Source organism: Shewanella sp. NFH-SH190041, from assembly GCF_024363255.1.
Classification (GTDB): Bacteria; Pseudomonadota; Gammaproteobacteria; order Enterobacterales; family Shewanellaceae; genus Shewanella.
On record NZ_AP026070.1, the window covers coordinates 173,015 to 288,357 of the forward strand.

Annotated in this window: 111 protein-coding genes and 1 pseudogene (1 of these 112 cut by a window edge); 26 read left to right on the forward strand and 86 right to left on the reverse strand. The window is 47.3% G+C overall.

Annotated features, from left to right (window positions below; genetic code table 11):
- The 26 genes from fliB to NFHSH190041_RS00935 form a co-directional block, all read right to left on the reverse strand.
- On the reverse strand, positions 1–1,137 hold the 5' portion of the coding sequence (fliB, locus tag NFHSH190041_RS00810) for a flagellin lysine-N-methylase (RefSeq protein WP_261923441.1). It extends 42 nt beyond the left edge of the window; only the first 1,137 of its 1,179 coding nucleotides appear in the window; its start codon is at positions 1,135–1,137; its stop codon lies beyond the left edge, outside the window.
- A gap of 107 nt (positions 1,138–1,244) precedes the next feature.
- The gene (locus NFHSH190041_RS00815; protein ID WP_261923442.1) at positions 1,245–1,646 is read right to left on the reverse strand and encodes a PilZ domain-containing protein; all 402 of its coding nucleotides are present in this window, start codon (positions 1,644–1,646) and stop codon (positions 1,245–1,247) included.
- Between the two features lie 5 nt (positions 1,647–1,651).
- Positions 1,652–2,644 carry a flagellar motor protein MotB gene (locus tag NFHSH190041_RS00820; protein WP_261923443.1) on the reverse strand — a complete coding sequence of 331 codons (993 nt, stop codon included), beginning with the start codon at positions 2,642–2,644 and terminating at the stop codon, positions 1,652–1,654.
- Positions 2,644–3,498, reverse strand: coding sequence for a flagellar motor stator protein MotA (gene motA / locus NFHSH190041_RS00825; RefSeq protein ID WP_261923444.1), 855 nt, complete (start codon positions 3,496–3,498; stop codon positions 2,644–2,646). Before motA ends, NFHSH190041_RS00820 begins: the two co-directional genes overlap by 1 nt.
- 21 nt (positions 3,499–3,519) lie before the next feature.
- Entirely contained in the window at positions 3,520–4,236 is a 717-nt protein-coding gene (locus NFHSH190041_RS00830; RefSeq protein ID WP_261923445.1) for an RNA polymerase sigma factor FliA, read from the reverse strand.
- A gap of 9 nt (positions 4,237–4,245) precedes the next feature.
- Positions 4,246–4,692: a flagellar basal body-associated protein FliL gene (gene fliL / locus NFHSH190041_RS00835; protein ID WP_261923446.1), complete on the reverse strand. Its 447-nt coding sequence runs from the start codon at positions 4,690–4,692 to the stop codon at positions 4,246–4,248.
- Between the two features lie 14 nt (positions 4,693–4,706).
- Positions 4,707–5,945: a flagellar hook-length control protein FliK gene (locus tag NFHSH190041_RS00840; protein WP_261923447.1), complete on the reverse strand. Its 1,239-nt coding sequence runs from the start codon at positions 5,943–5,945 to the stop codon at positions 4,707–4,709.
- A complete protein-coding gene (locus NFHSH190041_RS00845) occupies positions 5,935–6,309 on the reverse strand; it encodes a hypothetical protein (RefSeq protein ID WP_261923448.1) in 375 nt (124 codons plus the stop codon). Before NFHSH190041_RS00845 ends, NFHSH190041_RS00840 begins: the two co-directional genes overlap by 11 nt.
- A 10-nt stretch (positions 6,310–6,319) precedes the next feature.
- On the reverse strand, positions 6,320–6,700 hold the full coding sequence (gene fliS / locus NFHSH190041_RS00850; protein WP_261923449.1) for a flagellar export chaperone FliS: 381 nt from the start codon (positions 6,698–6,700) through the stop codon (positions 6,320–6,322).
- 14 nt (positions 6,701–6,714) lie between these two features.
- On the reverse strand, positions 6,715–8,034 hold the full coding sequence (gene fliD / locus NFHSH190041_RS00855) for a flagellar filament capping protein FliD (RefSeq protein WP_261923450.1): 1,320 nt from the start codon (positions 8,032–8,034) through the stop codon (positions 6,715–6,717).
- A gap of 433 nt (positions 8,035–8,467) precedes the next feature.
- Complete coding sequence (locus NFHSH190041_RS00860) at positions 8,468–9,277, reverse strand: flagellin (protein WP_261923451.1); 810 nt, start codon at positions 9,275–9,277, stop codon at positions 8,468–8,470.
- 226 nt (positions 9,278–9,503) lie between these two features.
- On the reverse strand, positions 9,504–10,313 hold the full coding sequence (locus tag NFHSH190041_RS00865) for a flagellin (RefSeq protein WP_261923452.1): 810 nt from the start codon (positions 10,311–10,313) through the stop codon (positions 9,504–9,506).
- A gap of 347 nt (positions 10,314–10,660) precedes the next feature.
- Entirely contained in the window at positions 10,661–11,470 is an 810-nt protein-coding gene (locus NFHSH190041_RS00870) for a flagellin (protein ID WP_261923453.1), read from the reverse strand.
- A 425-nt stretch (positions 11,471–11,895) separates the two neighbouring features.
- The gene (locus NFHSH190041_RS00875; RefSeq protein ID WP_261923453.1) at positions 11,896–12,705 is read right to left on the reverse strand and encodes a flagellin; all 810 of its coding nucleotides are present in this window, start codon (positions 12,703–12,705) and stop codon (positions 11,896–11,898) included.
- 109 nt (positions 12,706–12,814) lie between these two features.
- A complete protein-coding gene (locus tag NFHSH190041_RS00880) occupies positions 12,815–13,825 on the reverse strand; it encodes a hypothetical protein (RefSeq protein WP_261923454.1) in 1,011 nt (336 codons plus the stop codon).
- 73 nt (positions 13,826–13,898) lie between these two features.
- Entirely contained in the window at positions 13,899–14,816 is a 918-nt protein-coding gene (flgL, locus tag NFHSH190041_RS00885; RefSeq protein WP_261923455.1) for a flagellar hook-associated protein FlgL, read from the reverse strand.
- A 20-nt stretch (positions 14,817–14,836) separates the two neighbouring features.
- Positions 14,837–16,213 (reverse strand): flagellar hook-associated protein FlgK, encoded by a 1,377-nt coding sequence (gene flgK, locus NFHSH190041_RS00890; RefSeq protein WP_261923456.1) that lies wholly within the window; start codon positions 16,211–16,213, stop codon positions 14,837–14,839.
- The gene (locus NFHSH190041_RS00895) at positions 16,210–16,632 is read right to left on the reverse strand and encodes a rod-binding protein (protein ID WP_261923457.1); all 423 of its coding nucleotides are present in this window, start codon (positions 16,630–16,632) and stop codon (positions 16,210–16,212) included. Before NFHSH190041_RS00895 ends, flgK begins: the two co-directional genes overlap by 4 nt.
- Positions 16,632–17,756, reverse strand: a complete 1,125-nt coding sequence (locus NFHSH190041_RS00900; RefSeq protein ID WP_315972957.1) for a flagellar basal body P-ring protein FlgI — start codon at positions 17,754–17,756, stop codon at positions 16,632–16,634. The genes NFHSH190041_RS00895 and NFHSH190041_RS00900 overlap by 1 nt, the downstream gene beginning before the upstream one ends.
- 11 nt (positions 17,757–17,767) lie before the next feature.
- A complete protein-coding gene (gene flgH / locus NFHSH190041_RS00905) occupies positions 17,768–18,430 on the reverse strand; it encodes a flagellar basal body L-ring protein FlgH (protein WP_261923458.1) in 663 nt (220 codons plus the stop codon).
- Positions 18,431–18,440: 10 nt separating this feature from the next.
- Positions 18,441–19,226, reverse strand: a complete 786-nt coding sequence (gene flgG, locus NFHSH190041_RS00910) for a flagellar basal-body rod protein FlgG (protein WP_261923459.1) — start codon at positions 19,224–19,226, stop codon at positions 18,441–18,443.
- A gap of 16 nt (positions 19,227–19,242) precedes the next feature.
- On the reverse strand, positions 19,243–19,977 hold the full coding sequence (gene flgF / locus NFHSH190041_RS00915) for a flagellar basal-body rod protein FlgF (RefSeq protein WP_261923460.1): 735 nt from the start codon (positions 19,975–19,977) through the stop codon (positions 19,243–19,245).
- A gap of 9 nt (positions 19,978–19,986) precedes the next feature.
- Positions 19,987–21,210 carry a flagellar hook protein FlgE gene (gene flgE, locus NFHSH190041_RS00920; protein WP_261923461.1) on the reverse strand — a complete coding sequence of 408 codons (1,224 nt, stop codon included), beginning with the start codon at positions 21,208–21,210 and terminating at the stop codon, positions 19,987–19,989.
- An 11-nt stretch (positions 21,211–21,221) separates the two neighbouring features.
- A complete protein-coding gene (locus NFHSH190041_RS00925; protein WP_261923462.1) occupies positions 21,222–21,887 on the reverse strand; it encodes a flagellar hook assembly protein FlgD in 666 nt (221 codons plus the stop codon).
- 11 nt (positions 21,888–21,898) lie between these two features.
- Positions 21,899–22,318, reverse strand: coding sequence for a flagellar basal body rod protein FlgC (gene flgC / locus NFHSH190041_RS00930; protein ID WP_261923463.1), 420 nt, complete (start codon positions 22,316–22,318; stop codon positions 21,899–21,901).
- 76 nt (positions 22,319–22,394) lie between these two features.
- Positions 22,395–22,745 carry a flagellar basal body protein gene (locus NFHSH190041_RS00935; RefSeq protein ID WP_261923464.1) on the reverse strand — a complete coding sequence of 117 codons (351 nt, stop codon included), beginning with the start codon at positions 22,743–22,745 and terminating at the stop codon, positions 22,395–22,397.
- 92 nt (positions 22,746–22,837) lie between these two features.
- Between NFHSH190041_RS00935 and flgA the strand changes: the two genes are divergently transcribed.
- The 3 genes from flgA (at position 22,838) to NFHSH190041_RS00950 (ending at position 24,461) form a co-directional block, all read left to right on the forward strand.
- On the forward strand, positions 22,838–23,608 hold the full coding sequence (gene flgA, locus NFHSH190041_RS00940; protein WP_261923465.1) for a flagellar basal body P-ring formation chaperone FlgA: 771 nt from the start codon (positions 22,838–22,840) through the stop codon (positions 23,606–23,608).
- A 103-nt stretch (positions 23,609–23,711) separates the two neighbouring features.
- On the forward strand, positions 23,712–24,002 hold the full coding sequence (flgM, locus tag NFHSH190041_RS00945; RefSeq protein ID WP_261923466.1) for a flagellar biosynthesis anti-sigma factor FlgM: 291 nt from the start codon (positions 23,712–23,714) through the stop codon (positions 24,000–24,002).
- 6 nt (positions 24,003–24,008) lie between these two features.
- The gene (locus tag NFHSH190041_RS00950) at positions 24,009–24,461 is read left to right on the forward strand and encodes a flagellar protein FlgN (protein WP_261923467.1); all 453 of its coding nucleotides are present in this window, start codon (positions 24,009–24,011) and stop codon (positions 24,459–24,461) included.
- On the opposite strand, the gene NFHSH190041_RS00955 is transcribed toward NFHSH190041_RS00950, so the two are convergent.
- From NFHSH190041_RS00955 to NFHSH190041_RS00990, 9 genes are read right to left on the reverse strand one after another with little or no spacing between them, the layout of a single operon-like run.
- A complete protein-coding gene (locus NFHSH190041_RS00955; RefSeq protein WP_261923468.1) occupies positions 24,458–24,865 on the reverse strand; it encodes a flagellar FliJ family protein in 408 nt (135 codons plus the stop codon). The genes NFHSH190041_RS00950 and NFHSH190041_RS00955 overlap by 4 nt on opposite strands.
- Positions 24,862–26,178 (reverse strand): FliI/YscN family ATPase, encoded by a 1,317-nt coding sequence (locus NFHSH190041_RS00960; protein WP_261924997.1) that lies wholly within the window; start codon positions 26,176–26,178, stop codon positions 24,862–24,864. Before NFHSH190041_RS00960 ends, NFHSH190041_RS00955 begins: the two co-directional genes overlap by 4 nt.
- A complete protein-coding gene (fliH, locus tag NFHSH190041_RS00965) occupies positions 26,165–26,911 on the reverse strand; it encodes a flagellar assembly protein FliH (RefSeq protein ID WP_261923469.1) in 747 nt (248 codons plus the stop codon). Before fliH ends, NFHSH190041_RS00960 begins: the two co-directional genes overlap by 14 nt.
- A gap of 6 nt (positions 26,912–26,917) precedes the next feature.
- On the reverse strand, positions 26,918–27,904 hold the full coding sequence (locus tag NFHSH190041_RS00970) for a flagellar motor switch protein FliG (protein ID WP_261924998.1): 987 nt from the start codon (positions 27,902–27,904) through the stop codon (positions 26,918–26,920).
- 19 nt (positions 27,905–27,923) lie between these two features.
- Positions 27,924–29,609, reverse strand: a complete 1,686-nt coding sequence (fliF, locus tag NFHSH190041_RS00975) for a flagellar basal-body MS-ring/collar protein FliF (RefSeq protein ID WP_261923470.1) — start codon at positions 29,607–29,609, stop codon at positions 27,924–27,926.
- Positions 29,610–29,618: 9 nt separating this feature from the next.
- Positions 29,619–29,954, reverse strand: coding sequence for a flagellar hook-basal body complex protein FliE (fliE, locus tag NFHSH190041_RS00980; RefSeq protein WP_261923471.1), 336 nt, complete (start codon positions 29,952–29,954; stop codon positions 29,619–29,621).
- A gap of 23 nt (positions 29,955–29,977) precedes the next feature.
- On the reverse strand, positions 29,978–30,985 hold the full coding sequence (locus tag NFHSH190041_RS00985) for a sigma-54 interaction domain-containing protein (protein WP_410010844.1): 1,008 nt from the start codon (positions 30,983–30,985) through the stop codon (positions 29,978–29,980).
- A gap of 3 nt (positions 30,986–30,988) precedes the next feature.
- Positions 30,989–31,291 carry a hypothetical protein gene (locus NFHSH190041_RS19710; RefSeq protein ID WP_410010845.1) on the reverse strand — a complete coding sequence of 101 codons (303 nt, stop codon included), beginning with the start codon at positions 31,289–31,291 and terminating at the stop codon, positions 30,989–30,991.
- A gap of 14 nt (positions 31,292–31,305) precedes the next feature.
- On the reverse strand, positions 31,306–32,160 hold the full coding sequence (locus NFHSH190041_RS00990) for an OmpA family protein (RefSeq protein ID WP_261923472.1): 855 nt from the start codon (positions 32,158–32,160) through the stop codon (positions 31,306–31,308).
- Between the two features lie 469 nt (positions 32,161–32,629).
- Here NFHSH190041_RS00990 and NFHSH190041_RS00995 point away from each other — a divergent pair, with 469 nt between their 5' ends.
- The 8 genes from NFHSH190041_RS00995 (at position 32,630) to NFHSH190041_RS01030 (ending at position 41,358) form a co-directional block, all read left to right on the forward strand.
- A complete protein-coding gene (locus tag NFHSH190041_RS00995; protein WP_261923473.1) occupies positions 32,630–33,511 on the forward strand; it encodes a FliM/FliN family flagellar motor switch protein in 882 nt (293 codons plus the stop codon).
- Positions 33,504–33,848, forward strand: coding sequence for a flagellar motor switch protein FliN (gene fliN / locus NFHSH190041_RS01000; RefSeq protein ID WP_315972958.1), 345 nt, complete (start codon positions 33,504–33,506; stop codon positions 33,846–33,848). Before NFHSH190041_RS00995 ends, fliN begins: the two co-directional genes overlap by 8 nt.
- 16 nt (positions 33,849–33,864) lie before the next feature.
- Positions 33,865–34,575, forward strand: a complete 711-nt coding sequence (gene fliP, locus NFHSH190041_RS01005) for a flagellar type III secretion system pore protein FliP (protein ID WP_410010860.1) — start codon at positions 33,865–33,867, stop codon at positions 34,573–34,575.
- 4 nt (positions 34,576–34,579) lie between these two features.
- Positions 34,580–34,849: a flagellar biosynthetic protein FliQ gene (locus tag NFHSH190041_RS01010; RefSeq protein WP_261923474.1), complete on the forward strand. Its 270-nt coding sequence runs from the start codon at positions 34,580–34,582 to the stop codon at positions 34,847–34,849.
- 1 nt (position 34,850) lies between these two features.
- Positions 34,851–35,630 carry a flagellar biosynthetic protein FliR gene (gene fliR / locus NFHSH190041_RS01015; protein WP_261923475.1) on the forward strand — a complete coding sequence of 260 codons (780 nt, stop codon included), beginning with the start codon at positions 34,851–34,853 and terminating at the stop codon, positions 35,628–35,630.
- Positions 35,627–36,757, forward strand: a complete 1,131-nt coding sequence (gene flhB / locus NFHSH190041_RS01020; protein ID WP_261923476.1) for a flagellar biosynthesis protein FlhB — start codon at positions 35,627–35,629, stop codon at positions 36,755–36,757. Before fliR ends, flhB begins: the two co-directional genes overlap by 4 nt.
- 13 nt (positions 36,758–36,770) lie before the next feature.
- Positions 36,771–38,852, forward strand: coding sequence for a flagellar biosynthesis protein FlhA (gene flhA / locus NFHSH190041_RS01025; protein WP_261923477.1), 2,082 nt, complete (start codon positions 36,771–36,773; stop codon positions 38,850–38,852).
- A gap of 76 nt (positions 38,853–38,928) precedes the next feature.
- Positions 38,929–41,358, forward strand: a complete 2,430-nt coding sequence (locus NFHSH190041_RS01030) for a 6-hydroxymethylpterin diphosphokinase MptE-like protein (protein WP_261923478.1) — start codon at positions 38,929–38,931, stop codon at positions 41,356–41,358.
- A 58-nt stretch (positions 41,359–41,416) separates the two neighbouring features.
- On the opposite strand, the gene NFHSH190041_RS01035 is transcribed toward NFHSH190041_RS01030, so the two are convergent.
- Positions 41,417–42,388 (reverse strand): alpha/beta fold hydrolase, encoded by a 972-nt coding sequence (locus tag NFHSH190041_RS01035; protein ID WP_261923479.1) that lies wholly within the window; start codon positions 42,386–42,388, stop codon positions 41,417–41,419.
- A 510-nt stretch (positions 42,389–42,898) separates the two neighbouring features.
- Between NFHSH190041_RS01035 and add the strand changes: the two genes are divergently transcribed.
- Positions 42,899–43,906: an adenosine deaminase gene (gene add, locus NFHSH190041_RS01040; RefSeq protein ID WP_261923480.1), complete on the forward strand. Its 1,008-nt coding sequence runs from the start codon at positions 42,899–42,901 to the stop codon at positions 43,904–43,906.
- A gap of 89 nt (positions 43,907–43,995) precedes the next feature.
- Here the strand turns inward: add and hemN are convergent, their stop codons facing one another.
- The 5 genes from hemN to NFHSH190041_RS01065 form a co-directional block, all read right to left on the reverse strand.
- A complete protein-coding gene (gene hemN, locus NFHSH190041_RS01045) occupies positions 43,996–45,372 on the reverse strand; it encodes an oxygen-independent coproporphyrinogen III oxidase (RefSeq protein ID WP_261923481.1) in 1,377 nt (458 codons plus the stop codon).
- Between the two features lie 187 nt (positions 45,373–45,559).
- Complete coding sequence (locus NFHSH190041_RS01050) at positions 45,560–46,027, reverse strand: DUF2489 domain-containing protein (protein WP_261923482.1); 468 nt, start codon at positions 46,025–46,027, stop codon at positions 45,560–45,562.
- Between the two features lie 79 nt (positions 46,028–46,106).
- The gene (gene yihI / locus NFHSH190041_RS01055) at positions 46,107–46,649 is read right to left on the reverse strand and encodes a Der GTPase-activating protein YihI (RefSeq protein WP_261923483.1); all 543 of its coding nucleotides are present in this window, start codon (positions 46,647–46,649) and stop codon (positions 46,107–46,109) included.
- Positions 46,650–46,695: 46 nt separating this feature from the next.
- Entirely contained in the window at positions 46,696–47,373 is a 678-nt protein-coding gene (locus tag NFHSH190041_RS01060; protein WP_261923484.1) for a class I SAM-dependent methyltransferase, read from the reverse strand.
- A 779-nt stretch (positions 47,374–48,152) separates the two neighbouring features.
- Entirely contained in the window at positions 48,153–48,773 is a 621-nt protein-coding gene (locus tag NFHSH190041_RS01065) for a c-type cytochrome (RefSeq protein WP_261923485.1), read from the reverse strand.
- 167 nt (positions 48,774–48,940) lie between these two features.
- On the opposite strand from NFHSH190041_RS01065, the gene yihA reads away from it, so the two are divergent.
- Complete coding sequence (gene yihA, locus NFHSH190041_RS01070; protein WP_261923486.1) at positions 48,941–49,594, forward strand: ribosome biogenesis GTP-binding protein YihA/YsxC; 654 nt, start codon at positions 48,941–48,943, stop codon at positions 49,592–49,594.
- 979 nt (positions 49,595–50,573) lie between these two features.
- Here the strand turns inward: yihA and polA are convergent.
- On the reverse strand, positions 50,574–53,342 hold the full coding sequence (gene polA / locus NFHSH190041_RS01075) for a DNA polymerase I (protein WP_261923487.1): 2,769 nt from the start codon (positions 53,340–53,342) through the stop codon (positions 50,574–50,576).
- Positions 53,343–53,730: 388 nt separating this feature from the next.
- Between polA and elbB the strand changes: the two genes are divergently transcribed.
- Positions 53,731–54,384 (forward strand): isoprenoid biosynthesis glyoxalase ElbB, encoded by a 654-nt coding sequence (gene elbB, locus NFHSH190041_RS01080; protein WP_261923488.1) that lies wholly within the window; start codon positions 53,731–53,733, stop codon positions 54,382–54,384.
- Positions 54,385–54,525: 141 nt separating this feature from the next.
- Here elbB and glpG read toward each other — a convergent pair whose 3' ends face one another.
- The 5 genes from glpG to NFHSH190041_RS01105 form a co-directional block, all read right to left on the reverse strand.
- Positions 54,526–55,362, reverse strand: a complete 837-nt coding sequence (gene glpG, locus NFHSH190041_RS01085) for a rhomboid family intramembrane serine protease GlpG (protein WP_261923489.1) — start codon at positions 55,360–55,362, stop codon at positions 54,526–54,528.
- Positions 55,363–55,365: 3 nt separating this feature from the next.
- Positions 55,366–55,677, reverse strand: a complete 312-nt coding sequence (glpE, locus tag NFHSH190041_RS01090; protein WP_261923490.1) for a thiosulfate sulfurtransferase GlpE — start codon at positions 55,675–55,677, stop codon at positions 55,366–55,368.
- Positions 55,678–55,784: 107 nt separating this feature from the next.
- Positions 55,785–56,813 (reverse strand): L-threonine 3-dehydrogenase, encoded by a 1,029-nt coding sequence (tdh, locus tag NFHSH190041_RS01095; RefSeq protein ID WP_261923491.1) that lies wholly within the window; start codon positions 56,811–56,813, stop codon positions 55,785–55,787.
- A gap of 2 nt (positions 56,814–56,815) precedes the next feature.
- On the reverse strand, positions 56,816–58,018 hold the full coding sequence (locus NFHSH190041_RS01100) for a glycine C-acetyltransferase (protein ID WP_261923492.1): 1,203 nt from the start codon (positions 58,016–58,018) through the stop codon (positions 56,816–56,818).
- Positions 58,019–58,180: 162 nt separating this feature from the next.
- The gene (locus NFHSH190041_RS01105; protein ID WP_261923493.1) at positions 58,181–58,819 is read right to left on the reverse strand and encodes a TetR/AcrR family transcriptional regulator; all 639 of its coding nucleotides are present in this window, start codon (positions 58,817–58,819) and stop codon (positions 58,181–58,183) included.
- A 112-nt stretch (positions 58,820–58,931) separates the two neighbouring features.
- On the opposite strand from NFHSH190041_RS01105, the gene waaA reads away from it, so the two are divergent.
- Positions 58,932–60,209, forward strand: coding sequence for a lipid IV(A) 3-deoxy-D-manno-octulosonic acid transferase (waaA, locus tag NFHSH190041_RS01110; protein WP_261923494.1), 1,278 nt, complete (start codon positions 58,932–58,934; stop codon positions 60,207–60,209).
- A 68-nt stretch (positions 60,210–60,277) separates the two neighbouring features.
- On the opposite strand, the gene NFHSH190041_RS01115 is transcribed toward waaA, so the two are convergent.
- A complete protein-coding gene (locus NFHSH190041_RS01115; protein WP_261923495.1) occupies positions 60,278–61,000 on the reverse strand; it encodes a 3-deoxy-D-manno-octulosonic acid kinase in 723 nt (240 codons plus the stop codon).
- Positions 61,001–61,078: 78 nt separating this feature from the next.
- On the opposite strand from NFHSH190041_RS01115, the gene NFHSH190041_RS01120 reads away from it, so the two are divergent.
- Both NFHSH190041_RS01120 and NFHSH190041_RS01125 read left to right on the forward strand, forming a co-directional pair.
- Positions 61,079–62,128: a glycosyltransferase family 9 protein gene (locus NFHSH190041_RS01120; RefSeq protein WP_261923496.1), complete on the forward strand. Its 1,050-nt coding sequence runs from the start codon at positions 61,079–61,081 to the stop codon at positions 62,126–62,128.
- Between the two features lie 70 nt (positions 62,129–62,198).
- On the forward strand, positions 62,199–63,056 hold the full coding sequence (locus NFHSH190041_RS01125; RefSeq protein WP_261923497.1) for a hypothetical protein: 858 nt from the start codon (positions 62,199–62,201) through the stop codon (positions 63,054–63,056).
- A gap of 38 nt (positions 63,057–63,094) precedes the next feature.
- Here NFHSH190041_RS01125 and NFHSH190041_RS01130 read toward each other — a convergent pair whose 3' ends face one another.
- The 13 genes from NFHSH190041_RS01130 to NFHSH190041_RS01190 all read right to left on the reverse strand — a co-directional run bounded on the left by NFHSH190041_RS01130 (position 63,095) and on the right by NFHSH190041_RS01190 (position 74,344).
- Entirely contained in the window at positions 63,095–64,153 is a 1,059-nt protein-coding gene (locus tag NFHSH190041_RS01130; RefSeq protein WP_261923498.1) for an acyltransferase family protein, read from the reverse strand.
- A 1-nt stretch (position 64,154) separates the two neighbouring features.
- On the reverse strand, positions 64,155–65,027 hold the full coding sequence (locus NFHSH190041_RS01135; protein WP_261923499.1) for a glycosyltransferase: 873 nt from the start codon (positions 65,025–65,027) through the stop codon (positions 64,155–64,157).
- 14 nt (positions 65,028–65,041) lie between these two features.
- Positions 65,042–66,019 (reverse strand): glycosyltransferase family 2 protein, encoded by a 978-nt coding sequence (locus NFHSH190041_RS01140; protein ID WP_261923500.1) that lies wholly within the window; start codon positions 66,017–66,019, stop codon positions 65,042–65,044.
- A gap of 19 nt (positions 66,020–66,038) precedes the next feature.
- Positions 66,039–67,154: a DegT/DnrJ/EryC1/StrS family aminotransferase gene (locus NFHSH190041_RS01145; protein ID WP_261923501.1), complete on the reverse strand. Its 1,116-nt coding sequence runs from the start codon at positions 67,152–67,154 to the stop codon at positions 66,039–66,041.
- On the reverse strand, positions 67,151–67,609 hold the full coding sequence (locus tag NFHSH190041_RS01150) for an acyltransferase (RefSeq protein ID WP_261923502.1): 459 nt from the start codon (positions 67,607–67,609) through the stop codon (positions 67,151–67,153). Before NFHSH190041_RS01150 ends, NFHSH190041_RS01145 begins: the two co-directional genes overlap by 4 nt.
- A complete protein-coding gene (locus tag NFHSH190041_RS01155; RefSeq protein WP_261923503.1) occupies positions 67,587–68,006 on the reverse strand; it encodes a sugar 3,4-ketoisomerase in 420 nt (139 codons plus the stop codon). Before NFHSH190041_RS01155 ends, NFHSH190041_RS01150 begins: the two co-directional genes overlap by 23 nt.
- A complete protein-coding gene (rfbC, locus tag NFHSH190041_RS01160) occupies positions 68,003–68,560 on the reverse strand; it encodes a dTDP-4-dehydrorhamnose 3,5-epimerase (protein WP_261923504.1) in 558 nt (185 codons plus the stop codon). The genes NFHSH190041_RS01155 and rfbC overlap by 4 nt, the downstream gene beginning before the upstream one ends.
- A gap of 11 nt (positions 68,561–68,571) precedes the next feature.
- Complete coding sequence (rfbD, locus tag NFHSH190041_RS01165; RefSeq protein ID WP_315972959.1) at positions 68,572–69,456, reverse strand: dTDP-4-dehydrorhamnose reductase; 885 nt, start codon at positions 69,454–69,456, stop codon at positions 68,572–68,574.
- Positions 69,453–70,340 (reverse strand): glucose-1-phosphate thymidylyltransferase RfbA, encoded by an 888-nt coding sequence (gene rfbA, locus NFHSH190041_RS01170; protein ID WP_261923505.1) that lies wholly within the window; start codon positions 70,338–70,340, stop codon positions 69,453–69,455. The genes rfbD and rfbA overlap by 4 nt, the downstream gene beginning before the upstream one ends.
- The gene (gene rfbB, locus NFHSH190041_RS01175) at positions 70,337–71,407 is read right to left on the reverse strand and encodes a dTDP-glucose 4,6-dehydratase (RefSeq protein ID WP_261923506.1); all 1,071 of its coding nucleotides are present in this window, start codon (positions 71,405–71,407) and stop codon (positions 70,337–70,339) included. The genes rfbA and rfbB overlap by 4 nt, the downstream gene beginning before the upstream one ends.
- A gap of 50 nt (positions 71,408–71,457) precedes the next feature.
- Positions 71,458–72,225, reverse strand: coding sequence for a glycosyltransferase family 2 protein (locus NFHSH190041_RS01180; RefSeq protein WP_261923507.1), 768 nt, complete (start codon positions 72,223–72,225; stop codon positions 71,458–71,460).
- Between the two features lie 107 nt (positions 72,226–72,332).
- Entirely contained in the window at positions 72,333–73,388 is a 1,056-nt protein-coding gene (locus tag NFHSH190041_RS01185) for a CDP-glycerol--glycerophosphate glycerophosphotransferase (RefSeq protein ID WP_261923508.1), read from the reverse strand.
- Between the two features lie 155 nt (positions 73,389–73,543).
- A complete protein-coding gene (locus NFHSH190041_RS01190; protein ID WP_261923509.1) occupies positions 73,544–74,344 on the reverse strand; it encodes a glycosyltransferase family 2 protein in 801 nt (266 codons plus the stop codon).
- A gap of 223 nt (positions 74,345–74,567) precedes the next feature.
- Between NFHSH190041_RS01190 and NFHSH190041_RS01195 the strand changes: the two genes are divergently transcribed.
- Entirely contained in the window at positions 74,568–75,329 is a 762-nt protein-coding gene (locus NFHSH190041_RS01195) for a glycosyltransferase family 25 protein (protein WP_261923510.1), read from the forward strand.
- Between the two features lie 110 nt (positions 75,330–75,439).
- Here NFHSH190041_RS01195 and NFHSH190041_RS01200 read toward each other — a convergent pair whose 3' ends face one another.
- The 4 genes from NFHSH190041_RS01200 to NFHSH190041_RS01215 all read right to left on the reverse strand — a co-directional run bounded on the left by NFHSH190041_RS01200 (position 75,440) and on the right by NFHSH190041_RS01215 (position 79,232).
- The gene (locus tag NFHSH190041_RS01200) at positions 75,440–76,420 is read right to left on the reverse strand and encodes a WavE lipopolysaccharide synthesis family protein (protein ID WP_261923511.1); all 981 of its coding nucleotides are present in this window, start codon (positions 76,418–76,420) and stop codon (positions 75,440–75,442) included.
- Positions 76,421–76,558: 138 nt separating this feature from the next.
- Positions 76,559–77,278: a glycosyltransferase family 2 protein gene (locus NFHSH190041_RS01205; protein ID WP_261923512.1), complete on the reverse strand. Its 720-nt coding sequence runs from the start codon at positions 77,276–77,278 to the stop codon at positions 76,559–76,561.
- A gap of 2 nt (positions 77,279–77,280) precedes the next feature.
- Positions 77,281–78,861, reverse strand: a complete 1,581-nt coding sequence (locus NFHSH190041_RS01210; RefSeq protein ID WP_261923513.1) for a capsular biosynthesis protein — start codon at positions 78,859–78,861, stop codon at positions 77,281–77,283.
- Positions 78,852–79,232 carry an HAD-IIIC family phosphatase gene (locus NFHSH190041_RS01215; RefSeq protein ID WP_261923514.1) on the reverse strand — a complete coding sequence of 127 codons (381 nt, stop codon included), beginning with the start codon at positions 79,230–79,232 and terminating at the stop codon, positions 78,852–78,854. The genes NFHSH190041_RS01210 and NFHSH190041_RS01215 overlap by 10 nt, the downstream gene beginning before the upstream one ends.
- A 178-nt stretch (positions 79,233–79,410) precedes the next feature.
- Between NFHSH190041_RS01215 and coaD the strand changes: the two genes are divergently transcribed.
- Together coaD and NFHSH190041_RS01225 are read left to right on the forward strand one after the other, a co-directional pair.
- The gene (gene coaD / locus NFHSH190041_RS01220; RefSeq protein WP_261923515.1) at positions 79,411–79,893 is read left to right on the forward strand and encodes a pantetheine-phosphate adenylyltransferase; all 483 of its coding nucleotides are present in this window, start codon (positions 79,411–79,413) and stop codon (positions 79,891–79,893) included.
- A gap of 74 nt (positions 79,894–79,967) precedes the next feature.
- Complete coding sequence (locus NFHSH190041_RS01225; protein WP_261925002.1) at positions 79,968–81,413, forward strand: capsule assembly Wzi family protein; 1,446 nt, start codon at positions 79,968–79,970, stop codon at positions 81,411–81,413.
- Positions 81,414–81,510: 97 nt separating this feature from the next.
- Here the strand turns inward: NFHSH190041_RS01225 and mutM are convergent, their stop codons facing one another.
- From mutM to NFHSH190041_RS01265, 8 genes are all read right to left on the reverse strand, one after another.
- Positions 81,511–82,323 (reverse strand): bifunctional DNA-formamidopyrimidine glycosylase/DNA-(apurinic or apyrimidinic site) lyase, encoded by an 813-nt coding sequence (gene mutM, locus NFHSH190041_RS01230; protein ID WP_261923516.1) that lies wholly within the window; start codon positions 82,321–82,323, stop codon positions 81,511–81,513.
- 20 nt (positions 82,324–82,343) lie between these two features.
- A complete protein-coding gene (locus NFHSH190041_RS01235) occupies positions 82,344–82,808 on the reverse strand; it encodes a hypothetical protein (RefSeq protein WP_261923517.1) in 465 nt (154 codons plus the stop codon).
- Between the two features lie 105 nt (positions 82,809–82,913).
- Positions 82,914–83,900, reverse strand: a complete 987-nt coding sequence (gene moaA, locus NFHSH190041_RS01240; RefSeq protein ID WP_261923518.1) for a GTP 3',8-cyclase MoaA — start codon at positions 83,898–83,900, stop codon at positions 82,914–82,916.
- A gap of 9 nt (positions 83,901–83,909) precedes the next feature.
- Entirely contained in the window at positions 83,910–85,700 is a 1,791-nt protein-coding gene (locus tag NFHSH190041_RS01245; protein WP_261923519.1) for a bifunctional molybdopterin-guanine dinucleotide biosynthesis adaptor protein MobB/molybdopterin molybdotransferase MoeA, read from the reverse strand.
- Positions 85,701–85,721: 21 nt separating this feature from the next.
- The gene (gene mobA, locus NFHSH190041_RS01250; RefSeq protein ID WP_261923520.1) at positions 85,722–86,312 is read right to left on the reverse strand and encodes a molybdenum cofactor guanylyltransferase MobA; all 591 of its coding nucleotides are present in this window, start codon (positions 86,310–86,312) and stop codon (positions 85,722–85,724) included.
- Positions 86,296–87,003 carry an energy-coupling factor ABC transporter ATP-binding protein gene (locus NFHSH190041_RS01255; RefSeq protein ID WP_261923521.1) on the reverse strand — a complete coding sequence of 236 codons (708 nt, stop codon included), beginning with the start codon at positions 87,001–87,003 and terminating at the stop codon, positions 86,296–86,298. The genes mobA and NFHSH190041_RS01255 overlap by 17 nt, the downstream gene beginning before the upstream one ends.
- Before the next feature lie 10 nt (positions 87,004–87,013).
- Positions 87,014–87,721, reverse strand: a complete 708-nt coding sequence (locus tag NFHSH190041_RS01260) for an ABC transporter permease (protein ID WP_261923522.1) — start codon at positions 87,719–87,721, stop codon at positions 87,014–87,016.
- A gap of 5 nt (positions 87,722–87,726) precedes the next feature.
- The gene (locus tag NFHSH190041_RS01265; RefSeq protein ID WP_261923523.1) at positions 87,727–88,554 is read right to left on the reverse strand and encodes a substrate-binding domain-containing protein; all 828 of its coding nucleotides are present in this window, start codon (positions 88,552–88,554) and stop codon (positions 87,727–87,729) included.
- Between the two features lie 265 nt (positions 88,555–88,819).
- On the opposite strand from NFHSH190041_RS01265, the gene NFHSH190041_RS01270 reads away from it, so the two are divergent.
- Together NFHSH190041_RS01270 and NFHSH190041_RS01275 are read left to right on the forward strand one after the other, a co-directional pair.
- Positions 88,820–90,202: a sigma-54-dependent transcriptional regulator gene (locus tag NFHSH190041_RS01270; RefSeq protein WP_261923524.1), complete on the forward strand. Its 1,383-nt coding sequence runs from the start codon at positions 88,820–88,822 to the stop codon at positions 90,200–90,202.
- Between the two features lie 2 nt (positions 90,203–90,204).
- Positions 90,205–92,340, forward strand: coding sequence for a HAMP domain-containing sensor histidine kinase (locus NFHSH190041_RS01275; RefSeq protein ID WP_261923525.1), 2,136 nt, complete (start codon positions 90,205–90,207; stop codon positions 92,338–92,340).
- A 796-nt stretch (positions 92,341–93,136) separates the two neighbouring features.
- On the opposite strand, the gene NFHSH190041_RS01280 is transcribed toward NFHSH190041_RS01275, so the two are convergent.
- The 10 genes and pseudogenes from NFHSH190041_RS01280 to NFHSH190041_RS01325 form a co-directional block, all read right to left on the reverse strand.
- On the reverse strand, positions 93,137–93,592 hold the full coding sequence (locus NFHSH190041_RS01280; protein WP_261923526.1) for a GNAT family N-acetyltransferase: 456 nt from the start codon (positions 93,590–93,592) through the stop codon (positions 93,137–93,139).
- Between the two features lie 9 nt (positions 93,593–93,601).
- A complete protein-coding gene (locus tag NFHSH190041_RS01285; protein WP_261923527.1) occupies positions 93,602–94,261 on the reverse strand; it encodes a 7-cyano-7-deazaguanine/7-aminomethyl-7-deazaguanine transporter in 660 nt (219 codons plus the stop codon).
- A 237-nt stretch (positions 94,262–94,498) separates the two neighbouring features.
- The gene (locus NFHSH190041_RS01290; RefSeq protein ID WP_261923528.1) at positions 94,499–95,899 is read right to left on the reverse strand and encodes an isochorismate synthase MenF; all 1,401 of its coding nucleotides are present in this window, start codon (positions 95,897–95,899) and stop codon (positions 94,499–94,501) included.
- Between the two features lie 241 nt (positions 95,900–96,140).
- On the reverse strand, positions 96,141–96,683 hold the full coding sequence (locus NFHSH190041_RS01295; protein ID WP_261923529.1) for a type II secretion system protein: 543 nt from the start codon (positions 96,681–96,683) through the stop codon (positions 96,141–96,143).
- A 462-nt stretch (positions 96,684–97,145) separates the two neighbouring features.
- Positions 97,146–98,702 (reverse strand): anti-phage dCTP deaminase, encoded by a 1,557-nt coding sequence (locus tag NFHSH190041_RS01300; RefSeq protein WP_261923530.1) that lies wholly within the window; start codon positions 98,700–98,702, stop codon positions 97,146–97,148.
- A gap of 781 nt (positions 98,703–99,483) precedes the next feature.
- Positions 99,484–100,393 (reverse strand): annotated as a pseudogene (locus NFHSH190041_RS01305) (IS3 family transposase); the annotation flags it as partial.
- 60 nt (positions 100,394–100,453) lie between these two features.
- A complete protein-coding gene (locus NFHSH190041_RS01310) occupies positions 100,454–100,780 on the reverse strand; it encodes a hypothetical protein (RefSeq protein WP_261923531.1) in 327 nt (108 codons plus the stop codon).
- 369 nt (positions 100,781–101,149) lie between these two features.
- A complete protein-coding gene (gene gorA, locus NFHSH190041_RS01315) occupies positions 101,150–102,505 on the reverse strand; it encodes a glutathione-disulfide reductase (RefSeq protein ID WP_261923532.1) in 1,356 nt (451 codons plus the stop codon).
- A 239-nt stretch (positions 102,506–102,744) separates the two neighbouring features.
- Positions 102,745–103,260 (reverse strand): hypothetical protein, encoded by a 516-nt coding sequence (locus NFHSH190041_RS01320; protein WP_261923533.1) that lies wholly within the window; start codon positions 103,258–103,260, stop codon positions 102,745–102,747.
- 111 nt (positions 103,261–103,371) lie between these two features.
- Entirely contained in the window at positions 103,372–104,073 is a 702-nt protein-coding gene (locus tag NFHSH190041_RS01325; protein ID WP_261923534.1) for a hypothetical protein, read from the reverse strand.
- 265 nt (positions 104,074–104,338) lie between these two features.
- Here NFHSH190041_RS01325 and prlC point away from each other — a divergent pair, with 265 nt between their 5' ends.
- Together prlC and NFHSH190041_RS01335 are read left to right on the forward strand one after the other, a co-directional pair.
- A complete protein-coding gene (gene prlC, locus NFHSH190041_RS01330) occupies positions 104,339–106,378 on the forward strand; it encodes an oligopeptidase A (RefSeq protein WP_261923535.1) in 2,040 nt (679 codons plus the stop codon).
- A gap of 428 nt (positions 106,379–106,806) precedes the next feature.
- Positions 106,807–107,364, forward strand: a complete 558-nt coding sequence (locus NFHSH190041_RS01335) for a thioesterase family protein (protein WP_261923536.1) — start codon at positions 106,807–106,809, stop codon at positions 107,362–107,364.
- A gap of 21 nt (positions 107,365–107,385) precedes the next feature.
- Here the strand turns inward: NFHSH190041_RS01335 and NFHSH190041_RS01340 are convergent, their stop codons facing one another.
- The gene (locus NFHSH190041_RS01340; protein WP_261923537.1) at positions 107,386–108,039 is read right to left on the reverse strand and encodes a glutathione S-transferase family protein; all 654 of its coding nucleotides are present in this window, start codon (positions 108,037–108,039) and stop codon (positions 107,386–107,388) included.
- 274 nt (positions 108,040–108,313) lie between these two features.
- Positions 108,314–109,069: a TorF family putative porin gene (locus NFHSH190041_RS01345; protein WP_261923538.1), complete on the reverse strand. Its 756-nt coding sequence runs from the start codon at positions 109,067–109,069 to the stop codon at positions 108,314–108,316.
- Between the two features lie 648 nt (positions 109,070–109,717).
- On the opposite strand from NFHSH190041_RS01345, the gene NFHSH190041_RS01350 reads away from it, so the two are divergent.
- Complete coding sequence (locus NFHSH190041_RS01350) at positions 109,718–110,866, forward strand: efflux RND transporter periplasmic adaptor subunit (RefSeq protein WP_261923539.1); 1,149 nt, start codon at positions 109,718–109,720, stop codon at positions 110,864–110,866.
- Between the two features lie 12 nt (positions 110,867–110,878).
- Positions 110,879–114,013: an efflux RND transporter permease subunit gene (locus tag NFHSH190041_RS01355; protein WP_261923540.1), complete on the forward strand. Its 3,135-nt coding sequence runs from the start codon at positions 110,879–110,881 to the stop codon at positions 114,011–114,013.
- Positions 114,014–114,088: 75 nt separating this feature from the next.
- Here NFHSH190041_RS01355 and yfcE read toward each other — a convergent pair whose 3' ends face one another.
- Positions 114,089–114,793, reverse strand: coding sequence for a phosphodiesterase (gene yfcE / locus NFHSH190041_RS01360; RefSeq protein ID WP_261923541.1), 705 nt, complete (start codon positions 114,791–114,793; stop codon positions 114,089–114,091).
- Positions 114,794–115,343: the final 550 nt, after the last annotated feature.

A 115,343-nucleotide genomic window follows, 5' to 3' on the forward strand; every position in this document is an offset into this window, starting at 1 on the left:
ATCGGTAAACCCGGCTTCATCCAGCAACTCAGTGATAAAACGGCTGAAATTTTTATCATGCTGACGCTTGGTATGATAAACCTGAAAGCACAATACAACATCATCTTGCGTTAATGTTCCTTTACTACTGGCCAACGCGGCGAGATAACAACGCAGCATAAAGGCATCGAGGACCATTAAGCGGAAAGAGTCAGTGGGAGACAGCTTTTCAATCACCGGGAAATTCATGTTGTACAGGTAGTAGAACAGATAACGGTGGAATAGCTGTGGGTGTTCAGCCAATGCAGGCTTGGCCACAGTTTCCCAAGCTTTATTCAGTTGATTCATACCGTCGGGTAGCTCGGTTAGAGCCAGTACAGCATTATGGATTTGTTCAAAACGTTGCCGGCCGCGATTTACCGCATTAGTGACCAGAAACTTGTGAGTTGATACAAAAGCATGTTCCTGATGACTGATATCATTCGCAAAATTAGCAAAATGTTGTTGCAGGGTGTCATTGGCAATCAACTGTTCTAATTGAGTCGCTATTTGCTCGATTTGATTGCTGTCTGCTTGTCTCTGTTTTACCGTTTCTGCGGTATTAGTCAAAATACCGATTGCCAGCAATGCCTGCTCCCAACTTAACGCTGGGTTCAATAATAGGGAGATCGCATGGTGATGAGTTTGGGTTTGCCAAGATGGAATGGTTGCTATATTCAGGTGCTTACCACTTGGCAGGCGTTCAAAACTGAAAGCATCAGGATAAAACAACACGCAGCGGGCTGCTTCTGGACAGGATAGGGAGAGACTTTCATATTTATCACTCCCCTGTTGACGTGTGAGTCGAGGATAGGTTTTACAGGTATGGCTCAATAGTTCATGGCCACCCTTAGCATGGATTTCGCAAAGATCGCCGTCAGTTAGAAACGGGCAGCCCCCATCTGGTCGCAGTTTAATAACCGCCCATTGTGTATCGTCTTTTTTTATTTTAGTCATCGCACTATCGGCTTTAACTCTTAGCTCTGGATGCTGACAAGTTTTTCGGTAGCTCTGTTTATCAATCGTAATGCTCCAGTTGTAACAGCAGCTGTCTTCACAGTCAGTGGCAATACAGTGAAAGGCTTTAACAAAGCCGGGGCGAATTAACCAAGATTCCATGGGGGTACCTCGTTGGGGTGGCAAGTGGGGGGAGGAGATAAAAGATTGCTCCTCAAAAGGGGATGACTTGAGGAGCAATAAAATAATCAAACTGATCAGGCTAAGCGTTAGCGCATTCGTCCCAGTCGGTAGTGGTTGCGAAGTTGTCTGGCTTTAGCCATAGTTGTGCGCAGTACATGACGGTCGACGTTAAGATAACTGGCACCATAAAACATCAATGGTCCCTGAATCTGTCGTCCGTGGGTAATGGTGACAGGCAGCTCAATATCATCAAAGCGGATAATCAGCTCTTGTCCTAAGCGTAATTGCGCGCTGCTAATCAGGCCGACGCCACCACGACTGATATCTTTGATATTGGCAATACCGAGTTTTCCCGGTCGCCACCAAGGGCGATGCACTAAATCAACTGTAATACCGTCACAGGCTTGCAGAATATCGCCAGCCTCATTGACGCGTAAACTGTATCTTGGATAACGACGCTTATGTTGTTCAGCTTGGTTATCACTCATATTGGTTATAACTCCAGATGAGATGTCGCCTGAGGGTAGCGGGCGATAGGCTGGTTAGCCGCAGCAATTTTCTCAGCCTTAGGCACTATACTGCCTGATAGCATACTACTCAGTTGATCTGATGCTTGTTTTGTCAGAACCAAAATTTCGATGCGTCTGTTTTCCGGGCTGTCTGGTGCACTTGGTACCGCGGGTACCCGATCAGCCATACCATTGACTTCCAATACTTGATTGGATGTGACGCCACCAAATTGCAATGTGCGGCGGGCAACCAGTGCACGAGCAGCAGATAGATCCCAGTTAGAATATCGATGACCTACGTAAGGTAGTGCATCGGTATGGCCAGAAATAATCAGTTGGTTTTTCACCTGATGCAGCAGGGGAGCCAATGCCAAGAGTAAATCTTGGAAGTAAGGTTGCATCTGCGCCTGGCCTACTTTAAACATGGCCTTGCGTTTACTGTCATGAATGCGGATACGAATACCTTGAGGCACAATCTGTAGGGAAACGTTGGCCCCCATATGGGCATTTTTCACCGCTTTATTGATCTGTTTGGCCAGTACTTCCAGTTGCGCTTGGTTGGCAAAGGTGCCCGGGATCAGGGTTTTTAGATCTGTTCCCTGTCCAGCCATGGCCGCTTGACTACCTTCTGGAATTTGGCTGAACATGGAATTGCCTGCTCTCGCTACTCCATTTTGTGGCGTATTTGATGGCGTTTGAGTCGCTCGGGCATGCCCTTCCAGATCTAACAACGATGGGTTGTTGGCAATATCAAATGGGTTCATCTGTCCAACCGACAGAATGCCGCCATTCATATATTGCACCACAATTTTGCGCTCTTTAGGATCAGCAACCTGCATGATCCATAACACCATAAACAGTGCCATCATTGCCAAGGTAAAGTCGGCAAACGCTACCTTCCATGCACCACCATGGGCCGCGTGTTTTTTCCCCCGCGGCCGTTTTTTGATGATTATTGGTTCGTTTCTTGGTGCCATTAGAAACGTTGCCCCTCAAGAATCTGTTCCAGCTCGAGGAAGGTAGGACGGTTTTCTGCCTGGATCTGTTTCCGACCCGCATCACAGGCCAGCATAGGAGGCTTGCCTTTGGCAAAGGTGATCAGCATGGCAGATACACAGCGTAAGCGAGTGATATTGCGGCTAACCTGACTCTCCATTGCTTTGGCTAATGGGTCCAAAATACCGTAACAGAAGAAAATACCGATAAAAGTACCAACCAGTGCCGCGCCTACTTTTACCCCGATCAGGCTGATAGGACCATCAATGTTGGACATGGTGATGATAATCCCCATTACCGCGGCCAAAATACCGAAACCAGGCATTGCCTCGGCTGTTTTACTAATGGCTTCAGATGGACGCAAAGCATCTTCTTCGATCCGTTCAATTTCTTCTTCTAAAATATCTTCCAAATCATGGCCAGATACTTTGCCGATAGATTGCAAGCGCAGATTATCGATCAAAAACTGCATTAATTGAGGATGATCCATCACATTGGGATACATCAGAAACAGGGAGCTTTCATTGGGGTTTTCAATGTGGGCATCCAATACTTTCATCCCCTGGGATTGGATCTGGCCCATCAGCATGTTCATCAATCCAAATAATTGGGGATAGAGCTCAGGATCTTCCTTTTCTACTGATAGACTTTTGAGTTGCTGTAGCATCTCCATCAGTACAGGTTTGGGATTGGCAATAATGGTAGAACCAATTGCCGCACCCAGAATAATGGTGAATTCAGCAGGCTGCCACATGGCGCGGATTAATCCGCCTTCCCAAAGAAAACCACCAAAAACGGTGATCAGAATGACAGCTAGACCTATCAGTTTACTCATTTGCTGTTACCTTCAGCTTATTTAGCGCCAATCTCGGTACAGACCATGCAACTGTTTCACCGCCGCTTTATGCAATTGGCAGATACGAGTTTCGGTCAATCCCAGCGTGGCCGCGATTTCTTTTAGATTCAGTTCATGTTGGTAATAAAGCGACAGGATTACCTGATCTCTTTTGGATAATTTGCTAATTGCTGCTTCCAGCGTCTGATAGCGCACAAATTGGTCAATAGAACCTTCCTCTTGGCTGGGGTCATGACCCGCGCCTAGCAGCTCATCTAGGCTAGCCATAGATTCGGCCTGAATAGCGTAGAGACGTTGACGGTACTCGCTTTGAGCAATTCCCAAATGTGCGGCGACTTCGGTATCCGATGGCTCTCGGCCCAAGCTCCGCGTCAGCTGACGTATGGTATCGTTTAGCTCGTGAGCTTGTTGTCTTACCGGCCGTGGTCGCCAGTCTTGGCGACGTAGCTCATCCAAGATCGCACCTCTTATCCGCTGACCGGCGAAAGACACAAAGCCGGGGTCATATTCCCCAGGATAGCGCCGTCCAGCCTCTAATAGCGCCATCATGGCGATTTGCTCCATGTCTTCCAGATCCATCAGAGTGCCGCAATGACTACGCAGAGAGGAAACACAGCGTTTTATTAGTGGCAGGTACTGCTGTAGCAGTTCTGGTTCACTCAGCCGTCCACTATTGTGTTGGGCATCGCCATAGCCCTGTTGCTCTGCGCAATCCATAACGGTCTCCTACTGGACTACCAAACGGGTAAATAGCACTTTGTCGATAGCGACATGGAAATTATCTTTCTTCAACACTTTATTCAGTAACTTGCAGGCTTCATGCTGCAGTTTGTCCAGATTCTCTGGCCCATCAACCTCTTTGACGGTTTTACCAGAGAACATTTGGATCAGCGTGTTACGGATCAAGGGTTCAGCTTGGGCCAGGATATGAGTTGCATCCGCAGTCGTTGACTGCAGTGCCATCTCAAATAGGGCATAGTGCTGATACTCTTTGCCTTGCAGAGAAATTACGATTTTTTCCAGCGGATAAAATTTGGGTGGTACTGGCGCTGGCGCTTCATGTTTGAACATGCTGCCGAACATCGCCGGGGCTTTCCAGCCAGCATAAAAAGATACGCCACAGCAAACGAGAATAATGATGGCCGGTTTGGCATACCGGGTAATGACAGACATGAAAACTCCTTGATTTAAGCCAGTAAATTGAGATCGTTGTGGGTATCGTTAGTCACCCGTGAATCTCCCTGTTCAGTGTGAATAACAGGGGTCACTGCTGTTTTGATAGAATGTTGTTGTTCCGCGTGCTGTTGTTGCTGTTGTTTATCCTGCTGCTGTGCTACATCCAGCTGAATATCACCGCCATGATCCATGGATAGCTCAGCCCGCAGACGATCTAAGCCACTTTGTAATGCTTCTCGCACATGGTTATTGGCAGCATGCATTTGAATATGCAGTCGATCACCATCCAGACGGATATTCAGCTCAACTTTGCCCAGCTCTGGTGGATCTAGGCGGATATCCGCTTTTTGAATATGCTGATCTAATTGAAATCTCAGTTGTTCCCGGAGTGGCGTCAGAAGTTCTTTAGCATGCTGTGCCATTGATGCTGACGGTGTTAGTGGCAACGGTCCCCACTGCATAGTAGGTTGCTTATTTTCAGCTGTATGCACCGTGGTACTGGCATCAATCAGTTGCGTCAGTGCCGCGTTCTGATTGTTCAACTGGCTATTATCCAGTCCCATACTAGCTTGAGCTTGGCGAGATAGCATGTCTGCTGGGGATAACGTTGTATTCCCACCAGTCAGTTGTGACAGTTTGTTCAGCAGCGCGGTATCGCTGCTCATAGCATGGGCAGTTGTTGGCATTTGGCCAGTTGCCATCGGCTTGATTCCCTGATCATTTAACTGCGATAACAACCCCTGCAGGGTACTGTTAGCTTTGCTGTTAATGTTTATCTGGGATGGGGTATTACCGCTTGCTGCTCCGGGGGAAAGCCCCTGAACATTATTTGATACACTCGCGGCAATCCCCGCAACCACTGAGCCGTTTTGGCTTAGTTGTTGAGCTGTCTGGCCATTGGGATTTTGTCCCTGTAGCGCCAGCTGTTGCTGTAATGGCGGCAGTGAATTCTCCACGCTATTTTGTGCTAGCGCATGATCATTGCGGTCACTCTCTTTATCCGACTGCTCACTGTTTTCAGTATGTTTGGCGTGTTTGGTTTTATCCGTTTCTTTGCCATGGGCTTTATGGAGCTGGGTGTGCTCCATTTTTGCCGTATCTTGATTAGGCTGTGTATCGTCAGCATGGCTCAGTGTTTGGCTGTAATCCTTAAATCCCATTTTTGCCTGAGCAGAATCCTTCCCTGTCGGGGCATTGATCTGGCCCCGGGATACACTGGGGGAGGATGGTGTCAATAGCTCAATTGCCATGTTGTTGTGTCTTTCCTTCAAAGGCTATGTCGATGGTGCTGTCACCACCGCTGAGGGCGGTCATCTGGTAAGCAGATAATCCGTCCTGCTGATTGCGAAATGTCGCCATGGTATTGGCCAGTTCCGTCTTTTTCTGATTCAACGCATTGATAATGCCCCGGTGACAGGCTGCTAGTTCAGCTCGGGCCTGTTGCTCCAGCGTGGAGCGAGGCGCTCCACGCTGGGTCAGGGCAGCAATCATTTTGCGATTTATATTTCTGAGCATATCCAGGTCACCGCTCTTGGCTGTTTTTTCCAGCGCTTGCTGAAACTGTTTCCAACAGCGGACTTCCGGGGGCATGCCTCCAGATTTACCTGTATTCATTGCGATTTCTCTAATTGAGGTTGGCCCAGCCAGCTTGGATTTGGCTGATCACATCCACAACAGGCGCGAGAGATTCTGGGTTATTCTCCACGCTAGCGGTCACCAGCTGACGACTGCAATAGTCATATAGCCGGTTCAAATTAATGGCAACTTCGCCGCCATTTTCCATATCTAGCATGGAGTCCAACCCATGGATGATGTTCAGACACTTATTGATGCTTTTCCCTTTTTCTTCAAAAGCTTTTCTGTGCATATGTCCGCCTGCGCGAGCCAGTTCGTCCTGCAGGCCATCCAGTAGCATGCGAACTAAATCATGCGGGTTGGCAGAAGCCGCCTTCGCCTCGAGGCTGGCTTGACGATAAGCGCTGAAAGGGTCGAGTTCATTAAGCATGGTGAGCAGAATCCTTATTCAAATAAACCACTGGCTTTGCTGAGTTCACCAATGGTTTGTTCCATTGCGGTAAACTGTTTCAGATAAATCTGATAGCGGTTGTTCATGAAGGTGTTATAGCTATCGATTTGATCATTCAGACTGTCCAGCTGATTATTCAAATCGTCTTTTTTCATATGCACATAACCGTCAAACTTGGTGAATGGCTTGAGGGTTGTTTTCAGTTGATCAACAAGACCAGTTTTGCCACCTAGCACTTTATCGAGTAACTCAGGTGTGTTTTTCATTACATCGTTGAGTTTGGTTTTATTGACTGAAAACTGGCCATAGCGGTTCAGTTCAATACCGATATCGCTCAGACGCATACCATTAGGGGCTTTTTGGAATGCCAGATTGCGGACTTTTTGCTGTAATGAACGTATGCTGGCATCACCGGCCAGAATGCCGATTTTGTCCTGGGCCATATAAGCATGGTTTTTATTTTTATTACCGTCATCATCTGGTTTTTTACTGACAGTCAGGCTATTGATTTTGTCCAACAGAGCATTGATTGAATCAACAAAACCAGACACATTTTTTTCTGTAGTATCTGTGTCAGCTTGAACCGATACCATGCTGCTTTTGCCGGGCTCATCAGCTTTTTTCAGCTCAATGTTCATGCCATCAATCACATTGGTTAGCTGGTTTTTATCACTGGTGATTTTAATACCATTAAGGGTGATTTCGGCATCTTGGGCTTTTGCCCGTTCAACCATGCCCCAATCTTTACCACCCATGGTGATTTTCATTGCATGCTTTAGGCCGGGTTCGTCGGCTGTAAGCATAAACTCAACTTTGCTGCCGGTGCGCACCAGGCAAGCTCGTACGCCAGGGTTGTCTTTGTGATCATTGATAATGTCACGCAGATCGGCCACGGTTTTGGTGCCACCTGAATTAACTTGCGCCAGATCCAACTCTATTGTTTTACTATCAATTTCAATGTGTAGCACTCCAGATGAAGGCAATGGAGCTTTTTCATTGTCAAATTCTTTACTCAGTTGCTGCGCCTGAGCCAGTTGTTTTACTTCAACTTTATAGTTCGCTGCAGGTACGCCATCAGCGACAGTAACGGCAATACTGTCACCGGTGACATCGGCTTTTTTCGCCTGCAATTCTTTATTGCTGAAATTACTCAGAGAGCTAGTAACATCACTCAGTGCACTACCTAGAGTACGATAAGCATCAATTTTGGCTTCTTGCTGATGTTTCTGTTCGTTGAATAGCTTATCTTTAGCTTGACGTTCAACCTGAACAAGTTTTTGGGCAAATTGAGCAGCGCTCATTCCGTTAATCATAGTTATCCTCCTGTACAGGTCTTGCCCTTGGCTATCTGAATTTGATAGCGCTGCAAAGCAAGCCATGTGCCAGCTAATAAAACTTCATTTAAGTATTTGTTTATTATAAATATTTATTTGTTTTGACCGGGTTGGTGACAGGATGGCTTCCTCTTTGGAACCATGGTGAGGAAGTCTCTTTTCCGCGTTGGTTTCCGATCTGACACAGGCTTAAAGCGACCGTGTAAACCTCTGGGTGAAATAGTGAGGGAAAATTCACATTATCATCAGCTGTTCATTGAGCTTGCCAGGAAATATTGCGATGAAATGAAGCGATAAGGTAAAGGTGACAATAACTGAGCAATGTCAGTTTAGTTTTAGGATAGGAAAGCTGCAGATATTACCAAGCACCGTGGCCACGGTGCTTGGATGTAAAGGCCTTAATCGAGGACGATTAACCCAGCAGGCCCATAACCAGGCCGGTATTTTGGTTAGCGCGGGACAGAATACGAGTACCGGCTTGAACCAAGATTTGCTCACGAGTCATAACGGCAGACTCATGGGCGAAGTTTGCATCCATAATACGCCCATAAGCGGATTCAGTATTGATGGTGACATTGTGCAGGTTTGCCGCAGTGTGTTGCAGGCGGTTAACGTTCGCACCCAGCATAGAGCGTGCGGTACCGATGGCGTCCAAGTATTTATCAACAGCGGCAATACTCTTATTAGCATCAGTTTGGGTACTTAATTTCAAACCAGAGATAGCGCCCAGTTTCGTTGCACCAGTGACTTTCACATCTAGAGTGTCTTTGGTACCAGCACCGATTTGGAAGGTTACGTTCTGGATGGTAGAGAACAGGTTGTTACCAGCGTAGGTGGTGTTATCTACGATACGCTTAGATTCTGCAGCCAATTCTTTTGATTCAGCAGAGATTGCCGCGCGATCTTGAGCAGAGTTAACACCGTTAGCAGATTGGGTAGCCAGTTCTTTTTGACGATCAGCAATTTTGGTCAGTTGGTCCATAGCACCGTCAGCGGTTTGCAGCATAGAAGTTGCGTCACTAACGTTACGGTTAGCCGTTTTCATACCGATAACGTTTGCATTTAAACGAGTGGCAATTTGCAGGCCAGCGGCATCATCCGCTGCACTATTAATGCGCAGACCAGTAGACAGACGCTCCATCGCGGTAGTCAGCAGGCTGTTGTTAGTATTCAGAGCGTTTTGTGCCACTAGAGAGGCGTAATTAGTGTGAACTGATAGCATTTTAAATCTCCTGATAAGATAAGTGTCTATGCTTCTTTTTAAGTTCCCGCAGCTGCTTGAGCTCGGCGTATAAAGCAATAGAACGACCAGGAAAAAACAAACTAAATGGCAATTTTAAACATGGACTAAAGCTCATCTTTCGGAAATAAAAACCGGCATTTTTTGCCGGTTTTTTTAAACTGCTCTATCAGTTCAATGAGCTATAACAGATATTCCTAATCAAAAATTATCCCAGCAGCCCCATGACTAAACCGGTATTTTGATTTGCACGAGATAATATGCGGGTACCGGTCTGAACCAGTAGTTGATTCTTCGTCATTATTGCTGATTCGCTCGCGAAATCAGCATCCATAATGCGGCCAGCAGCAGCTTCAGTGTTGGTAGTCACATTGTGCAGGTTAGCAGCAGTGTGTTGCAGGCGATTAATGTTTGCCCCTAGCGCGGAACGCGCTTTCCCTACAGCATCAAGATAGGCATCAACTTTAGCAATACTGGCATTGGCGCCTGATTGCGTATCCAGCTTCAATCCGGAGATAGCATTAAGCTTTTTCGCATCTGTCACTTTCACTTCCAAGGTGTCAGCAGTACCGGCCCCAATTTGGAAAGTGACGTTTTCGATAGTGCTAAATAGGCTATTACCGGCATAAGTCGTATTGTCCACAATACGCTTGGTTTCCGCTGCCAACTCATCAGACTCAGCTTTAATCGATTGGCGATCTTGGATAGAGGCTACGCCGTTAGCGGATTGAGTTGCGAGCTCTTTCTGGCGGTCGGCAATCACGGTCAGTTGCTCCATGGCACCATCGGCAGTATGCAGCATGGAGGTGGCATCACTGACGTTCTGGTTGGCCCGTTTCATCCCGGTGACATTGGCATTTAAACGGGTCGCAATTTGTAGGCCAGCAGCGTCATCTGCAGCGCTGTTAATGCGCAGACCGGTTGATAGACGATCCATAGCTTGACCCAGCAATCCATTATTTTTATTCACGGAGTTCTGAGCAACTAGGGAGGCATAATTGGTATGTACAGACAGCATGTTAAGGTCTCCAAATCTGTGTCTTAATTACCCTTTTTGAGGGCGACACTGGAGCTTTAAACTTAATGAAATAAATAAATTTTTTTTTAATTTAGGGGGTTAGGCGATTGTTTCTACAAAAAATAGCCCTATTTGATGTTGTGGTGTTTTTATTTTGTACTGAGAGAGCAGTAAATAGGGAAGGTAATTAGTCAGTTGTTGGTCTAACTGAAATATGAAGATTGAAAAAATGAGTAAAAAAAGAGGGTGTTTACACAGGATGACAGCAAAAACAGCGCAATAACATGGCTGCTTTTGCTAAATAGTTGAGGCGGAAAGTCCACCTCAACTTGGCATGCGATGGGAAATTAACCCAGCAGACCCATAACCAGACCAGTGTTTTGGTTGGCGCGGGACAGTACGCGAGTACCGGCCTGAACCAGCAGCTGGTTTTTAGTCATTGCAGCAGATTCTTTAGCGAAATCAGCATCCATGATGCGGCCAGCAGCAGCTTCAGTGTTGGTGGTCACATTGTGCAGGTTTGCAGCAGTGTGTTGCAGACGGTTGATGTTTGCACCCAGCATAGAGCGTGCTTTACCGATTTGATCCAGGTAAGCATCAACTTTAGCGATACTGGCGTTAGCATCAGTTTGAGTGCTCAGCTTAAGATCTTTGATTTCACCCAGAGCTTTAGCGCTAGTAACTTTAACGTCCAGTTTATCTGCACCACCGGCACCGATTTGGAAAGTTACGTTCTGGATGGTAGAGAACAGGTTGTTACCAGCGTAGGTAGTGTTGTCAACGATACGCTTAGATTCAGCAGCCAGCTCTTTAGATTCAGCAGAAATAGCAGCGCGATCTTTAGCGGAGTTAACACCGTTAGCAGATTGAGTAGCCAGTTCTTTTTGACGATCAGCGATCTTGGTCAGTTCGTCCATTGCGCCGTCAGCAGTTTGCAGCATAGAAGTTGCATCGCTTACGTTACGGTTAGCAGTTTTCATGCCGATAACGTTAGCGTTCAGACGGGTAGCGATCTGCAGGCCAGCAGCATCGTCAGCTGCGCTGTTGATGCGCAGACCAGTTGACAGACGCTCCATAGCAGTAGACAGCAGAGAGTTGTTTTTGTTTACAGAGTTTTGTGCAACCAGGGATGCATAGTTAGTATGTACAGACAGCATGTTAAGTCTCCAAAGTAGATGTCTATGTCTCCTGATATTAAGACGACATGAAATTGCCAAACTGAATCAAAAATTCATGAAAACATCACTTAAGATTTAATTAGTATAACGGTGTGATTTTAATCACTAAAATGACGGGATATATCTCATTATTACTATGTTTTTGTGTGTTTATTGTGACAACTGAATGGCATAACTTGTGGCTATTTGTTTTACAAAATACCTAATGGCGAGGTGAGTAAATATTATTTTGTTTGATTTTTAAGCGGTAAGATGAACGCTTATGGCTAATAAGGGGAATACGAGTGGGGATAGGGGGATAAAGCTGATAAGAGCGCTATTTATTATAAAAAACGGCGCTGAAATCAGCGCCGTAATCTTGTGACAGCTGTCGAAAATCGATAGCAGTCTGGGAATACTTAGGATTAACCCAGTAGACCCATAACCAGACCAGTGTTTTGGTTGGCGCGGGACAGTACGCGAGTACCGGCCTGAACCAGCAGCTGGTTTTTAGTCATTGCAGCAGATTCTTTAGCGAAATCAGCATCCATGATGCGGCCAGCAGCAGCTTCAGTGTTGGTGGTCACATTGTGCAGGTTTGCAGCAGTGTGTTGCAGACGGTTGATGTTTGCACCCAGCATAGAGCGTGCTTTACCGATTTGATCCAGGTAAGCATCAACTTTAGCGATACTGGCGTTAGCATCAGTTTGAGTGCTCAGCTTAAGATCTTTGATTTCACCCAGAGCTTTAGCGCTAGTAACTTTAACGTCCAGTTTATCTGCACCACCGGCACCGATTTGGAAAGTTACGTTCTGGATGGTAGAGAACAGGTTGTTACCAGCGTAGGTAGTGTTGTCAACGATACGCTTAGATTCAGCAGCCAGCTCTTTAGATTCAGCAGAAATAGCAGCGCGATCTTTAGCGGAGTTAACACCGTTAGCAGATTGAGTAGCCAGTTCTTTTTGACGATCAGCGATCTTGGTCAGTTCGTCCATTGCGCCGTCAGCAGTTTGCAGCATAGAAGTTGCATCGCTTACGTTACGGTTAGCAGTTTTCATGCCGATAACGTTAGCGTTCAGACGGGTAGCGATCTGCAGGCCAGCAGCATCGTCAGCTGCGCTGTTGATGCGCAGACCAGTTGACAGACGCTCCATAGCAGTAGACAGCAGAGAGTTGTTTTTGTTTACAGAATTTTGTGCAACTAGGGATGCATAGTTAGTATGTACAGACAGCATTTCAAGGTCTCCGAATAGGTGTCTTTGTCTCCTTCACTTAGAGCGACAAAGAAAAACTAAACTGAATTTTTTTTATAAAAAAATTTACCTTTTTCTGTAATGTACTGATTTATTTGAGTAAATCGCTTGCCTGATTTCTGCCTAAATTGGCCTGTGCCAATAATGCTGACAGTTGAGTATTAAATGGCCCTTGGTGCAGCTGATTGTGTAACCGGATTAACACGGTCTCATCAGGCAGCGCGGGTTGTTGTCGCAGCATATGTTGCAACTGGCGTAATTGTTCCCGGGTTTGTCGTTGTTGTAGTTCCAGTTTTCGCTGAGTTTTCTGAATTTTTAACCGGGTCTGATTCAATCCTTCAATGGTATGTAGATCCCATTCATAGGGATCTTGCCATTGTTGTAATTCATCAAGTTGAATTTGTCTGGCATCCCCGGCGGGTAATCGTTGCCCTTGACCACTCATGGTGATGCTACCTGTCATCAATTGCCACAAGGCGTCATCGCAACTCAGCTCTGCCTGATTGTCTTTACCAAATTCAATCGTTATGCCAATAGGTTGTAATGCTTTATTGAGCTGAATAAGTAATTCAGCCTCAGTGGCGTGAGCCGATAAACGCACGCAGATAATTTCTGGCCCATTGGCTGTCGGGATATGGAATGTGAGCTGTTCTTCACGAGATTTACTGCTGAGCAGATTGATGGCTCTGAGTCTGAATCTGCGTTTGGCACTACGCCGTTGTTGAATACGTAGGTTTAACTGGTAGTCCAGCAAGGGAATGCCGAGGTAACTGGGATTGAGTTGGCACAATTGTTCCCTGAGTACCGCTAACTGGGTTTGGGCTTCATTCTGTTGTGCGATAGCGGTGGGGATCTGCTTTAGCATTTGTCGCAGTAGCATCTGTAATGCCCCGATAGCTTGGTTGGCGACCTGTGCTGAACTGATCCTGTGTTGAGCCGTTGTCATTTTTGCCCAACGCTCAAACGCGACGCTACGGTATTGCCCTAGAGCAATTTGGGGTAACGCCGGGGTTAACTCTTGGGGCGCTAGCGGTTTTATGGTTTGGTTTACCGGAGACAGTTGCCCGGCCAGTCTCAGAGCATCGGATACGCCGTTTATCATGAAAAGCCTGAATAGTAAGAGAATATGGCCACAGATATTTTCTGTGGCCGGTCACTGCCATAAAGGTAACTATTTACAGCAGATTAAACAGTGTTAGTTGTGCAATTTTGACAAAACACTTCTGTGATACCTGCAGTGCAGTCTGTTTCATCTGAAACTGAGAAGATGCAGTTGGATAATCCAAGGACTCAGTATCACCGATTACTTTCTTGTTGAACAGTACCATTTCTTGATGGGATGTTTTTGCCAGTGACAGGCTGTTTTGTTTACCCCCGATATCCGTAATGGCGGCATTGAAACTGTTCAAACTGTCATTTAGGGTATTGATCATCGCAGTGCCGACCTTATTAAAGGCAGCATCACCAGGAGCCAATTTTTTATTATTCAGAACCTTAATGTATTCAGCGGTCTGGTTTAGCAGATCCTGACTTTTGTTACTGAAGATAAAATCTTTGGCGGTCACGTTGGCGGTCAGCCAAGATGAGGCCGATGTCTGTACCCGACGATGTTTGTCATCCCCTTGAAAGATATATTTACCACTAGCATCTTTTACAATGGCGACCGTCGTGGTTTTATTGCCGGAAAAAATATAGTTACCGGCATCATCCCGGGCATTAGCCATATCCACGGTGGAGTCGAGCAGTTCGGCCAGTTCTGCAGCATATGCACTGCGATCCTGCTCAGAGAGACTACCACTGTTGGCTGATAGGGTAATTTCTCGCATACGGTTTTGCAGGTTCACCATACCAGTCAGGTATGTTTCACTGCGGCTTAAACTGGTCGTCAGTGCATCAATATTTTTAATATATTGATTGGTTGCGGCCATATTACGCTGGCTACTCAATACCTTAACTGTTCCAATTGGGTCGTCAGATGGTTTAAGTAGGCGTTTGCTGGTCGACATTTCTTCGTCTAAATGTGCCAATTCTGCCAATGATTTCTGCATACTGCTGACATTGGAAGAGTACATATTCTGCATGGCTACACGCATGTTGGGTATCTCCGCTTTAATTAGAAGCTATTAAGAATGGATTTAAACAGTTGATCAGCAGAAGCGATCACCTTGGCATTGGCCTGATAAGCCTGTTGGTAGGCTAACAGGTTAGCGCCTTCTTCATCTGGGGTAACCCCACTAGTGCTGGACCACTGTTTGTTCGCTTCTTTTTTCATTGCGATAGCGGTTTCTTTATCCAATTGCGCCTGACGAGCTTTAGATCCTAATACACCGACCTGACTAGCAAAAGCATCGCCAAGAGAAGCTTTAGTGCCAACGGTTTTAAAGTCTAATGGTTCTCCAGCCAGTTTAATCATTGCCATCAGGTTAGAGTTATCACCGGGTGTACCATCTTTACCAAATGCGAGCATTTCTGGTTTGATATCTTTATTTACCCGCATACTGCCGGCCGGGTTGTTTGGCTCAAACTTGAATAGCGGCACTGTTGCCTTAGCACCGTTTAAATCTGTTCCGCCATTTTTGGTTTGCAGATCATTCATCTTATCGGCCATCAGTGTTGCCATTTCATCGAGAAAGGCCTTTGCGTGGCTCAATTCATTATCACGATAATGAACCAATGCACCCAAACTGCCACCGGTATCATCGTTCAGCGGGAAGTCGGATTTGCCAAATTTCAGCGTCAGTACTGGTTTATCCGGATTTTTCGGACTGGTAACAATACTCATTTGTCCGCTAGTGGTGCCACTGAGTAGCGGCTGTCCTTGTCGCAGGGAAATATTCACCAAACCACGGTTATCTGTGACAACCCGAACATTAACTAAGTTAGCCAGTTTATTGATTGCCACATCTCGTGCATCCAGTAGTGTCGCTGGTGGCACGATAGAATTGGACGCACTCAGCTTTTTATTGAAGTCAGCAATATTGTGCAGCAGGGTATTCACTTCCCGTACGGAAGAGGTCATCTGCCCACTGATTTGCTGTAACTGGGCGTTCACCCCTTCAGAGATTGAGTTGAACCGTTGTGAGATACCGGTCGCTTCGTTCAATACGGCCTGACGATAGGCAATTTCATTCGGTTGCTCTTGGGCTGAGTTCAGCGCAGCAAAGAATCGGTCTAAGCCTCTAGAAAGATTATTACCATCAGCAGCAAACACCTGTTCAATGTTATTGAAGTAACCGTTTTGTACTTTGGTAAAGCCTTCTGCAGATGTGGTATGCCAAATTTGAGAGACTTGATATTGGTCAGAAATTCGGCGCACACCATCAACGCGGACGCCATTGCCTGCGCCGTGAGGACCGCCACCTACGGCAGATAGCACCACCTGTTGACGGGAATAGCCCGGCGTCATCTCATTGTTGACGTTGTTAGATACTGTTTGCAGCGCTGCCATGCTGGCATTCAGGCCAGACAGGGCGGTATTGATCATGTTCATTTTGAATCCTTAGTCACCAGGGGGACTATCAGGGCAGGTTGCATGGCTTGGGTGACCAGTTGTGGCTGGGTTTGACCCTGATGACTCTTCAAAGCGACAGACTGACTGCCAGACTGAAGGCCAGCAGCTAGTTGTGCTGTCATCACATCGGCAAGTCCAGTGGCCTGCATCTGACTCAAATGGCCAGCGAGTTCACTGTCATACCAGTCCCGATACATCCCGGCATTTTGTGATGCTAAAGGGCTGTCTTTATCAGCTAGTACATCACTGGCACTGCGCATTTGTTTCAGTACTGTTTGCAGAAATTGAGCTTCAAACTGCTGACTGACTTTTTTAATTGCGCCCATTTCCCCATTGCTGCGGATAAGGTCGCCAGCATCTAGCTTGCCCAGTACGCCATAACTGTTATCAACATTCATCAAATCACCACTAATTCTGCTTCCAGGGCTCCGGCTGCTTTCAACGCTTGCAGGATTGCCATCAAATCCATTGGGGTTGCCCCTATGCTATTTACTGCCCGAACAATTTCATTCAATGTGGTACCTTCTGGCCAGACAAACATGTGGCCAGGCTCTGATTTCACATCCACTTTGGAGTTATTAGTGACCACAGTTTTCCCTGCGGCATTCCCCAATAGTGCACCTTTAGGCTGACTGACTTTGGGTTTTTCAGTAATGGTGACTGTCAGATTGCCATGACTGACCGCAGCTTTACGAACCTTGACATCGCCACCGAGTACGACAGTACCGGTACGGCTGTTGAAGACCACTTTCGGTATGGTTCGGCCTTGTTCAACTTGCACCCCTTCTAGCATGGACATAAATGTCACCCGTTCCCGATCACTCTTTGGTGCGCGAACGATCACCTTGGCATTATTTTCTGCCTCCGCCACATTAGGGCCAAAGATATTATTAATGGCGCGTTCAATGTTGCGAGCAGTGGTGAAATTGGGCTGTTTCAGGTTCAGATCTATGGTTGGGTTACTGGCAAAATCACTCTTAATCGAGGCTTCCAGAATTGCCCCGTTGGGGATGGTACCGACAGTCGGCACATTAATGGTTACAGAGCTGCCACTACGTCCCTGAGCTGAAATACCACCAACAACTAAGTTGCCTTGGGCTACCGCATAAATTTCCCCATCAACCCCTTTCAGTGGGGTCATCAACAGGGTGCCGCCTCGCAAGCTTTTTGCATCACCTATGGACGACACTGTGATATTCAGGGTCTGACCTGGGCTGGCCAAGGGAGGGACTGAAGCTGATACGGCCACAGCTGCGACGTTTTTCAGTTTTGGATCTGAGGCGCCATTAAGTTGCACGCCGAACTGTTTCAGCATGTTAACTACTGATTGACTGGTAAATTTTACCTGGTTTTTATCGCCGGTACCGTCTAGGCCGACCACCAGGCCATAACCAACCAGTTGGTTATTACGGATACCTTGAACATCAACAATGTCCATCAGATAACGCTGTTGGATATCAGCTTTGGCTATACCCGCCACCGTCACTAACAGCAGGGGAAGAATACGCAAAAATCGCTTCATAATTAAGTCCATTACAATGGGAACCAAGGACTGTTAAAGTAACGCGCCGCCCAGCCCATCGCATTGCTGTCGGCAATGGCCCCTTGTCCGCCATAAATAATTCTGGCGTCAGCGATTCGTTGAGATGAGATGGTGTTATCGTTATCAATATCGTCTGTGCGCACTAATCCCAGTAGCCGCAGATATTCATCACCTTGACTTAGGCGTAACCATTTTTCACCCCGGATGACCAGGACGCCATTGGGTAACACTTTGGCGACGGTAACTGTGATTGAGCCAGTTAACTGGTTCTGCTGCATGGTTGAACCGCCGCCGTTAAAACCGCGGCCGAACTTACCTTTACCGTCGATAGATAGACTTCCGCCATCACTACTCCCCGTAATCCCCATGGAGAGATCTTGGTTTTTACTGGTTTGGGTGTTGGCTTTTTTGCTGGAGTAAGTTTTCTCATCCAGCGATACCGTCAAAATATCGCCTTCTCGGTAAGCCCGCTTATCCTTAAACAGGGTCAGCATATAACCGGGGCGATATGCACTGCCGTCTTTGGGATCTGGCAGGTCATAGTTAATCTTGGGGGGCGCCCAGGTTTTGGTGCCGGGTTTTTGCTCTGCTGCGGGGAAATGGGACACGCAGCCCCCTAACAGCAGTAGCATCAGGAATCCGAGAAAGCGCATGACGGGGTCCTTATACAGATTGGTTGAGGAACTTGAGCATGTCGTCTGAGGCGGATACCACTTTGGCATTCATCTCATAGGCACGCTGGGTAGAGATCATCTCAACCATTTCTTCCACTACGTTTACGTTGGCACCTTCCAATGCACCTTGACGAACTTGGCCCAGTGCATCTTGACCTGGAACCCCTTCAATCGGTGCGCCGGAGGCATCGGTTTGCTTGAACAGGTTACTGCCCAGTGCTTCCAGACCGGCCGGGTTGGTAAAGTTAACTAAGGTGATTTGGCCTAAGTTACGGTTACCACCTTGACCCGCCATTTGGGCTGTAACAGTACCATCAGTGCCGATAGTGACACGCAGCGCATCTTCTGGAATTTCAATATGAGGGGCTAGTGGCATGCCTTGTGACGTTACCATCAGCCCGTCAGCGTTACGGTAAAATTGACCATCACGGCTGTAAGCCGTATCACCATTAGGCTGTTCAATCTGGAAGAAACCATTACCTTCAATCGCCAGATCCAGCTGTTGATTGGTGGTATGCAGATCGCCCCCAGTGAAGACTTTTTGCGTGCCGGCAACTCGGGTACCTGTACCCAGTTGCAGCCCGGATGGCAGTTCGTTCAGTTGATCCGCTTGGCCGCCTGGCTGACGCTGGATTTGATAAAACAGATCATTGAAGGCCACGCGGTCGCGTTTAAAGCCGGTGGTGTTAACGTTTGCCAGGTTGTTGGCAATGGTCGTCATCTTGACGTCCTGGGCTGTTAACCCAGTTTTACTGACCCAGAGGGCGGAATTCATAGCTGTATCCTGTCAATTACACATTTTGCAGCAGACGGTTGCTGGCATCAGCCATGCGGTCTGCGCTTTTCATCAGTTTGACTTGTATTTCAAACTGGCGGTTCAGATCCATCGAGGCGATAAGCTCGCTGACAGCATCAACGTTGCTGCCTTCGAGGGCGCCGGACTGAACTTCAATATCATCACTCGCTGCTAATCTGCCATTGTTCTGAGCATAGAAGAGCCCATTTTCGCCTTTATGCAGTTCATCCCGTGTAGGGCTAACCAGCTTTAATTGGGCAACTTCTTCCATTGGCGCCCCGGCTTTGGTCGCAATGGAAATACTGCCATCACGGCTAATATTGATGGCCTGGTAAGCGGGTAGCACGATTGGGCCACCGTTGCCTAATACTGGATGTCCATCGATGGTCAGTTGGCCTTCAGCATCAGCCACTAAACTACCATTACGGGTATAGGCTTCACCTTCAGGGGTTTGCACACTGAACATGCCTTTGCCATTAATGGCGAGATCCAGTGGCCGGCCGGTAGAATCAGCCACACCATTACGGCTGGAATAGCCTGCATCCGTTGTTTCGGCCATCACTCGGGTTGGTAGCGCTGCGGCAACCGTGTCTACCTTTACCGCCTGTACGCGCTCAAGATCGGCTTTAAATCCCGGGGTGTTGGCATTGGCCAGGTTGTTGGCCCGAATGGTCTGGGCTTGCAAAATACGGTTGGCCCCTTGGGCCGCCGTATAGATCATCTTATCCATGGGTTACCGTTAGATTGCGTTCAGCAGGGCTTGCTGCATATTGTTGCTGGTGTCCAGTACCTTGGCATTGGACTGGTAATTGCGCTGAGCTGTCATCAGGCTCACCATCTCTGCAGTGGTATCTACGTTGGAGCTTTCCAGATAGCCGCCAGTGACACCGCCCAGGGTGCCGGTTTTCGGTGCGCCAGTAACGGGTGCGCCAGCCGCTGAAGTGGCTTTCCAAGCGTTATTACTTACTGGGGTCAGGCCATTAGGGTTAGTAAAGTTTGCCAGTACCACCTCGCCCTGCAGTTGCTCTTGACCATTGGTATAAGTGCCGAAGATTTTACCACTGTCATCCAAGCGGATACCGTTTAGCTCACCTGATGTATAGCCGTCTTGGCTTAGGCTGGAGTTACTGTAGTCAGCGGCATACTGGGTGCAACTGGTGTAGTCCAGTGCCAGTTTGATATCGTTAGCACCATTGGTGACAGTAATGTCTAAATTTGGTTTTGGTGTACCGGTAGTTTCAATTTTACCGTCTTTATCGAAGTTTAACGTGGCTGTGACAGGTGCACCTTTATTTGTCAATGGGTTGCCATCAACCACATAGTGTACGGTCCACTGATTAGTCCCGGCTGCGCCAGTTTTAGCAAAGTACTGGGTCATGGCGTGTTCATTACCCAGCGAGTCATACACTGTCACGGTACTGGATGAGTTAAAGCTCAGCGGATCATCGGTTTTAAATGGATGAGTTGTAGTATCAATCGTGGCAACACGTGCATCCAAGTTAGAAACTTGGTCAACTTTAGTAGACGCTTTCGCAGGCAGAGAACCAGCTTTAATCTGTAAATCGCTTAGGTTACCGTTTTGCAGTTGACCATTCGCGTCGACACTATAACCGCGCAGATGGTTACCGGCTGGATCGGCGAGGTAGCCCAGTGCATCTTGCTTAAACATACCCGCACGGGAGTACATGGTACTGCCATCGGTGCTGTTCAGCATAAAGAAGCCTTCGCCTTGAATCCCCATATCCAAATGACGGCCAGTATAGGTTAGTGAACCACCTTGGGAAAAGTTCTGGCTGGTGCCTGCCACATTCACACCACCTGGATTGCCGCCGTTGTAGATCGCAGAAAATTCACTGCGGCCACCGCGAAAGCCTACGGTCGAGGCGTTGGCGATATTATTACTGATGGTGTTTAAATCCTGGCTGGTAGACTGCAGACCGCTCAGGGCAATATTAAAAGACATGGTTAATCCTTTTAAGAAACTTCAGAAATGTCGAGAACAGAAACAGCACCTAGGCCATGACCCAATTCGGCCATCATGGTTCCTTTCGCGCTGACGAAATGAATTTTGTTAATTGGGGCGGACAGGAAGCTTTCGCCAGTAATCGCCTGCTCACCATCTTTGGCAGTAATTTTCAGGGTGTACTGGCCTTTTGGTAGCCCCAGTGCTTTAGGGTCAATGGAAAATGGCACATCACCGCTGGCTTGGCTGCCGAGGTTCATGGTGGTGGCAACATTGCCGTACTGATCCAAAACATCAATATCCAGTGCACTGACATCGTGTTTTAACAGCACTTTCCCCTTTACTGGGTTGGTATCCATATTGAACTGGCTTGCCGGTACCATGGCTTGCTTACCTAGCAGTGATGCGGATTCCAGCATATTGGTATTTTGCATCATGCTCATTTGGGTGAGCTGGTTTTTACGCATATGCTCCAAGCTCTCAACCTGAGAGAAGGTTGCCAGCTGACTGATAAACTTATTGGCATCCATCGGATTGGTTGGATCTTGGTTTTTGATCTGGGCAATCATTAGCTTCATAAACTGATTTTTCAGTGAGGCTGCGTCATTGCCATTGGCTTTGATGCCAGGTTTATCTTGTTGTTTGGCGGCGTTGTCCGCCTGAATTTGCATCGACATGGCGCGATTCCTTATCTGGTGCCCAGTGACAGCAGACCCTGCTGCATACTACGGGCGCGGTTGATCACATCTACGTTGCTTTCGAATGCCCGGCTGGCATCCATCATATCGGCCATTTCCTCTACGGTATTGACGTTGGAATAGGCGACATAACCATCTTTATTGGCCAGAGGGTGATCTGGCTGATAGCGCATTTCTATCGGTGCGTTACTTTTTACAATACTGGCGACCCGCACTTTGGCTCCGCCCACTTGGCCATTACCGGTTTGGCTGTAAATGGTTTCAAAAACGGGTTCTAAGGCACGGTAAGCCTTATCCGGTGATTTGGCCGCAACACCGGCATTGGCTAGATTACTGGCAATGGTGTTGAGACGGATGGTGTGTGCCGTCATCGCGCTGCCGGCAATATCGTAAATCTGATTAAATGACACCTGGTTTCCTCTCGTTGACGCGATTGATGGTCAAAGACATTATTCAGCGGCCGTCACACTCAATGGGGACGGAATTTTATTTGCCTTCAATGGCGCTGCGCAGGCCACTAATTTTCATGTTTAGAAAAGTCAGACTGGTCTGATACGCCATGGCATTTTCGTTAAATCTTCCCTGTGCGGCACCCATTTCTACCGTGTTGTGATCCGCACTTGATTGATAGGGAATGCGGTAACCGGATTTGTAATTCCGGTTGATTTGCGTGCCGTTGTTCAGACTCTGTACCATGGCACCAAAATCCAAATCTTTGGCTTGGTATCCCGGCGTTTCAGCATTGGCAATATTGCTGGCCAGAACCTTGCTGCGTTCTACCCGGAAATCGAGCATCTGAGGGTGAACTCCCAGTGCTTCATCAAGCTTGATAGACATGGTGTCTCCTAGTAAGGTATGTCGGCATTTCGTGGCACATAACCAAATACTATGCCAAAAATTAAATTTGTTATTATTCAACAGGTTGAGATATGGGCAAAATGATTTGCGGAACGTGGGGTTCCCGCTTCCTACGGTTCTTTTCCGGTATTTTTTTCCGTGTTGTCATTGGCTTGCTGATGATCATGTTGCAACCGTTATCGGCCCATGCTGTAGAGGTGACAGCGCAGGTTCAGCACAGTGCAAAGCAGTTTATTCACCAACAAATAAACCAATGGGCCGCTCAAGAGGCGATCAAGCAATACAAAACCGACATTAATTTACGCCTGCCAGAAGTGCTTAATCGATTTGCTACCTGTCCTAAACCAGTTGAAATCAGTTATGCATCACGTCTGAGTAATTTATGGGGCATGATTTCTTTGAAAGCGGAATGTCCAGCGCAATTTTGGCAAACTCGGCTGCAAGCCCGGGTTGCAGTGCGGGCAAGAGTGCCGGTACTAAACCATTCCATGGGACGGGGCGAAGTAATTAGTGGCAAAGATATTGCTTGGCGGTGGCAACGCCTATTGCCGTCTAGTGATGATTTTGTCACTAAAACTGATGAGGTGATTGGGCTACAGGTAGAGCGGCATATTCGAGCCGGGCAGGTCATTAATCGTCGACAGATTGGGTTGGCTGACTGGGTGACATCGGGTCAGCAAGTCGTGATAGAAGCCGCGAGTGACAGATTTGTTGTTCGAATGCAGGGGCAAGCATTAGACAATGCGGGTAAAGGGCGCAGTGTGCGAGTGCGGAATATCAGTTCCGGCAAAGTGATTCTCGCCTATCCTATCGCCCCAGGCGTGGTAGAGACTCGTTTTTGATTCCGCCAGCAGAATTCACCGGAAAATTTGCTTCCGCCGTTTTAGTTTTGCAGTATTGTTGCCGCCTCTTAACTTTATAGATGCGACAATCGGAGAATGCCTGATGGAAATCAGAAAAATGACAGTACCGGTAGCTCTGGTCAATGGAACCAAGGGAACCCCGGTCCAAGCTCAGACTCAAAAACAGAATAACACTACAAAACATGGTACTGCAGCTTCTGAGCAATCTGTTAGCCATGATTGGCACATGCTGGAGCAAGCTCACGACGATTTAAAGCAGACCTCGGATTTTGACGCCGAAAAGGTAGCTGCAATCAGACAATCACTGCGTGATGGTAGTTTTGATCTGGATATCGGGGCGATCAGTCAGGCCATGTTACGCCAACACGGGTAATTTACTATGTCATCCAAGCGTGAACTGTTGCAACAATTGGTACGAGATATTCGCCAAGATATTACTGATTACCAGAAATTAAAAGTCATGCTGACAACGCAGCGGCAATTGATGATGCACCATGATAATCAGCGTCTGATTGACCATAATCGACAACAGGATCAGTTGGTTGCAGAGCTGCACTGCCGCTCAGCCCGCCGCTGTCAATTGTTAGTTCAGATTGGCGTTAGTGCGGATGCTATGGGCATGGATAAGCTGATTAAAGTGTTGCCGGCTGCCAGTGGTCAACAGTTTGCTAAATTTTGGCAACAGCTTAAGCAGTTGGTGATAGAAGCACAACAAGCCAATGAACAAAATGGGCAATTACTAGTGCGCCAACAGGAGATGATCGATAGCCTGATTGCCAGTGACCCGTTAGAAACGGGTACCCGCCTGACAACGCCTTACGGTCCGGCTTAACCGGCATAGCGTCTGCCCGCCAGATCATCACAAGCTTTTTGTTCTTGCCGTGCAAGTAATGTTCTGGCCTGATCCCGTTTATGTTGCAGCAACCATTTTAGCCCCTGCAATCTGCCGAGTTGTGCCCGCCACAGTTTTTCTATACGACTTAACTCCACCTGGTGGAGTGAAATCTGTCTGGCCAATGCTTTATCCATTGGCTCCAACTGCCCGGTCAGTTGCTGCTGGTTTTGCCACAGTAGGCTGTTGTGATAGCTGGAACCTAAATACCCATCATTAAGTTGACGCAATAGCTGTAATTGCTGTTCCATGCCATGGATTTGGTTAGCCAGCTGTTGACGCTGACTACCCAGTTGTTTCAGTTTATCTTCTTCCCGCTCTGACAGACGGATTAAGGCGTTCATGCCTGCTCCAATACCTGTATCAATTCGGTCAGCTGCTCGAGGCTGGCCTGAATATTTTGACTTTCATCCATGGCCTGCTGCAGAAATGCAGCGATAAGCGGATAACCCCTCACCGCTTTATCTAACTGTTGATCTTGTCCAGGTTGATAACCACCTAGAGGCAGTAATTCCCGCACTTCCTGATAACGTCCCAGTAACTGGCGGATCGTTGAGATCTGCTGTAGCTGAGTTTTATCTGCGATCTGTGATGCTAGACGACTGACTGAGGCATTCAGATCGATGGCAGGGAAATGACCCGCTTCAGCCAATTTACGGCTAAGCACAAAGTGGCCATCAAGGATCGCTCTTGCGGCATCGGCAACTGGATCTTGCTGGTCATCACCTTCGGCCAATACCGTATAAAAGGCGGTCAGCGTGCCACTATCATGCTCGCCATTACCTGCCATCTCCACTAGAGACGGTAGTTGCGCAAATGCGGAAGGCGGATAGCCTTTTGTTGCAGGCGGCTCACCTAGACTAAGGGCAATTTCTCGTTGTGCTTGAGCATAACGGGTTAGCGAGTCAACCAGTAGTAAGACCTGCTTACCTTCATCCCGATAACGGCAGGCAATCTGGTGGCACAGTCGCATCGCCCGCAGTCGCATGAGCGGTGGCGTATCTGCCGGGGCGGTAATTACCACGGCGCGGCGGCGGCCAGCTTCACCCAGTGCTTGTTCAATAAATTCCCGGACTTCACGGCCCCGTTCACCAATCAGCCCCACGACGACAATGTCGGCTTCGGTAAAACGGGTCATCATACCGAGCAGCACACTCTTACCCACCCCAGGGCCAGCAAATACACCCAGACGTTGTCCTCGTCCCACCGGCAGCAGGGCATTAACGGCGCGCACGCCGACATCCAGAGGCTGGGTGATCGGCAGGCGGGTCAGGGGGTTAGGAGTATGCAGTGAAGGCTTGACATAATTGACCCCTGTTAGTGGTCCCAAGCCATCCATAGGTTCACCCATGCCATCCAATACCCGTCCCAGTAGCCCTTGCCCCACTGGGATACGGTAACTGGATTCTATGGGAATAACCCGGGCCCCGGGCATTAAGCCTGTGGTATGGCTGATGGGCATTAAACACAGCGTGGACTGATGAAAGCCGACTACTTCGGCTTCCACTGTGCCAGTTTGGCATTCAATCAGTGCCCGGTCTCCGGTGCCCAGATGACAGCCAATCGCTTCTAGCAGTAGGCCATTCACCCGGGTCAGTCGACCATAAACCTTAGCAACAGGAACCGTTGGCCAATCAAAAATTTCAGCGGTCTTCATGGCCGGTTTCACCGGTGGACTCCTGAGCCATTTGAGTGGCAATATGCTGTTCTACTTGATCCATGCTGGCATTCAAGCGGGTCTCCAAGGAGGCATCAGCGTCACATTGATCACACAGGATGCGACAGCCTCCTTGGGTAATATTGTTATCCGGTACCAAGGTCCAATCTTTGATCTTTTCTGGCGCTAACTGTTTCAGTTCATCCACAGCGTTAGGTTGCAGGTGGATCTTGATATCAGTGGCATCATTTGGCAGTGCTGCTAACGTTTCTTCAACCAGAGTCAGGATCTGCTGCGGCTGCAAGGTTAGCTCACAGCGGATCACCTGGTGGGCTACGCGGCGCACCAGATCGACGATCAGCTGTTGCTGAGTCAAAATTTGCTTGTTATGGCCATCTTCTAGCAGAGATTTCAACGCACTGAGTGGCGCGATGATTTCATTAAGCTGCTGGTCAACATCCATTTTACCTTGCTGCTGGCCTTCAATTCTCCCTTGATGGAAACCGGCGGCATAACCCGCTTGTTTACCCTCTTCTTCACCGTTCTGACGACCAGCTTGATAACCTTGGTTAACGCCTTCGTCATAACCTTTATCGAAGGCTTGCTGATAATCTTGCCATTGGCCTGTATGGCCTTCATTGCCACTGTCTAGACCTGGCGCCTGTCCTTGCAATGGCGCAAATTGGTGGCGGCGAGCATAGGTGCCATCTAGGCGCCAGCGTGAGTTTGCCATAATTTGTTACTCCACCACCTGTTCTTCAAATAATTGCAGCTCAATTTCACCGTTTTCCATCATTTCTTTGGCAGTATCCATGATCTGACGACGAGCTTCGTTAGCCTGGCTTAATGGTACTCCGCCCAGTGCGTCGGACTGAGTTTCAATGGCAGAGGACATACGCTTTGGCAGGGCATCGAGCAGGGTGCGCTTCAATTCAGGATCAATACCTTTCAGTGCCAATGCTAGCGTATCAGCATCTACAGCACCAATGATGTCCTGCAGCACTTCAGCTTTCTGGCGACCCAGAATGATAAAGTCGAACATATTGTCAGCGACATCGCTTGCCAGTCGTTTGTCATAGATGCGGATCATCTGCATCAGCTGTTCACGATTACCCTCAAAACGGTTGAGGATATCGGCAACCTGACGTACGCCAGCAACTTGAGTGTGGCTCTTTTCCATTGCCATGAGCATGCAGCGTTCAACCAACTGGCGCAGTTCATCAACCACATCACGTTCCAGTTCACCAAGCTGAGCAATACGGATCAGCACTTCATCCTGGTTGGCTTGTGGCAGATGCTGTAACACCTGGGCTGCCGTTTCTGGTGGCAACAGGCCGAGCATAACGGCTTGCAGCTGAACGTGCTCATGGAGCAGTTCACGGGCTAGCAGTTTGGCATCAACCCACTCCAAACGCTTAACCAAGGTCTTGATTTCATCACCATAAATGGAGTCGATAAGGCTTTTGGCGACTCGATCACCTAAAGCCAAATCCAATGTTTTTTGCAGGTATGCGCGAGAAGCGCGGGCAATCCCGGCCTGCTCGGCATAACGGCGGAAGAAGCGGTTTAATACCGCTTCTGCTTCATGTTGGGTGATGGCGGACAGGTGGGCCATTTTGTAGCTCAGGTGCTCTACGTCATTGCGGTCCAGATGAGCCATGACCTGAGAGGCGCCATTTTCACCCATGCTGAGCAGCAGCATAGCTGCTTGCTCTTGGTTATCCATCTTGATGGTCAGATCTTCATCATTCACTGTCTTTATCTCTTATCCAATGGCTGATAACTTCGGCAACCCGGGCGGGGTCGTCATTGGCCAATAGGGCCAGGTGTTCCATTTTTACTGTCAATGGTGAGCCAGGTGAAGGGAGTGCCCCTTGAGAGAGCGCAGTCTGGCCCGGTGTCAGTGATGCACTGTCTGTGTTACCCGGCGCAAGTGCATCATTGGTTTTACCGGGAAGTTGCGGGTTTGAGCTGTTGCTTAGCTCCAACGCCTTGGCTCTTGATTGACTGCCGGAGGCACTAATCAGGTGGCTAACTAATGGGCGCAGAACGAAGAAAATCAGGCCTAACCCTAACAATCCCCCAATCAGGTATCTCAGGTAAGTTGGGTAATCGATACTTTGCCACCATGGCAGAGGTTTAAAATCAACTTTCTTTACCGGTAAAAAGGTAAAGTTACTGATGCTGAACGTATCACCACGCGCCTGATCAAAGCCGATAGCGTCTTTAACCATGGTGCCGATCTGGTTTAGCTCATTTGGCTGCCAACCGTCTTTACCGGCAACATCTTTATTGACTAATACCGAAACAGACATTTTTTGCAGTTGCATCTGTTGGAAACGGGTGTGGCGTACGGCCTTACCAACACTGAACTGACGGCTTTGCTGTTGGCTTATATCGGTCGCATCATTATTCTGACCATTGGCGCCATTTTTCGGTGCAGTGGCTGGGGTATTACTGAGACTGCCTGGAATACCAACACCCAGCGTATTGCTGCTCTTATTTGATTTGATGTTTTCTTGAGTGACAACACCCTTAGGATCCAGTGATTCTTGGGTTTCTTCCACCTGATTGAAGTTGACGGTTGCCGCAATTTGTACCTGATAATTGTGTGCCCCTAAAATTGGGGTGAGCATATTCTCTGCGCGCTTGATCAGGTTATGCTCCAATTCATTGGTGTAGCCCAATTGCTTATCTTTCGCTTGGGTGATGTCTTGGTTACTGGCTAGATCAGCACTGAGGTAATCACCAGCTTGATCCACGATTTGTACACTACCCGGAGACATTCCAGTAACACTGCCGGCGACCAGATTTGCAATTGCTTCAACTTGTTGCGGATCCAGTTTTGCCCCAGCATAAAGATCCAGCATCACAGATGCGGTTGGTTTTTCTGGGTCTGTACGGATAAACAAGGTGTTCTTCGGAATTGCTAGATGCACCCGGGCGCTACGCACTTGGTTCAGCGCCATAATGGTGCGAGCCAGTTCACCTTCCAAGGTATGACGATACTGGGCAACTTCCATAAATTGGCTAGTGCCAATCGGCGTTTTGTTCATTTCGTCCCATGCGGCAGGCATTTTGGCTTTGACGCCATGGGCGGCCAGCACCATACGGACTTCACCAACCTGATTTTCTGGTACCAGAATTTGGCCGGTTTGGGCATCGATACGATATTTGGTGCCAGTACTTTCCAGTACGTTGATAATTTGGCCGGAATCGATGTGCTCTTGATCGCCATACAGTGGACGGTAACCTGTGGAGCCAGTCCACAGCATCAATACGATCACGCAGGCCACAACCGATGCCAGAATAGCCAAGATCAGTACTTGGCGTGGGCCGGTAAACATGCCGGAGAGCTTGTCTTTCATCGCACCAAGACCACTCATGGCTGAAGATGCCGTAGATGACGAATTTGCAGTTGAGGTTGACATTCAGCTTCCTTAAATCGGCATTTTCATGATGTCATCGAACGCCTGCATTAGACGATTTCGGATCTGCATCATGGCATCAAATGACAGGCTGGCTTTTTGGGTAGCGACCATAGCTCCTACCAGATCATCACTTTCTCCAGTATCGACGGCTCGAGTCAGAGCATCTGAAACCAACTGATCATTGTTAACGGAAGCAATCTTCTGCTCCATCAGTGCGCTAAATGAGACCGGATTAGTTTCATCTTGGGCCATTGCTGATGGCTTGATCAGCCCTTTGGCCATATCCCCCTGAATCTGCATGGTGTGTTGCAGCTGACTGGATGCGGTTTGTATTGATAAAGACATGATTCCTTCTATATTTCAGAGTTTCAGGCAGCCTGACTGGCCTGTTCTAGGAGCTGATCGATATTGACTCCGGCATCACGCATTTGAGCCAGTTTGTATCGCAGCGCCCGGGTGGTCATACCCAAAGCATCGGCACTGCGGGAACGGTGGCCGGAAAATCGTTTCAGAGTGTCAATAATGTATTGGAATTCAGCGTGTTTTTTTGATGCTTTTAATCCCTCACTGGAATTAAGTGGCACTTCTGAATTGATAATATTTGTTTGATTTAATTCAGGTTTAATTCCTAATTCTGCTGCTTGTAATGCTTGTCCATGACGTAATACTAAGGCCCGTTGAATGGTATTTTCTAATTCCCGTACATTCCCCGGCCAATCATAACTAAGTAATAATTTTTTTGCGGCATCACTGAAGTAACAGTTTTGTCCTTGGGTTAAGTGAATATGGCGCTGAATAAAATGTTCCGCCAGCGGAAGGATATCTTCCCGTCTCTCTCTTAATGGACGGATATTTAATGGTAAAACATCTAAACGATAAAAAAGGTCTTCCCGAAATTGACCGACTTTTACCGCTTGGCGTAAATCTCTATTAGTCGCGGCAATAATTCTAATATCTAGATTAATTGTTTTATGACTACCAACGCGCTCAATTTCTCTTTCTTGTAAAACTCTCAATAACTTAGATTGAAGTAATAACGGAAGCTCGCCAATTTCATCCAGTAATAATGTGCCACCATTGGCTAGTTCAAATTTACCCGGTTGATCATGGGTGGCGCCGGTAAAAGCGCCTTTGGTATGCCCAAACAGTACCGACTCCAGAATTTGCTCCGGAATGGCAGCGCAATTGACCGCAATAAATGGCTTATCTGCTCGTGGTGAGTGGCGATGAACATAGCGCGCTAAGGGCTCTTTACCTGTGCCGCTTTCACCAGTAAGCAAAATGCTGGCGTCGGTAATGGCTGCACGGTGCGCTAGCATTAAAAGTTGTTTACTTACCGGTGCTGCCGCAACCAAAGATTGGTCGACTAGTTCCATACGTCACAGCCGGTTCACCATATTCAGTAACTGGATTTCATCAATGGGCAGCAGCAAGTAATCTTGGGCGCCAGCCTGCATCGCTGCACTGGCCAGTTCAGTTTGCTCTGGCGCTAGTAGGGCAACTTTGTTACGACTACTTAGCTGCTGTAATTGAGTGGCAACCTGCTGTGGTGACGCTTGGGACAGATCAACCAAAGTCAGCCAGTTGCTGGTGTCAGGCGTTATGACAAAACCCTGCGCAGCCAGCTGTTGGCGGCAGGTTTCTGAAATAACCTGATGACACCCTGCAATGGTGTATTTCATTGAAAAAAGCTCCTTTACGCTTTGACTAGACGAATCGTTACCCGGCGGTTAAGTTGTCGGTCAGCTTTGGTGGTATTCGGGGCTACTGGGCTGCGATTTCCGTGATGAAACACGCGGATAAGTTTTGGTGGTACGCCCAGCTCAATCAGTCGGGATGCGACATTCTGAGACCGTTCTTTACTCAGTACCAAGCTGACTAGAGAGTCATTTGATACGTCGGCATAACCATCAACTAAAACCTTTTTAATGTGTTTATCAGCAATGACATAACGAGCAACATAGTAGAGCTCAGTTTCGTCTTTTGGGCTCAATTGCGCAGAGCTAGTCGCGAAGAGTAAGGTGCGCTGACGAACATAATCAAATGGTTTTGGAACCATATTTCGGCGGCACATACGAAAGGCCATTACTGGCTTGCTGGTATTGATAGCATTGGCTACTGCTTGATAGCGCTGAGGGGCGTCAACATTGATTTGCCAGCTATTCCCTTGCTCCAGACCTTCAAGGAAACCATCAACATTTTTAGCTGTTGAGTAGGCTTTAAATCCAACCCAAACCATATTGGTCTCTGTTTTTGGCACAAAAGGCGGATTCCAGCTGGCTGGGATGACCCAAGCCTTGGTTGCTCCTGCATTACTGAGCCAGTCAGCATCCAGTTCTAGCTTGGTTGGGCGTCCAGGCGCTGCGACTAAACGCACTTTGCCAAAGTCAGCAATCCGTTGAGATAAAGAACAGCCGAAAGCATTACCACTGAAGTGCCATTGTGCTTGCTCCAGTGGTGTTTGAAATTTGGATATTTCTGCAGAAGCTGGAGAGATATAAAATCCCAATAACATCAATAAGCTGGATAAATAACATGCAGCCGGCTTCATGGTTCGATCCTTAGATTAATTTAAACGCGAAAAGTTTTATATCGGAGTACTTTAAATTTATTTTATGTTTTTGATTTGATTTCACGGGTCGATTAACATCTTATCGACATTTTTGGATTGTATTAAAATTTTGCACAAATTATCCTAAGCATCCCAGTAGGTCAACTTTTACTTTGTGATGAAATTATCTGCTTAAGTGGTATGAATTGGTAGTATTTAAATAAGTTGTCAAAATTAATTTTAAAAAAAGTGTTAATTTTCCGATTGACCTATATTTATACAATAAATGCTTTTTTATAATTACGATTAAAGATAGCATTTATTAGCGTCGTATTTAAATTGGTTTAGTTTTTGTAAGCGACACATTTCTATTTGACGTTGTAATAAACGTTGTCAATGAATTGTCATTCGTCAATAAATTGAATTTTTATTGACGAATTTTGATTTTTTAAATTTTCAAGGCATATGGATGAAAACAACAGCCAAAGCTCGGGTTATTAAATCCGGTGCCGGTATTCCTGTAAGACCGATTGATTTGGTTCAGGAAAAACTGGCCCGCAGCCGCCTACTATTGAAATTGGAGCAGCACCATCAGCGCCTGCTTAATGGGATTAATCAGGTACTTAAACCGTTAATCCGTCAGGGCGGAGCCGGACTGAGCCGAGTAAGTCTGGAACCTGTCGATGAATGCTTGACTGCCTGTCAGCACCATGTGTGGTTTTCGCTCAGTTATCATCGCAAGATGCTGGGATTGTGGCGGATTGACCGCTGCACGCTAGAGCAGTTAGCCAGCAGTTATTACGGCGGACACAGCGGAAGATTGTTTTCCCCCCTGAGGGGCCCAACTCAGTCTGAGTTTCGTCTTGATTTGAAGTTATTTCAGGCGGCATTGGTGGCATTACCGTTGCAACCTATTGATCCTAATGCACTGCAAATTGAGCAGATTGCACCCGGGATCCCAATCGATGTTGCGGCTTGCTGGCAGATGTATTTTGCCGATGATTACCCGGCTGTACCCATGCTGTTTGGTATGACAGACAATTTGATGAATCTGATGTCTGATCTGGTACAGAAGCACGAAGTGTCAGCAGATATTGCTCCTCAATTGGAGCAGCGTCTACAGCAGATTCCAGTAAGGGTAAAGTTGGATATTGGTAGTCAACATATGCCAGTTGATGCCTTGTCCTCACTGAATACCGGTGATGTTATCCCGTTAAATTTACACCGTCGCTGTCCGGTTACCCTGGGGCAGCGACCGCTATTTTATGCCAGCGTCCATGCCCATGAGGGTCAGCTGGTTGCCCGTTTGAATCAAGATGCTTACCAAGAAGAGGAATTAAACCGTGGCTGAGCAAAACCTGTTAAATGATGAAGACTTTCTGCTGGAAGATGAACTGTTTGCTGAAGAACAAGCTCCAGCGGCTCGTCCTGCCCGTGGTATGTCATTTTTCAATCAGCTGCCAGTTCAGGTCAGCTTAGAATTAGCCAGTGCAGAAATGTCACTGGGTGAACTGACCCGTTTGGGACAGGGTGATGTGATCACCTTGGATCGCATGGTCGGAGAGCCGCTAGATATCCGTGTAAATGGTGCACTGCTTGGTCGCGGTGAAGTGGTTGAAGTCAATGGTCGCTACGGAGTGCGTTTGCTGGAGGTTGAAGCCGGTGGCGTTGCTGCGATGCAGGAATAACCTGATCTGGCTGGGAATGCTGTTGATGGTGGTGGGCTTTCCAGCTCACGCTGCTGATGGCTTGACCCTATTGACCTTTGGTGATGGTAATCACATGGAGAAGGTCAATATTAAGCTGGAAATTCTGGCGCTGATGACAGCGCTGGGCTTTCTGCCAGCCATGTTGATGATGATGACCAGTTTTACTCGTATCATCATTGTGCTGGTGATTCTGCGCCAGGCGCTGGGATTACAGCAAAGTCCACCTAACAAGGTGTTGATCGGTATCGCCATGGTGCTGACGCTGTTTATCATGCGGCCAGTGGGGGATCAGATCTACCAACAGGCATATGTTCCTTATGATAAAGGCCAGATCCAGTTGGTGGAAATGGTGGAGCGTGCCTCAGTGCCCTTGCGTAAATTTATGCTGGCTCAGACCCGAAAAACGGATCTGGAACAGATGATGCGTATTGCCCAAACACCGGATAAGGTCACACCTCAGCAGGTGTCTTTTTGGGTGTTATTACCGGCTTATGTGTTATCAGAACTGCAAACAGCCTTCCAGATAGGTTTTTTGCTGTATCTCCCTTTCCTCGTTATCGATCTAGTCGTTGCAAGTGTATTGATGTCCATGGGTATGATGATGTTGTCTCCGTTGATTATCTCTCTGCCATTTAAGCTGATGGTATTTGTTCTGGCTGATGGCTGGTCCATGACGGTCAGCACTCTGACGGCCAGTTTTGGATAGCGCTATGGATATGATGCAGCTAACAAGCTTTTTTACTGATGCCATTTATCTGGTGATACTGATGGTATTGGTGTTGATTGTACCTGGTTTGTTACTGGGGTTGCTGATCGCTGTATTTCAGGCTGCAACCCAGGTAAACGAGCAGACATTGGGCTTTTTACCCAAATTGGTTTTGACGTTATTGATGGTGATTTTTGCCGGTCAATGGGTCATCCAAGAGTTGCTTGATATGTTTAGCCGGCTATTCCATGCCATACCTAATGTGATCGGTTGATATGCTGAGCTTGACAGCGGCACAAATTACCCAGTATCTGGGGGCGTTCTGGTGGCCGTTTAGCCGCCTGATGGGCGCATTTATAATAATGCCTTTTTTGGGCAATATTGAAATCCCCACGATTATCCGCATTTTATTAGCGATGATGATTGCGGCCTTGTTAGCACCAACATTACCCCCTATGCCTGTCGTTGACCCGATGTCGCTAGCCGCTGTGTGGTTAGCCACAGAACAGTTGTTGATCGGTATGATGATGGCGCTAACACTGACCATGATGATGCATGTACTGACTTTGCTTGGTGCCATTATGTCGACCCAGATGGGGTTATCGATGGCGCTGATCAACGATCCCAGTAGTGGCAGTAGTGCGCCTATTGTGGGTCAGATGATGCTGATGTTTGGCACCCTGCTTTTTTTGGGGCTGGATGGCCATTTAGTGGCAATTGGTATCCTGACTGATAGTTTCCGGCTGTGGCCCGTTGGGCACGGGATTTTTGGTTTGCCGCTGATGTCCCTAGTGGGTCGGTTTGCTTGGATGTTTGCTGCCGCCTTTATGCTGGCACTGCCTGCCGTACTGGCCATGTTAGTGGTAAACCTCACCTTCGGGGTGTTGAACCGTGCCGCCCCAGCATTGAACATTTTTTCACTGGGTTTTCCGATGGCCATGATCATGGGGTTACTCTGTTTGTATTTATCTTTTTCCAGTTTACCGGCTCGATACACTGAAGTGTGCCAGCAGGCGCTGAGTTATGTTTATCAGTTTGTTGGAGGCGCAGTATGAGTGGCGCCAGCAGTGCAGATAAAACAGAACAGGCAACACCGCAGAAACTGCGTAAAGCCAGAGAAAAAGGTCAGGTTGCTCGTTCCAAAGATTTGGCAACCAGCGCTTTGATTATTGGCTGTTCCTTGATGCTTGTCTCTAGTGCAGATTGGTTTGCCCAAGGGGTAAAAGCGATGTCGGTATATAACTTGGCGATTACCCGGGCGGAACTCAATACCCCAGGCATGATGTTGCACCATGTCGGTCAAACTTTGGTGATGATGCTGCAGCTGTTATCGCCGCTATTTATGCTGGTGCTTTTTTTGGGGCTAGCAGCGGGTGCGCTGCCGGGAGGGGTGGTTTTTAATTTACCCCAGGCCGGTTTTAAGATTAGCCGGATCAGCCCGTTAAAAGGGTTAGGAAAAATTTTCTCTAGCCGCTCTTTGGTGGAGTTGGGAAAGTCAGTTTTAAAAGTCACCCTAATGTTGTCGATCATGTGGTTTTTTCTCCAGGCTAATCTGGTGAAATTACTTAATACCAGCATGTTGCCTGTGGATGAGGCGGTATCTCAGGGCGTGGACATGATCAGCAGTTCATTGCTGTATCTGGGATTAGGGCTGGGCATTATTACCATGATCGATGTGCCATATCAGTTCTGGCAACATAAAAAAGAACTGAAAATGAGTAAGCAGGAAGTTAAGGACGAGCACAAGCAGATGGAAGGTCGGCCTGAAATTAAGGCTCGAATCCGGCAGATGCAGCAGCAGATGTCCCGCTCCCGAGCGGAGGTGTCTGTACCTAATGCCGATGTGCTCCTGATGAACCCGACCCATTATGCCGTGGCGCTAAAATATGACTCTTCTCGGGCTGAAGCGCCGTTTGTGATTGGTAAAGGTATCGATGACGTGGCGCTCTATATGCGCCAGTTGGCCAAGCAGCATGGTGTTGAGGTGGTGACTGCGCCGCCATTGGCACGGGCTGTTTACCATTCCACCCAGATTGAGCAGCAGATCCCCCCCGGCCTATTTATGGCTGTGGCACATGTGCTGCATTATGTGATGCAGATTAAACAGGCTCGCGCCGGTCAGGCCGATATGCCGTCACCTCTGCCGAACTTTAGTATTCCATCCCACCTGCGCAAAGATTGAGGACTCCTGACCGATGAATTGGCTCAGCCGTACTTTTGCTAACAACCGCGCCTTTATGGCGATTCCGATATTGTTGCTAGCAATTTTGGCAATGATTATTCTGCCGCTGCCATCCTGGCTGCTGGATATTCTATTCACCTTTAACATAGTACTGGCCATTATGGTCCTACTGGTGAGTGTTTCTATCCGCAGACCATTGGAGTTTTCGGTATTCCCGACCTTGTTGCTGTTGGCAACGTTAATGCGTCTGACCCTGAACGTCGCTTCTACCCGTGTGGTATTGCTGCACGGTAATCAGGGCGGTGATGCCGCCGGTAAGGTGATCCAAGCCTTCGGTGAAGTGGTGATCGGCGGTAACTATGTCGTCGGCGCCGTGGTGTTCTTGATCCTGATGATCATGAACTTTGTGGTTATTACCAAAGGTGGCGAACGGATCTCCGAAGTGTCGGCCCGTTTTACCTTAGATGCCTTACCCGGTAAACAGATGGCCATTGATGCCGACTTGAACGCCGGGGTATTGACCCAAGAGCAAGCCCGTACTCGTCGTCAGGATGTTGCCCGTGAAGCGGACTTTTATGGTTCGATGGACGGTGCCTCCAAGTTTGTTCGTGGTGATGCCATCGCCGGTTTGTTGATTTTGGCCATCAACATTATCGGTGGTATCTGCATCGGTATCTTTATGCATGGCATGCCAGCAGCAGAGGCATTTAAGACCTATATTCTGCTGTCCATCGGTGATGGTCTGGTTGCTCAGATCCCATCATTACTGTTGGCAACTGCGGCAGCGATTATTGTTACCCGGGTGTCTGATTCTGAAGAGATGCCGGCGCAGTTCAGTCGTCAGCTACTGGCTAACCCGAAAACACTGGCCACTGCCGCGGCGATTATGACGGTATTGGGGCTGGTGCCTGGCATGCCGACCATGGTGTTCCTTGGCTTTGCCTTAGTATTAGGGTTTGTTGCCTGGAAACAGATGGGGGCGGTTAAAGATACGCCGGAGCCGGAGCTGGAGCTGAAAACGGAAGCCGCAGTGGCTGAACCTGCGGCGCCGAGTTGGGAATCTTTGCCTTATACCGATTTGGTGGAAGTGCGCTTGGGCTACCGATTAGTTCCCCTTGTGGAACGGACTAAAGGGGCGGAACTGCCCAAACGTTTGACGGGTATCCGCCGAACCTTATCTGAACATGCTGGCTTTTTGCTGTCAGAGGTGCGCGTGCGGGATAACTTGTCATTACCGCCAAATAAGTACCAAATTAGCCTGATGGGTAACCCGACAGGCCAAGGTGAGCTGGAGCCGGATAAATTACTGGCGATTAAAAGCGGTCAAGTATTCGGTGAGCTGGATGGGATTTTGACCCGGGATCCGGCTTACCAGATGGAAGCGGTGTGGATTGATCCCGAAATGAAAGCCCGGGCGTTGAATTTGGGTTATTCCGTGGTGGATAACGCCACCGTGATTGCCACCCATGTGTCCAAACTGATGCGTGAACATCTCGCCGATATGTTGCAGCATGATGATGTTGTGTCTTTGCAAGAGCGCTTGGCCCGCCAATCACCTAAGCTAGCGGAGTCGCTAGGGTTGGCGTTAACACCCATTCAGCAGTTGCGGGTATTTAGATTATTGCTGCGTGAGCAGGTATCGCTACGAGATATCCGCACCATAGGCACAACCTTATTGGACTGCAGTGAGAATTCTAAAGATCCTGTTCTGCTTGCGGCAGACGTCCGTTGTGCCCTAAAAGAAAGCATTGTTCACAGTGTTGCGGGTGACAGTGAAGAGCTGCGGGTGATGACGTTGGCTCCTGAATTAGAGCGTACTTTGATGACGGCGCTGAATCAGGCGCAGCAACAGGGCAAGGTCTCCCTAGATAGCTTCCCGGTTGAACCAACATTATTGGCGCAATTGCAGCAGAAAATGCCGGTACTACTGGCAGAGGCCAAAGCCGCAGGGCATCACCCGCTGCTGCTCGTACCACCACAGTTACGTCCACTGTTGGCCCGTTACGCACTGGCATTTGCCCGTGGACTGAATGTGTTGTCCTATAACGAAATCCCTGAAAACCGCGACCTGCAGGTTGCCGGTCAGTTGGGATAATCGGTTACTTACCCTATCTCGGCAGCCGACATAGTTCGGTTGCCGCCTCCTGTTTTACTGAATGTGGGAAAACATCATGTCTGCAGAGTCTGGCCAAGTCTTTACCTTGGAAGTCAGTCAATTTGGCGAGTCTTATATTCCTCAAATAAACCGTAAGCTGTTTGAAAGTGCTCCCAGTGAGCAAATTTTTACGGCGAGTCACGATGAATTAGTATCGGCCGAAGATACCCTGAGCCTGGTAATAGGCACTGACAGTGGATTATTGCTGAACTATGTCAGTCATGTCGGTGTACCGGCAGGCAGTTGTATTCTTTTTGTCGAACATGAGGATGTGATCGCCCAGTTATCATTACAGATCCCTGATGGTGTGGAAGGGATTATGCTGCTGACGCCACAGGCATTAGAACAGGAGTTAGCTAAGAATCGGTTTGACAGTTATTTGCTTCGTAATCAGGTAGTTATTACTCAATCCTTTTCGGCTAAAAATGCCTATTTTGATGCTTACAGCTTGATCAGCATTGATGTGTTGAAACTGGTTGATTTGGTTAGGTTTAATCTGACGACCAGTTTGGATATTCACTCTTTTGTTGAGCAGCAATTGCTTAATGCGGCGGATGATGTATTGCCTGCCCGCCAACTGGCCGAGCATATTGATGGCCATGGACGTACGGCTATCGTAGTGGCAGCAGGTCCATCTTTGGATCAACATTTAGATTGGTTAAAGCAGCATCAGGATAGTTTGTATATCTTTGCCGTCTCTCGTGTGGCACGGAAATTATATGATAACGGCATTATTCCGGATGTGCTGGTGTCGATCGATCCTTACGATATTAGCTTTACCGTTTCCCGCGATATGCTGACCTTGCCAGACGATATTTTGTTTGTAAATGGCTATCATGCGGTGCACACCTTAGTGGGTCAGTGGGCAGGTCCACGTTGTTATCTTGGTGACAGATATCCATGGCAACGAGAGGATAACTGGTCAGTTCAAGGCCCTACGGTGAGTAATACCGCATTATCCCTTGCTGGCGAGCTGGGATTTGAGCGTGTACTACTGCTGGGCGTTGATCTGTGTAATAGTCAGCTTGGTGTGACCCATGCCGAAGGTAGCCGTGAAGCGCGTTTGGGCCCCAATATCAATAAAATTGGTGAGTGGGTAACAACCTATACCGGGGAACTGGCCGAAACACCGATACAACTTAAAGTGGCGATGGATAGCTTAGCCACTCAGGTAACACTGTATCCTCATAGTCAATTTATTAATCTGTCCTGCCATGCAGCGCAAGTAGCAGGCATAACACATATTCCTCTGACTGAACTTAGCTTAGCTGTGATGTCGGATAAAGCGTCATTACGGGCAACATTGGCCGAGGTCTTTAGTTCTGCACCAAATTTGTCGCAGCAACTTGAGGTCAAAGCAGAGTTGCAGCGGGCATTATCTCAATTACGGCAGATTGAGCAAAAGGCTAAACAAGCGCTGCAGCTGATGGATAAGTTCCCTGCAACTCAGGGCAAAATTGATCGATTGGAAGCGGAGCTCAACCGGTTTGAGAATATGTTCAACCTGGTGAGAGTCATAGGTTTTCGTAGCATCAGCTGTATTCTAAGTGATCGGAATATGGATGAGTTGACGCCTGATCAGGTTAAGCAACTGCAACAGGATTATTATCTGGCCATGAGTCATACCGTGCCATCGCTGCAACGTATGGTTCAGGCTGGTATTGATGTAGTGGAAAGCCGTATTTGGGAATGTAACCCCAAGGCGGTACTGGGTAAGTTGACTCAAGCATGGTTATCGCTGAATTGCCCTCGCCGCGGTGCCATCTTGCTGAAACGTTTTGCTGGATTTGAGTCAACCCAACCTGAGTTTCTCCAATTACAGCAGGCTACTGATGTACAAATGCAGGATGGTGTGTCGAATATTGCCACCAGTTTTGAAACTTGGACCCATTGGCCACTGGATAATGTGCCAGATAAAATTTACCAGTTGCGGACAACGGCTAATCAGGTTGGGCTAGAGCAAGTGATTTACGGTCTGGATAATTTTCAGATCAGTGATGAGGCCAAGCGTCTCAGTGCGCGGGCGAAAAGTTATCTGGCTGAGCTGCGCCAAGATGTACAAGGTGCTCTTCAACCATTATTGGACTTGCCCGCAGCGCTGCGGGAAGAGACAGATCAGCGACAAATGGTTCATGCAGCCATTGCTGCTGGGCGTTTAGACATTGCCGTAGAGCTCATGTGTGAGCTGGGTAAGGTGACTGATAGTTATTTACCGCTGTTAGCTAAAACCCTCAAGATCCAGGGTGATTATATCGGCGCGGTTGAAGTTTGGCTGATGTATCTAAATAAGTATCCGCAGGATGTGGAAAGTTGGTGCGCCCTTGGCGATCTGTTAATTACGGCTGACTCACCCCAGGATGCTTTGCAGATTTTTTCTCAGGTATTGTCACTGGCGCCTGAGCATGCCCATGCTCAAGCAATGATTGCGCAGTTGCAGGGCGAGTAGGTGATATTTTAAAACGGATAAAACCCCGGTAGGCAGTTATGCCCACCGGGGTTTTTAATTAATGGTTATGACTGTGTTGGGCGAAGAAATCCAGCATGGCATTTAGCCCTTGCTGTCGTCTGGCATCGGTTTCAATAAAGATTTCATGGCGCGAGCCGGGGATCACCAGTTTCTGACACAAACCACCAATGGCTTCATCCTGGCAGCGATTATCAACCACAGCGTCTTCTTCTGCTTGTAGGATAAGCAGGGGCACTTGGGTATTTCTAGCCGCTAAAATAGCACGTTCTCCGGCATCAATGGCTTCTTTGAGCCAATGATTGGTGGGGGCACCTAATTGCAGCTGAGGTGTCTGTTGGTACAACTGGCGGAAGATGTTGTAGCGCACTTCACAACTGGTGAGATCGTTATCCTCAAATGGCTTGTTCTGATAGTCAGTGCCACCGGGAATATAGTTGGGTTCACGTTGTGGTGTACTGTCGAGCATTTCGGCAAGCCAGTAGATCAAGCGTTTGGGCACTGGCAGCTGGATACCATACATGGGGGCCGAAAAGGCGGCAGCCTGGAATGTCTCTGGATGGCGAGCCAGATACAGCGTACCGATACAGCCGCCCATGGAGTGACCGGCAAGGTAGAGCTGTTTATGCCCTGCAGGTTTTACCACTGTATCGATAAATTTGCTGAAATCATCGATATAGTCATCAAATGCAGCAACATGGCCTTTTTGCGGGTTAATGGTCAGGCGGCTGGACAGCCCTTGACCACGATGATCTAGGGTATAAATGCTGAACCCCAGATGGTAGAGCTCTGCAATCAACTCCTGATATTTGAGAAAGGATTCCACCCGTCCGTTGCTAAATACGATGGCTTTGTCTGAATCTGGATTGATAGCGCTGCAGTAGACAATATTGCAGCCATGCTTTCCGGTGAAGTCGTCTTCGCTGACGTTTTGCCAAAATGCCTCGTTTTCTGCTTGGCGGTTTTGACGGGTTAATTGTGCTTCACTGGAAAAACATCGGTCAGGGTTCATTTGGGGTTCCTGGAAAATAAGTTGCCGCCAGTTTAGCAGATTTACCGACAGAGGGAATTGACCTTAGCAGGGAGAATATCAGGGTGAGATGCAGCACAAGGTTTGCCGACCGGTTTACTGTTCGAAGAGGATACTCCGGTCGGGCACAGTGACAGAACGTTACTGATGTTGGTGGATATACTGTTTCACTTGCTGTTCAAGAATCGCTAGTGTGACTGCGCCATGCTGTAAGATGGCATCTGCTTTTTTGGCAATAAAAGCGGCCACCTAGCATTAATACTCACGTCATAGTTAAGGGTGTCCAGAGCATGTTCATTCCTTGAAACTGTTATTATTTGACCATGATTATGCCTGAATCCTACCGGGGAAACAGCTGTAGTCGTAAGGCAGTAAAATCGCTGTCTATGATAGACTGGGCCTCATGAACAACAGGTGGTGATGGCCGTTTAATCTCATCCTGTGGATTCCGGCATTAGGTGGTAGCGCTGCGACAGCAGACTGGGGGAGCACATGATAAATAACAATATTCCGCTGGTGGATTTACATCGTCATTTAGATGGTAATGTTAGGGTTAGTACCATTTGGCAATTGGGGCAGCAGCATGGTATTGCGCTGCCGGCTGATTCTCCCGAAGCGCTGGCTCAGTATGTGCAAATTCAGGGGAAAGAGACCAGTTTGGTGGCTTTTTTGCGTAAATTGGACTGGATGGTTGCAGTCCTGGCAGATTTGGATGCGGTGCAGCGGGTGGCTTATGAAAATGTGCTTGATGCTGCCAGTGTCGGGCTGGATTATGCCGAGCTTAGATTCAGCCCCTACTATATGGCGATGAATCACAATTTGCCCATGCCAGGGGTGGTGGAGGCTGTGATTGATGGGGTGGCCGCCGGGGTCAAAGAGACCCATGTAAAAGTCAATTTGATTGGTATTTTATCCCGCTCATTTGGTGTTGAAGCGTGTAATGAAGAGCTGGATGCCATTATGAGTCAACGGCCCAAAATTGTGGCGGTGGATCTGGCCGGAGATGAATTCGGTTTTCCCGGCGACTGGTTTGAGCCTCACTTTAAGCGAGTGCGGGATGCCGGCCTTGGTATCACGGTGCATGCCGGTGAAGCCAGAGGGGCGGACAGTGTCTGGCATGCGGTGAAAAACTTGGGCGCCAGTCGCATCGGTCACGGGGTCAATGCGGTGCAAGATCCGGCGTTAATGGCGTATTTGGTTCAGCATCATATTGGCATTGAGTCTTGCCCTACCAGTAATGTGCATACATCAACCGTCGCTAGCTATGCCCAGCAGCCATTAAAAACTTTTTTGCAGGCCGGCGTGCTGGTCAGTCTGAATACCGATGATCCCGGGGTCAGTAATATTGATATCCAGCATGAGTATCAGATTGCCGCCACAGAATTGGGGTTAACGGCTGCAGAGTTGGCTCAGGTACAGCGTAATGGCGTCGAGATGGCATTCTTATCTGACAGTGAGCGCCGCGCGTTGTATTTTGCTAAAGCGCCTCATCTTGAGTAGGGTTGAGTGCCGATTTATTCTGCTCGATAAGTAAAAGCCGCTGTAGGTCACAGCGGCTTTTTAATGGGTAAGATTGCTTATGCTACGGGTTAAATTACCCGAGAAAATTGCTGCTGACGGGCTTTTTCCCGGAAGTAGACATCAAAACAGATACAGATATTGCGGATCAATAGTCGGCCAGTTGGGCTAACAGTGATCTTGCGATCGGTAATATCGACCAGCTTATCGTCAACAAACGTCTGCAACAGTTTCAAGTCTTCTGCAAAATACTGTTCAAATTCGATCCCCAGTTTTTGCTCCATCACGGCCATATCCAGATTGAAGTGGCAGATCAGCTGTTTGATCACCGCGCGGCGGATCTCATCATCACGGTTCAGATGGCAGCCTTTCCACAGTGCGTTGCCGTGGTCATCAATCGCTTCATAATAAGGACGGATATCTTTCTGGTTTTGGGCGTAACAGTCGCCGATCATTGAGATAGACGAGACACCTAACCCCAGCAGATCACATTCTTCCTGGGTGGTATAGCCTTGGAAGTTGCGGTGCAGGCGGCCGGCATTTTGTAATTTGGCCAACTCGTCATCGGGTTTGGCGAAGTGATCCATCCCGATGTATTGGTATCCGGCCCCTGTCAGCGTCGCAATTGTTTGCTGCAACATATCCAGTTTTTGCTGCGGTGATGGCAGATCTTCATCTTTGATCTTGCGTTGTGCTGCAAATCGGGCTGGCAGGTGGGCATAATTAAATACCGATAGGCGATCCGGTGATAACTCCAGAATACGGGCAATGGTTTCTGCAAAGGTTTCTGGTGTTTGGTGGGGCAGACCGTAAATTAAATCCACATTGGTGGAGACAAACCCCATGGCTTTGGCTTTGGCCATCAGGGCAAAAATGAAATCTTCATCCTGTTCCCGGTTGACCGCTGCCTGTACAGTTTTATTGAAATCTTGCACTCCGATGGAAATACGGTTGAATCCGGCGGCCTTGAGAGTATCAAGCATCGTCAGTTCAATTTCCCGTGGATCCACCTCAATGGAAAATTCCCCAGTCTCGGCAAAGTTGAAATGGCTTTTCAGCAGGCCGGTCAGTTTGAGGATTTGCTCTTCATTTAAGAAGGTAGGAGTGCCGCCGCCCCAATGCATCTGGGTGACGGTGTAGTTTTTAAATAGTGGGGCGCGGTTGATGATTTCCCGCGCCAGATAATCAATATATTGGTCGGCTTTGTGCTGGTGGCGGGTAACGATTTTATTACAGCCGCAGTAGTAACAAAGCTTGGCACAGAAAGGCACATGGATATAAAGCGACAGCTTATTGCTTTTGCTGTTTTCAATGGCCGCCAGAAGATTTGCTTCAGTAAACTGATCGTTAAACTCCAGCGCCGTCGGATAAGAGGTATAACGGGGTCCGCTGTAGTTATATTTTTCGATCATTGACTGATCCCAACTGATAGATGTGGGCTGCTTCAAGGCGTCCTCCGGTCATTTTAGTGATGTGCGAAGTATGCAGCGTTTACGATCAAATAACATTGATCCATGTTGAAAAAAGACGCCGCAAAAAACGATAGGGACTATCTACGAAATTACAGTAAATGTCTGTGGTTTTCTCGGTATTTTGTGGGGTGATTCACGCCGATAACGCCTGATGTTGCCGCAGTTAATGCCGCTGTGGTGGGCTAAATTCCTGCATTAATTGCATTTCTGCCAAAATACCCTGTTCCAATGCTGCTTCTGATTTCATCCGGGTTAGATCAAGCTGCATTCGCTGCTGTTTGGGCAGCGCTTGCCGGGCATCGCGGATGGGGTGGTGCCGGATCACATCAAAATGGGCAAATAGGTTGGGGTAGTCTGCTGAAATTTGTTCGCTCAATGACAACATGTCAGCAAGGTGAACAATACGTACGACGCCTTCAGATAACTCGCAGCGTTGCTCCAGCATTGCTTTGGCTATATAGCGAATATCATCCAGTAATCGCTCGCGTTTTTGCTCTGCGGCTTGATGTTGTGCCTGCTGCGCTTGTTGCTGCTGATTGCGCTGTTGTTTCAGTCGCCACAGTAACATTGATGCATACACTGACAGGATTAGAATGATAATAACGGCGAGCAGAAGCCAAGCTGTGTACATAATACCTTCCTTGATTATGTGACGCCTGAGCGTAGATAAAAATAAATACGCCGCTTGAGTACAAGCGGCGCAGTTAAACTTAGTCTTTGTTTTGGTATTGCTTCAATACGTCTAAGCCAGATTCAAATTTATCCAGCAGATCGTCATCAGAAGCCGGTTTGGCAGGGGCGAAGTCTTCTTCTTCACTCAGACCTAATTTTTCCATCAGGGCTTCAATTTTTGCCAGTTGCTTATCCAGCCACTGTTGATCTGCTGCAGGCAGATCACGACCTTCTTCCAGTTGATCCAGCAGTTGGTTCAGTCTTGGATCTTCTTCCAGTTGTAGCAGTTTTTGCTCATCAGTCAGCTTAGGTTGTACGACTTTTTGCTTGATTGGCTGCTGAGGCTGGCTTGGTAATGTTAGTGCGACAGGACGCTTGCTGCCATGACGTGGGTCTTGGCTGCTGCCCTGTTGTTTGGCACCGGGGGCTGATTTTTGCAGTGCGCCTTCATTGGAGCGACTACCGGTTTTATTGCCGGTATCGCGCTTTTTAATGGCGATGGTGCGGTCAGCCTTTTTACTGCGAGGTGCCACTTTGGCGCCATTTTGGTTGACCTTGCGGGTCTTTTTGCTTCGAGCCATTTTATTCTCTATAAATTCAGTACGTTACACCCTTACTGAATTCTGATTATTCAACAGGGGATAAATTCAGGGTGGGTGTTATATCAGATTTTGCTGTTTTTTGCAGCAAAATGAGGTCTTCTGCGGCAAATAATAACGTAAAGCCATGGGCATCAGCCAGATATTCGAAAGTTTCCCGGCGGTAAAAACTAACATGTGCCAAATTATTCTTATGATGCCATTTCGCAAACTGGGCCGGGCGGTCGAGCAGGCGGGTGCAAATGGCTAAATATCCATGATGTTGCAACAAACGGCAGAGTAACCCCCATTCTCGCTGCGGATTGCGAAAATGCTCAAATACCCGGTAGCAGCAGATAAAATCATACTGTTGGCGTAATACGCTGAAATCAGGTGCTTGAAACGGATCATACTGGCTGATGTGATGTTGTGCTTGAGCCAGCATGGCTAAACTGTCTGGCTCCAGTACTCGGCCAAAATTTAATCCCACCAGAGGTTTGGAACTCATCCCTGCTAACTGGGTTAATAATGGGGCGATAAATTGTGATACTTGCTTTTGTTTTTGCCGATCTGGCTGCTGGTAGCGTTTTGCCTGCACTTTAGGTGGCAGATGGATGCGGGCATCAGCAAACACCAATTGGCATTGATGGCACTGAAAAAAACTCCGCTTTCTGTCGGCGAGAAAGAATGTAATTTTGCTGCTTTGGCAAAGAGGACATCTACGCATTTAATATCAGTGATTTACATCATTTAGCCCGATTATATCAGGCTGGCGTCGCTGAAATCAGCAAATAAAAAGGCGGCAGTAAAACTGCCGCCTGTAAGTACGCCGTAAGGCACTTATTCTGATGTCTGGCATCCATACCAGCTATGTGACTTTCCCGGTCGCTATCCGTCTTATTGTTACCTGCTATCCCTGCATGACGTTTTCGTTGTCGGTCTTCCGGACACTTTATCTGTCCTGTCTGATTCCTTCAGACAGTTCCCGTAGATGGACTGATGAAGCTGCCATCAAAAGCTGTGTCATCTATGACACTGAGTCAACCATCCATGTTGCGATATTCATCCAGTGAACCGGCTTCCAAGCGGTGCTTAACAGCATAACTGTTAATGCGGTTGACTGATTCCTTCAGTCCAAACCGTTGAAAAGATTCCTCGATGTTGGGAAGTGCTAATAAGCGAAGTGGCTACAATTGGCCTGTCCCTATGTCTATAACCCGGATTTCAGCGTGAAATCGCTGCTCATTATTGTTATTGGCGAGCGGGCGTAATTATATTGTTGTTATTAGGTTACTTTATTCTTATATCTTAAATGAACATAGATATCGGAGCCTGTTTGCTGTTATTAGATTTATGTACAAACAGAAGGGCTTACCCCGGTACGGCTCCCATTAAAACCAAATGTGTGATTTGTGTCAACACTTGATTTCTAGAGATTTACGTTTACGTAAGCTGAAGGTTAAATTTGCGGTGGCTAATATTAACCTTCAGCCAGCGGTGGAGCGGTTATTTTAGCGTGGCGATGTATTGGGATAGTGCCTGAATATCATTTTGATTTAGCTTTTTGGCGATATCACGCATCATGCCATTCATATCATTGCCGCGTTTAGCATCATGAAATTTGGTCAGCTGAGCACTGGTGTAGGCGGCATGCTGTCCGGCGAGCATCGGGAATCCCGCCGCTTCCATCCCTTTTCCTGATGGACCGTGGCAGGCGATACAGGCCGTGATGCCGCGAGAAATATCGCCACCTTTATAGAGTTTTTCGCCTAGGTCTGAGGCTACAGCAGTTGCAACATTAGTGGGTTGTTGCTTGGCATAGAAAGCGGAGATATCGAGAATATCTTGATCTGATAGCGGCATGGCCATCCCACCCATGATGGGGTCCATACGGCCTTTTTGACCACCGGTTGTCATCGCGGTTTTAAAATCGTGCAGTTGTTTTGCGAGATAAGCGGCATGTTGTCCGGCAACTTTGGGGTACATTTCGATCAGACTATTGCCATCGACACCGTGGCAGGCGGAACAAACCGCTGCTTTGGCTTTTCCGGCTTCGGCATCACCCTGGGCCATGGCAGGTGAAGAAAGGGTTGCGACTACAGACAGCGTAAGGGCTAACTTTTTCATGGCGTTCCAACTTCTTGTTAGTTTATTGTCCTGAGCTTACAAGTAAGACCCGCAAGCATGATAAGATACGATAACTGTGATCAAGCTTATATGTTACACGAAAACGTGAAAAAGTAAGCAATTCATCGACCTTTATGACAAAAGTTGATCATTTTCTGGAGAGATACGTGACACAACCCCAAATCGATTTCCGCCGGGCAAAATTTTTGATCAGCGCGCCGGATATAGCCCACCTGGATACCCATTTACCGGGAGATACCGGGGTGGAAATTGCCTTTGCCGGCCGCTCTAATGCGGGTAAGTCTAGTGCGCTTAATGCACTGACAGAACAGAAAAACTTGGCTAGAACCAGTAAGACTCCGGGGCGTACCCAGCTGATCAACGTGTTTGCGCTTGATGAGCAGCGGCGGTTAGTGGATCTACCCGGTTACGGCTTTGCCCAAGTGCCGATGGCGATGAAAATCAAATGGCAAAATGCGCTCGGTGAATACCTACAACATCGTCGCTGCTTAAGTGGCGTGGTGGTATTAATGGATATCCGACATCCGCTGAAAGATTTAGATATGCAGATGATCGAATGGGCCGTGGCCAGTGAGATCCCTGTGCTGGCATTGCTGACCAAAGCGGATAAGTTAGCGCAAAGCGCCAAAATGAAAACCGTCAATGCTGTACGAAAAGAATTAGCTGATTTTGGTGACTGGGTGCAGGTTGAGACTTTCTCAGCCTTAAAAGGTACTGGTAAACCTAAGGTGCTGAGTATCTTAAATCAGTGGTGTCATCCTGATTGGTTGTTAGAAGATGACGGAGCTGAGGCAGAATAGTCCTCGTTAATCATCTTCTGTTTGGCTATTTAGCCAATATAAAAGGCGCTTAGGCGCCTTTTTTGTTATCTCAAATATCGTTTATGTCCGCAGAGTTTTTTCAGTTTGCTTTACACCATTCTCTCATCAAGTTAAGCGGATTCAGCGTGCGGGTATAAATCGTGTGGTGCTGTATAGACTTGGCCAATTGGCATGACTGATTGTTATTAATTAGAGGTTAGTTGTGTTGTCAGACAATGTTTGAGGGAGCTTAAACATAGCCCCTGATAGTGCGCATGAAAGGGGCGGTATTTTGTTGATAGCAACGGGGGCTAGAGCAGGCATTACCATGGTGTGGCGGCGCGTGATAAATGTGGGTGTCTTACGTATCTGGCGATATTGCTGACATGATTAAGCTGCAAGACATTCGATAGTTTTTATTCTGTTGCGGCTTTGCTGAGGGCATAAAAAAAGCCGGGGACACGGGTCACCGGCTAAAGTTAGCTCTTTTGGGGAGAAGCTAAATTCAACAAGACTCAAGTGTTACCAAGGATTCAGACTGGCTGAATACTCCTTTGCAACGCTCAACATCATCAGCATACCGTGAAAAAAAGTTGGTTTAAAGTAATTACTCTAAATTTTGTTTTGGGCATAAAAAAAGCCCCAGCAAAAGACTTGCTGGGGCGCCATAATTTGGCAGATCACTATAAGTGAAATAAAGGTCTGAAAGATAGAACATCTTAACCTCTGTACCCTACGCCGGAAATATTACTTCATTAGTCAGATTATGAAAAACTGTTTTCGTCAAAAGTGGTAAATAATGTGATCAATATCACCTTTGTTTGAAAGAAAAGAATATCAATACTGTTATTTAATTACACAAAAGTAGGTATGTGGGGTTGTTTTTTGCGAAATTGGAATTATTCGCACCTAAATTTGCTTTTTCAGGTGCGAATACTGGGAATTTAATTTGATCAAGTTAACATTTTTGTTTTCGGCATTAGTGGGCTTGCTCCCAGTTATCTCCAATCCCTGCTTCTGCCAATAACTCGACATCCAGCTGTGCCGCTTGCGCCATCAGTTTGCAGACTTCAGCTTTTAGTGTTTCAGCTTGGGCTTCATCCACTTCAAATACCAATTCATCGTGTACCTGCATGATCATACGGATATGACCGGTTTGCTGTTGTTCAATCCACTGATGAATGGTGATCATCGCCTGTTTGATAATATCTGCGGCGGTGCCCTGCATTGGGGCGTTAATTGCTGCTCGTTCGGCAGCCTGACGCCGCATCCCATTACGAGCATTGATTTCTGGCAAATACAACCGGCGACCAAACAGTGTTGAGACATAACCCTGCTCGGCAGCAATGGCGCGAGTATCTTCCATATATTTCAATACGCCGGGATAACGTTTGAAATAGGTGTCGATATAGGATTGCGCTTCTGCCCGAGGAATATCTAACTGGCGCGCTAACCCAAATGCCGACATGCCATAGATTAAGCCGAAGTTGACCGCTTTGGCGCGGCGGCGCTGCTCTGATGTTACGGTTTCAAAGGCAACATCAAAGACTTCTGCTGCAGTTGCCCGGTGAATATCTTTACCTTCAGCAAATGCCTGCAACAGACCAGCATCTTGGGATAAATGCGCCATAATTCGCAGCTCAATTTGGGAGTAGTCCGCGGCTAGAATTTTCTTACCTGCCGGGGCGATAAAGGCCTGACGAATGCGCCGTCCTTCTTCGGTCCGCACAGGAATATTCTGCAGGTTAGGATCACTGGATGACAGTCTGCCGGTGGCCGCATTAGCCTGATGATAACTGGTGTGAACCCGGCCACTTTGCGCATTTACCATCAGGGGCAGTTTATCTGTGTAAGTACTCTTCAGTTTTGACAAAGAGCGATGTTGCAGAATGATTTTGGGTAACGGATAGTCCAGTGCCAATTCAACCAGCACTTCTTCTGCCGTAGACGGAGCGCCTTTCGGGGTCTTTTTGATCACCGGATAGCCAAGCTTGTTGAAGAATAACTCCTGTAATTGCTTGGTTGAGCTGAGATTAAACGTTTCCCCGGCGATGTCATGGGCCTGCTGTTCCAACTCATCAATTTTACGGGCCAGCTCATCACTTTGTTGCGCCAGTAGCATGGTATCGATCAGTACCCCGCCTCGCTCCATTTGAGACAGTACTGGCACCAGTGGCATTTCCAGCTTGGTCAATACCTCGGCCAATGATGGTTGTTGTGCCAGACGTGGCCAGAAATAGTGATGTAGCCGCAGGGTAATATCGGCATCTTCCGCAGCATATGGTGCAGCTTGCTCAAGCGGGATTTGGTTGAAGGTTAGCTGTTTAGCTCCTTTCCCGGCAATCTCTTCAAAGCTGATATTTTTATGTCCCAGATATTTCAGCGCCAATCCATCCATATCATGACGAGAAGCAACGGAGTTGAAGACATAAGATTCCAGCATGGTGTCAAAACTGATCCCCGCCAGAGTGATCCCTTCATTGGCGAAAATAGCCATATCATATTTCAGGTTTTGACCGACCTTTTTACGTGCTGGGTTTTCCAGTATCGGCTTAAGCTGCGCTAATGCTGCGGCTTTATCCAATTGTGTTGGGGCACCATCATAATCATGGGCTAACGGCAGATAAGCGGCTTCCCCTGGGGTGACACAAAATGAAATACCGACCAGTTGCGCTTTCATATAATCAAGCCCAGTGGTTTCAGTATCAACGGCGATCAGCTCTGCCTGATTAAGACGGGTACACCAGTCATCAAGTTGCTGCTGGGTTAAAATCGTGTCATAGCTTGCCGTGATAGTCTGAGCTTCAACTTCAACCTCGGCGTTTACCTGTGGCGCGTCATTTTTTGTGGCCGGTACTGATGCCCCGCTGTCCAGTAATTCTGCCAACCAGCGTTTAAATTCCATCTCTCCAAAACATTGGATCAATTCATCATTATCTTGAGGGCGTTTTTCCAAGTTTTGCCAGTCATGCTCTAAGGTAACATCGGTTTTGATGGTGGCCAGATCATAAGACAGTTGCAGCATTTCCTGGTTGTCCCGGATTTTAGCGGGCATCGTTTTGGCACCCCTAAAGCCCAGAGCAACCACTTGATCAGGATCGGCCAGTAGGGTTTCAACGCCGCCGGCACCGGTTAGCATAGCCAGTGCGGTTTTTTCGCCAACGCCCGGAAGACCCGGGATGTTATCGGCTTTATCTCCCATCATGGCCAGCAAATCGATGATGAGTTCAGGCCCAACGCCGAATTTGGTTTTCACCTCTTCCGGACCAAGGATGGTATTGGTCATGGTATTGATCAGCGTGATATTGCTATCAACCAGCTGGGCCATATCTTTATCGCCAGTGCTGATCAGACAAGCGCGATTATCCCGGCTGGCCTGCAGGGCTAGGGTGCCAATCACATCATCGGCTTCAACACCGGGGACGGCGATCAATGGCAAACCCATGGCACGGATAATTCGGTGCAGAGGTTCAATTTGACCGCGCAGATCGTCCGGCATGGGCGGGCGGTTAGCTTTGTACTCAGCGTACATTTCATTACGGAAGGTTTTCCCCTTGGCATCAAAGACCACTGCGATATGGCTAGGAGAAAACTGCTTCAATAGGCTGCGCAGCATGTTAACAACGCCGTACACAGCCCCGGTCGCTTCGCCTTTGGAATTGGTTAAATGTGGCGGTGCATAGTAAGCCCGGTATAGATAGGAGGATCCATCCACCAGGATCAAGGGATTATTAGCTATGTTTGGCATAAGTTTTTATTCAGTAGTTATTAATCTGAGATGGGGGTAGCATGCCACAGCACAGGAATATCAGCCACGGCAAATTTGAGTTATATCCTGTGGATAACTCTGTGAATGGAAAAAGTCAACTGGTTGGGGATAATTTTTTATAGCCCAGACACAGATTTGTAAGTTGTTAATTTATAATGACTTACAAAAATTGTGTGAGGTGTGCACAGTTTCAGCAAAATCATCCTGATATGTGGATTTTTTAATTCCTGCAGCAAAATCAGCTTCGCCATTGCTGTAAATTTGTACAAAATTTTACAGCGAGCGATTAAGTTAGCACGATTTCTGCGCAGGTCAACCAATTTGTCAGCAAAAATTTAACATTAGCGATAATGACAGGAGCTCAATAATGAAGACAATTGCGGTATTACTCAGCGGCTGCGGGGTGTTTGATGGCGCTGAAATTCATGAGTCAGTGTTAACTATGTTGGCGTTAAGCCAAGCCGGCGCAGCTTATCAGTGTTTCGCTCCGGATATTGCCCAGGCACAGGTGGTGAATCATTTGACTGGGCAAGTTGAACCGGCTCAGCATCGCAATGTTTTGGTTGAAGCCGCTCGGATTGCCCGGGGAGAGATTAAAGCTACCACAGCGCTGGATATCTCGGCTTATGATGGTCTAATTATTCCTGGTGGATTTGGGGCGGCAAAAAATTTGTGTGATTTTGCTGATAATGGGGCGGATTGCCAGGTTCACCCTTTGGTGCGTGACTTTATTCAACAATTTGTTGCGGCTAGCAAACCCATTGGTTTTATCTGTATTGCGCCTGTGATGATCCCGCAGCTGTTTGGCCAGGGAGCGAAAGGCACGATTGGGCAAGATGCAGAGACGGCTGCTGCCTTTACTGCTATGGGGGGAGAGCACTGCCCTGCTGCCGTGGATGATATTGTGGTGGATATGGCTCATAAGGTGGTCAGCACGCCAGCTTATATGTTGGCTGAAAATATTGCGCAGGCTAATCAGGGGATTGAAAAACTTGTTGCGAAAGTTTTAGCGTTGGCATAACGATTTACCTGCAGCGCCCGTGATGGGGTTGCCGTAAAGCCGCAAAAGTAAGATAAAAATAAACCGCCCTAGGAAACCCTACGGCGGTTTATTGTTGTCTGTGCCTTGGCCTTTGGCGGTTTAGTCTTAGTACCCTAGGTGTTAGGTGCGTTTTCGGCTGTCGATAAAGCCTTGCAGTAATCCGACTAACAGGCCACCAAGGTGGGCGCCGTTTGCCATGGAGAGGCCGAACAGATCGGTAAAGCCTAAGATAAGCCACAGGATCATAAAGCCCATATAAGCAGGAGGTAGCCCGATACCAGCTTCTGGGCGTTGCCGTCCCATCACCCAGGTGTAGCCTGCCAGAGCATAGACAACGCCAGATAACCCCCCAAAGTTAGGCCCGCCCATCATAAACTGCAAAATATTAGGCAGGGTGCCGCCAACCAGTAGCAGGATAAACAAGGTGCCCGTACCGATGCGGTTTTCTATCCGTCCGCCCAGATACCACCACCACAGTAGGTTAAAAATAATGTGCATGGCGCTGAAATGGATCAGGCTGGGGGTAAATACTCGCCAGAACTCATGCAGGGTGGCATAGGGGGTGACACCGAAAAAGCCCAGAGTGGCAAACAGGCTATTGGCATACCCCATATTCCAGAACAGGTAAATCACTACGCAACAGATGAAGACCAACAGTGTCAGTGGCCCGGCACCAGCAAGAAATTGTCGCAGTAATTGAGCCGATGGTTTGCCGTAATCAAGTTGGGTGGCCGTGCTGCCATAATCCCAAGAAGCTTGCAGGTATTTACTGTCCCCCGGGTGACGTAAAAAGTGATCAAATTCTGCTTGTGCTCGGGGTAAGTCTGCCGGGTTGATTACAAACAGCGTCACGCCTTGTTGTGCCTGCTGAACTTTGCAGGGGATCCCTTCCCCTTTGAGATAATCAACCAGCGCTTGTGCTGCGCGGATATTGGGAAGGATACCGAATTCAATCATAATTTATTGCCCTGTGGCCTGTTGCCAACCTTGAAATCCACCATCGAGACTATAAACCTGATCAAATCCTTGCTCATGCAGAAATACGGCGGCCTGCTGACTGCTGATACCGTGATAGCACACCACGACAAGTGGTACATCTAAATCAGCCTGATGGATATATTCCGTCAAATTATCATTACTGAGATTAAAGGCGGCCGGAATATGGCCAGCGGCAAAGCTCTGTGGATCGCGAATATCGACGATTTGCAGTGGCTGCTGATCAGATTGCATCGCCTGCAGTTGGGCAACACTAAGATGTTGATACGGGGTCATACTTCACCTGTCAGGAGGAATGATGACCCACAGTGTGCAACAAGAGGGCTATATGAGTACAGCCCGGAAATGTTAATACTCATTAAGGCCGGTATACCGGCCCGAATTTAGTCTTGCCAGTTGAGGATCACTTTACCAGAGTGACCAGAGCGCATGGCATCAAAACCTTGCTGGAACTCATCAACTTTGAAGTGGTGGGTAATTATCGGCGAGATATCTAGCCCAGACTGGATCAGACTGGCCATTTTATACCAGGTTTCAAACATCTCTCGGCCATAGATCCCTTTGATGGTCAGCCCTTTGAAAATCACTTGGCTCCAATCGATCGCCATGTCCCCTCCCGGGATCCCCAACATGGCAATTTTGCCGCCGTGGTTCATGGTATTGAGCATGGTATGAAACGCTGAAGGAACCCCGGACATTTCCAGCCCGACATCAAAGCCTTCATTCATGCCCAACTGTTGCATCACGTCACTGAGCTGCTCCTGGGCGACATTGACAGTGCGGGTTGCCCCCATTTGTGCAGCTAAGGTGAGGCGATATTCATTCACATCGGTAATCACCACATGGCGAGCTCCAACATGACGACAGACGGCGGCGGCCATAATGCCAATGGGGCCGGCACCGGTGATCAATACATCTTCACCAACCAGATCAAATGACAGTGCGGTATGCACCGCATTGCCGAAAGGATCGAAAATGACGGCCAGATCATCACTGATATCGGCCGGGATCTTAAAGGCATTAAACGCCGGGATCACCAGATATTCCGCAAAAGCCCCCTGACGGTTAACGCCGACGCCGGAGGTATTGCGGCATAAGTGGGTACGACCGGCGCGGCAGTTACGGCAGTGGCCGCAGGTAATATGACCTTCGCCAGATACCCGATCGCCAATGGTAAAGCCACGGACCTCTTGCCCCATGCCAACCACCTCACCGACATACTCATGGCCGACAATCATGGGTACCGGGATGGTTTTTTGTGACCAATCATCCCAGTTGTAGATATGCACATCCGTGCCGCAGATGGCGGTTTTACGGATTTTGATCAGCAAATCATTGTGGCCAACTTCCGGCATAGGCGCATCAATTTGCCATATTCCCGGTTTAGCGTGCAGTTTACTCAGTGCTTTCATGGTTATTCCCCGGTAATAATCTGCATATCACGGCCGATGCGAATAAAGGCATCAATGGCGCGATCTAGCTGTGCTTGGGTGTGGGCAGCAGACATTTGGGTGCGGATGCGGGCTTGCCCTTGCGGTACTACGGGGAAAGAGAAGCCAATCACATAAATGTGCTCGGCCAGCAGGCGGTTGGCAAAATCCCCGGCCAGTTTGGCATCCCCTATCATTACGGGAATAATCGCGTGATCGGCTCCTGCGAGCGTAAATCCGGCGGCGGCCATTTTTTCGCGGAAATAACGACTGTTCCAGCGTAATTGCTGGCGCAATGCATCGCCTTCTTTCAGTAGTGCTAACACTTGCAGTGATGCCCTGACAATGGCTGGCGCCAGAGAGTTGGAAAAAAGATAAGGGCGGGAGCGCTGGCGTAACCAGTCAATCACGGCTTTTTTCCCCGCGGTGAAGCCGCCAGATGCGCCGCCCATCGCTTTGCCCAGTGTGCCGGTAATAATATCCACCCGGCCCATAACATCACAGTATTCATGGGTGCCACGCCCATGTTGGCCGACAAACCCGACCGCATGGGAGTCATCTACCATCACCAGCGCACCATACTGATCCGCCAGATCACAGATGCCGCGTAGGTTCGCGATTACCCCATCCATGGAAAAGACTCCGTCGGTGGCGATCAAGATGTGCCGAGCGCCGGCATCCCGAGCGGCAATTAACTGCTGCTCCAGATCGGCCATATCATTGTTACGGTAGCGGAAGCGTTTTGCCTTGCACAGTCTGACACCATCGATGATGGAGGCATGGTTCAGTGCATCAGAAATAATGGCATCTTCAGCATCAAGCAGGGTTTCGAATAATCCGGCGTTGGCATCGAAACAAGAGGAATAGAGGATGGTGTCCTCCATACCGAGAAACGCGCTTAATTCCGTTTCCAGTTGTTTGTGAATATCTTGGGTGCCGCAGATAAAGCGTACCGACGCCATACCAAAGCCATGACTGTCGAGGCCAGCTTTGGCCGCGGCAATTAATGCCGGGTGGTTGGCCAACCCGAGGTAGTTATTGGCGCAGAAATTGATGACATGTTGCTGGTTTACCTGAATATCGGTCTGTTGAGCCGAGGTAATAATCCGCTCATTTTTGTATAGCCCCTGCTGTTTGATATCTGCAAGTTGGGCTGTGATCTGTTGGTAGAATGGGTCAGATGCCACCTTTCTCTCCTTGTTTGGGCTTAATTATTTTGACGCAACAATCACCTAACGGCATCCGCTGCGCATTGGAGTTGTCGATATCTTAACCCCAAAAAACAGCCCCCTGACAGGGCTTTTCAATAATTAATCAAGGGCGCATCTGTACAATATCTGACGCTGTGATCAGACGCAGGCTAATGGGCGGTAATGTTGCTCCAGTCGCACAAATGCTTCTTCAGAGAGTGGGGTGGCATAGCCGCGGAAAATCATCAGTACCCGCAATAGCCCTTCATATAAGGTATGTTTGGCAATGCTTTCCATATCTGATTGCGTCAGTTGGTAGCTTATCCAGAAACTGACAATCATTTTGATAGTATCGGCCAGCTCCGTTACTTTATCGGCATCGATGGCCAGATAACCATCTTGTCGCAGCTGGGATAAAACATGGCTGCAACGGCTAAGAACCTGCTGCTGTGCAGTAAGGTAGCGGCGTTTTAGCTCTTCGTCTCGGCTGAGAATGTCGGCGAGGTTGGCATACATAAAGCGAAACTGCCACATGACATAAAACATGGCATCGAAATAGCCCATCAACAGCTCTACGGTTACTGGCTGATCTCGATAGGGCTGAAAGCCCGATGCCAAGTGCTCCTCATACTGGGAGAAAATGGAACGTATGATGTCTTCCTTATTACGGAAATGGTAATACAGGTTCCCTGGGCTGATCCCCAAGTGCGCGGCAATATGGTTAGTGGTGATATTGCGCTCCCCGTGCTCGTTAAACAGCGCCAGGCTGGCCTGTACTATCTTATCTCGGGTTTTCATTATCTTCCTGAAGCCGGGGTTGCATCCTGCCGGCAGTGGCAGGCTATCTGTGAACGAATTATGTTAGCATTGCCGCAAATCATCAGGCAAAACTCATTTTCTGGTCCTATTTATGAACCGTATCGGTTACTCCATGCTGGTGGTGCTGCTGAGCCCGCTACTTATTCTTTATCTGCTTTGGCGGGGCAAAAAAAGCCCGGATTACCGCTTGCGCTGGGCAGAGCGCTTTGCCCTAACCCGGCTGCGGCCTACTGAGCTGTTGGTGCACTCGGTATCTATGGGGGAAACTCTGGCCGCTGTGCCACTCGTGCGGCAATTGTTGCAGGCAAAACCGCAGTTGCGCATTACCATGACAACCTCAAGCCCTACCGGCTCTGCTGAAGTGCATAAAGCCTTTGCGGCCGAGTTAGCCAGTGGCCGGATGCAACACTGTTATTTACCATTTGATCTACCGATGTGTATCCGGCGTTTTCTACGTCAAGTTGCACCACAGACTTTGATTATTATGGAAACTGAGTTGTGGCCAAATTTGATCCATTTCGCTGGTCGGCGGGGATGCCAGATTGTGCTGGCCAATGGGCGCTTGTCAGAAAAATCCTTTGCTCAGTACCGTAAATGGCCCGGGATCAGTCGCCCAATGCTAAGCCAATTAGCCGGGTTGGCCGTACAGACTGACGCTGAAGCTCAGCGCTTTATGGCATTGGGGGTGGACAGTAAACGTATTTGTGTATGTGGTAGCCTGAAATTTGATTTGCAGATTGATCCGCAGTTACAGCAGCAAGCACAAAAATTGCGGCAACAGTGGGGACGCAGTGATGAATGGGTTTGGGTGGCTGGCAGTGTGCACCCCGGTGAATTTGCTGCGGTCATTACGGCTCATCAGCAGATATTGGCTCAGCGCCCCGGTGCCATGCTGATTATGGTGCCGCGTCATCCCGAGCAGTTTGATGCTGCGGCGCAATGCCTACAAACAGCCGGATTAACATTTGTTCGTCGTAGTTGTGGTGATGCGGTCACCGCAAATGTGCAAGTGGTGTTGGGTGATACTATGGGTGAGCTGCTGCGTTTTTATGGCGTGGCGGATCAAGCGTTTATTGGCGGTACTTTGATTGCCAATGGCGGGCATAATCCACTGGAAGCCGCGGCTATGGGGCTGCCGGTGGTGATGGGGCCCAATTTCCGTGATTTTACTGAGATTACCCGTCTGCTCCGTGAGGCCGGTAATCTGGCCATTGTGGCCGATGCTGATGAACTGACGCAGCGTTTAATGCAGCTATTTACTGATGTTGACAAGCGGCAACAGGCCTGTGATGCCGGGTTACAGGTGGTTGCTTCGAATCGCGGGGCCCAGGCCCGGCAATTGGCTCAGATCCTTGCGGTGATGGACTGAGCAAAAAAATACCAATAGAGCCAATGCCACTGGTGCATAAGCCAGTGGCACTTGTGTGGCTGCCAACATCAGATTGGTTGGTTATACCCTTGTAGCAAGGCTGACCAATTTTGTTCGTTAAATGCCAGTTGCGGACATTTACCTTGTTCCTTAACAAAGGAGCGGTGTAGTCGGGCTAGGTTGGCAGCCTGCCAATGATGAGCGATAGGCCGCAGAGCGCCGCGGTCAAAGTCAATTAAGTGAAAGCCGTCATCAGACAGTAAAATATTTTTCGCATTCAGATCGGCATGATAGACGCCGCGATGGTGGAAACGGGCAATACATTGTCCCAATTGTTGCCACTGCTGCGCTGACAGTGTTTGTTGCGACAATACTGCGACTAAATCGCGGGCACCAGCAATGCGTTCAATCAGAATATCTCCCCGATACCAGAGGCCATGGCGACTGATATGCGCGGCAATCGGGCGGGGAACTGGAAAACCTTCTTGATGTAGTTTCTGCAGCAGGGTTAATTCAGCGATAGCCCTAGTGCGGTGTAGCCCAGTGTAGAGATAACTGTCTTTAGATAATTTTGCCATCAGGCCGCCGCGCCAGTAATGCCGTAATACCCAATGTTGCGCTTGGTGCACCACAAACCAAGTGGTATATCGACCGGTTGATGTCCCTTCAATGGCATTATTCTGCTGCCAGAATTGGGCAGAAAACCATTCGGATGTTGGGTGCTGTAAGTCAGTGTCGGCAAGAGCCAGAAAGCCGGAGGGACAAGAGACAATTTTTAGTTCTGACGGCATAGAATATTGGTTAAATCATGGAACCTACGCCCATTCTACATTAAGATGCCCGCTTTGCGTCCACCTGTCCTGCAGAGTATGAGCCTGAACTTATCGAATATCCGTTCCCTATGCATGTTACGCCTATCTGCCATTGGCGATGTCTGTCATGCGGTTGCCATGGTGCAAGCGATTCAACGGCAATATCCTGATTTACCTATTACCTGGGTGATCGGCAAAGTTGAATATCAGTTGCTAAAACACCTGCCTGGGATCGAGTTTGTTATTTTTGACAAGACTAAAGGTTGGCGTAGCTACAGTGAATTGCGCAAGGCATTAAAAGGACGGCATTTTGATGTACTGTTACATATGCAGGTGGCGCTGCGAGCAACGATTGCATCGTTGATGATCTCGGCCAAAGTGCGTATTGGGTTTGATAAAGCCAGAGCGAAAGAAGGGCAGTTCTTGGTTACTAATTGCCAGATTGCGCCGCAGCATCAACCCCATGTCTTAGATGGTTTTATGGGCTTTGCGCAGAAACTGGGGGTGACCGATCTGACTCCCCGTTGGCATATTCCGGTTCCTCTTGCAGATACTGAGTTTGCTCGGAGTCATATCAGTGACAAGAGTAAAAGTGTGATTATTTGTCCAGCTGCCAGCAAAGCTGAACGAAACTGGTTACCTGAGCGTTATGCCGCAATTGCGGATTATGTTGCTACTAAAGGCTTTAGGGTATTGCTATGTGGCGGCCCTGCCGCGCATGAGCAGCAGTTAGCGACAGAGATTATGGCGGCGAGCCAAACAGAGATAACCAATTTAGTGGGCCAAACCAGTTTGACGCAGATGTTGGCATTGTTGAAACAGGCTTCATTAGTGATTGCGCCGGATACCGGGCCTGCTCACATGGCAGTAACCCAAGGAACGCCAGTTATTGGATTATATGCCCACTCTAATCCGGGCCGTACCGGGCCCTATTTATATCGAGATTATGTTGCCAGTGTTTATGATGATGTGATCAATCAACAGCACCCTAGCGGCAATATTCCATGGGGTACCCGGGCTAAAGGCGGGGATTTGATGGCACAGATCTCATTACAGCAGGTGGAAACTTGTATTGAACAGATAGTCGAACAATATCAGCTGAACTAAAAGCGTTAAGCTAGCATATTTTCGCAATGTTTAATTTATAGCTATTGAACATTATATTTAAGGTTTTTAGATGGAAAATAATTACTCAGCAGCATTTTTGGTTTTGTTATATGGTAAAGAAATTTCAGCATCTGAAACACTTAACTCTATAAGAAAACAAAAAGTTCCTGTAGGAAACAATCTATTGGTTATCTGGAATAATGGACCAGAATTACTGCAGGAGCGTCATGTTTCAGATTTTGAATTATTAGGATTTGATGTTGTTATTCGAGAAACAATAACTAATGAATCATTATCAAAAATATACAATCAATTTATCACTAACTATGCTAGTGATAAGTACATTATTCTAGATGATGATTCTCAATTAAATCAAAATTATATCGATAGGGCTTTTAACTTGACCACTAAAGATATTGGCGTGCCTCAGATCTTTTCTGGAGATAAGCAAACATTTCCTAAAAAAAATAGGAAATTATGCTTTGTTGGCGAACAGGTATCAGATAAAGATAAGTTTTTTGGTATTGGTAGTGGATTAGTTGTCGGTGCAGAAATAACTAAAAAATTAATAGCAGACCATAATGATATTTTTGATGAGAGATTTTATTTTTATGGTGTTGATTCAACCTTCTTCTTCCGAATTAAACAAAGTAATTTAAGTCGCAGTATTAAAGTTATTTCTGGATTTGAACATTCATTATCAAAACTAAAAAAAGAAAGTGATACTGTTACTGAGTTTAGATTAAAAGAAATGTCATATGATATTGGTTTAAGACTGAGATATTATAAGCCATTTTCAGTTAGCATTTTTTTATTGCTTAAAGAAACTCTTGCAAGCTTAATTAAACAACTAAGAAATAAGAAGCAAAAAATATTGCCTAAGTATTTATTAAAGGCATACTTTAGTGGAAAGCATTATAAATATTAAATTCTAGCCCAAGAGTAAATTTTCTTGGGCTTTTCTAATTATTTAGTATGATACTTTTTTGCTAAGAAGGGCGCTTCAATAAAATGCCAAGATAATATAGCCATTACAAGCGTTAGTGAAAAAGACCATAAAATCATTCCTTCAATAGAAATAGTTGGGTATAAATGAACAATTGTTTGTTGTATAGGGAATGCATAAATATAAAATCCATATGAATAATCCCCAAGTTTATTGTAGTTAAGGATAAAGCCTTTAGGGATATAAGCTAGAAAAAATATTATATATGGAATAGTTATACAATATATTTCAAATGCTAAGATGTTAGTTATTGATGATAATATCAACGCTACTGTAAATATAATAAATGTTTTTTTATTTATAGATATTTTATCTGCAAATAAATAGTAAGTAGCACCACAAAAAAACATATATAACAATCTAGGATAGTGACTATTTAAAAAACTAAAATTATGGTTGGCTATGTATATGCATAGCATTCCTATTGTAAAAAGCAATATTACAAATTTGCTATTTATATAGTTAAATTTTTGTGCTAAATAGGCCAGTGAACTGCAGGCAATAGCAATAAAAATATACATTTTAAGCTCATATCTTAGTGTCCATAGTGAGCCATTTACTTCATTAGGAAACGGATTGTTATAGAATAAACCTGGTAATTCATGTTTTATACCGAATAAAAGAATAGAATTATTTACCCAGAATTGGTATATATCACTATCAGTAAAAAACTGCTTTAGTGTGTATGATGTATTCAATACGCCTAAAATGATGCAAAATATTGTCATGACAATAACTGCAGGATAGATTCTGAGTGCTCTTGCTTTTAAGTAGGCTGATAAGGATCGCCGATTAACATAACTTTTTGTGATTAAAAATCCACTTATAATAAAGAAAATGTCAACAGCAATATCTCCAAAAGATTTTCCTAAGTTATTAAAGTTTTGAAGCGCACTAAATTTAGAGTCTATTAGGATAAAGCTATGACTAAATAGAACCATCAAAGCTAGCGTAAATCTAATTAAGTTAAAATTGTTGTTTTTATCTCTCGATAATTCATTTAGATATTGAATATTCATATTATTTAAAAATGTTTTTTATATAGTTCATTAAATATTGTTCTATGTATTTAAATTTATTTATTGATTGCTCTTCTTTTGTCATTATTTTATTGTATATTAATTTTCTTTTTCGTAATATGTTGATATTTGTCACGGTTAGTGAATAGCGTCTTGCTTTTCTTAAATCAATATCAAGCTGAGGGTGTATTATATTACCTGTTGATACTCCCCCTTTTCGATATTTAACGGTTTTTTCTTTAATTAATCCAATGGATTCACCATTGCTTAATATCTTCAAGTAAAAAGGATAATCTTCTAATAATCGGTATGATTCATCAAAGTAACCATATTTTGAAAATAATTCTTTTCTATAATATGTTGAGGCTCCAGAAATAATATTTCTTTTAATGGTTATGTGTCTAAGTAATTTATTATTATTTTCAAATAAGTTATAGTGTTTTTTCTGAATTAGTGGAGCATATTCTCTATCTTCATCGAATGGTACTTGTAACGATGTTGCTATTAAAGTTGATGGATTTTTTTTGAAAAATTCAACTATTTTATTTAGGCTTATTTCATTATAAAAAAAATCATCGGCTGATAAGGGAATAATGATATTTCCGGTTGCACTTTTAATCGCATTGTTAAATGATTTTACTGTTCCTAAATTATTTTTATTTATTATTATTTTAGTTATATCATATAATTTTAGGGTCTTAAGCATTTCAATTACATAGTTTACATCAAAATCGTTTGTTCCATCATCAGATATAATAACTTCTATATTATAGTTTTCTGCCTTTTGGTTTGAAATTGAAGTTAATGCATTGTTTAATAACTTCCAGTTATTATATGTTAATACAATAATTGATATATTTTCTACTATTGCCATTTGCCTGCCTTTGGTTACAGTAGTGTTAATTTTAAGGATAGGTAAGACTTCAGAAATTTTAACTTTCTTTTTATAGGTATGTTTTTATTGAAAATAGATTCTAACCATTCTTTAAAAGATAAAGTTCTAATACTTTTTAAACAAATATTTCTATATTTTATTAAGTCCTTTTTGGGTAAGGATTTCTTATTTTTTCTAAAGTGTTTTTGCATTCTAACAAAATCTATTGAGTAATGATTAAAAAACTCTGAGCGAATTTGAGCGTAAATCTGATTATTTATTAGATACTCTTTAATTGTTTTATTAGTTTTAAATACTTCAAGCCATGCCATTTTAAAGCTTAAAGTGTTTGAAGATAAGTTAGTTGTATAATAATATTTAGAATCTGTTAAGATTATTTTGTCAGATTCAAATAAAGCGATCCTTCCTAATAATTCATCAGAGTTATAACTTTCCACCTTTATATTATCGAAGGTAATAAATGCTTTTTCATATACGCTTTTTTTAAAAACACCTAGACTTGATATTTTCCAGTAACCAATAGAACTCTTTAGTGCTTCTAGTCCTGTAATAATTTTATGTTCTGTATAAATGATAAAAGGATGAGTTTCATTTTCTGTTACTTTATACACTTCAAATAAAGCAGCATTACATTTATGTTCATGTAAACATTGTATTGAGTTATAAATCGCATTACTTTCTAATTTATCATCAGCATCTAAAAGTACAATAAAATCCCCTTGTGCATGATTAAGTGCAGTTCTTCTTGCCTCAAGTATTCCTTTATTTTGTTGTGATATTAGCGTGACAAAACTATACTCTAATTGTATTTCTTTTATTATTTTATTCGTGTTATCAGTAGAACCGTCATCAACACAAATTATTTCTATATTCTTATAGGTTTGATTGTTTAATGATAAAATTGCATTTATTATGTGTTTTTCAACGTTATAACAAGGGATTAGTACACTGACTAATGGTAATGTTTTCATGCTCTTAGTAAATTTCTACTTAGTTTACGTTATTAATTTTAAATTGATTTATTGATTCAATGACATAACTAATTTGTTCATCAGTCATTACCGGATCAATCGGTAAGCTCAATACCTGCTGATGTATCTTCTCGGTCACGGGTAATGCTTCATGCTTGATTGCACGGTAACAAGCTTGTTTATGCGGCGCAATCGGATAGTGGATTACTGTTTGAATCCCTTTATCAGCCAAATATTGCTTTAGGGCACTGCGCTCTTGGGTGCGGATGACAAACAAGTGAAAAACATGTTCTTCATCTCGTTCCCAGCGAGGAAGTGTAATGTGTGGATGGTTAATTTCGGCCAGATAGCGTTTCGCAATCATTCGGCGACGAGCGGTTTCCCCATCCAGATAAGCCAGTTTTACACTTAACATGGCGGCCTGTATCTCATCTAATCGAGAGTTGACCCCTTGATACAGATTCTCATATTTGACAAGTGAGCCATAATTACGCAAAGCTTTTACCGCTGTAGCCAGTTCATCATCATTGGTGGTAATGGCACCAGCATCCCCCAGCGCTCCAAGGTTTTTTCCCGGATAGAAACTGAAGCCGCCTGCATTTCCCCAACTGCCAACACGTTTCCCCGCAATTGCAGCACCATGAGCTTGAGCACAATCCTCGAGCACCAATAATTGATGTGCTTCTGCCAATGCCATGATTTCTGTCATCGGGGCAATTTGACCATATAAGTGCACAGGTAAAATGGCTTTGGTTTTTGGCGTAATCGCTGCGGCAATCCCTTCGGCGGTCAGATTAAAGGTATGTTCATCCGGCTCAACCAATACTGGCACCAAATCATTTTCAGTGATCGCCAAAATGGAGGCAATATACGTGTTGGCCGGTACAATGATTTCATCACCACTGTGCAACTTGCCTAATTCTTTCCACGCTCTAATGGTTAATATCAACGCATCTAAACCATTCGCGACACCAATGGTATGCTTTACCCCACAATAGTCTGCAAAGGCCTGCTCAAATGTTTCCAGCTCTTTACCCATAATAAACCAACCAGAGTCAATAACTCGAGCACACGCAGATTTTAATTCATCAGCATATTGTGCATTTATTGCTTTTAAATCTAAAAAATTAATCATTTTAAATACTCAACTATTTTAGCGGGATTGCCAACAGCAACTGCATTATCGGGTACGTTTTTGGTGACAACACTGCCAGCACCAATCATACAGTTTTCACCGAGAATGATACCTGGAAGGACTGTTGCATTGGCTCCAATTGAGGCCCCTTTTTTAATAACTGTTCGCATAAACTCTTCTGGATACTGCTTTGATCTTGGGTATTTATCGTTGGTAAAAGTGACATTTGGGCCAAGGAATACGTTGTCTTCTATCGTAATTCCATCCCAAATATATACCCCAGACTTGATTGTTACGTTATCTCCAATGATTACATCATTTTCAATTAAAGTGTGAGCGCAGATATTGCAGTCCTTTCCGATGCGGGCATTTTCCAAAACAACAGAAAATTGCCAAATACGGGTGCCTTTACCTATATGGTGGCTTTGCACATCACTTAACCGGTGAATTTTCATTTTTTACAGCCCGCTTAAAATCGTCATAGTCGCGAATATAATCTGATTCATCATACACCTCACTGGCCAGTACCATTAGGACGCAGTCTTCACTGAAATCATGCATTTCCCGCCATTTCAATCCATCAATTAACAGACCTTTGGCTGGGGAATCCAGGAGTACGTCGTCAGTCCGTTGTCCGTCATCAAGCATAATTCGGCACTGACCTTTAAGACAGACCGCGACCTGTTGCAGATTTTTATGGGCATGAAATCCACGTGCGACACCCGGTTTTGTGTCAAAAATGTAATAAATGCGCTTGATGTCAAATGGGATATTTTGATATTGCTCTAGCGCAATCAAACTGCCTCTGTCATCACCATGTACATCAAAGGTTATCAACTTAATTAAGCTCATTCATTTAACTCCAGCGGGATAACATCGGTAAATGCGATCCCCTGACTGTCTTTGGTTGATAGTTGTGGTGGCGTGGATAGGGGCCAGTTAATCCCGATATCAGCATCATCCCAGCAGATCGAGACTTCACTGCTTGGATCGTAATAATCCGTACATTTATAGACAAATTCAGCCTGCTCACCGGTGACATAAAAGCCGTGGGCAAACCCGGCGGGGATCCACAATTGACGTTTGTTTTCCGCTGAAAGATAAACTCCGATCCATTGACCATAAGTCGGGGAGGTTTTACGTATGTCGACAGCCACATCAAACACCTCGCCAGACACCACTCGCACCAGTTTTCCCTGGGTATGAGCAGTCTGATAATGTAAACCACGTAAAATGCCTTGCGCAGATTTAGAATGGTTATCCTGCACAAACTGAGTTGGTTTCCCTGTCACCTGCTCTTCAAATTGTCGCTGCTGCCAGGTTTCCATAAAAAAACCCCGCTCATCACCAAACACAGCGGGCTCGATAATTTTGACGTCCGGAATCGCCGTTTCAATTACATTCATATTGATTTCTCTTATGCCTCAGATCTGAGCATTACGGCTAAAGCCTGTTGCCACTGACAAGGGCCAACGCCAAAATCTTGCTCGATTTTACGGCAATCTAATCGTGAATTGGCTGGCCGCGTGGCTGGCAGCGGATACTCCGCCGTCGTGATGGCATGGACTGTTGGGACAGTATGGAGCCGCCCTTGCTGTTGAGCGGTCTGAAATATCCAGCGCGCGAATTCATACCAGCTGCAGTAAGGGCTGCCAGCATAGTGATAAATGCCTCCGGATAGGTCCGGGCGCTGCTCCAATTGCTGCATGATGGTAATCAATGTGGCAGCAATATCTGGCGCGGCTGTCGGGCCGCCGAATTGATCTGCCACCACATTTAATTCAGTATGATGTTGAGCCAATCGCAGCATGGTGTTGACGAAATTATGACTGTGGCGGTCAAACACCCATGCCGTTCGCAGGATCACATAACGACAGTCGCTGTTGACAATTGCCTGCTCTCCGGCCAGTTTACTCTGCCCATAAACGGACTGCGGATTGACTGGGTCGTTTTCCTGATAAGGTTGTGCCTGATAACCATCAAACACATAATCCGTTGAGATATGCAGTAACAACGCATGATGCGTGGCCGCCGCTTGCGCCAGATAAGCGGGGCCATTGGCATTAATAGCAAAGGCCAAGGCTTTATCCTGCTCCGCCTTATCGACGGCAGTGTAAGCGGCGGCATTGATGATGACTGTCGGTTTGAGCGTATCCATCAAGCGCTGCACCGCTGACTGATCACTGATATCCAGTGCATCTCGGGCCAGGGCGATGACCTCAATGTGCGCATGTTGAGATAATTGTTGCACCAGACACTGCCCCACCTGCCCTTGGCAACCAGTAATCACCACCTTGATCATAATTTGGCCTTTTGCTGCTTTTCTGCCACCAAACGACATAGGTAGCGACCGTAATCATTTTTCATCATGGGTTTGGCAATTTGAAGCATGCGCTCATCACTCAGCCACCTCTGACGCCACGCGATTTCTTCTAGGCAAGCGACTTTCAGCCCTTGTACATGCTCAATGGTCTGCACAAAGGCTGATGCCTGATGCAGACTTTCATGGGTACCGGTATCCAGCCAAGCAAAGCCTCGCCCCAGTAACTCGACATTGAGGGAGCCATCTTCCAGGTAGCGTTGATTCAGGCTGGTGATTTCTAATTCACCCCGCTCAGAAGGCTGCACTTCTTTTGCCCATTGCACTACTCGGTTATCGTAAAAATACAATCCGGTGACAGCATAATCAGATTTGGGGGTAGTGGGTTTTTCTTCAATTGACACGGCTTTCATCTGCGCGTCAAATTCGACCACCCCAAAGCGCTCAGGATCTTTCACCTGATAGCCAAATACGGTGGCGCCATCAGCGCGAGCAGCGGCTCGCAGCAAGGTGTCACTGAAGCTTTGACCGTAAAAAATATTATCACCTAACACCAAGCAAACACTGTCGTCACCGATAAATTCTTCACCAATGATAAAAGCTTGCGCCAGGCCATCCGGAGAGGGTTGTACCTTGTATTCCAGTGTGATGCCATAATCTGAACCATCTCCCAGCAGACGCTGGAAACTGGCTTGATCTTCAGGTGTCGTGATAATCAGAATTTCTCGGATCCCTGCCAACATCAGCGTGGACAGTGGATAATACACCATGGGCTTATCATAAATCGGCAGCAGCTGTTTGGATGTGCCCCGCGTCAGGGGATACAGACGGGTACCGGAACCCCCGGCTAATACGATGCCTTTCATGCGCTGACTCCTTCACCCAAACGAGTTAACTGATACTCGCCTGAGATAACCCGTTGCCACCAAGGTGCATTATTCAAGTACCACAGCACGGTTTTACGGATCCCACTGTCAAAGCTTTCCTGTGGCGTCCAGCCCAGCTCAGTAGCGATTTTCCCCGCATCAATGGCATAGCGGGCATCATGACCGGGACGATCTGTCACAAAGGTGATCAGATCCCGGTATTGTGATACGCCAGTGGGTTTTTGCGGAGCCAACTCTTCCAGCAGATCACAAATGGTCTCTACCACATCAATATTGCGTTTCTCATTGTGGCCACCAATGTTGTAAGTCTCACCGATCTCACCTTGCGTCACCACCTGATACAGTGCCCGGGCATGATCTTCGACATATAACCAATCACGAATTTGGCTGCCATTGCCGTAGACAGGCAATGGTTTACCTGCCAAGGCATTCAGGATCACATGGGGAATAAGTTTCTCCGGAAAGTGATAAGGGCCATAGTTATTTGAGCAGTTGGTAACCAGTACCGGCAACCCATAGGTGCGACCCCAGGCTCGCACTAGGTGATCAGAGCCGGCTTTGGAGGCGGAATAGGGGCTGCTGGGGGCATAAGACGTCTGCTCCGTAAAGAGATCGTCTGTGCCCTCTAAATCACCATACACTTCGTCGGTGGAGATATGGTGAAAACGGAACGCCGCCTGTTGCTCAGCGTTTAGCCCCAGCCAATAGTGGCGAGCTGCTTCCAGCAAGTTAAAGGTGCCAACCAGATTAGTTTGAATAAACGCATCTGGTCCATCAATGGAACGATCGACGTGAGACTCGGCGGCCAGATGCATGACGGCATCAGGTTGATGTTCAGCAAAGACGCGCATTAAGGCGGCTTTATCACAGATATCAACCTGCTCAAAACGATATCGCGGAGAGTCTGAAACTGTCAGTAGCGACTCCAAGTTGCCGGCATAAGTCAGCTTATCCAGATTGACGACACTGTCTTGTGTGTGCTCAATAATATGCCGCACTACGGCACTGCCAATAAAACCGGCACCGCCGGTAACTAAAATTTTCATGTGATTTTGCCTGATTGAAATCTTCTCAAAATATATGTCACTGATATTAATCAGTTTTTGTTGTGTTCCAGTAGCCACAGACCAACATACTTATTGAAATTCACCTGGGCATAGGTCATTGCGACAATAAAACCAATTTTGCCATCGAGAAAACCGCGACGAAGAATATAAATGTGGAAAAAAGTCCAAAAGCCCCGTAACAGCGCCAGAAATAGGCCGTGTGATTTTTTGCCCTTGCGGTGATATTTTTGTGAGCCAAGCCAAGCATAGTGAGAGGCTTTGTATAATCCATGGCCATAATCCCTGTGGGTATAATGCAGCAGTAGACCGTCCAATTTGCCAGTATCTCCTGTTGCAGGAATCACGGTTTCGTGTACTTCATCTAGGGTAAAACGGGCGCCATCCCGTTTAAATAGCCGTAATACACTGCGGGCACTGCGGCCATATTTCAGGGTTTTGCCGTATAGCGTGACGCCCCAAGGTAGCCTGAATGCGGTTTCTGAGATGTTTGCTTGGGAAAGCAGATTTGTTAGAGCATCACACATCTTAGGGTCTAATGCTTCATCCGCATCAATAGACAATACCCAGTCGCATGTGGCGCGATCTAATGCCCGCTGTTTCTGTTTACCAAAGCCGGGCCAATCGGTGATTTCAACTTTATCTGTGTATCGACGACAGATATCAACAGTCTTATCTGTTGAACCACTGTCCAGAACAATAATCTCATCGGCAATCTGTTTAACGGACTCCAGACAGGTTGCGACCCTATCGGCTTCATTTTTAGTGATCAGAATGACTGAAAGAGAATGTTTTTTCATCTATTGGACCGTGATTCAATGGCAGAAAATATGTGCCGGGAAAATGTGTCGGAATTATACAGAAGGCTCTCACTGATGCCACGTGTACAAGTGATAGTTTTAATAGCCTACCATGTCCAGTGATGGAGCTTTTTGCGCATTTTAAATTCACGGATACAGTTAAGTGGTTTAGGTTTTAAATGTTGTCGTCCGGAGGTAATTAACTGATTAGTTGCAGCTAATACCCGTTGACTGGATAACCCATCATGGTAAGGATGAATTTGTTCACTATAGTTAGCAATCGCCTCCATTAGGGAGGTTGGCCGAGTTAATGCGTATTCAAGTGCCTGTTCAATATCCTCTGGTTGGGTAATATTCAGCAGCCAATCATTAGGAGATTGATTTTTAAAGGTAACCACAGGCTTTTGTTGCAATAAGAACATTAATAGAATTGATGAGGTATCACATAGCATCACATCGGCTGCTTGCAGCAATGGTAGGACATTGTCCGTTTCAATAAAACGTAAGTTAGGACCCTGTATGGTTTTATAGAGTTCTACCGTTTCTTTGGCCATTTTGGGATGAAATTGTACTAGCCAGCGCCATTTTCCAGTTTCTGCCAGTTGTTTGACTTGATTGAAAATATGGGGCGCACAGGTGAGATTGCGCGAAAAGGTAGAGCACAGCAATACAGTTTTGCGCTGATCTTGTGTATCAATATATGGGTTATTTAATGTCGGGCTAAATAGTGGATCCAGTGCTGGCCAACCGGTTTGTACAACATCAAAGAAACCATATTGTCTGGCAAGTTCTTGAAATTTTACTGTGGTATCGGGCCCCTGAGTACAGTAGAGGTCGAAGCAGCCTCGGATTTCAAAGTGATCTTCCCGACCACGCCGATTGATTTTCCCCGCATTAAAACCATGAAATACACCAATTTTAATGCCTGGAATAAAGCGAGGTACGACATTTCCGGGAACGAATACGGCGTCAGGTTGCCAGTTTTTGATTTGGGCAATATTAGTCAGCTGGATTTCATTATCTGCAAGGTATTCAGGAGAGGCCTCTGTTCCTTCCAAAAACCAGCGCACCTCTCCTCCCTGCTTTAGGATGGTTTGCTGCAGGGGTCTTAATATCGCAAATGCATAATTTTGCGATATATACATTAGGTATTTCTTTGACATGACTCATTAGGACTAGCTGATTTTTCTGCTGTTATTTTACTCTAACACCAGAGTGGGGCACAGGGGGGGAGAGTCACTTTTATTGCATCTTCGATAAGATATTGATGTCTATTAAGGAAAAATATTGTCACGGTAGCTTGTTAAAAATAAGTAGTTTATTTTTGTAATTCTTCTAACTCATAGAGTTTAGCTTCTTTGATAAATGCATAATATGCTTCCATTACGGACAGGATAAATCCCCTTTTCCCGGAAAAAATTTTACGTTGTAACAAATATTCTTTAAAAAATATTAGCGGAAAAATAATAAGCAGTTTGAGGCTTGAATGCAGTTTATGTTGATGGTGTTTTTCTTGGGCTTTTAGCGAGGAGTAAGTATTGTTTTTGGTCGTTATTGCTGAGATAGAATCATAGCCGTAGTGCGTAAATGTTTGATTTAAAAATATTTCTTTTCCATTAACGCTGGCGCTTTCATGGGCGAATTTTTTATCATCAAAATATGATTTTGAACGCTTATAAAATCTATGGTTATTGGCTTTTTTACTCCAGGCAGATAATGGTTTATTGATAAAAATGTCATCCCGCCACATGCGAACACAATCAGCACAATCATCCAATATGACTTGTTGTAATGCGTGAACAATGTTGGGAGAAATTGCCTCATCACCATCTAAATTGAGTACCCATTCATGCTGGCAAAGCGACATGGCATATTGCTTTTGCTTGGCATATCCCATCCAGTCATGATGATATACTTTGGCGCCAAATTGCTTGGCAATCTCAATGGTGCTATCCGTGCTGCCAGAATCGACCACAATAATTTCATCCATATATTGAACACTACTCAGTGTTTTGGCCAGATGACGAGCTTCATTTTGCGTGATAATGAAGACACTGACAGGCAGTTTAGATGTTCCGTCAGTCAGTTTTTTTTGTGTGGATAAGTGTTGTTTTTTCATCTGGCTTATTGGGTATCTGCCTGATTGGTGCTTAATATGCGGATATCGGCTTACTGGTGCATATTATTCTTTAGTAGGGATGATAACGTTGCAGAGAATAATACACCAGTTAAACCGCAATTGTATCAAGGCTCTATTTAATCTGAAACCCTGAAAAGACTTATTCTCATTGGATAATTTAAACGAATAATGCCAGAGCTTTTATTGTTGGAATATTAAACAAATGACTTTAGGAAAATTTAAAATCTTTGTAATCAATCTCGAGTCCAGTTCGGACCGGTTAGCTGAGATAAGTCAGCAATGTGCATTATTGGGATTAACATTTGAACGCGTCCCCGCAGTGCGAGGCTCAGAATTATCGGTCTCGGAAAAGCGGCGTTGCTACGATCCTCAGCTCAATCATAAACGTTACTACAAACAATTAAATGATGGTGAAATTGGTTGTTATCTCAGTCATATGGCCTGTTGGCAGTATATTGTGACTGAGCAGTTGGATTTTGCTTTGATACTGGAAGATGACGCTGTTTTACGCTCCCAACTGCCTGAATTTATTACTGCTGTTGCTGGTCTAGAATTTGACTGGGATTACATTAAGCTATCTCATGGCAGTCGGAAAAAAAAATTATTACAACAAGTTGATATTGGTGAAGCAATATCATTGGGGTTTTGTCTTAAGTTGCCCTCCACCACGACAGGGCAGTTTGTGAGTTTTAGTGGTGCGCAAAAGTTATTACAGACAGCTTTGCCCATCTCAAGGCCAGTCGATATTGATATTCAATATTGGTATGAAAAAAATCTGCAGTGTTTGGTTGCCCGGCCCTTTCCTGTTGGCAATGGTGATTTTGGTAGTGAAATTAACAAACAATCTTCAACCCGAACCCAAAGTGGCCAGAGGTTGAAGCGTATATGGCATAAATGCTGTTATGAATTTTGGCTTAGAGTTTACCGCGGTCGAATTGGAAAGTTACCTAAAAAATTGCTTTAGTCGCGGGTGATTCCCCCTCTGAGCCAACCGATTTTATCTAACTAGGTTAGAGCTTATGACTGATGGCTCATTGGGTTCAATTGATATTTTGTTTGTGTATTTTTATAACCTTACTTATGTCGTTTGCTATGTTTGATGGAAAATTTAAGTCGGCTAAAAGGGAGTTTAACCAGTCGTTTCCAACCAAGTTGTGTAAAGAGTTTTAGTTTTGGGGCGACAAAATTAGTATCGCAGTAACGCTGATATAGGCATTGCCAGTCTAAATAACTCATCTCATTGGGACGTTTTTGTTTGGCAATAAAGCGGGGGATCAACCCTAGGCCAATTTGCTCAGGCTCCATTACCACAAAATTAGATGCCATAAACCGATCCCAGTACTCCACCATAGCAGCGTTTTGCTGATGTCTGTGCTCCAGATAGGGAACCTGTTTATCCAGTTGTTGTAGCCAAGCATTGCAATAGATTTGCTCTGCATGGGGAATGATATAGGGGTAACCTCGGTATTGGGGTCTGCCACTTTGACTCGGGTTAAAAACCAGATCATCAAATAATGGAATCCCCCAAATTTTGAGTAAATCTTCTGTCCGGCCAAAATGAAAGAAATCGCTGGGTAACATTACGACACGATGCCCATCAGCGTATTTACGAAAATAACTGGTATTGACGACTACTCGCTCGGTAAACAGGCTGTCAGCTTGATTTCTAACGGGATAGGCTTGCTGTGCTGTTACAAATTCATTACCAGTAAGGTAGTTATCTGAACGCAGTTTGATGGCATAAGGGGTACGGGCCTGTCGAAGCCCTGCTGCTGTGGAGAGCAATTGCCGGTTAAAATTTAGTTTTCCCGGTTTTCCATGCTGATCATATGCTGCAATAGTACCGCCTGGGTCTTTATTTAACAGTAGGATATCCGGCTCTAAGCCTGAACAGTCTTGTCCTTCCCATGTGGATAAAATAATGGTGGCACCAGGGAGATGGGTGCGGATACTTTGCAGGCATTGGTGGGTGATCCCTGCTTGCTGATCTCGCCCTTGATAGGCCTGAACCGGCCCCTGTACGATAACACTGATATCTTTAAAATCGATGCTCATAGCGTAATTAAATCTTAATAGCAGAACTGATCATGGTGCGTAATATATTCATAGCTGCATAGAATATAGATTCAAGCAGCAGTACCGTACTCATCTGGAAGCAGAACGGTTGATACTGCTATGTGTTGCGAAAATCCTTTACTGTTGCAGAAATGTCAGATATTCATCGGGCACACCGCAGAAGATCACTTCCTGCCTTGTTATGGTGTGATAGCGTATATCTCGGCCCTGTTGGATTAATTGGTTATACAAGGGGGCGATATAGAGTTCCTGCTGTTGCCATTGCGTTGCAGGTTTTGCTGCTTCCAGAGTAAAAGCCGTGATGAAATCACCGGCCTGTTTAAAATAATATAATCCCGTGCTACACAAATTGGAGATAGGATTTTTCTCTGCTGTTTCTATCACTTTGTCACTGTCTGGTGTTGCGGGTTTTGCATACGACCAGTTACTGCCCTCACCGATAAATACTTCCAAATAGCCATCACATTGCGTTTTGATTGTTGGATAACGGAAGTTAGGGCGAAAAGTATCGATATTGAAAATGGTCAGCGGTGTTGTTGTTGGCAGTTGAGATACACCTAGATAAACGGTTTCAGCTTGTCCCCGGGTTTCTTGTTCCAATATTTTGATAGTAAAATTTTTTATGCCCAGCACTTCACAACGCTGTTTGACAAACTCAGGAGTGCCATAGACATCGCGGACAATAAATAAGAAAGGTTCACTGCTGAAGTAAGCACTGAAACTGAGTACTGCATGATCAAACAAGGGGCGGTTATGGCCCGGTAGCATATATTTAGGCTGCTGATAGCCTGCTTTAAAAAATCGGGAACTGAGTCCCGCCATAGGTATTACGATCATTATCAATATCCTATTTGCTGCTTGAGTTCGTCGAATAAGCGGTAGGCATTGCCAATAAAGGCAAGCTGCCGGTCCGGCCTATCACTGTGTAACGGCAGCATGGAAATAAACAGTTGGATCTGCATGGCATACAGTTGGGATTCAGTCACATTGAACTGGCTGTACATCATGTCGGTAAATAAACGCATAATTTCCTGCCTGCGAGGAGTGACAGCGAGATTAAATGTTAACTGTTGCGGTTGTTGCAGTTCAGCCTGGAAATAACCAGCAATGATGGCGTCATATAATCCAATTACCGAGTGAGCCAGTTTGGCAATATCGTACAGGCTATTGCCATAAATGCAGCGATGGTTATTAGCATCAATGCCGCGAGGATCGATCACTTTGATATTGCAGGTGCGAAAGTCATAGAGAATATTACTGAAACAAAAGTCCCCATGTAACAAGTTCATGCTGTGGTTGTCTGCTGGCAGATATGCTAATGATAATGCAGCTAAGGCTTGCAGTGATGGCTGCTCTACACCATTAATGATAAGCGGCTTATTGGTATCAAAAGGTGCTGACTGATGAAATTCTTGCAATCTTTGTCGCGTTTTCCCTGCAAACAGTGCTTGCAGCGTAGCCTGAGCAGGAGCCTGATATGTTTTTGCCGCATGGAGAAATTGACAGCATGCTCGTAGAATTTTTTTCCAGGCAAAAGCTGGGAGTTGGCTGAAAACGTACAGTTCATTCAATGCCGTTAAATGCAAGTATTCGATACTATAGCTAAATTGCTGTTCACTCTCTTGGCTTTGCAGTAATTGCGGAATATAGACATGCATTGGACCTGGCAGGGTTTGGTACCAATTTGCTTCTGCTGCTAATTTGAATTTTTTGTGGCTGGTTTTACAAACGACCTGTCCGGTAATTTGCATGGCATTAAATGCCCTTTGGGTGGTCATTCTACTTTTTGATTGATAGTAGGTGTGACTGTGGCCAAAATCATACCAATCTTGCAGTAAAAAGGGGGCTAACCCTAACTCTTGGATATAGCCGTTCAAACCGCTAATAAAATCCCATTTGGCCTGGGTAATATGACGAATTAGCGTTTTTGGGGCTGAGAAGCTGAAAAAACCATTGGAGATAAGATCGCTTTTTGGCGCTTGGTCGGCTTGAAAGCGCTGCAATAAACCACTGTGTTGATCGTATTCAGCCCAATCATAATTATCTTCTACTGTGCTGAGACCGAGCAGATCCGTTGCTTGGGGCAACTCTTTGAATAGCGTATCGCCGTGAAGTATAAATAATGGTTCTGTTGGATTGAATTCTACCAGATTCAGCGCATAGACAATGGATTCACCTAATGTCAGATGGCTGGGCAAATAAAGCAGTTCCACCCCGGCGGCCATCAATACTTGGCGATCGTAAGGGCCTGGGATGAAGTCTTCTGGCAGCGTCATCAATATCCGCTTACCGGGAGGGATCAACCGTAACTGGTGATGAAATAGCCGCTGGTTTCCCACAGGTAAAAAACTGGGTGGGAGTGGGCCGAACTCGGATTGTAGCTCAGAAGCTATCAGGGCTGCAGATGTGATTAGATACATGTTTTATCTTCGGCGATCAGTTGTTCGATTTCTGCTTGGCTTAGGCGGGCAAATTCTGCCGGTCTGACGGCGCGATCGTCGATATAAAATCCTTCATGACCACACCAAGGTTTACCCACCAAAATTTCGTCGTATGGCACCTGATGTTTATCCAGCCATTGGGTAATGATGGGCAGGGTATGAATGTTGATTTTGCCTACATTGCCATTAAAGGTGCGCATATTACGGGCAGTCGCAATGACAATTTCAAAGCCCTGATCATGGTATTGTTGTAATTTAGCTATCACATCCAGCCTAGGAGATACTTGGCTGTAATCTGTGGTATCAGCCTGGGTCAGGGTGCCGTCAAGATCTACGATGAGTCGTTTCATATCTGTCGTTTGTATCAAGAATCTGCTCGCTATTTTACAGGTATTGCTGGTTTGTAACCAATTGCAATAGTCAGAAAATATGCGCTCAGGGGCGGATTTGACAGGCAGAAACATTCACAATTGGGGCTTGCCAAGGTAGGATCTCATCTTCATCAATTAGTTATAAAATGGATATCCCATGCATACCCGCGCAATTTATCCCGGAACTTTTGATCCGGTTACCAATGGTCATGCCGATCTGATTGAGCGGGCTGCCCGCATGTTTAATACTCTGTTAATTGGGGTCGCTGCCAGTCCCTCCAAGCAACCGAAATTTTCACTCGCAGAGCGGGTGGCGCTAGTGGAGCAGGTTACGGCTCACCTTAATAATGTTGAGGTGGTCGGTTTCAGCGGTTTGCTGGTGGACTTTGCTAAGCAGCAACAGGCAGGGATTTTGGTACGGGGCTTACGGGCCGTATCTGATTTTGAATATGAATTTCAGTTAGCCAATATGAATCGCCGACTCAGTCCAGGATTAGAGAGCGTGTTTTTAACACCTGCTGAAGAGAATTCCTTTATCTCATCTACCTTGGTCAAAGAGGTCGCGCTGCATGGCGGTGATATCAGCCAGTTTTGCCATCCAGAAGTCAGCAAGGCTTTATTGGCATCGTTGAATAAATAAAAGGTTTACAGGACGTGACGAAATTTTCCCGTGTAGTTATTTGGGGTTGTGCAGCATTTTTATTGCTTGTCGGAATGGGTCGGGTGAGTGCAGCGCCTTGGGTGGATACATCTGATATCTATTTGCGCGCAGATATTCAGGCATTGGCTGATGCCGGGGTGATTACCGTACCAGTAAATACTTATCCGCTCATGTGGGCTGGTATTGGTAAAGATCTCGCCAATGCTGAACCAGGAGCGCTTTCTCCTGCATTGATGCAAGCATACGAACGGGTCAATTTTTATTATCGAAATGCGGTACAAAACCGCGGTAATACACACATTAAAGCCTCGCTTGCGAGTGATCCGGCTCGGTTTCAGCATTTTGGTGCAGATTACCGTGAAAAAGGCCAACTAAGCACTTCTTATGAGTACCTCGGTGAGCGGTTTGCGTTTAAATCCGGAGGCTCTCTGAATTACGATCCAGTTGATGGTGAAAAATATCACCTCGATGATACCTATCTTGCAGGGGTATTTGGCAATTGGGTGGTGACCGGAGGCACTTTACCCATGTGGTGGGGGCCAGGCTTTGATACCGGCTTAATTAAATCTACAAATGCTCGACCAATGCCATCTATTATGCTCAGTCGCAATGACAGCCATGGTTTTGAAACGCCTTGGTTATCCTGGATAGGTCCTTGGACCTTAACCGCGGGCCTGAGTATGTTTGAAAAAGAGCGTTATGCGCCCCATGCGCTGCTATGGAATATGCGCGCGACTATCAGGCCATTTAAACAATTAGAAATAGGCGGTTCCTGGACCACACAATTTTGTGGTGAAGGGCAGGAATGTGGCGCGGATATTTTCTTTAAGGCACTGGCTGGGCAGCGAGATTGCCGCGCAGATGATGGTTCTATTGGCTGTACCGGTTATGGTAATCAGATGGCTGGTTTTGATGTTCGTTACAGTGACACTCTCGCTAATATTCCTTTTGGCTTGTATGTCGAAAAAACATGCGAAGACTCCATGGGACCCTATCCTTGGAATATTACCGACTGTGGTTATTTATGGGGCGCCGATACTCGTTTTGGGACGCAAACAGAGCAATATAAGCTGTTTATAGAATACACCAATACGATGGTTGCCTGTAATGGCGGAGATAAAAACAGTTTTAACTGCTTTTATGAGCATAATACCTATAAGAGTGGAAGCCGTTATTATGGTCGAAGTCTTGGCTCAACTTATGATTCTGATGCCAAGGTTATTGTATTGGGATTGATCGGTCAGTATCAAAATAGCCATGGATTAAAAGCTTTTTTGCGTTATGCCGAGTTGAATAAGGATGGTAATAGTCCACAACAGGATGGTTGGACATCGATTGTGCCAAAAGAAGATTTACTGATGTTGGAGTTAAGTTATCGCTTGCCAATATGGCATGGCATGCTGAGTTTTGGTGGTACAGTCTCCCACTCTAAATTTGAGCAAACCAATACCTCAGATAATCACGGCACGGTATTTAGCAGTTTTGAGTACCGTTTTTAACCGTATTGCCAGATGTGTAGTGCTTAACATAATCAAATGAGGGGGAGCTATTTGCTCCCCTTTAAATTATGCGGCTCTCTTTTTTAATCCAGAATAATTAGTGCTGGCAAACAGGACAAAAGACGGTAGAGCGTTGTCCTTGACGGATTTCTTGCAACAAAGTGCCGCACTGGGTGCAGGGTAAGCCTTTGCGACCATATACGTGCAATTGCTGGGCAAAATAACCGGGTTTTCCTTCCGCATTGGTAAAGTCTTTCAATGTGGTACCTCCTTGTTTTATGGCGAAGGCCAATACCAATTTGATCTCTTCGACCAGTTTTTCTAATCGCGGCAGTGTTATCTGACCACCGGCGATGCGGGGATCTATTCCAGCGGCAAATAGCGCCTCATTGGCATAAATATTTCCCACCCCCACTACGATATGGTTATCCATCAGACATTGTTTAATGGCTTGCTTTTTGCCTTTCAGCCGTTGTGCGAGGTAATCGGCATTAAAGTGTTCTGATAGAGGCTCGGGGCCTAGCTTTTGCAATAGCGGATGGGCGCTTTCAGGCAGTTCACACCATAGCCAGGCACCAAATCGCCTGGGATCATTTAGCCGTAACGCTTGGCCGTTATCCAGTACTAGATCGATATGATCATGTTTTCCTGCCGGGCTTCCTGCCGGTACAACCCGCAAACTACCAGACATCCCTAAATGCACTATTGTGGTTCCGGCATCCGTATCCAGCAGTAGGTATTTTGCCCGGCGGCGGATATGGCGAATTTGCTGGCCGATAATGTTGCTGGCAATCTGGGGAACGGGCCAGCGTAATTGCGGATTACGGACGATTAAATCCGTGACAGTATGGCCTTGTAAATAAGGGGTTATCCCTTGGCGTGTGACTTCAACTTCTGGTAATTCAGGCATGGTATTAACGTCTAATTCGTCTATTGATAAATGCTACCGGCTTGCAGCACCGGGGAGAGTTCAGCCTTTAGCCCGGGAGGAATACGATACCAGTTCCCGGATTGGGAACGCAGTAGCCCGGTTTGGGTATACCAGTGCCATATTTGTTGCTGTGGCACACTGGGCTCACCGGTATACAGCGTGATTTGTTGGCTGGCTTCACTGGGCTGTGGTGTTGTGGTCAGTGGCGATATTTGCAGTGAACTCCAAGCGTTAGACCAAGTCTGGCAGTTAAGAATGGTTGCACTGCACTGCCAGCCTGCCGGACCGGCGTTGAGCCAAAGGGAGCCCAGTTGCATTTGTTGTAGGGGGTGCGTGGTCCCAAATAAGGGGATAGCGCTATCAGGCAGGCGTTTGCTGTGCTGCTCCAACAGCGTCAGCCCTGAGATAGTCAGCAGGCAGGCGATAATGATGACATTGTTCCACTGTTTACGGCTCAACGGCATAGGTACAGGTTAAAAGCAGCCAGTATGATAAATCAGTGTATATGCAAGCAAGGTGGCTGAAAAGCCACCTTTTAGCTTTATTATCCTTGTGATATCACTAAATCGTTAGCCACCGGTGACATTCATAAAGCGCAGAATTTGCACCTCACCATCGGGATCAAAACGGTGTGCTTCCGGTTTTAGTGCCATCGCCTCAATGATGGCCTGCTTAAGTCGGGTAATATCCCCAGGATAAGCTCGCGCAATTGCTTTTAAGTCCACGGCATTTTCATTGCCGAGACACAACAGCAGTTTACCTTCTACTGTGACCCTGACCCGGTTGCATTCATGGCAGAAGTTATGACTGTGGGGCGAGATAAAGCCGATATGCACAGGGCTGTCCGCCATACTGTAATAGCGGGCAGGGCCTGCGGTACGTTGATCTGACAATGTCAGTGGGTAACGGGCAGAGATGACGTCATGGACTTCATCACTGCTGCAGTGTCGACTGCGTTTACGCTCATCAATTTCCCCCAGCGGCATTTCTTCAATAAACGCGATATTGAGTTTTCGGCTGCGGCAGAACTCGACCAAATCCAGCACTTCGTCGTCATTCTGGCCTTTGAGTACCACGGCATTGAGTTTAATACGCTCAAATCCGGCAGCAATGGCAGCATCAATGCCAGCGACCACCCGGCTTAATTTACCGTTGCGGGTCAGGTTGGCAAATTTATCTGCCTTTAAGGTATCAAGGCTGATGTTTAACCGGCTGAGGCCCGCCTGATGCAGTGGCTGCGCTAATTTATTGAGTCGAGAGCCATTGGTGGTCATCGACAGCTCAGTTAACCCCGGCAGTTGCGCTAGGCGAGAGACCAATTGCACACAGTCTGGCCGCACCAAAGGCTCACCACCGGTGAGACGAATTTTATGCACCCCAAGTTCAGTAAATGCCTGAGCAATCCAAGCCAGCTGATCCAAGCTCAGTACCTTGTCCTGAGGGAGGAAGCAGGGATTTTCACTCATGCAGTACACACAGCGGAAGTCGCAGCGGTCTGTCACCGATAGGCGTAGATATTCAATGTGGCGGCCAAAGCGATCCACTAACTGGCTCATGGTGTGTCCTTACAGCAGATCGGCAAATGGCTGGATATATACCCGGCTGTTAGCGGGTACCTGATCTGCCTCTTCACCAATCACAATCAGGCAATTGCTTTTGGACATCGACGTCAGCATACCTGAGCCTTGCGCGCCGGTTGTGCGAACATGTAATTGCCCATCAGTACCAATGTGGTAAATACCGCGCAAAAACTCAGTTCTGCCGGTGCGAGAGCGTAGCGGCATATCTGTTACTGCAGGGATAAGCTGCGCTTGCCAGTCAGCTTCCCCGGCCAGTTTTCGCAGTGCCGGTTGCACAAACTGAATAAAGGACACCATTACCGCAACTGGGTTACCGGGCAGGCCGAAAAATAGCGCCTTGCCAATCTCACCGAAGGCCAGCGGTCGGCCGGGGCGCATATTGATACGCCAGAAATTAATTTTGCCAATACGGGCCAGTACTGTTTTGATAAAGTCAGCATTGCCAACCGATACGCCGCCAGAGCTGATAATCATATCGGCTTTTTCGCTCGCATCGAGCAAAGCCTGTTCCAGTGCCGCTTCATCATCAGCAATAATGCCTAAATCTAGTACGTCACAGCCCATCCGCCGAGCCATGGACTTAATGGTATAACGATTGGAGTCAAAGATGCAGTTATCGCTCAATGGCTGGCCAGGTTGAGAAACCTCATCCCCAGTAGAAAAGACGGCGACTACAGGCTTGCGTTTGACGGTTGCATTGTCCATGCCTAAGGAAGCCAGCAGGCCAAGCTCAGCGGCGCCAAGGCGGCAACCCTGTTGAAGCGCTGTCGCGCCTTTAGCTATATCTTCCCCGGCCATACGGATATTCTGGCCTGCTTTCATCGGCTTGCTAAAGCACACTTGCCCATCTTTTTCTTCGGCATGTTCCCGTGGCTGCACGGCATCAGCACCATCAGGCAAAGGGGCACCAGTCATAATACGCACAGCTTGCCCAGCACTGAGTTGCCCTTGGTAACCGTGTCCGGCCAAGACTTCCCCGACGACCTGATAATGGCTGCACTGGACTGACATTGCGACGGCATAACCGTCCATGGCTGAGTTAGTCTGTTGTGGCACATTGACCGGTGAGATGGCATCTTGCGCCAGAATACGGTTATCCAGCTCATCTAGCTGACACTGCTGTTGTTCGCTAAGTGGTGTAATGGTTGCCAGAATATGATCTAACCCTTCGCGAACTGAACGGCTGCCTTGAGGGGACGGGATCTGTGATGCACTGAGTGGTAATTGCAGTGGAGCCGGTTGCCAGTTAGCTGCAAACTCCTGCACAAAATCGGCAATTTGCGCCACATTGTTTAGATCAAGCCTACGGATACCGTCAGGCAGCACTGTGTCATCACAGCAAGCGACGGCCATGATATTGTTGTCATCGGTGTGGATAAAAGGTTTGCCGTGGGCGGCGCGGTGCAGTTCAATCTTTGGTAGCGCCAGTTTTTTAAAGCCTTCAACCAGCACCATATCGACTTTGTCCGCTTCAATCTGCGCTAGCAAATGGGGCAGGCTAGGATCGCCGTCAACCTCATCTTCTGTCATTAATGCCCAGCGAACATGTGAAGCAACCAGCATTTGCCGGGCACCAGCTTTGCGCATTTCGTAACTGTCTTTGCCCGGTGTATCCACATCAAAGGTGTGATGAGCGTGTTTAATCACCGCCAGACGGACACCGCGACGGGTTAGCTCAGGGATTAACTGCGTCAGCAACGTGGTTTTACCGGTACCGGAATAGGCGCAGAAACCCAGCACAGGAATTGGCAGTGGATTAGAAAACGGAGTAGTCATGATTACCTCATTACGGGTGGCTTAGCGGCTCAGGGTGTCGGCCAGTTGCTGTTTTTGTTCCTGGGTGTTGACGTTAACAAACGCCATGGGCTGATCGGCAAAACTGACTACCGCCACCTGATGCTTGGCATACCAAAAATCAATTTTACGCTCACCGGCATCTAAAAAGGCCTGGATTGAATCTGCCAGTGTGGGTTTTAGCAGCATGATGACAGGCTGTTCTCGCTCCCCATTACTGGCGACGGCCAGTTCGGCACTTGTTTGTTCCAGTGCTGTGAGCATGCGAGCGGCAAGATCGGTTGGTAGTAGCGGGCTATCGCAAGGCACGGTCAGCAGATAATCTGCATGGGTGCGTTTCAACGCGCTGACAATCCCGGCCAAAGGGCCGAGGAAACCGCTTTGATCATCACAAAATACCGGCAGCCCAAACTGACGGTATGTTTCTTGGCTGCGATTGGCATTGATGACCATGCTTGTCACCTGGGGAGTAAGCCGGTCCAGTGTGTAACTGATCATGGGGCGCCCATTGAGTTCAACCAGACCTTTATCTTCGCCACCCATACGGCGGGCTCGGCCGCCGGCCAGGATCACAGCTTCAATTTGTGACGACATAAATCGATTCCTCGTATGGCTGCGTCGTATCGGGGTAAAACGGCGCAGCGGTAATATGTTGATGTTCAATCTGCCAGGTGTGCCGGCACAGAGCGGTCAAGCCACAGGTCTGGTGGCTGCTGATCAGCATGCCGGTACCTTGCTGTTTCAGGGTGGAAATCATCTCCAGCATCAACCGACGAGATTCCTTATCCATATTCGATACAGGCTCATCCAGCATCAGCAGATCCGGTTGGATCACCCAAGCCCTTGCTACGGCTAACCGCTGACGTTCGCCGCCTGATAGATTGACGGCACTGGCCGTCAGCAAGTGGGTCAGCCCCGCCATATCAGCCGCTTGTTCCATTCGATGGCTTAGTTCTCGGCGGGATAATTGACTATAACGTCCAGCAAAGCCCAGATTGTATTTCACTGTCCCCTCATAAAGATAGGGATGTTGATGCAGATAAACTGCTTTTCCCAGTTGTGGGTGAGTTTTCCACCAAGGATGGGCTTTGTCATCTTGCCAGCGGATTTGTCCGGCCGAGGGTTGGATCAGTCCGGCCAGTAGTTTCATCAGTGTGGTTTTGCCTGTGCCATTATCCCCCTGCAGATAAATCACATCCCCTTTGGCAAAACACAGGTGCGGGGCTTCAAATAACAGCCGCTCGCCAAATTGCATTCGCAGATTATCAATAACCAATTGCACCATAGTGCGGCTCCTAGTGGCTACGGGGTTCGGATTTTCCGCGTAAGGTACCCAGCGCAAAATTAAGAATAAGTGCCAGAATCAACAATACCAATCCCAGCGCGATGGCTTGGGCAAAATCACCTTTGCTGGTTTCTAACGCAATGGCGGTAGGAATATTGCGGGTGACATTCATAATGTTACCGCCGACCATCATAGAGCAGCCGACCTCAGTCACAATCCGGCTAAAGGCCGCCACAATCGCCATCAACAGCGGGGCGCGCAGTTCCCGACATAACACCCATACGGCACTAAGCCAAGGCGCACCTAAGGTGCGAGAGGTCTCCCACGCGCGCCGGTCGGCACTGGTGAATGCAGCTTGACTCATGGCAACCAAAACCGGCGCACAAATTAGCATCTGACCTAAGATCATCCCTTTTTGGGTGAACAGCCAGCGTAGATCCCCTAATGGTCCCATCCTCGTCAACAACAGGTAGGCCAGCAGCCCGATCACCACAGTGGGAATAGATTGCATGGTTTGTACTAGGTTGATGACGGTCCAGCGGCCGGGAAAACGGGCAAAGGCCAGAATAAAGCCCAATACCATAGAAGGGACAAGGGTCAGCAGCAGGGCTGCCAAAGAGACATTAAATGATACCCCGATAATGGACCAAGTACCGGGGTCAAGTGAAAACAGCAGGCCAAAGGCCTGCTGTATCAGGGATAGCCAACTTTCCGTCATGGCGTTTATTTGCCGTAAGTGGCTTTAAACAGTTGTTCGCCATTCACGCGGTAGTTGTTGATCATTTTCTGAGCTTGAGGGCTGATCAGCCAGTCACTTAAGGCGCGAGCCCCTTTGTGGTTCAGATCAGGATATTTTTTCGGATTGATCAGAATAATCTGGTAAGGGTTAGCCAGTGTTTTACCACCATCATAGTCCACCGCCAGATTCAGTTTGTTTTTGTAAGCGACGTAAGTGCCACGGTCAGACAGGGTGTAGCCCTGCATTTCATTGGCCATCTGCAAGGTTTTACCCATGCCTTGACCTACTGAGGTGTAACCGGAAAACTCAGGGGCAATGGCGGCTTTTTGCCAGATAGCCATTTCTTTCATATGAGTGCCGGAATTATCACCACGGGAGATAAATGGCAGGCCGGATTTAGAGATAGCTTTAAAGGCTGCCGCCGCGCTCTTACTGTCACGGATATGCGCTGGGTCATTGATTGGGCCCAGAATAACAAAATCGTTTTCCATAATGCCGCGTGGCATCCAGCCATAACCTTCGGCAACAAATTTCGCTTCCGCTGCTGGTGCGTGGGTCATAACAACATCCACATCTCCTTGGCGGGCCAGTTTCAGGGCCTTACCCGTACCTGTCGCAATAACCTGCACCTGATAACCGGTTTCTTTTTCAAATTTAGGCAGCAGATAACCCAGTAGCCCAGAGTTTTCTGTACTGGTGGTGGTGGCTAATTTGATGATATCGCTGTTGGCCAGGGCTGGGAATACCGTGCCTAAAGAGGCCAATAACGCAGCGCTCAACGCGATGTTGATAAGACGCTTGAACTTAAACATTTTTACTCCTTCCGCCGTGCGGGATGAAAAATAGCGGGAAAATTCATATTAGGGTTGCCAGCAATAGCAAAGAGAATGCCAATGCAGAGACGACTGTTTTCGCGGAAAGTAGAGTCACAATCTGTGACGTAAATCCCACATTGCGACATTAAATCGCAGACAAATTGTCCCAGACAGCAAGATCTTTGGTTCATAGTGACCTACCACCTCAACAACAATGTTAGACTAGCCTAAAATTGAGTCAAAATGTCCAGAAGATGATGAGATGAGCCAAACAGAAAAACCGATCAAACCCCTTCCTTCCGCTGTATCTGTGCTGATTGTTGATGATGAGCCGGGAATGCGCAGCTTTCTCAGTAAGGCGTTGGCCAAGAAATTTGCCTTGGTGGAAACGGCTGGCAGTGTGGAAGAAGCGGAGCAGCTGCGCAGCCGCTGTCATTTTGATCTACTGATTGTGGATATCCGCTTGCCGGGCCGCAGCGGTATTGAATGGCATGAGGCGCTCGATGATCAGGAACGCCGCTCTGACATCATCTTTATGACCGGCTATGCCGATATGGAAGTGGCGATTGAAGCGCTGCGAGCCGGGGCGTCGGATTTCATTATGAAGCCGTTTCATCTGGAGCAGATGATGAAAGCGGTTGACCGCTGTATTGAACGCCGGCTGTTAAAACGGGAAAATCTGATGCTGCGCCGTGAGGTGTCCAGTGGTTATTCCGGCACCATCATAGGTAACAGCGACGCCATGATGGAAGTGAAACATATTATCGAGCGGGTGGCCCCCACCAATGCCGTGGTGCTTATCCAAGGGGAGTCTGGCACAGGTAAAGAGCTGGTGGCCAGACAGCTACATCAGCTCAGTGGCCGTCAGGGACCTTTTGTGCCGGTTAACTGTGGTGCTATCGCTCCTGAATTGTTGGAAAGTGAATTATTTGGCCACACAGCGGGCGCATTTACCGGTGCTAAGGGCAATCGGGAAGGCCTATTTAGCTTTGCTTCGGGTGGCACCATTTTCCTTGATGAAATTGGTGAAATGCCGCTGAAGATGCAAACCGCCTTGCTGCGGGTATTGGAGCAGCGTGCCATTCGGCCAGTGGGCAGTGAAAAAGAAGTGGCCATTGATGTGCGGGTGATCGCTGCCACTAACCGTAAGCTGGCCGAAGAGGTGGAGGCTGGCAATTTCCGCCAGGATCTGTTCTACCGTTTGAACGTTTTAGATATTGTTATCCCGCCGCTGCGGGATCGCCCCGAAGATATTGTCGAGCTGACTCATTATTTCACTTTGCAGCTGGCCGCAGAGTTGGGGGTTAAAGAGGTGGTGTGGAGCCATGAAGATCTGCTGAAACTACAGCAGTATGAGTGGCCTGGTAATATCCGCGAGCTGCGCAATATGATCGAGCGTTGCATCTTGCTGGGTAAGCCTCCGGCAGAATACTGGAAGCACCCCGCCAAGGTGGAAGCGGAATGCGACAATGGTTATCCGCTGGATTGGCCGCTGAAAGAAGTGGAAAAAAGCCACGTGATGAAAGTGGTTGATGCCCACGGTGGCAATAAATCTGCAGCGGCCCGGGATCTGGGGGTTTCACGTAAGACCCTGGATAGAAAATACAAAGAGTGGTTCGATCCGGACAGTGGTGAAGAGGCCTGACAGTGTCGCTGTTTGAACAGATTTTCGGTGTCAGCTACCAGAATGTGAAAGCCAAAGTGCGCTATCGCATTCTGATCCTGACCCTGCTGCCGATTTTGCTGACCTTGGTCAGTCTGGTATTTATCACCATTTACTGGAATATCAGCTACACAGGTAACCAGCTATTTATGAAGGTAAAGGCCGATCTGGCCGTTGCCAACAATACCCTGCAGGCTAATCAGGCAAGGCAGGAGGAAGAGCTGGAAAATGTGGTGAATTCTTATGTTTTTCAGCAGCGTTTCCGGCCGATAATTAATGGCTTGGAACGGCGCACCGATGCGATCAATACCTGTCTGGTATTTCGTAAGCAGCAACTGCATTTAGATTTTTTGCGGCTGATCAGTGTTGAGGATGTGCAGGCCGATCCGGATCTGCGATTGATGCAGTCAAAGATCCAAGGTCAGCAAGCCTATTCCGGACTGATGGTGCTGAATGAGCGGCAATTGGCGCGGATCAATCCTATGTTGGCGGAAAAAGCCCGTATCCCGCTGATGGCAACACTGCGTGCCCAACCACCGAAAAAACAGTTTGAAACCGACGGGATGTTAAGCCGCACTCTGTTACCTATTCCCAATGCCAAAGGGGAAGTATCCTGGTATTTGGATGGTGGGATTTTGTTTAACCGTAATACCCATATCGTCGATACCATTCGTAATCTGGTCTACGACCGAGGCACATTGCCGGAGCGCTCTATCGGTACTGTGACTATCTTTTTGGACAATGTCCGCATCAGCACTAATGTGCCACTGCACTTTTTCCCGAAAGAAGGCGAAGACCGTGGGCGGGCGTTAGGCAGCTTGGTGTCAGAAGATGTGCGTGATGATGTGCTGGTGGAAGGAAAAACCTGGGTTGATCGGGCTTTTGTGTTTGATGACTGGTTTATTTCCGCTTATGCCCCGCTGACGGATATTCGCGGTAAACGCATTGGGATGATCTATACCGGTTTTTCCGAGTCGCCATTTGTGCATAACTACCTGCTGAACATTATTGAGCTGGGTACGATTTTGATGTTGGTGCTGTTTGTCTCCGGCCTGTTGGTTTATCGGGGCGCTTACAGTTTATTGCAGCCGATTGAACGTATTCACCATGTGGTCAAAGGGGTGCAAGCTGGGCGGAATCTGCGCATCGGCTCCCTAGGGTTGGAGCGGGATAATGAACTGACTCACCTCGCGGAGCAGTTTGACCGCATGCTGGATCAGCTTCAGCTGCGAAATACCCAGATCCAAGCGGCTGCAGAGCAGCTGGAAATGAAAGTGGAAGAGCGCACCCGTAGCCTGAAGGAAAGAACTCGGGAGCTGCAGCAGAATGTGCAATTACTGAATGAAACCCGTCAGCAGATGGTGATCAATGAAAAACTCACAGCTTTAGGTGAGTTAACTGCTGGTATTGCCCATGAAATTAATAACCCGACCGCAGTGATCCTCGGTAATATGGAGCTGTTGCGCTATGAGCTGGGTGACAATGCTCAGGTGGTGGAAGAAGAAATTAAACTGATTATTCAGCAGGTGGGTCGCATCAGCACCATCATTCGCAGTTTGTTGCAGTACAGCCGTCCGGGAGAATTCAATGCTCCGTTGGAAATGCATCAAATCACTCCGATTATTGAAGAGATGCTGGTATTGGTGCGTCACTCCATTAAGCAGCAGGAAGTGGTATTAAATACTGAACTCAATGCCAGTTACCCGGTGCAGGTAAATCGGCCGCAGCTATTGCAGGTCTTGATTAACCTGGTGATCAATGCCGCCCATGCAATGGCCGGTAATGGCCAGATTTGGATCCGCACCAAAGATTGGTACCGGGATAATAACACTGACGGCGAATTGCTGGGGGTGCAGATTGAGGTGGAAGATGAAGGCCGGGGGATCCCGCCAGAGTCACTGAGTCGGATTTTTGATCCCTTCTATACGACCCGCAAGGATGGTACTGGACTAGGGTTATCCCTCAGCTACGGCATTATCAAACGAATTGGTGGCATGATTGAAGTCGATTCTACTGTGGGCGAAGGCACTGTGTTCACTATTCGTTTGTACCATGAAGCCAGAGAGCCTGCTGATGGTGTTTATGATGGGCTGCATTTTACCCCGTCGGCGAAAGCCTAATGAGGCTGACATCAGCGCATAGGTTGATGCTGGCCGGTGTTAGCAGTGTATTGTTTTACTGCTATCAGTCGATAAAAAAATGCCGGGAAAATGGAATTTCCCGGCCAGAAGAGTGTGAGCATTGTCGTGCTTAACAAAATGAAAGAAGCTTTACCTATGCAGGGTTAGCTCCGGAACGCCACTTAACGATAATAGTTCTCATTATTGATTGCAAGTGTTTTTTGAATGTTTTCTTGTACGGTTTTACCCGCTTTGTTTTGCGGCGCAGAATTAGTGCGTGGATTATGTCAGTGCAGTGAACGCAGCTAATCGATTTTCTTATCGTGTCGTTGGTTTAGATGCCAGCGCTTTGTCCCTCTTATCCCTTTAATTACCTGAGCTGTAGCGATTATGATGAGATGGGAGTCAGGCTCTCTGTTTGCTTAACGGCGCCTCTTTATCGCTCTCAGTTTCTACTTAACCTGTAACTGGGTAGTTGTATACTGGCCGCAGTGTCATTTTGCTCTCAGGCTATCGCGGAGCGGGAGATAACAATGTGCTTGGCTGGCAGATCCTGGGGAAGTATAGATAAAAAAATGCCGGAGTAGAGGATACTCCGGCCAGAATAAGTGTGAGCATTGTCGTTGCGCTATCCAGCCTGTCGGGGACTGGGAACATCAACTAAAAAACAGAGACATACTAGTGAGTGATGAGTATGTTTCTTGGAACGCACTCGAATGATATTGATTCTCATTAATATGTGCAAGCTTTTTTTCTGTGGTGAGCTATTTATTTGCCCTTAGCGCCGAGAGATCCGTTACAGCGGTTTTTGCAAGGTAAGCTGATGATCGGCGATATTGCTATGCTCTGCTAAGGCGGTAATATGATAGCCACGGCTGATCAGCATGGTCAGCATCGCCCGAAAACGGTTACTGCTCTTGACCTGCATTACTTGATATCCCTGAGTTTTAGCCCATTGCTCCTGCTGTTGCAGCATGTGTTTGGCCAATCCCAGATTACGGTAATCTGGCAGTACGCCACCTAACCAGCTATAGAAAATCTGATCGTTGAGAGCATATCCCAATTTGAAACCGGCCAATTCTCCTGCGATATAACCCAGCTGCAGCAAGTGGGATTTATGCTGCAGCGTGTTGCTCAGATCGGACAATTGATGACGGTTATCAAATTCCGGCAGTTGTTGATACAGCTGCATGACAACGTGCCATTGATCAGGGCTAGTGTGGGAAATGGTTTCAATATGCGTGGCGTACATAAATATTCCTTAAATTAAACGTCGCTCTTGCGTCACGTGCAAAATTCTATCCTGCAATACTTTCAGCAACAGGCCATAAGCGGGCAGGAAAAGTCCCAGGCTGACCATCAGCTTGAAGCTGTAATCCACCGTGGCAATTTCAGGCCAGTTTTGTGCCATAAAGGCATCTGTTGAGGCATAAAAAGCAATACTGAAAAACACAAGTGTATCCACCAGATTACCCACCAAAGTGGATGCTGTTGGTGCAACCCACCAAGCACATTCACGGCGGATACGAGCAAATACAGTAATATCCATCAGTTGGCCAACCAGATAAGCGGCAAAGCTAGCCAGTGCAATACGGAATACAAAGGTGTTGAAATGGTGCAGCGCTTCACTGCCCTGAAACTGACCGTTATGGAACAGCACCCCAATAACATAAGAGATCACTAGTGCGGGGATCATGGCGCGGAAAATAATGCGCCGGGCGGCATGTTGGCCAAAGATTCGCACTGTTAGATCGGTTGCGAGATAAACAAATGGAAAGCTGAATGCTCCCCAGGTGGTATGAAAACCGAAAATCTGAAATGGTAGCTGCACCAGATAGTTACTGGCGCTGATAATCAGGATATGAAATGCGGCCAATAATATGATGGCACGGCGGTGTTGCGTGTTAGAAAGCATTAACATCTTGTGACCTTTTTAGTGTCCCGTTAGCAATCGCGATTGGGAAAGTGGATCGGGCGGGGTGAGGGAACCCGCAATGTATTTAAGGACTGTGATAACTGACCATTAATTAACCGGTTTGTCCGGGCGGCACATTATAGGGAGATGTTGACTAAATGCAATCCTTTAGCCGTGTTTTAGCAGGGATATTTGGGGAAAACGCGGCCCGATTTTTCGCTTCAGGCCGCGTTGAGGATAAGATTAGAAATCGATAAGGATCGAGATAATGGTGGCCAGTTTATTTTCCAGCTCCTGCCACTCTGCCCGGGGATCTGATCCTGACACAATACCGGCACCAGCGTAGAGATTGATCCGTCCCGGCTCAAACAGTGCGCTGCGGATCGCTACGGAAAATTCACTTTCACTGTGATTGAGATAACCACAGGCACCTGCGTACCAGCCGCGCATATAGCCTTCCTGCTGGCGAATAAATGCCATGGCTTCCTCCCGTGGCAGGCCACCAACCGCCGGAGTGGGGTGCAGCGCTTGTAGCAGCTGAAAATCATTAATATCGTTTTTCAGTGCCGCCTGAATGGTGCGGTGCAGGTGTTGAATATGTGTCAGTTTAAACACTCTGGGGTTAGCATCGGCGCTGACTTCAGTGCTAAGGGGCGTGAGCATGTCGACGATATGCTCACGAACCAGTTGGTTTTCATGGCTGTTTTTGCTGTCATCTAGCAGTTGTTGTGCCAGCGCCTGATCTTCTTCCTGATTTAACCCGCGCACGGTGGTTCCGGCTAGGGCCTCAGTCAGCAGTTCCCGTTCCCGGCGGCGGAACAATCGCTCAGGTGAGCAAGAGATAAAGGCTCTGCTAGGGCTGAATTGAAAGCCAAACTGAAAGCTGTTTTGATTTCGCCCCTGCCAACACGCCAGCACCAGCCAAGGATCGACTGCTTCATTCACCTCCAGTTGTGATAAACGTGACAGCACCACTTTAGGCACTTTTTGATTGAAATCGGCATCCGTTACTTGATTGACCAGCTCCTCCCATCGGGCATAGGCTGGGGTATCGTAACGGGCCGTTAATCCCACTTTGTGTGGTGGCTGCAGTGGCCGAGGGGGCTGTAATAATGTCAGTGCTTGACTGGCTGCACGGCACTCATCAACTAAGTTGCTGTCAGCTAGGTTGAGGTTCACATACAGGGTTAACTGATTTTGACTGCGGCGCAGTTCAATGCGCGGCAGGATAAAACGGGCACGGCCAAATTCAGGCCAACTGGCGATACTGCGATCAAAAGCGACGCCACCGTAATAACGGATATTATGGTTGTCTGAAAGGCTGCGTTGTTGCTGATAGATAGAAGCGAGTTGGCCATCATCAATATCATCATCAAACTGAAAATCTTTCGCGCAGCCGATAGCGGCGACTTCTTCTACTTTGTCTCGCCCTTGCCAATACAGCCGAGGGTATTGATCTTGGGATGAGAGCCAAGAAATTAAGGGAATGGCATCTACCTGGCAGCAAAGCTGGATAATTTTGTCTCCGGGCGAGGTGGAGGTACTTCCGCCGCTAGGGGAGATTGATGCTAGGTCATGGGGGGGGAGTTGACTCAGCTGTGCTAATAATTGGTTAACAGCCGATGACAGGGATTGGGCAGACAAATCACGCTCCGGAAGACTAGGGGTATTACACCGAAAAGAATGGTATTACCGAAAAAGAACACAAACATATTTTGCCTAAAGTTAAGGTTGCCTGCTAGCAGGTGTCAACTAGATGCCGTGTTGGCTGTGAGATTGCACGTAAATTGTTAAATTACCGTATGAGAATGTTGGCAATTGCCCCAGTTTGCGACAAAGAAAAGCACTTTCCCCACGGTCGTCGTGGGGAAAGTGTTATATGGGGTTAAACGCCAGTCAGGGTGACTTCGCCGTTGTTGGTGTTATAGCGGATTTGGATATCATTATCATCCATCAAGGTGTAAATACAGGTGCCAGAAACGGGTTCTTCAACTCTGAATACGCCATCGTTGATGTTGTAGTAATACTGTTTATCACCAACACCACTACTATCTAATTCAGGATTATGATCGAGAAAAGCATTCCATACCCGGGCACAGCGGTTGGCGTTGACTGGATCTAATATTGTATTTGTCTGACTACCGCTAAGATCTGCTGCTTCAATGGGATAACCAGCATTATTAAAATTCACTGTGCCATCAAGCAAATCAGGTAAGTCAGCTATTTGCCCATCGATCCCTTTTAATTGCCAGAAAAGATGGGCTCTTTCAATTACCTCAGCTAAGGCCCCGGTGGTGCCTTTTGCAACGGCCTCATTGGCTTCATCGGCCAAATCAACAAACTTTGCTGTTGCCGTGACTGCCAAAATAGCCAGTACAATGATGACAACCACTAATTCAATTAAGGTAAAACCGCGGGCTTGGGGCATAGTGTTTTCCTGTAGTAGCTTGTCTAATTAAATATCAATTAAACATAGGTGCTTATCAGCATAGTGCCAAACGCTCATGGTTTTTTATGTTGATAAATGATGGGGTATTGAGATGGAAATTGATTTTTTTTGGCAGGAGTATCGCTGATAAAATAAACATTTGTGCCTGATAAGCATTATGTTTGGGTATTATCGAATGATAGGTTATACGTCAGGCCACAGTATGAATGTAGCACTGTGACCTGATAGGAAAGCTGTGGATAAACATTAACAATGTAACTCACCCAATTAATTGGGGGTTTAGCAAATTGTTGTGTTACTTAGGTCGTGAATACCAGCTAGCGCATGGTAACAGACAATCACCACACCTGATTTTCGTCAAATGCCTGAAAACTCTTCTGTGATGTAGCCTTTTTGATAAATCCTAGAGAAATCTTTTAAAACCACGCTAATCCATTGTTTTTAATCTGAGGTGTAGTTGTCTTCCCCAACAGTTTTATCAGCAAACTCAGCAACTTTTATTTCATAATCGACATAGCAATCAAGTTGATGGGGATCTACGTGGCTTGATGTGGGTAGTTCATAGGTAATTATATTACCTTCCTTATCCTTTCTATTTTTATTGTAGATAAAGAATTCGGCGTATCTATTTGGAGATACACCCTCAAAATTTTGAAGTAAGAGTTTGTCTTCAGACTTATTGTCTACGTGACATATAGCATCATCATGCAGATCCATTGCTAGGCTTTTTTCATAAGGCTCAATATAAACAACTCGATCAATACCTGCCGCAACTATATGCCTAGCACAGTTATGGCAAGGGTATGTTGTACAGTAAAGAGTCTTGCCTACAGAGTTAGAGCCCGAGCGACGAGCGAGAGATATGATAGCATCCATCTCTGCGTGTATTGCACGTGAGTACTCTATCAGAGACTTAGCTTTTGAATTATTAAATATTTTATCAGCAATGCCATCAGGGTTATCAATACCCTCATCTTTTAAAATCTTTTTTATTTGACTTTTTAGTAGAAGTTTATGCTTGTCGTTCTGGCAGCCTGTTTTGTTATAGCATCTTTTGTCTTTCTCACTATCTGCATCGTATAAGCCGCCCCTATATTTTGGCACATCGTTACACCCCGTAGCGATTATCTGCCCCATATTGTCCATTATGGCCGCGCCGACTTGTCTAGATAGACATGCGGAGGCGAGAGACGAAGAGTAGGCGGCATACAGTCCTTTCTCATCTCGTTTAGGAGTTATATTTCCAACACCATGAATAAGGTTAATAAAGCGCTTTATAGACAAGTTTAGCTGTTCAGTTTCGTCGAGGTTGCGAATAAAATAGTCAGCCATTTGGATGGCTTTTTCTACATGTTGGCCATGCTTGTCGTTACTGTTTCTATCTCTTTCGAGCAGATTTGTTACATCAGCTGGGTTTGATATGCCTTCTTCTTTGAGATTTTTCTCTCGCTCACTTTGAGTTCGTAGAAGTCCTATCAGATAAAAGTTGTTTCTGTACACCTCTTTAAATAGCTCAACTTCTTCGTGGTGTTTAATTTGATCGACTACATAAGCAACCTTTTTGGTTACTTTCACTGCTTTCCCACTTTCTTCACCATTTCCAAACAATGTATTTCTGATGAGGCCAACTCTTCTTATCCCCATTTCTGCGACAGTTGTGTTTGAATTATTTTTTCTGAGTTTGTCACCCAAGTTTTGTAGAGTGTTATAGCGCTCAAAGCCTTCAAGGGTAAGTATGCTATCTGGATCACTTTGAGTGTTAGCTATTAGCTCACTTAGGCGTATATGCTCGACGTGATAGTTGGCTTGTTTTAACTCTTTAATTACAGCTGTCTTGAGTCTTTTGACACCAGCTCCAATCGCTCCACATAGGCCGATAATCAATTCTTGAGAGTGTCTTGAGCGGATAGCTTCTAAGGAGTTTTTATAAGCACTATTTGAAGCTTCGGAGTTTGCCGAAGTAGGGATTTCGACGACTGTTTGTGTTTGTACGGACATTGCAGTACCTGTTATTAAAGTAGACAGGTACTAGTATGAAAAAGATGGGTATTACCAATCAAGTTGTTGCGCTGCTAGTTTCATATTTTTCTTAGCTGTTTCAAATGCGATCGCTTTTTTCTTCGCGTTCAAAGAGTGTACAGATGCAGACTCTCGACCTCTTTGAGAGGATTCTTTGTTTGTCTTTACTGCGCTGTGCGACATTAAGCTTACGACACCCATACTTTCCACCTTGAAAAAAAAACGTGTAAATTATACACAGACATTCCCTGCTTTCAACATGCTATACATGAGATTTCTTAAACAAAGTATCATTTTTAGTTTAGCAGAGACAAACTAAGATGGTTCTTAAAACTAAAATCTTTGAAGCTAAACCAAAGAACTTTCGATATGCAGACTAACCTGCCCCCGCTTTCTAATCCACCGACAACGTTAGTAATGTTCATCAACTAATGAGGAAGATGAGCATGAAAAAGCGATTCAACGAACAGCAGAGCGTTACCATTCTCAAAGCGGCAGAAGCTGGCGTTCCTGTTCAAAGAACTCTGTCGCAAGTATAACATTTCCGATGCCCGATGTCTGAAAGCATTAGAAGAAGCGGACAGAAGAAAATCCACGCCTGAAGAAGTTGCTGGCGGCGTCGATGTTGGATGCGGGAGCGCTTAAAGTCATTCTTAACCAAAATACTGACTGTCGATGACAAGTGCAAGGATGCGCATATAATGCAGGATGTCTTGAAGATATCAAAGAACTCGCCTTCGAACGGCCTCGGTTTGGTTACCGCTGTGTAGTGACAACCCTGATCTCTATGAAACATCACATTCTTTGGTTGTCCCCGATACTCAAATGCCATTGTTAGTGCCTGGCAGGTGAGATTGCTGTCCGGCGACAAACTCATTGCCCAGCCAATAGGTTTACGGGCAAACAGATCTATCACCACCACGAGATAAGCCCAGCGGTTACCCGGCCAGATAAAGCTAACATCGCCATACCAGATCTGATTCGGCGCAGTGGCGGCAAACTGCCTGTTGAGTATGTTCGGAATAGTAAGGTGCTCCTGTGTTGCTTTCCGATATGCATGTTTCGGTAACTGGCGACTGAACAGATTCAGGGCTTTCATCAACCTGCCTGCACGGTAACGGCTCAGTGTGATGTTATGGGACTCGTCATTCGTGATGATGTCAGAAATAGTTCTAGCTCCGGCAGAACCACCACTGAGACGGTATGCTTCACGCACTAAGTACGTAGCCTGACAGCTTCAGGTGATGGGCGTTTGTCACGCTGCTGCCAGTATTTAAATGTGCTGCGGTGGACATCCAGTACCGTGCACAAATGGCTAATCGAATAGCGGCGCTTATTGCTCTGACTCAGCCTCTCGATTAACGAAAGTATTTCATGGAGTCCGACATCAACAGAGCAGAAGCCTTTTTTAAAATTTCCTTTTCTAACTTAAGGCGTTCAACTTGCTTTTTCAGTTCGTAAATTTCCCGCTGCTCAGGCGTCATTGGCGTAGCTTTAGGGGCCTTACCTGCACGTTCCTCACGCAGTTGCCGTACCCATTTACCAAGCGTTGAATATCCAACACCCATTGCTTCGGCTGCTTCTTTATGTGTATACCCTTGGTCGAGTACCAGTTGAGCTGTTTCCAGTCTGAATTCCGGACTGAAATTCGGGCCTTTTTTCTTTGCTATCTTGTCACCTAATCTTGTCATGCTGCCATCATAGCAGCTCTAATCAGGTGGCCAAATTCACTATGCCACTACAGTTTTAGTGGTTGAGTTCTTGGGCACTCGGATGCGCAGATCTGAAGTCTGCACAGTGAACTTCGGCATCATATGGGCCAGCATGCCGTGACTTTTGACCTGTACGAACTCAATCTCAAATGGCTTATGGATTTCGGTGATCGGGTACAGGCGCTCATGTGCAGCCCATAGGTAAAACTGCACAACATGGCTCATGTAGGTGTTTGCTGTAGAGTACGCCAACTCACCTGATTTTACGCTTTGCAGCAGCTCATCATTGCGGAAACGGTAGGTGGGCTTTAGTCCTTTCACCGGTGGGAATTCGTCCCTGGTCAATGCCTCTCTGTCTAGAAATGACCAGTATCGAAGCAATGCACGTGAATAGGAACTGAGGTCTTAGAGGCGTTTGGTTGCTGACAGGTGGATGAACCATTGATTGACCGGCTCAATGTACTGGCCTTGTCCGTCATACAGCGTTGGTAGTGGCCCCAGGTTTCGACCGCCCTCGAAATGGATTAGGTCCGCTTCTTGCCGGATAACACCACCAATGAACACGTCACTGGATTGCAAAAGCCTAGCCATCATATCTCCTTATGATTGAGCTTACTGAGCGCTGTATAGAAAAAAGGCTAGAAGGTAGCCTTCTAGCCTAAATTACGCTTTTTCCAGAGTTTTACAACACGTGGAGGTGGCTTTTCGACACTATCACCTGAGGGTAACAAACTCTTCAGCGCCTGTGGGGTGGATGGCCACTGTGGCATCAAAGTCGGCCTTAGTCGCGCCCATTTTGATGGCAACGGCGAAACCTTGCAGGATTTCATCCATACCAAATCCGATGCCGTGGATCCCAACTACTTTTTCCTCTTCACCCACACACACCAGCTTAAATTTACATTCTTGACGATGGGCAGTAATGGCGGTGTACATGGAGGCAAAGGTTGAAGTGTAGACTTTGACCTTATCTTGGCCATATTGCTCAATGGCTTGTGGCTCACTCAGGCCCATAGTGCCGATAGGTGGATGGCTAAATACCACCGTAGGAATACAGTGATAATCCATCGCTGCATCAGACATATTGTTAAACAGGCGCTCTGACAGTAACCGGCCCGCTTTCACCGCGACTGGGGTCAGTTCCACCCCGCCCGCCATAATATCACCAACGCAATAGACGCCTTCTGCGGAAGTATTTTGCTGGGCATCGGCAAAGACGAAACCGCGTTCATCCAGAGTGACATCGGTATTTTCTAGCCCAATATTGCCCGTTGCTGGATGGCGGCCAATGGCCCAGATCAAGCAGTCAACGTCATGGCTGTTACCGTTTTCCAATGTCAGCGTCAGGCTGCCATCACTGTTTTTACTGACGGATTGGGGAATGCTGAAGGTATGCAGCATTGGACCTTCTTTGGCCATTTGTGCCACTAAAGTGTCACTTAGTAGCGGATCGAAATTACGCAGCGGCGCATGTTTGCGGACAAACAGGTGGGTCTCACTGCCAAGGGCGTGTAATACCCCGGCAATTTCTACGGCAATATATCCGGCACCGACAATGGCAACCCGCTTAGGTTGCTGTTGCAGCGCAAAGAAACCATCGGAATCAATGCCGTATTCAGCCCCAGGAATATTAGGGATGGTTGGTCGGCCGCCGGTGGCGATAAGAATATGATCAGCAGTGTATTGCTCGCCATCAACATCAATGGTGTGGTTATCAACAAAGCGGCCATAGCCATGTACCACGGTGACATTATTACTGGCCAGTCCCCGCTCATAGGCCCCGTGAATACGGTCAATATAGGCAGTGCGACTGTTAACCAATGTTTGCCAGTCAAATTTATTTAGGGTGACATCAAAGCCGTAATCTTTGGCGTAGAGGTGCATGGCTTCAGCTACTTGAGCACCATACCACATCACTTTTTTCGGCACGCAGCCAACATTGACACAGGTGCCACCCAGTGCTTTACCTTCGATCAGCAAAACTTTTGCGCCGCGCATTGCGGCCCGGTTAGCAGATGCAATCCCACCACTGCCTGCACCCAGGCAGATATAATCAAAGTGTTGTGCCATGTTGTACTCCATTTTCAAGTTAGCCGGCGGCGCATCGGATGTGAGGGCCGGAAAAAACTGCTGCACAGCATACTGCCAAATTCTGCCCAAGAGTGACAGTGTCTGATGCTATTGTGTTGTTTCTGTTTAATCTATTCTCAACCTTGGCGGGCTCTAGACCTGATGCAATGTTGCTTTCACTTAAGTTACTTTCACTTAACGCGGTTCTTGTTTGGCGCTAAGGATTTATCGCTTAGGGGTTAGCGCTTGATTTGGCAACGGGCGTGATCTCCCGCTTCAGGTCCTTTCCCGGCACAATCGAGACAACGCCATTCTTTACGACGCAGTGTCAGCTCCCGTTGCTGGTGGCCATACCTTTGTTGCTGCTGTATTTGCAGCTGCTTTAAGCGCTGATCTAGCCAGCGGCAGGTCGGGTCATTTGCGACGGTTATCCGCCCTGTGCTTCTAGCTTTACTTTTCCCTTTTCCTGCATGGTTCCGCTGGGACGATGGCGCCGGGTTGCTGCGCGGTTTAATTGGGCTTTGTTTCGGTGCTTGATAATGCATTGCGCCTTGGTGTTGTTGCGGGAGTGCCATTGGTTGACCGTTAGCATCAAGTAAAGTCCCTAAGGGCAGTGTTTTGGGTGTTTCTGATGCTGAGTCTTCAGGTTTTAATGATGCAATATCGGGCGCGCCAATAGTGAACATTGGTGATAGAGATAGCATCAGTAAGAGTAATAACCGCGCGGGAATAACAGCAGCAAAGCGGGTAAGCATATGCAAAGAGGTGTTGGGGACAGGTGGCTTGAGTATAGTCAGTGCACTGAATTATCGCGGGAAATACTGCCGTCCGTGGCAGGGGTAGGGTAAAGCTGAAGTCTTTATCCCTTAACGCCAGGTGAAGTTAATGCCCGCATAGGTTTGGTTCATATCAGCACCAGGCGCGGCATCGCGTTTTAGGTTAGTTTGGGCAATGCTGTGGCTAACCACGGCACCAAGGCTAATATGGGATGTCAGCTGATAATTGGCATTAATACCCAGTTCAAAGTTATTCGGGCCGTTATAACTTTCAGTGATGGCACCAAAGTCCACCACTTCCTGCACATAAGGATTTAGTGTGAACTGCTCATTAACTTGGAAGTTACCGGTAAGCGAGAACTGCAGGTAATACCCTTTTGCTTCTGTGGCATAGGAGTAATAAATTTCCGGGGTCAGCCAGTCGATGCCATTGTAATCCAGCGCAGCGGTTAGATTATTATCATGGCCACGTTCATCAGCCCAAGACTCAACCCGCTCATATCCCAGTGTGGTACTGAAATCCACTGGTAAATCGACAGTGTAATTCAGGCCAGCATTCAGCTCGGTATATTTAACACTGTCACCGCGGCCGACTTTGATATAACCGTTCAGCCCATCTTGACTGACATTAGCTTCCCCCCAGAAAATGCCCCCTTTTTCGAGGTTGTTCACCCCTTCAGAGAGATATCGGGAGTCCCAGCGACCGGTAAACTCAATATCGGCTGCCTGGGCGGCTAATGGGGCAGCGCACAGGAGTGTTAACAGGGAAGTGGAAAGAAGCGTACGGTTCATCTGCAAGGGCCTTATTCGGTAATTTGTATCAGTGGCCGCATCATAATGAAAAATTTGTAATAACAAATGAGATTTATTTTCATTTGTGTTCAGTGGCGCAAAATTTGTGACCGGCAAATGAAGCTTTTGCAATTTGTGACACCTTGCTCACATTAGTTCAGAATAATATGTTAAGCACAGGAAAATACGAGGGTTTAAGCTTGATTATTCAACATTCCGCCCCTATTTATACTCTATTGGCGCAAGCAACATCTAAGGAACCAGTATGACCAACCCTTTACTGCGTAGCAATGAGCTACCGGTGTTTTCAGAGATAAAACCCGAACATATTCAAGAGGCTGTTGAACTGGCTATCCAGCGTTGCCGGGATAAAATTGAACAGGTTACCATTCGTCAGCAGGGCTATACCTGGGATAATCTGGTGGAGCCACTGGATGAGACCGATGATGCCTTGAATCAGATTTGGTCGCCAGTTTCCCATATGAATTCTGTTTTGAGCACAGATGAATGGCGTCAGGCCCATGATGCCTGTCTGCCCCTGTTGTCAGACTATGGTACCTGGGTGGGACAGCATCAAGGCCTATATCAGGCCTATAAGGAACTGCATGAATCCGCCGAGTTTGCCACGTTAACCAAGCCACAGCAGACCTATATTGAAAACAGTCTGCGGGATTTTGAGCTGTCCGGTATTGGTCTGGAAGATGAGCAGAAAGTGCGTTATGGCGAAATTGCCAAGCGCTTGTCTGAACTGACCAGCACATTCTCTAATCAACTGTTAGATGCCACCCATGCCTGGAGCAAGCTGATCACTGACGAAGCTGAGCTGGCGGGGTTGCCCGATTCAGCTAAAGCGGCAGCAAAAGCCATGGCTGAGGCCAAAGAGCAACAAGGCTGGCTCTTTACCTTGGATTTTCCGTCTTATTTGCCGGTAATGACGTACAGTGAAAATCGGTCACTACGGGAAGAAATGTACCGAGCCTATGTCACCCGGGCATCGGATCAGGGGCCAAATGCCGGTGAGTTTGATAACTCGGCGGTGATGGAAGAAATTATGGCGCTGCGCCATGAATTGGCTAATCTGCTGGGCTTTGCCAGCTATGCGGATAAATCCCTTGCCACCAAGATGGCAGAATCCCCTGAGCAGGTGATGGCGTTTTTGAATGAGCTGGCGCTGCGCTCGAAAAAACAGGGTGAAACCGAATTAGCCGAGTTACAGGCATTTGCTAAACAAGAATACGGTGTGGCGGAGTTAGCCCCGTGGGATATGGGTTACTACGGCGAGCAACTGCAGCAGCACAAGTATGAAATTTCCCAGGAAGATCTGCGCCCTTATTTCCCAGAAGACAGAGTGCTACATGGTTTGTTCTACACCGTGTCCCGGCTGTTCGGTCTGAAAATCGAAGAGCAAAAAGACTTTGATCGTTGGCATAAAGATGTGCGTTTCTTCCATATTTATGATGCTGATGGTGAGCACCGTGGCAGCTTCTATCTGGATCTTTATGCTCGTAGCGGCAAACGTGGCGGTGCATGGATGGATGAGTGTCGGGTACGGCGCACAACCAGCAATGGCCTGCAAAAGCCGGTTGCTTACCTGACCTGTAACTTTAATGCCCCTGTGGATGGTAAACCCGCGCTGTTTACCCACGATGAAGTGACCACCTTATTCCACGAATTTGGCCATGGTATTCACCATATGTTGACCCGTATCAATGTGGCCGGGGTATCTGGTATTAATGGTGTGCCATGGGATGCGGTGGAGCTGCCAAGTCAGTTTATGGAAAACTGGTGTTGGTCTGAAGAAGCGCTGGCAGAAATTTCCGGCCATTATGAAACCGGTGAACCACTGCCAAAAGCGATGCTGGATAAAATGCTGGCGGCGAAAAACTTCCAATCCGGCATGATGATGCTGCGTCAGTTGGAGTTTTCACTGTTTGATTTCCGTATTCACTTGGAATACAAACCTGAATTAGGCGCTCGTATTCAACAGATCCTTGATGAAGTCCGCAGTCAGGTCGCGGTGGTGAAGGCGGCAGATTTCAATCGCTTCCAGCACAGTTTCGCGCATATCTTTGCCGGTGGCTATGCGGCGGGCTATTACAGCTATAAGTGGGCAGAAGTTCTGTCTGCTGATGCTTTCTCCCGCTTTGAGGAAGAAGGGGTCTTCAACCCGTACACCGGGGCTGATTTCCTGCACAATATTCTGGAAATGGGCGGCAGTGAAGCACCTATGGCGCTGTTTAAACGCTTCCGTGGGCGTGAACCTCAGATTGATGCGCTGTTGCGTCACAGTGGCATTGCTACATAACAATCAATAGGTTAGCGACTGAGCGAAAAAGCGGCTTAGGCCGCTTTTTATTTTTGATGTTTAACCGAAAAACTGGAAGTGAATAGACAAGGGGATCGTGGTACAGAGATGAACGGCTCACAGCTTCAGATATGGGGCTGCTGCGGATGACATAAAAACTAACAGCAGAGCACCACGAAGCACTCGCCTCACTTGTTACACGAAGAGCACGAAGGCAAAAGCGAAGAAAATTTTAAAAAATGTAGTTTTTGATTTTGATCTTCTTCGCGCCTTTCGTGGTGAGTTTTTAAGGGCAAAAAGTGGATCTCACCACGAAGCGCTCGAAGGGTAAAAGCGCAGCTTCTTTGGGGGGACAGTTTTTATACTTTACGCCAATCCTTCGGCTCTGTTAGCCTGTGGGGCTCAGGGAAAGAAGGGATGCGCGACGAATGAATTTAATTTTCAGAATGCTATGGTTGTTTATTTGGCGTATCCGTCACTGCGGTAAAATTGGTTTTCTTGATACCAGTTCCATCAGTTATCGGGCATTGCCCACTGATTGTGATGTGAATCTACACCTGACAAACTCCCGATATCCCTCCTTTATGGATTTAGCCCGGACCTATCTGTTGGCGGAAATGGGGTTGTTAAAACCCTTTTTACGTAAGGGCTGGATGCCGATCGTCAATGCCTACGAATTTACCTATATCCGCGATATTAAACCGCTGCAGCGTTTCAGCGTCGAAACTAAAGTGGTGGGTTGGGATGACAAATATTTCTACATCGAGCAACGTTTTGTGTCCGACCGTGGGCTGCACTGTATCGCCCATGTGCGCGGGGTATTTGTCTGCCGTGGTAAACAGGTGCCGATTCCGGAGTTAGTCGCTGCCGCCGGGTATCAAGGGGAGGCACCGACACTGCCACCGGAAGTGGCGCAATGGAAGCGGATGTTGCAGATGAAAAAAGCCAGTAATCATGATAATAGCCGCAGAGATAAAGTGGCTTGAGGTGGTGCAATGAGTGCGATTTCAGGGAATTTGATTGAGCCCGGCAAAATCATTACCTTCAGCTTGAGCAATCTCATCTTGAACGAGCATCCAACTGGCGCGCATAGCAGCGCGGTGGCAGTAACTGTCTAAACGAGGTAATTGGCTTAGCTGGGATGCCAACCAAGGGTGGCGCAGACAGGGCAATAACGCACAGTCAGCTAGGGTTAAGTGGCCGCCGCAGAGCCACTCTTGCTCTGGCATCAGTTGCTGTTCTAGTAAAAACAGAAACTGCTGTAATTGATTTTCCAAGCGGCGCTGCTGCAGTTGATCTCCCCCGCCGGGTAACTCGGTCTGTTTATCCAGCGCAAATAACCTGTCATTTAAATCCGTGTCGATCATGCGATCAAACAATCTGACTTGCAGTTCTTGCTGGTGGTGCAGCGGGATCAGTGGATTGGCGCTGACGCAGCGGTTATCCAGATATTCAATAATGATGCTGGACTCTGGCAATGCTCGGCCTTCTGGCGTGATCAGCAGTGGTAGTTTGCAGTAAGGGTAGTGGCGGTAAAAATCCTGCCGGATCTGAGGATCGCGCAGATCGGTAAAATTGGCATTGAAGGCAACCTGTTTTTCAAACAAGGCGATCAATACCTTTTGCGAATAGCGTGACAAAGGATAGTAATACAGATCCAAAACCCTGACTCCATGGCGGCTGCAGAGCGGCAGTCTCTGTAATAACTCTAGTCGCTGTCCGGCCAGAGTAAACTTTTGGCTGACAATTTACCGGCCACTTGAGCTCTAGCGGCAAGATGGCAGAATCGATAAATCACCCTTTTACTTTTTCTATAACGTGATGAGCCCTGTGATGCTGCGGGCTGGTTGTTGGATGAGACAGAACAAAACAGACAGAGTAAAACAAACAGGCTACCGGGTAGGTAGCCTGAATCGGCGGGGGGATTACAGGGGATTAAAAGCTTTTACTGACGCCGAAAACTAATCGGTCATCAAAAATTACGGTTTGATCGCCGTATACCTTATGGTCTTTATCCACTGTACTGCCGTGATAGCGCAGGTCAAAATCCAATCCCAGGTAATGCTTCCCTAATCCCAAATTCCAGTGTGTCCAGCCTTCTGCGGCATTATCTGAGCTGTAAAGGTCTTGATATCCCACACTTCCTGACAAATTAAAGCCGCCGGGTAAGGTGTAGCTGGGGTGAATGGCGTAGTTGACCCCGTGCCAGCCGGTAACCCCGAACCAATCATCCAACGTTGGCGTTACCTCTAATTGCAGCTTGGCTGCACCAAACGTTTTGCCAACTCGCAGCCAGAGTTCGGTGTAGTTGGCGTAAGAGGCGTTGGGGTAGAGATAGGAAAAGACCATCACATCATAACTGAAACCGCTTTGACCAAATTCGCCAAATTTTCCGATGTAAGGGGCGGTGACGATTTCCAAATTGGGATCGCGAAATTTGATATTGGAAGCATAGAGCCCGCCATACCACCCCTGAGGATTGCTCCAGCCCAAGGTTCCCTGAACCACTGGGATTTCCCCGTCGAGGGTTTCAGACTCGCCGCGGAAAACATAATCCGTGGCAAACGTCAGTTTACCGGAAATGGTGCCGCCAGCGATCTGACCATCGTTATCATCAGCTACTGCCAGTGCAGGAAAAGATAATGCCAGCAGGCTTGCTGGCAGCAGAAGGGAAAGCGGTTTACACGTCATTACCAACCTCATTATTTCAACCGTCCCATTGAGTACTGCAGGCTTTTGAACCACAGGCAGTACTGTTATGGGCTGGCATGCTGCATAGGTAACTGGCAGGCAGAAGTCTCCCTCGCGAATAGGGGCTGCTTTACCAGTGGTTGAATGTTAATCAGTTTTATTAACAAGTTTGAATATAACGGCATGCTATGAATAGGATCCGCTTAGGTCATGAACAGTCTGCAATGATATGTGAAAAAACGTGAACAATATGAAAATGGAAGGTTTCTTATTGCTGGTTGTTAATATCAAGGCTCTGCTATGGGATGTTGTGGTCTGAATTTTTGAAACAAGGACAGTAAGAAAAAACTTTTGTTTATATAATCCAATGAATTTGCTTGTATTTCTAGTGTATTGGTAGCGCTTTTGATATTCAGCTTAGCATCTAGGTCATAGTACAGATAATTTTGCGTTCGCCGACGCAATGTTAATGAAAGGTTGTGTTTTTCTGCTGTATTTCTGCATTATTTTCATTCGTTTACACTTTCACACAAAGCCTGCCTTGTTGATGATTTTGCGGTATGAGATAAATGCCAGATATTTCCCTTATGAATAAATCTTAACTGCGGCGGGGCGATTGCCACCGGCTGGGTTGGTGTAGGAGTACGGATGCGGCAGAAATTAAAACTCGTTACCCCAGTGCTGATGGCGCTGGGACTGGCCGCCTGCAATCCCGGCGGTGCGTCGGAGCAGGCCGGAGGCCTGGGGCCACAGAGTGTCCCGGTTGATGTGATTGAAGTCAGTACCAAGGTACAGCCGATTACGCTGGAATTGCCGGGCCGTAGCCGAGCTTATCTGGAGGCGGAAGTGCGCCCTCAGGTTAGCGGCATTATCACGGCTCGCAGCTTTACTGAAGGTGGGCAGGTCACAGCCGGTCAGTCACTGTATCAAATCGATGCAGCTCCTTATGAAGCAGCCCTAGTCAGTGCCCGTGCGGAGCTGCAACGCGCTAAAGCGGCGCTGGCATCAACCCGGGCGACGGCCACTCGTTTTGCAGAATTGGTGAAGACCAAGGCCGTCAGTCAGCAGGATTATGATCAGGCGCAAGCGGCTTATCTTGAGGCTAAAGCCAGTGTGGCCGTTGCCAAAGCAGCCATTAACACCGCTGAGATTAATCTGGAATATACCCGGGTTGCTGCGCCCATTGCCGGGCGTATCGGTAAGTCTAATGTGACACCGGGGGCGCTGGTCGGCGCCGGACAAGCCCAGCCGCTGGCACAGATTTCTCAGCTCGATCCCATCAATGTGGATATTGTCCAGTCCAGCACCCAAATGTTGCGCCTCAAGCAGCGCATTGCTTCCGGGACATTAGCCCAGCCCCAGAGTGCCAGTGTGACATTAATTCTCGAAGATGGCTCTGTGTATCACCATCAGGGAAAGCTGCAGTTTTCTGAAGTCACTGTTAATGAAGATACCGGCGCGGTCGGGTTGCGGGCGGAATTCCCTAACCCAGATGGTCTGCTGCTGCCGGGCATGTTTGTGCGCACCATAGTGACAGTGGGCACCGATCCCCACGCCATTTTGGTGCCGCAAAAAGCCATTACCCGTAACCCGAAAGGTGAAGGGGTGGCCATGGTGGTGAGCGCTGACAATAAAGTGGAGGCCCGGACGGTGGAAACCGCTGAGGCGATAGATAACCAGTGGCTGGTGACCAAAGGATTGCAGGCGGGGGATCGCCTGATTGTGGCAGGCTTACAAAAAGTGCGGCCGGGGGCATCGGTAAGCCCCACAGACGTGACAGCACAGCAGGCAAAGTAACGGGGCGGGACTATGGCAAGATTCTTTATCGATCGCCCTATTTTCGCCTGGGTGATCGCCATTATTATTATGCTGGCGGGGGCGATGGCCATTAAGGGCTTACCGGTTTCCCAGTATCCGAGTATCGCACCGCCGACCGTGGTGATTGCGGCTAACTATCCGGGCGCATCGGCCAAAACGGTGGAAGACTCGGTCACCCAGGTGATTGAGCAGCGCATGACCGGGCTGGATCATTTGCGCTATATCAAATCCAGCAGTGACAGCTTTGGTAATGCGGAAATTACTCTGACCTTTAATGCCGAGGCGGATGTGGATATCGCCCAGGTGCAGGTGCAAAACAAGCTGCAGCTGGCGATGCCATTGCTGCCGCAGGAAGTGCAGGCGCAGGGGATCAGCGTGAATAAAGCCGGCACCGGCTTTTTGATGGTGCTGGGGTTTGTTTCCCAAGATGGTTCTATGGATAAAGCGGATATTGCCGACTATGTGGCGGCCAATATTCAGGATCCTATGAGCCGGGTTGCCGGGGTGGGGGATATCACCCTGTTCGGTTCCCAATATGCTATGCGGATCTGGCTTGACCCGTTGAAGTTGACCCAATACCGCTTGACCACCAATGACATTATTATGGCGATCCGCGAGCAAAACGCCCAAGTGTCAGCCGGTCAACTGGGGGGAACACCATCGGTTAAAGGGCAGCAACTGAACGCCACTATTTCGGCCCAAAGCCGTCTGCACAGTGCTGAAGAGTTTCGCAATATTGTGCTGAAATCCGATGCCAGTGGTGCCAAGGTATTGCTTGGCGATGTGGCGCAAGTGGAAGTGGGCGCTGAAAGCTATATGGTGACCTCTTTCTACAATGGTCGCCCTGCTGCCGGTATGGCTATCCAGTTGGCTACCGGCGCCAATGCGCTGGATACCGCGACAGCGGTGATGGATAAAATCAATGAGATGAAGCCTTTCTTCCCAGAAGGCTTGGATGTGGTGGTGCCGTTTGATACCACGCCATTTGTGGGTAAATCCATTGAAGGCGTGGTGCACACTCTGCTGGAAGCTGTGGTGCTGGTCTTTTTGATTATGTTCCTGTTCCTGCAGAACTTCCGCGCTACGCTGATCCCGATGATCGCCGTGCCGGTTGTATTGCTCGGCACCTTTGGGATCTTGGCGGTTGCCGGGTTCTCCATCAATACCCTGACCATGTTCGCCATGGTGCTGGCCATCGGCCTGTTAGTGGATGATGCCATTGTGGTGGTGGAAAACGTTGAGCGGATCATGTCGGAAGAGGGCTGCAGCCCGCTGGAGGCCACCCGTAAATCCATGGATCAGATCACCGGCGCACTGGTGGGGATTGGTCTGACGCTGTCGGCAGTATTCGTACCTATGGCGTTTATGTCCGGCTCTACCGGGGTGATTTACCGTCAGTTCTCCATCACGATTGTCTCGGCTATGGCGCTATCGGTGCTGGTGGCGATGATCCTGACGCCAGCGCTGTGTGCCACCATGTTAAAGCCGGTATCTAAAGGGCATGCCTACACAGATAAAGGCTTTTTCGGCTGGTTTAACCGTACCTTTGACCGCTGGACCAACCGTTATGAAGCCAGTGTGGGCGGGATCTTAAAACGTACTGGCCGGGTGTTTGTGATTTATCTGGCGCTGGTGGTGGCAACCGGCTGGGTGTTCCTGCGGATGCCGACGGCTTTCTTACCCGATGAAGATCAGGGCATTTTGTTTACTCAGGTGATCCTGCCTGCCAACTCAACCCAACAGAGCACCCAGCAAGTACTGGATAAGGTGAGCGATTATCTGCTGAACAATGAAAAGCAGAATGTGGAGTCCGTGTTCTCGGTATCCGGTTTTAGTTTTGCCGGGATGGGGCAAAACATGGGGATCGCGTTCGTGGGGCTGAAGCCTTGGGAGCAGCGTACGGCCCCGGGGCAGGATGTGCAGTCAGTTGCCGGACGGGCGATGGGGTACTTCATGTCCATCAAGGAAGCCTTTGTGTTCGCCTTTGTGCCGCCAGCGGTATTGGAGCTGGGTACGGCCAATGGTTTTGACATGTTCCTGCAGGATAAAAATGGCCAAGGCCATGATGCCCTGATCGCCGCGCGTAACCAGTTATTGGGCATGGCGGGGCAGGATAAGAATCTGGTCGGGGTGCGGCCTAACGGTCAGGAAGATGCGCCTTTGTATCAGTTGCATATTGATCACAGCAAGCTGCGGGCATTGGGGCTGAACATCAATGATGTTAATGCTGTGCTGGCGACCGCATTCGGTGGCAGTTACGTCAATGACTATATTGATCGCGGCCGGGTGAAAAAGGTGTTTGTGCAGGGTGAAGCGCAATACCGTATGCAACCCGGGGATCTGGACAGTTGGCATGTGCGCAATAATCTGGGCGAAATGGTGCCATTTTCCGCCTTTGCTACCGGCAGTTGGGAATTTGGCCCGCCGCGGCTGGAGCGTTTTGGTGGCTTGCCAGCCGTGAATATTCAAGGGGCGACAGCGCCGGGATACAGTACCGGTGATGCCATGGATGCCATGGAAGCGATGGCGGCAAAATTGCCCGCGGGCTTTGGCATTGAATGGAATGGCTTGTCCTATGAGGAGCGGTTATCTGGCAATCAGGCGCCGATGTTGTATGCCCTGTCGATCCTGGTGGTGTTCCTCGTGTTGGCGGCCTTGTATGAGAGTTGGTCAGTGCCATTTGCTGTGATTTTGGTGGTACCACTGGGGATTATTGGTGCGCTGTTGGCGACCTATGGCCGCGGACTGAACAATGACGTGTTCTTCCAAGTGGGGCTGTTGACCACTGTGGGCTTGGCCACCAAGAACGCCATTTTGATTGTGGAATTTGCCAAGGAATACTATGAAAAAGGGGCAAGTCTGGTGGATGCGACTCTGCATGCGGTGCGGGTACGTTTGCGGCCAATTCTGATGACTTCGCTGGCATTTGGTCTGGGTGTTGTGCCATTGGCCATCAGTACTGGTGTGGGCTCTGGCGCGCAAAACGCCATTGGTACCGGTGTGGTGGGCGGGATGCTCAGCTCCACCTTCTTGGGGATTTTCTTTGTGCCACTCTTCTTTGTGATTGTGGAGCGGATCTTCAGTAAGCGCGAGCGAGATGCCAAAAAGGCTGCTAAGGCTAAATAGGCTGTCTTGACAGGTGTTATGGTGATTGAAAAAAACCGGCTTAGGCCGGTTTTTTTATGTTTGAGTATTAGGGGATTAGAGCCGATGGCGCAGTTCACAACTGAGCATCACCGCATCTGTGTGCAGATCCCGCACTTGGCATTCAGTTTCACTGATAAGGCCATAGGAAGCGCTGCCGCCATTACGAGGAATGGTGGTGGAACCGGGGTTGAAGTGCAGTATACCTTGCTTGTATTCAGCGACCGGAATATGGGTATGGCCATAGATAAAGCCGTCGTCGGGTAGCAGTTTAGGCATATGCTCTGGGTTGAATAGGTGACCGTGGGTCAGGAACAGGCGCATTTGGGGCAGGATCACCTGCTGAAATGGCGCCGTGATGGGAAAGTCCAGCAGCATCTGGTCGACTTCACTGTCACAATTGCCCCGCACAGCAATAATGCGATCAGCATAAGGATTGAGGGTTTCAGCCAGTTTAGCCGGATCATAACCCGCCGGAATCGCATTGCGCGGCCCGTGGTTAAGAATGTCCCCCAGTAGGATCAGGTAGCGGCTGCCGGATTGTTCAAAACGCTCCAGCATCAGCTGGGTGGCGGTCAGGGAACCGTGAAGGTCAGAGGCAATAAACAGTGTCATTAAATGGTGCCCGGGAAGAAAACTCAGAGGCTCAATATAACTCTGACAGCTGACAATGCAACTGAGCTTGCTATACCGCTCGTGTTTCAATTTTGCTCGCTTTTGATTCTGTTTGGAAAAGCCAAAGCGGATCACCACGAAGCGCACACTGCGTCTGCTACACGAAGACCACGAAGGGTAAAGATCAAAGTAAGAACAAAGCTGTTGTGATTAAAGGTCTTTGCTCTTTTTCGTGCCCTTTGTGAGTGAAACGCTTAGTGGTTGATTGCTTTTGATTCTGTTTGGGAAAGGCCACAGCGGATCACCACGAAGTGCAAACTGCGTTTGCTACACGAAGATCACGAAGGGAAAGAGCAAGAAAAGCTCATTTAATGCCTTTGCCCTTTTTCGTGCTCAATAACATCCCTGTTAAAAAACCAGTTCGCCAATCCTTGGCTCTCGCTCATAAGCATATGGCTGTGCCATATTCGCCGTGAACGTAGCGCAAATACATCCATGTATAACAGCCTGCTCGCCAATCCTTGGCTCTCGCTCATAAGCATATGGCTGCGCCATATTCGCCGTGGTTAATCGCTTTTGATTCTGTTTGGAAAAGCCAAAGCGGATCACCACGAAGCACAAACTGGGTTTGCTACACGAAGGCCACGAAGAGTAAAGATCAAGACATGAGCAAAGTGTTGTTTGTGAGTAGATGGAA

What these genes read in the sequence shown, in the direction of transcription:
- NFHSH190041_RS00815 (WP_261923442.1), bottom strand. Translation starts at nt 1,646, where the DNA reads ATGAGTGATAACCAAGCTGAACAACATAAGCGTCGTTATCCAAGATAC.
- NFHSH190041_RS00820 (WP_261923443.1), bottom strand. Translation starts at nt 2,644, where the DNA reads ATGGCACCAAGAAACGAACCAATAATCATCAAAAAACGGCCGCGGGGG.
- motA (WP_261923444.1), bottom strand. Translation starts at nt 3,498, where the DNA reads ATGAGTAAACTGATAGGTCTAGCTGTCATTCTGATCACCGTTTTTGGT.
- NFHSH190041_RS00830 (WP_261923445.1), bottom strand. Translation starts at nt 4,236, where the DNA reads ATGGATTGCGCAGAGCAACAGGGCTATGGCGATGCCCAACACAATAGT.
- fliL (WP_261923446.1), bottom strand. Translation starts at nt 4,692, where the DNA reads ATGTCTGTCATTACCCGGTATGCCAAACCGGCCATCATTATTCTCGTT.
- NFHSH190041_RS00840 (WP_261923447.1), bottom strand. Translation starts at nt 5,945, where the DNA reads ATGGCAATTGAGCTATTGACACCATCCTCCCCCAGTGTATCCCGGGGC.
- NFHSH190041_RS00845 (WP_261923448.1), bottom strand. Translation starts at nt 6,309, where the DNA reads ATGAATACAGGTAAATCTGGAGGCATGCCCCCGGAAGTCCGCTGTTGG.
- fliS (WP_261923449.1), bottom strand. Translation starts at nt 6,700, where the DNA reads ATGCTTAATGAACTCGACCCTTTCAGCGCTTATCGTCAAGCCAGCCTC.
- fliD (WP_261923450.1), bottom strand. Translation starts at nt 8,034, where the DNA reads ATGATTAACGGAATGAGCGCTGCTCAATTTGCCCAAAAACTTGTTCAG.
- NFHSH190041_RS00860 (WP_261923451.1), bottom strand. Translation starts at nt 9,277, where the DNA reads ATGCTATCAGTTCACACTAATTACGCCTCTCTAGTGGCACAAAACGCT.
- NFHSH190041_RS00865 (WP_261923452.1), bottom strand. Translation starts at nt 10,313, where the DNA reads ATGCTGTCTGTACATACCAATTATGCCTCCCTAGTTGCTCAGAACTCC.
- NFHSH190041_RS00870 (WP_261923453.1), bottom strand. Translation starts at nt 11,470, where the DNA reads ATGCTGTCTGTACATACTAACTATGCATCCCTGGTTGCACAAAACTCT.
- NFHSH190041_RS00875 (WP_261923453.1), bottom strand. Translation starts at nt 12,705, where the DNA reads ATGCTGTCTGTACATACTAACTATGCATCCCTAGTTGCACAAAATTCT.
- NFHSH190041_RS00880 (WP_261923454.1), bottom strand. Translation starts at nt 13,825, where the DNA reads ATGATAAACGGCGTATCCGATGCTCTGAGACTGGCCGGGCAACTGTCT.
- flgL (WP_261923455.1), bottom strand. Translation starts at nt 14,816, where the DNA reads ATGCGTGTAGCCATGCAGAATATGTACTCTTCCAATGTCAGCAGTATG.
- flgK (WP_261923456.1), bottom strand. Translation starts at nt 16,213, where the DNA reads ATGAACATGATCAATACCGCCCTGTCTGGCCTGAATGCCAGCATGGCA.
- NFHSH190041_RS00895 (WP_261923457.1), bottom strand. Translation starts at nt 16,632, where the DNA reads ATGAATGTTGATAACAGTTATGGCGTACTGGGCAAGCTAGATGCTGGC.
- NFHSH190041_RS00900 (WP_315972957.1), bottom strand. Translation starts at nt 17,756, where the DNA reads ATGAAGCGATTTTTGCGTATTCTTCCCCTGCTGTTAGTGACGGTGGCG.
- flgH (WP_261923458.1), bottom strand. Translation starts at nt 18,430, where the DNA reads ATGCGCTTTCTCGGATTCCTGATGCTACTGCTGTTAGGGGGCTGCGTG.
- flgG (WP_261923459.1), bottom strand. Translation starts at nt 19,226, where the DNA reads ATGAATTCCGCCCTCTGGGTCAGTAAAACTGGGTTAACAGCCCAGGAC.
- flgF (WP_261923460.1), bottom strand. Translation starts at nt 19,977, where the DNA reads ATGGATAAGATGATCTATACGGCGGCCCAAGGGGCCAACCGTATTTTG.
- flgE (WP_261923461.1), bottom strand. Translation starts at nt 21,210, where the DNA reads ATGTCTTTTAATATTGCCCTGAGCGGTCTGCAGTCTACCAGCCAGGAT.
- NFHSH190041_RS00925 (WP_261923462.1), bottom strand. Translation starts at nt 21,887, where the DNA reads ATGTCGATGCAAATTCAGGCGGACAACGCCGCCAAACAACAAGATAAA.
- NFHSH190041_RS00935 (WP_261923464.1), bottom strand. Translation starts at nt 22,745, where the DNA reads ATGTCTATCAAGCTTGATGAAGCACTGGGAGTTCACCCTCAGATGCTC.
- flgA (WP_261923465.1), top strand. Translation starts at nt 22,838, where the DNA reads ATGGGCAAAATGATTTGCGGAACGTGGGGTTCCCGCTTCCTACGGTTC.
- flgM (WP_261923466.1), top strand. Translation starts at nt 23,712, where the DNA reads ATGGAAATCAGAAAAATGACAGTACCGGTAGCTCTGGTCAATGGAACC.
- NFHSH190041_RS00950 (WP_261923467.1), top strand. Translation starts at nt 24,009, where the DNA reads ATGTCATCCAAGCGTGAACTGTTGCAACAATTGGTACGAGATATTCGC.
- NFHSH190041_RS00955 (WP_261923468.1), bottom strand. Translation starts at nt 24,865, where the DNA reads ATGAACGCCTTAATCCGTCTGTCAGAGCGGGAAGAAGATAAACTGAAA.
- NFHSH190041_RS00960 (WP_261924997.1), bottom strand. Translation starts at nt 26,178, where the DNA reads ATGAAGACCGCTGAAATTTTTGATTGGCCAACGGTTCCTGTTGCTAAG.
- fliH (WP_261923469.1), bottom strand. Translation starts at nt 26,911, where the DNA reads ATGGCAAACTCACGCTGGCGCCTAGATGGCACCTATGCTCGCCGCCAC.
- NFHSH190041_RS00970 (WP_261924998.1), bottom strand. Translation starts at nt 27,904, where the DNA reads ATGGATAACCAAGAGCAAGCAGCTATGCTGCTGCTCAGCATGGGTGAA.
- fliF (WP_261923470.1), bottom strand. Translation starts at nt 29,609, where the DNA reads ATGTCAACCTCAACTGCAAATTCGTCATCTACGGCATCTTCAGCCATG.
- fliE (WP_261923471.1), bottom strand. Translation starts at nt 29,954, where the DNA reads ATGTCTTTATCAATACAAACCGCATCCAGTCAGCTGCAACACACCATG.
- NFHSH190041_RS00985 (WP_410010844.1), bottom strand. Translation starts at nt 30,985, where the DNA reads ATGGAACTAGTCGACCAATCTTTGGTTGCGGCAGCACCGGTAAGTAAA.
- NFHSH190041_RS19710 (WP_410010845.1), bottom strand. Translation starts at nt 31,291, where the DNA reads ATGAAATACACCATTGCAGGGTGTCATCAGGTTATTTCAGAAACCTGC.
- NFHSH190041_RS00990 (WP_261923472.1), bottom strand. Translation starts at nt 32,160, where the DNA reads ATGAAGCCGGCTGCATGTTATTTATCCAGCTTATTGATGTTATTGGGA.
- NFHSH190041_RS00995 (WP_261923473.1), top strand. Translation starts at nt 32,630, where the DNA reads ATGAAAACAACAGCCAAAGCTCGGGTTATTAAATCCGGTGCCGGTATT.
- fliP (WP_410010860.1), top strand. Translation starts at nt 33,865, where the DNA reads ATGCTGTTGATGGTGGTGGGCTTTCCAGCTCACGCTGCTGATGGCTTG.
- NFHSH190041_RS01010 (WP_261923474.1), top strand. Translation starts at nt 34,580, where the DNA reads ATGGATATGATGCAGCTAACAAGCTTTTTTACTGATGCCATTTATCTG.
- fliR (WP_261923475.1), top strand. Translation starts at nt 34,851, where the DNA reads ATGCTGAGCTTGACAGCGGCACAAATTACCCAGTATCTGGGGGCGTTC.
- flhB (WP_261923476.1), top strand. Translation starts at nt 35,627, where the DNA reads ATGAGTGGCGCCAGCAGTGCAGATAAAACAGAACAGGCAACACCGCAG.
- flhA (WP_261923477.1), top strand. Translation starts at nt 36,771, where the DNA reads ATGAATTGGCTCAGCCGTACTTTTGCTAACAACCGCGCCTTTATGGCG.
- NFHSH190041_RS01030 (WP_261923478.1), top strand. Translation starts at nt 38,929, where the DNA reads ATGTCTGCAGAGTCTGGCCAAGTCTTTACCTTGGAAGTCAGTCAATTT.
- NFHSH190041_RS01035 (WP_261923479.1), bottom strand. Translation starts at nt 42,388, where the DNA reads ATGAACCCTGACCGATGTTTTTCCAGTGAAGCACAATTAACCCGTCAA.
- add (WP_261923480.1), top strand. Translation starts at nt 42,899, where the DNA reads ATGATAAATAACAATATTCCGCTGGTGGATTTACATCGTCATTTAGAT.
- NFHSH190041_RS01050 (WP_261923482.1), bottom strand. Translation starts at nt 46,027, where the DNA reads ATGTACACAGCTTGGCTTCTGCTCGCCGTTATTATCATTCTAATCCTG.
- yihI (WP_261923483.1), bottom strand. Translation starts at nt 46,649, where the DNA reads ATGGCTCGAAGCAAAAAGACCCGCAAGGTCAACCAAAATGGCGCCAAA.
- NFHSH190041_RS01060 (WP_261923484.1), bottom strand. Translation starts at nt 47,373, where the DNA reads ATGCGTAGATGTCCTCTTTGCCAAAGCAGCAAAATTACATTCTTTCTC.
- NFHSH190041_RS01065 (WP_261923485.1), bottom strand. Translation starts at nt 48,773, where the DNA reads ATGAAAAAGTTAGCCCTTACGCTGTCTGTAGTCGCAACCCTTTCTTCA.
- polA (WP_261923487.1), bottom strand. Translation starts at nt 53,342, where the DNA reads ATGCCAAACATAGCTAATAATCCCTTGATCCTGGTGGATGGATCCTCC.
- elbB (WP_261923488.1), top strand. Translation starts at nt 53,731, where the DNA reads ATGAAGACAATTGCGGTATTACTCAGCGGCTGCGGGGTGTTTGATGGC.
- glpG (WP_261923489.1), bottom strand. Translation starts at nt 55,362, where the DNA reads ATGATTGAATTCGGTATCCTTCCCAATATCCGCGCAGCACAAGCGCTG.
- glpE (WP_261923490.1), bottom strand. Translation starts at nt 55,677, where the DNA reads ATGACCCCGTATCAACATCTTAGTGTTGCCCAACTGCAGGCGATGCAA.
- tdh (WP_261923491.1), bottom strand. Translation starts at nt 56,813, where the DNA reads ATGAAAGCACTGAGTAAACTGCACGCTAAACCGGGAATATGGCAAATT.
- NFHSH190041_RS01105 (WP_261923493.1), bottom strand. Translation starts at nt 58,819, where the DNA reads ATGAAAACCCGAGATAAGATAGTACAGGCCAGCCTGGCGCTGTTTAAC.
- waaA (WP_261923494.1), top strand. Translation starts at nt 58,932, where the DNA reads ATGAACCGTATCGGTTACTCCATGCTGGTGGTGCTGCTGAGCCCGCTA.
- NFHSH190041_RS01115 (WP_261923495.1), bottom strand. Translation starts at nt 61,000, where the DNA reads ATGCCGTCAGAACTAAAAATTGTCTCTTGTCCCTCCGGCTTTCTGGCT.
- NFHSH190041_RS01120 (WP_261923496.1), top strand. Translation starts at nt 61,079, where the DNA reads ATGAGCCTGAACTTATCGAATATCCGTTCCCTATGCATGTTACGCCTA.
- NFHSH190041_RS01125 (WP_261923497.1), top strand. Translation starts at nt 62,199, where the DNA reads ATGGAAAATAATTACTCAGCAGCATTTTTGGTTTTGTTATATGGTAAA.
- NFHSH190041_RS01130 (WP_261923498.1), bottom strand. Translation starts at nt 64,153, where the DNA reads ATGAATATTCAATATCTAAATGAATTATCGAGAGATAAAAACAACAAT.
- NFHSH190041_RS01135 (WP_261923499.1), bottom strand. Translation starts at nt 65,027, where the DNA reads ATGGCAATAGTAGAAAATATATCAATTATTGTATTAACATATAATAAC.
- NFHSH190041_RS01140 (WP_261923500.1), bottom strand. Translation starts at nt 66,019, where the DNA reads ATGAAAACATTACCATTAGTCAGTGTACTAATCCCTTGTTATAACGTT.
- NFHSH190041_RS01145 (WP_261923501.1), bottom strand. Translation starts at nt 67,154, where the DNA reads ATGATTAATTTTTTAGATTTAAAAGCAATAAATGCACAATATGCTGAT.
- NFHSH190041_RS01150 (WP_261923502.1), bottom strand. Translation starts at nt 67,609, where the DNA reads ATGAAAATTCACCGGTTAAGTGATGTGCAAAGCCACCATATAGGTAAA.
- NFHSH190041_RS01155 (WP_261923503.1), bottom strand. Translation starts at nt 68,006, where the DNA reads ATGAGCTTAATTAAGTTGATAACCTTTGATGTACATGGTGATGACAGA.
- rfbC (WP_261923504.1), bottom strand. Translation starts at nt 68,560, where the DNA reads ATGAATGTAATTGAAACGGCGATTCCGGACGTCAAAATTATCGAGCCC.
- rfbD (WP_315972959.1), bottom strand. Translation starts at nt 69,456, where the DNA reads ATGATCAAGGTGGTGATTACTGGTTGCCAAGGGCAGGTGGGGCAGTGT.
- rfbA (WP_261923505.1), bottom strand. Translation starts at nt 70,340, where the DNA reads ATGAAAGGCATCGTATTAGCCGGGGGTTCCGGTACCCGTCTGTATCCC.
- rfbB (WP_261923506.1), bottom strand. Translation starts at nt 71,407, where the DNA reads ATGAAAATTTTAGTTACCGGCGGTGCCGGTTTTATTGGCAGTGCCGTA.
- NFHSH190041_RS01180 (WP_261923507.1), bottom strand. Translation starts at nt 72,225, where the DNA reads ATGAAAAAACATTCTCTTTCAGTCATTCTGATCACTAAAAATGAAGCC.
- NFHSH190041_RS01185 (WP_261923508.1), bottom strand. Translation starts at nt 73,388, where the DNA reads ATGTCAAAGAAATACCTAATGTATATATCGCAAAATTATGCATTTGCG.
- NFHSH190041_RS01190 (WP_261923509.1), bottom strand. Translation starts at nt 74,344, where the DNA reads ATGAAAAAACAACACTTATCCACACAAAAAAAACTGACTGACGGAACA.
- NFHSH190041_RS01195 (WP_261923510.1), top strand. Translation starts at nt 74,568, where the DNA reads ATGACTTTAGGAAAATTTAAAATCTTTGTAATCAATCTCGAGTCCAGT.
- NFHSH190041_RS01200 (WP_261923511.1), bottom strand. Translation starts at nt 76,420, where the DNA reads ATGAGCATCGATTTTAAAGATATCAGTGTTATCGTACAGGGGCCGGTT.
- NFHSH190041_RS01205 (WP_261923512.1), bottom strand. Translation starts at nt 77,278, where the DNA reads ATGATCGTAATACCTATGGCGGGACTCAGTTCCCGATTTTTTAAAGCA.
- NFHSH190041_RS01210 (WP_261923513.1), bottom strand. Translation starts at nt 78,861, where the DNA reads ATGTATCTAATCACATCTGCAGCCCTGATAGCTTCTGAGCTACAATCC.
- NFHSH190041_RS01215 (WP_261923514.1), bottom strand. Translation starts at nt 79,232, where the DNA reads ATGAAACGACTCATCGTAGATCTTGACGGCACCCTGACCCAGGCTGAT.
- coaD (WP_261923515.1), top strand. Translation starts at nt 79,411, where the DNA reads ATGCATACCCGCGCAATTTATCCCGGAACTTTTGATCCGGTTACCAAT.
- NFHSH190041_RS01225 (WP_261925002.1), top strand. Translation starts at nt 79,968, where the DNA reads ATGGGTCGGGTGAGTGCAGCGCCTTGGGTGGATACATCTGATATCTAT.
- mutM (WP_261923516.1), bottom strand. Translation starts at nt 82,323, where the DNA reads ATGCCTGAATTACCAGAAGTTGAAGTCACACGCCAAGGGATAACCCCT.
- NFHSH190041_RS01235 (WP_261923517.1), bottom strand. Translation starts at nt 82,808, where the DNA reads ATGCCGTTGAGCCGTAAACAGTGGAACAATGTCATCATTATCGCCTGC.
- moaA (WP_261923518.1), bottom strand. Translation starts at nt 83,900, where the DNA reads ATGAGCCAGTTAGTGGATCGCTTTGGCCGCCACATTGAATATCTACGC.
- NFHSH190041_RS01245 (WP_261923519.1), bottom strand. Translation starts at nt 85,700, where the DNA reads ATGACTACTCCGTTTTCTAATCCACTGCCAATTCCTGTGCTGGGTTTC.
- mobA (WP_261923520.1), bottom strand. Translation starts at nt 86,312, where the DNA reads ATGTCGTCACAAATTGAAGCTGTGATCCTGGCCGGCGGCCGAGCCCGC.
- NFHSH190041_RS01255 (WP_261923521.1), bottom strand. Translation starts at nt 87,003, where the DNA reads ATGGTGCAATTGGTTATTGATAATCTGCGAATGCAATTTGGCGAGCGG.
- NFHSH190041_RS01260 (WP_261923522.1), bottom strand. Translation starts at nt 87,721, where the DNA reads ATGACGGAAAGTTGGCTATCCCTGATACAGCAGGCCTTTGGCCTGCTG.
- NFHSH190041_RS01265 (WP_261923523.1), bottom strand. Translation starts at nt 88,554, where the DNA reads ATGTTTAAGTTCAAGCGTCTTATCAACATCGCGTTGAGCGCTGCGTTA.
- NFHSH190041_RS01270 (WP_261923524.1), top strand. Translation starts at nt 88,820, where the DNA reads ATGAGCCAAACAGAAAAACCGATCAAACCCCTTCCTTCCGCTGTATCT.
- NFHSH190041_RS01280 (WP_261923526.1), bottom strand. Translation starts at nt 93,592, where the DNA reads ATGTACGCCACGCATATTGAAACCATTTCCCACACTAGCCCTGATCAA.
- NFHSH190041_RS01285 (WP_261923527.1), bottom strand. Translation starts at nt 94,261, where the DNA reads ATGTTAATGCTTTCTAACACGCAACACCGCCGTGCCATCATATTATTG.
- NFHSH190041_RS01295 (WP_261923529.1), bottom strand. Translation starts at nt 96,683, where the DNA reads ATGCCCCAAGCCCGCGGTTTTACCTTAATTGAATTAGTGGTTGTCATC.
- NFHSH190041_RS01300 (WP_261923530.1), bottom strand. Translation starts at nt 98,702, where the DNA reads ATGTCCGTACAAACACAAACAGTCGTCGAAATCCCTACTTCGGCAAAC.
- gorA (WP_261923532.1), bottom strand. Translation starts at nt 102,505, where the DNA reads ATGGCACAACACTTTGATTATATCTGCCTGGGTGCAGGCAGTGGTGGG.
- NFHSH190041_RS01320 (WP_261923533.1), bottom strand. Translation starts at nt 103,260, where the DNA reads ATGCTTACCCGCTTTGCTGCTGTTATTCCCGCGCGGTTATTACTCTTA.
- NFHSH190041_RS01325 (WP_261923534.1), bottom strand. Translation starts at nt 104,073, where the DNA reads ATGAACCGTACGCTTCTTTCCACTTCCCTGTTAACACTCCTGTGCGCT.
- prlC (WP_261923535.1), top strand. Translation starts at nt 104,339, where the DNA reads ATGACCAACCCTTTACTGCGTAGCAATGAGCTACCGGTGTTTTCAGAG.
- NFHSH190041_RS01335 (WP_261923536.1), top strand. Translation starts at nt 106,807, where the DNA reads ATGAATTTAATTTTCAGAATGCTATGGTTGTTTATTTGGCGTATCCGT.
- NFHSH190041_RS01345 (WP_261923538.1), bottom strand. Translation starts at nt 109,069, where the DNA reads ATGACGTGTAAACCGCTTTCCCTTCTGCTGCCAGCAAGCCTGCTGGCA.
- NFHSH190041_RS01350 (WP_261923539.1), top strand. Translation starts at nt 109,718, where the DNA reads ATGCGGCAGAAATTAAAACTCGTTACCCCAGTGCTGATGGCGCTGGGA.
- NFHSH190041_RS01355 (WP_261923540.1), top strand. Translation starts at nt 110,879, where the DNA reads ATGGCAAGATTCTTTATCGATCGCCCTATTTTCGCCTGGGTGATCGCC.